Here is a 97,074-nt window from a genome sequence, read left to right on the forward strand (position 1 = left end):
GAGATTAACAGCAAGAATGCGTCGTACTTCCAGCTGTTCCGCCGTCAGCTATCGATGGCCGCGATGGGCAAAGGAAAAGAGGATGTACTGACATTTGTCCTGCTTCCCAGCTACTATTCCCCCTTGTCTGCCAAAGGCGCCATCGTCATCAACATGAGCACAAGCGGACTTCAGGATCTGATCGGGGGCTACAGAAATGAGGCGATCGGCTCCCTGTACGTTATTGACGATCACGGCAACGTGATGACCCACTCGGAAGAAACCTCCATCGATAACCTGTCGGAAGAGCCTTATGTACAGACCATCCTGGCTTCCGATAAGGAGGGCGGCTATTTCACCAAATCGATTGACGGGCGCAAAAGCATTGTCACCTATGTGAAATCCAAGGATTTAAACTGGATCTTTATGAGTGTCAATAAATATCAGAATGTGCTGTTCAACATGCAGGCGCTGAAGCAGGCTGCGCTTGGCCTGGCATTCGCTTGTTTCGCGATCAGCATTCTGCTGTCGTTCTGGCTGACGAACAACGCTTATAATCCGATCCGTCAGCTGCTTGAGAAAATGACGTCCATATCCAAATCCAAGGGGGTTCGCCGCCAGATCAACGAGTTCGATCTATTGGACACCACCTATGCCGAGCTGACCGAGAAGATGCGGTCCATGGAATCGGAAGCCTCCCTCGCCCGACAAGCGCTGGTGCTGCGGCTGCTCAAGGGCGGCGATGAGCGGATGTTCCAGCGTCTGGTGGAGCACAGTCAAGGCGTTTGCTTCGTGGCCATTGCTATTCTGCTTGATAGTGAGGACGGCTCGCCGGCAGGAGACGAAGAAGGACGGAAGTCATATTCCTGTGCAGCCATATCACGCCTTGCTCAGCAGGTTCTGGAGTCCGAAGGGGCCAGTGTGGCCGCGGTGGAAGAAGGCACGGCTGCTGTCATTCTGCCGCTGAAGCATCAGCATCTCCCGATCCATCTGGTCGGGATGCTGGAGGATCTGCAAGGGGAAATTGCACGCACGCTTGGACTGTCGGTCACGATTGGAATCGGTTCGGTGGCGGAGAATTACGATGAGCTCCGCGAATCGTTCAGATATGCGCAGTCTTGCTTCCGCCAGCGGTTTTTTGAAGGAAAGGGCAAGGTATTCCACTGTGACCCGCTGGTGGTGGAGGAAGACAGTCAGACCGAGGCGATATATCCGGATAAGCGGGAGAAGCGGATTGTCGAGGCGATCAAGCTGCAGCAGCTGGACAAGCTGGAGAAGGAAATCGACTTGTGGGTGAAGGACATTCGCGGATACAGCTACCATGAGGTGATGTTTTTCATCAATCAGTTCATCGGCGGTCTGTACAAGCAGTTGAATGTGCATTCCGTAAAAAACCGGGAGAGTGCCGAGCTGTTTCTCGAATTTACCCGGGATATTACACGCTTTGAGACGTTGCAGGAGACGGCAGCTGCCTTGAAGGAGCTTGCTGTCCGAATCTGCAGCCTGTCCGAGGAATCCGGGGCGGTGCGGCATGCGGAGGTTGTTGATTTCATCCAGGCCTATGTGCAGCAACACTATTCCCGGCCGGATATGTCGCTCGAGCAGGTCGCTGGGGAGGTCAAGCTCTCCCGAAGCTATGTCGGCAAACTGTTTAAAGCGCATTGCGAGCTGTCCTTCAACGATTACCTGAATGCGGTTCGTCTGGAGAAGGCGAAGGAGCTGCTCACCACGACAGAGGAATCGGTCCAATCGATCAGTGAACAGGTCGGTATTATGAATACGACCTATTTTTACACACTGTTTAAAAAGCACTATCAGATCTCGCCCGCGCAATTCCGAAGCCAACATGCGATAGCCGCCAAAAAAGCGCAGTAGTGAACATATTCGCCGTTTTTAAAATCGAGAAATTCACGATTTTGAAGTATACGTAATTAAAGTTGTCTCCTTATGATAGGAATCGTACCGCAGGTCAAACAAAATTGAAGTCAGGGGGAGACAGGCATGAAAAAAAGGAAAGTGTCAGTACTTTTGTTAGCTGTCTTGATGTTGGCCACTGTAATTGCAGGATGCTCCGGAGGGGGCGACGCGGGAAGCGGCAGCTCGGCCAGCGGCGGCAACGGTGACAATGGCAGTGGCGGTGCCAAGCTGCCGGTTCGCTATTTGCTTCCGGGTTCAGCTCCACAGGATCTGGATACCGCGGTTAAGGCGATTAACGAGAAGCTCGAGGCGGACGGTCTTAATCTGACCTATGAGCCAACCTACATTCCATGGGATGTATGGGACCAGAAGACAAACCTGATGATGTCGACGGGCGAGGAATTTGAGTTGATTGCCATCATGCATGATACCAAAGGACCAACGGTGCTTGCCGGTAACGGAGGAATTATTCCAATCGACGAGCTGCTGGATCAATACGGAAGCGAACTGAAGGCTTCCATGCCAGAGTGGATTTGGGAGTCATCGAAGATTAACGGCAAAATCAGCTATGTGCCTAACTTCTGGGCAGATACGGCGTTTAACGATGGCATGTTCACCATCCGGACCGATCTCTTGAAGGACAACGGATTTGAAGCGCCAACTACGCCGGCAGAGCTCTTGGATGCCGCTGAGGCGATCCAGAAGAATTGGCCTCAGGACAACAAGAATGTATACATGAAAGTGCTGGAGGAGCCAGCATATTTCCTGCACCGGACGTACGATACGTTCCCGTTTGCAGTAATCGACAACCTGATCTACATTGACCAGCAGGGCAATGTACAGTCTTGGCTGGAAACCGAGGAGTTCAAACAAGATGCAGCGTTCATGAACGAGGCGTATCGCCGCGGATTGATCATGAGCGACCTGCTGACAACACCGGGCGAGGTCATCAACCAGGAAGAGCTGGCAGGGCGCTACCTGTTCCGTCCGGGCGATGTGGGACTTAGCGATACCGTTCGCGAGTCGTTCCCGAATGCCCAACTGGACATTTACTATCTGGCAGATCAGCCGAAGTTCAGATCCTATGCCATCCGCAACTCGAACGGTGTGTCGGCAACGTCCCCGCATCCGGAAGCTGCGATCCAGTTCCTGAACTGGGTGTATAGCAGCCAGGAGAACATGGATATTGTACAAAGCGGCGTAAAGGGCGTGCACTGGGAGGACACAGGCAAGAACACCAAGGACATTCTTGCCAAGACAGAGAATGGATCTCCGGCCTATGAGCTGGCTTACTGGCTGGTTGGTCATGTTGAGATGAACCGTTATCCAAGCAATATGGACAAGGCTCGTCTGGAGCGCAGAACGACGATCGCTGATGATGCTGTCAACAGTGTGGCGATCGGCTTCACCTTCGACCCGACACAAGTGGCGTCTCAATATGCCAACGTTGTGGCTGAGCTGAAGACCAGTGTATATCCGATTATGCACGGTGTTGTAAGCTATGAGGACAACTACGATAAAATGATGTCGGCAATGAAGGCTGCCGGACTGGATGAAGTGGTCGATGAATTCAGAACCCAGTTCGAAGAATGGAAAGCAAGCCAATAATAATTGGAGCTTAACGTCATGATAGCATCAGGATGAATGTATAACGAAGGGCGCTTGCCGGTTCTTACAACGGCAAGCGCCCTTTTTTATCGTGTGCAAAGAGGGGATGCACAGGCACAGAATCGACTTCAAAATCGGGGATTATGTTGCATTTACGGGGATTTGCCAAAATTGAAGTTTTCCCTCAAAAGTAAACTGTTCAAACCGGCCCTGTTCAAGCTAGAGTATGGGCATAACCATGCCTAGATCCCGAAATGATCGGGATGAGGTTTGTATGTGCAAGGGATGAAGTTTGCAGGTTCGAAGCGGAAATGAAATTTGTGAAGATGATAGCGGCCCTGTTGTCAGCGGCGAGTTCATAAAGGGTGGGCGCGTGCATCTGAAGGAGGATAACATATGACAGAACAGCAGCGAACGTTCAGAGAGGGATGGAAGTGGTTCACAGACAGCCGTTACGGCATGTTTATTCATTTTGGGCCTTATGCCCAGTACGGGCGGGGCGAGCAGGTACTGTTCCGGGAGCACCTGGACCAGCAGGAATACGCCCGCCAGGCATGCGAGTGGAACCCTGCTTTTTTCGACGCAGAGTTATGGGCATATACCGCTCGCAAGGCGGGGATGAAATATGCATGCCTGACCACAAGGCATCATGATGGCTATTGTCTATGGGATACGAAGACAACCGATTACTCCAGTGCCAAGCAGGCAGCGGGCCGGGATTTTGTCCGCGAGTTTACGGAGGCGTTCCGCAAGGAAGGACTGCGGGTGGGCCTTTATTATTCCTGGATTGATTGGCGGATACCGGCCTATTTTGACGGACCTGAGAAGGACCCTGAGGGCTGGGCGGTGATGAAGGACTATCTGCATGCCCAGGTTGAGGAGCTGGTAACGAACTATGGCCGGATTGACCATTTCTTCTTTGACGGGGTATGGCCAAGAAGTGCGGAGGATCTGGACAGCATCAGACTGGTGGAACGAATGAAGCAGATTCAGCCGGACATTCTGGTGAACAATCGTCTGGGCCTCTCTCCGGAAGAAAAGGCGCATGCCGATGGCGGCGGAGGCTCCGGAGATTCCGACGTCCTTGGCGATTTCGGATCACCGGAGCATGTGATTGAGCCTGACCAGCACCGCTTGTGGGAATCCAACCAGGTGACGACCTGGCGGCTGTGGGGCTATACGAATGGCGAACGATGGCGTCCGGCTGATCTGCTGCTGGATATGCTGTGCGAATGCGCGGAGAAGGGCGGAGCTTCAGGAGGCAATCTTCTGCTGAACGTCGGGCCTCAGCCAGACGGCCAGCTGCCGCCGGAATTTGTAGAGCGTGCGCTTCAGATCGGACAATGGCTGGAGGTGCACGGGGAAGCGATCTATGGCTCTGACGGCGGGAATCTGACCGAGTTCATCACGTACGGACGCCAGACGATGAAGGACAATTATCTGTATCTGATCATCCGCTTCTGGGATGGCAGACCTGTGCTTCGATTGGCGGATCTGGTAACGCCTGTCCGCAGCGTTACGCTGCTTACGACAGGGCAGAAGCTCGAATTCCGGCAGGAGGGCGATGTGCTGTGGATCGAAGGATTGCCGAAGGAGCGGCCTACCGCGCTGTTTCCGGTGATCCGTATCGATTGTGAGGGCAGACCGGAGACGAATCAGTGGGGACGTGAGCGATTGTGGACGGGAGACCCGGCCAGAATTGCGGACTGGGCCCGGTCGCGGGGAACCTCCGTCTATGTCGATGGACAGTCGAGGTAAGTGTATCCGGACAGCTTGCCCATAACTCCGATCCCTATCCGCAGCGGGCTGGGACGGGGGCCGACGCCGGGGGCGGTCAAGCGGCTTCCGGAAATCCGCATGTTGCGCTCGCTGCATATCTGGCACGAGCAGACCAAGCCGCGCCCTCGAATTGCGCGGCTTGATGGGATGACCGCGGCGTCGTCCGAGCAGCGCAGGAGGATCACGGACAACATAATCAAGGGGATGAATAGTCGATGAAAATGCTGTTATTTTATGATGAGAAATTTCCATATGACGGGATGCGCCCAACTGCAGAAGTATTGAACCAGATTCAGAGCTGGGCCGATCTCGCCGATGCGGAGCAGCTTGCCGAGAGAATTCAGGAGGGCGGATGGGATGCGCTCATTCACCTGCACGGTCCATATTTTCCGAAGCAGGCTTGGACAGCCATCGAGTCGTATTTGAAGGAGGGCGGGGGGCTGGTCTATGCCGGCGGCGTCCCGTTCCGGAAACCGGTGCGGAAAGTGGACGGTCAGTGGTTCGTCGAACGGGAGCAGGTCGGTTATCATCAGCGGATGGACATTCATGACGCGCTCGCGGTTGATGTATCCCGCGTTCGACATTTGAGAGCGTCGTTCGAATTCCCAATCCTGCAGGGCCGCGAACATCTCTTCGAGATCGAGCCGACCTGGGGATTGACGCTGCATCCGACCAAATCGAGCGATATTCCGGCAGAGATGGGTTCCTGCGGCCCGATGGATGCGGTGATCTCTCCGCTTGTTATCGGGGTGGACAAGGACAATCGGGAGCGCAGTGCCCCTGTGGTGATGCTGGAGCAGAACAAGGGAGATTATGCCGGAGGCCGCTGGATTCTGATCCATCAGCAGCTCGGGGCGCCGTTCTGGAACGAAGAGGGAGCTGCGGTGCTGAAGGAGCTGGCGCAGTATGCAGCAACCGGCGTGACAGAGCTATGGCTTAAGCCAAACTATGCTTCCTACGAGCCGGGCGAGCAGCCGGTCGTGACCATTCAGCTGCAGTCGCTGTCCCGCACATCAGCGCCAGCCACAACCTGGCATTTCCAGGTGACGGTGCTGAAGGAAGGGGCTCCGAAGGCAGCGTGGTCAACCCGGGTGGAATGTGAAGCAGGCCCGAATCAGCGGGACTTACAGCAGCTGCGTCTGGCCGTTCCGGTTGCGCTGGAAGCAGGGCTGTACCGGATCGTGTGCGAAGCGAAGTCGGAGGCCGGGGAACGCAGAATATTGACCCAGGCGATCTGGGGCGTGGATCGTCCGCTCCTGCAATCGGGTGAACGGCTTACTTGCGGTCGCGACTATTTCTATCGGGGCGGAAAGCCGGTGCCGATTGTTGGCATGACGTATATGACCTCTGATGTGGCGCGTAAATTCCTGCATCTGCCAAACGTGCAGCGCTGGGATGCGGATATGGCGGAAATGAAGCGGGCCGGGATCAATCTGATCCGTACGGGAATCTGGACGGGGTATCGCATGATCATGTTTGCCGACGGGCATGCGGCCGAGGATGTCATGCGGGCGATTGATGCCTTCATCCTGACAGCCAAGCGGCATGAAATCGAGGTGACGTTTACCTTCTTCTCGTTTGCGCCGGAAGCCTGGGAAGGGGTCAATCCGTACCTTGATCCGCGTTCGGTTGAGGCTCAGAAGCGCTTCATCGCTTCGATTGTGACGCGGCACAAAGGGACGACCAACGTACACTGGGATTTGATCAACGAGCCGTCGCTGTTTGATCCGAAGCGCATCTTCGAAGGCCCGGTCTCGGTTGGCGACCGCTTTGAGCGCAAGGCGTGGGCCGAGTGGCTGCATGCGCGTTACAACGGGGACATCGGCCTGCTCCAGGAGAGATGGAACATGACGCCGGACGAACTGCCGACATTCGAAGCGGCCAAAGCGCCAAGTCCGGACGACAAGCTGTTCAACAGTGTGCTTCAACCGAAGAAATGGGGACCTTGGCTCGATTTCACGCTCTTCTCAATGGATATGCACAACCGGTGGGCCTCGGAACTGATCGGCACGATTCGCCGCTCAGATCCGGATCAGCTTGTGACAGTCGGGCAGGATGAGGGCATCTGCTCCCAGCGTCCGTCCCCGTCCTTCTATGGCCCTGCCGTGGACTATACGACCGTGCACTCCTGGTGGCAGAACGATCATCTGGCCTGGGACGGTATCTTCACCAAGACGCCGGACAAGCCCAACCTGATTCAGGAGACGGGCATCATGCATGTACAGCGTGCTGACGGCATCGCCAAGCGTACGGAGGAAGAGCTGCGCAATATTCTGGAGCGGAAATATGCGTATGCCTTCTCGACAGGCGGCGCAGGAGCGGTGCAGTGGATATGGAACATTAACTATTACATGGACAATGCCAACGAATCGAACATCGGTGCGCTGCGTGCAGATGGAACCCAGAAGCCGGAAGCGGATGTGTCATATGATTTTGGCCGCTTTATGGCGGAGGCGGCGGAGCTGTTCGGCGACCGCAGGCTGGAGGATATCGCGGTGGTGTTCCCGTACTCCAATGACTTCTCCAGCCGCAAATTCGCCTATGAGGCTACAACCCGGGCGATGCGGACGCTGACCTTCGGCATGAACGTGCATCCGCGGGGCATCGGCGAATATCAGCTGGAGGACCTGAAGCGTTATCCGGCGAAGCTGATCATTGTCCCGAGCGCTCATAACTTCGATGACGATGCCTTCGAGCAGCTGATCGCATTGGCGAAGGAGGGCAGCACGGTCCTGTGGACAGGCCCGCTTCGTACAGATGCGTACTGGGGCGATGCCGGGCAGCGGCTGAAGCAGGAGATCGGCGAGACCGTGAACGGCAATATTGTGCGGGAAGAGATGCTGATGCTGGCTGAAGGCAGCTATCCGGTCTCCTTCGGGGAGCGGAAGATCAACACACTGGCCGTGGATCGCTCACCTGACCGCCCTGAAGGCGCACTGGCGCCGGTTACGGTATCGCTTGGCGCGGGTCAATTCATCTGGTGTCCGCTGCCGGTCGAGCTTAACGAACGCTGGGAGCCGATCCAGGCACTGTACAAGGAAGCGATCCAGGCTGCCGGAGCGGAGCAGGAGCTGGAATGGCTTAAGGGTGCCGGATTACCAGGAGTATACGGCCGCAAGCTGACATTTAATGAAGGCAGCCTGTATATCTTTGTATCCGAGTATGGAGCGAGCGCGGAGCTTGAAGTTCGTGATCCGGTGACGGGAACGGCGTATGCCTTTACGCTGGAGCGTGAACGCACCGTCATGTTTACGACGGATGGGGATGGGCGCGTCCGGACGGTATACCGGCCGGAGGAGGTTTCCATCCAGGCTGTCCGCAGATAAGGGGCGGGGGGCGAACTCTACGAGGACGAGTAAGTACCTGACAGCACTTTCGCTTCATGCTCCTGTTGTGCAGTAGGCCCAAGGCTAACAAGGGAATGGTGAGCCTCGGGACAGGGGAAGAGACGAGCAATCCTATAGAGAAGTTCCGTTCGTGGATGACCCGGGCGGTATAGAAATGCAGAATAGAAGCCCTTCTTGGGAACGTGGATCTTTCATCCATGTTCCAAGAGGGGCTTCGTTATTGACGGGCTGTCGTATTTTACATGCGGCAGACTTCCTTGGGACAGTCCTCGCAGTGGCATATATTGCGCAAATACTCGGGATTCTTCAGGATGATGCGCCCTTTCTCGGTGGTGATGACGCCGAGCCCGCGCAGATCGTTCAAGATCCGGTTTACGCTCTCCCGAGTTGAGCCAATCATCTCAGCCATCTCCGCATTGGTAATGCGTTTGCTGATCATCATGGCGGAATCGCTATCCCCCTTGGAGGTCCCGTACATATTGCATAGCCGGAGCAGCAGTGAGCAGAGGGCGCCGGATTTACCGAACAGCAGCAGATCGCGGAATTTCGCCTGGGTCGTCCGGTGCAGCAGTGCCATCCAGTTCGTGAATTCCAAGGCAAAAGAACCGCTGGTAACGATCAGCTTGTCCAGATCCTCACGCTGCACGATCAGCACTTCGGCGTCCTCCAGAGCACGGGCCTCAAAGCGGTGAACAGCGGTCTGCTCGGGATCGGGCTCGCCGAACAAATCGCCGGGAATATGAAGCGACAAGGTGACAGCGGCGCCGTCCGCAAGCAATTTGGATACTTTGAAGCTTCCCTTCTTCACCAGATACAAGCGATTGGCCGGGTCGTTCTCCCGGTACAGATAGTCCCCGGCAAGCAGCCGTACCGGCTCAGCTATATCTTGCAATGTCTGGAGGTGCGCCGGGGAGAACACGGCCGTGGATCCACCCGCAGGCGGCAGCGTTTCTCTGCGCGAGCGTGTCTGTGTTTGTGCGTGTTTTTTCATAGGCTCTCCTTTCCCTGATACAGGTTGAATGTTTCTCTTCGATCGAAGCTGTACTTCAACATGAATCGTACTTCAGCGATGGTGTGCGGTGTGCGGCATGGGCATCGTGATAAGGAACTAAGGAACTGAAGACATGAATGGCAGATCAAGCTTCGCTGATGATCATAATAAATGCCGTGAATGATTAACGGAGTGAAGCACACGCAGGGCTGCTTTGACCGGATGCCGTGGATATGAATGTTGCGGCGTCCGGGGTGCCTTAGTTCATGAGCCGATAAGTATCATTCGTCAGCTGAAAACCCTGCTTGAGTCCCGAGGTAACATAGATCTCCCGATTCTTCGTAACAAAGATCGCCTCCGCGGTCTCCAGACGCTCAATGAATTTGCGCCCTTCCTGCATCCCGAGCGAGAAGGCTGCGGTCGACATCGCGTCCGCATCCATGGAGCCCTCCGTGACAATCGTGACGCTCTGCAGGTCATTGTCCACCGGATACCCGTCAAATGGACTTAGAATATGGTGGTACACCTTTCCCTGCTCTTCGAAAAAGCGCTCGTAGACGCCGGAGGTGACGATCGTTTTGTCCTTGACCTTCAGAACGCCAAGGTGTTGGCCGCGCGCTTGCTCCGGATCCTGCACGCCGATGCTCCAGGAGGAGCCGTCCGGCTTGGCTCCCAGCGCAAGAATATTGCCGCCGAGATCGATGATGGCGGACTCGAATCCCTGCTCCTTTAAATAAGCTGCAAGCACATCGGCGGCGTACCCCTTGGCGATCGCGCCAAGATCCAGCGACATTCCGGCCTGCGGAAGCGAGATGGAATGGCTGCTCTCATCCAGCGAGATGGAGGTGTAATCGATCAGCTGCAGGGCGTCTGCCAGCTGCTGCTGGTCGGGAACGGCCGCTGACTCGCTGCCGATCCCCCAGAGCTCGACCAGGGGGCCGACGGTCGGATCGAAATGTCCGCCGGAGGCTGCAGCATACTGCAGGGCCGTGCTTACAATCCGATACGTTTCATCGGACACCGGTGTCGGGCTTCGCCCGGCGTTCTGGTTGACCCGGTCCAGCTCGCTGCCCTCCCGCAAACGGTTCATTTTCCCGTCGATGCCATCCAGCAGCTCCTTCATCTCGGCAAAATGCTCCGGCGTTATGCGCTCATCATATACGCGGAGGTTGACAATCGTATCAAAAATAAAGTAGTGATCGGAGATCGGCAGCCGGGACTCGGATTCGATTGAACCCGCTTGGGCACCGCAGCCGGTGGATCCCAGAAGCGCGAGAATGATCACGATGATCCCCAAGCATCTGCGATAACGAAACATAGCAGCATCTCCTTTTAAGCTCAAGGTTGATGATCTGTTTTGATGATCCCAGCGTACCAGACGATGATGCGGCTGCATGTGAGAAATATCATTTCTGGCGCATCTTTGGCGGTTGATAATGAACATATAAAGAGAAAGTGGTGAGGACCGATGAAACGTGGCGATGTATGGATTGGCGTTGTGCTGTTGGCTGCGGTTGCCCTGTTCGCAGTTCCACGGCTGCTTGGGGGCACCCAGACGGCTGAAGCGGCGGTAGCCCGCATTCAGGTCAACGGGGAGCTGTATCGGACCGTTCAATTGACAGAAGAGGTGCAGGAGATCGAGATTCGTACGGAGCGGGGCTATAATCGGTTGAAAATATCCGAGGGCGGGATCGAGATAGTCGAGGCGGATTGTCCGGACCAGCTGTGCATCGGCTTTGGCCACGTGCATACGCCGGGCGACACGATCGTATGTCTGCCGAACCATATGTTTATCGAGATTGAGCCTTCGGACGGGCAAGGAGTGGATGTCGATGGCACAGCTTCATGATCCGCAAGGGCTGCGCAGGCTGACGATCATCGCCATCTGCGCTTCGCTGTCCGTCGTTCTAGGGGTGCTTGAAGCGCTCATTCCTTTTGCTGTTACGATTCCGGGAGCGAAGCTCGGTCTGGGCAATATTATGGTGCTGACCTGTCTGGTCACGCTGGGCGGAAGGGATGCGCTGTGGCTTGTTTTGCTGAAAACACTGCTGACCGCCTTCATCCTTGGCACCTTCTCGACCTTTATGTTCAGTCTGCTCGGCTCTCTGTGCAGCCTCCTGTTGATGTTTGCGATGCTGCGCCTGGGAAGGAGCAGCTTCAGCCTGATTGGGGTGAGCGTAGCCGGAGGGGTCGCGCATAACGCAGGTCAGCTGCTGGCCGCCGCCATGGTGCTAGGGACGACGAAAATCTTTTACTATTTTCCGGTTCTGGTGTTGACCGGCTTGATCACCGGGATCTTTGTCGGCATGGCGGCGCGGCATCTCATCAGCTCGCTCGCGCGGATCGATCACGGAGGCGTTTTTCAGACGGAAAGTTGAAGCGAAGGAGGAGCTGTCATGGTCAGGGAGCTGAAGGCAGGCGCAGATTCATGTAATGCATCAAGAGTGGCTGTCAGGATGGAGCATGTGGAGTGCCGGCGCGGCGAAGATCGGGTGCTGTCTGATCTGTCGCTTACGATACCGGAAGGGCAATGGGTGTGTATCGCCGGCCGGAACGGATCGGGGAAATCGACGCTTGTCCGGCTCATGAACGGCCTGCTCCCGCATAGCGAGGGGCGGATTGTGATCGACGGTCTGAAGCTGACGCCCCATACCTGCCCGGAGATTCGCAGACGGGTGGGTATGGTATTCGCGAATCCCGATGATCAGTTCGTCGGGTTAACGGTGGAGGATGATATTGCTTTTGGCCTGGAGAATCTGTGTCTGCGGCGGGAGGAAATGCAGGAGCGGATTAAGCGTTATGCGGAGCGCCTTGGGATCAAGCACTTGCTGCGCAGGCATCCGGCCACCCTGTCAGGCGGGCAGAAGCAGCGAGCGGCACTGGCCGCCGTGCTTGCGATGGAGCCTCGAATTGTCATTGTGGACGAGGGCACTTCCATGCTCGATGAGCGGTCGAAGCAGGAATTGCTCGGAATTATGCAGGAGATGAGAGCATCCGGCGCCTATACGCTGATCTCCGTTACCCATGACGTGGAGGAGATGGCGCAGGCAGACCGCATGCTGGTGATTCATGACGGTGGGATTGTCGCTGACGGAAGCCCCCGCGATTTGCTAGGGCAGGATGAACTGCTGCAAATGTGCAGGCTGAAGCCGCCTTATCCGCTTCTTCTGAGCCGGGAACTGAGGCAAAGGGGCATTGAGATCGGTGACTGTTTGTCGGAAAGCGAGGTGGCAGAGGCGTTATGGGCATATCATTTGAACGGGTATCGTATCGCTACCGGGACCGGGGGATGACACCCGTCATCGGCCTGGACGAACTGGATGTTGTGTTGAAGGCAGGGGGCATGACAGCGGTGCTCGGCGCTCCAGGCTCCGGAAAGTCTACCCTTCTTCAGCATATGAACGGATTGATTCGGCCTGATAAGGGACGGATTCAAATTATGGATTACGTGATCGAGGCCGCGGGAAGCGGCGAGCGCCCGGGAAGGCGGAGATGGGGACGGAGCGGGGCTGGCGGCAGAAAGAAAGAGCAAGAGCAAGGACTGCTGCAAGGACAGCCGTATGGACAGGAGAGATCCAAGAAGAGCGAGCGGGATGTGAAGCATGACAATCACCATAATATTCAGAAGCTTCGGCAGCGTGTAGGGCTCGTCTTCCAATACCCCGAGCAGCAGCTGTTTGAGGAGACGGTGGAGAGGGAGCTGATGTTCGCTCCGCTCAATTTCGGGATGTCGGAGGCGGAAGCGAGGGAAGCTGCCCTGCAGGCAGCAGCCTCTGTCGGTCTGGATGAGAAGCTGCTGACATGCAGCCCGTTCCGTCTAAGCTCCGGACAGATGCGCAAAGTTGCGCTGGCTGCTGTCCTGGCGGCAGATCCCGATGTGATTGCTCTAGATGAGCCGACGGCATCGCTCGATCCGGTGAGCCGTCAGGAGCTGATGGAGCTGCTGCGGAGCCTGTGCACGGAGCAGGGCAAGACGGTTCTGATCGTCACGCACCGGCTGGAAGAAGCGGCTGCTTATGCAGACGAGTTTGTCGTGTTGAAGGATGGGGGCGTGATCTTCCAGGGCGATGTCCGGCAGCTTCTGGATTCCCCGGATACGCTTGAAGCTGGAGGGATCGTGCCGCCACGGGCAAAACGTACGGCGGATGTCATAGCAGCGACATTCGGTGCTTCCGGGATGCAGATCCATGCTGGACAAAGACAGCCCGCAGCGGCATACCCGTTGGAAATCGGGCTGGACGCCTCGGACATGGCGGATTGGTGTGTGAAGCTGCTGGAGCAGCGCGGCGTGACCACGTAATTGCTCGGACAGATTGGAGAAAGGGGAGAACAGACATGCAGCAGCGCATGATTTTCGGAAGATATATCGAGGGCAATTCTTGGGTGCACGGTCTTGACCCCCGGGCGAAGACCGTGGCTATGCTGCTGTTCATGACCGCGGTGTTTATGGTGAATAACTACGCAGGGGTGCTGGCGCTGCTGCTGTTTACTCTGGCGGTCATGAAGGGATCGGGAATACCGCTCCGATACTTCATCAGGGCGGTGAAGCCGCTGATGTTTCTGCTGGTGTTTATCTTTCTATTCCATCTGTTCTACGGGGCTGGGGGGACTCAGCTGCTGGATGTGGGGGCATTCAAGCTGTATGCCGGCGGACTGGAGAAAGGCGTCGTGTCCGCTTCGCGCATGCTGCTGTTCGTGATGTTCGCTGCACTGCTGACGTTCACCACGGTGCCGGACCGGCTGGCAGAAGGGCTGGGCTTCCTGCTGCGTCCGCTGAAGGCGATCCGGGTGCCGACAGATCGGCTGGTGCTGATGCTGTCGATCTCACTGCGCTTTATCCCAACGATATTTGAGGAAGCGGAGCGGCTGTGGAAGTCCCAGGTGTCCCGGGGACTGAGCTTCCAGGGGAGGCCGTTATCGGAGAAGGCCCGGCTTGCAATTGCCCTGCTTGTGCCCGTGACCGCGGGGGCCTTCCGGCGCGCCCTTGGGCTAGCCGATTCGATGGAAGCGAGAGGATACCGCCTGGGGGCGGAGCGTACGCTGCTGCGGGCCTTGTCTTGGAGCCGGACCGACACCTTGTTCCTCGGCTCCTTCCTGCTTCCGATCGCGGCGCTGGGTCTGCTCTAGCTGGCAGCGCCGGGAGTTCTTCAAGCGGTTGTGGATGCCTGCCGCGTAGCTTAGCTTTATTCTCAAGGGAGACTGTCTTATACTAAGGACAACGATGATGGTGAGGAATTGGCCCTTGTGAGGTGAGCAGATTGCGCTATGCGTTTCTTTTCTTGTTTGGCTTCATTCTTATGTCAGGCTGTACTGTTGCAGAGGAGAACACTGAGCCGGAGAGTACCGAGGATAAGGTGATTCAGGTTGCAGAACATCAGCAAATCCAGGTGCTGCCGTTTCAGGATGGGGCGGGCAGTGCCACACTTGTATTTGATGCCGGTATGGCGGATATTATCGTAACCGCCGACGGGCTTAATCCTGATGAGCGATATACGATTGCCGTCGAGGGAGCAGTCGTGTTCGGTCCCGAGGAGAACGTGCAGGTCAGGGTAGGCGCGATCGAGGACGAAACGCTTTTTGTGCCCAATGCGGAAGGGGAGCTGTATGTCTCCATGGCTAACCCGACCCGGGTCTTGCTCCAGCGGTCGGATCTGAGCGTTGTGATCGCCACGGAGCAAGGGCAAGAGGTAATGGTGACTGATCGCTTTCAAGTGAATAAGAGGGAAGAATAACGTACAATGAACGTGATATAAAGAGGCTGTCCCTTTCCGGGACAGCCTCTGTTTATACCAGCAGCATGGCAGGGTCATGATGCCTTGCTCAACCGAGTTTGGCCGTTTGAACCGTATGTTGCCTGTGATCTGTGATGGCCATGGACACAGCTGGCAGTTCCGCCAGCAGTTCCTGGGCCGGTGATCAGATCACAGTGTAGTTCCGACTTTAACCGAGTGGAGTTGGTGTGTTGGTTGGCACTGCCCCTTTGTAGGTGTCTTCAATGGCACGCCGAATGTCCGGCAAGCTGTTGCCCTGATCTCTGGCGTCCAGATACTGATGCGTTATGTCCAAGCAGACCTGGCAAAATTCTGCATGAAGCGTTGGCGTAAGTCTTCTATCATCGCTCCGGCTGAAATAGCAGTCTCTGTTGCTGTGATGTCCTGCGTCTCCGCAGCCGCAATAGCAGGGCAGGAACTCGAGATCGTGGCTGTGCAGAATAGCAGCGTTGTACAATTCCGTACGCGTCATCCGTTCCAATACATCCGATGAGGCAGCAACGAACTCGTTGCGCTCGCCGATCAGGGAGGTCAGCTCGCGGCTGGCGATGAGATCGCTTCGGTAGCTATTGGTGACGATCCGAACGCCATCAACGTCCTCGAAATGATGCAGCGTCAGCGCAATGGCCTGCTCTGCCCGTGTGCCCTCATCCGATCCGGCAAAAGCATTGAACTCTTCGGATAGCTCCACAATCGTCTCGGAGCCATCGCTTCGAATTTCGACAAAGGACACCTGCTCGGGGATAGCGCTGTGCAGGCTGGCAGGGAGCTTGTCGGATAATTCCGCGAGCATGCGCAGTGCGCTGACCTTTGGATACCGAACATTGGTTTTGCTATGGAAATACTGGGTTACCGGTGTAAACGCATGGGTCTCCGAGTCCAGTGCATACAAGGTCAGCTGAACAGGCGCAGCTGCATCGCCTTCTCCTGTTGAGACCCTGCCGCTGGATGGCTGTCCGGCCTGTGCCTCCAGGCTTCCCCCTGCGGAGCGGATCTCCTCCAGTTTGCTGGCCACGTCTTCGGGTGTGAATTTCTTATTGATTCTCCCCAGTTCACGATCGTCCCCCGTTAGAAAAATCAGGCTCGGATGCTCGGTAACGCCATAGCGATTCACCGCTTCTGTGTCATCAATAATACTGAAATATTCGTAACGGTAGTCCGGATACTCCCCCTCAATTTGCTTCATCACTACCAGCGCATCGGTACAGCTTCCGCAGCCCTTCAGTGAGAATAGAGCCAGCGTCTCGACATTCCCGGAAGCATCGCCCTCGTTCGAGGACGAGAGCTGAGAGGAGCGGACAGCCCAGATGGAAGCACCAACAATCAGAAGGATCAGGATTGCAGCAGCTGTAATCCATAGCGGCTTCCGCGGTGCACGCATGTTCATATCATCAGCCTCCTAATCGGACGAACAGGGATGCGTTCAAGGTGAACGATCCCTGTTGTAGAATGATGTTAAGATTCAGATGTGTGGTTGTATCCTTGTTATTGAAGAAAGTATTCCGCCAATATCCTCAAATCGCCCTGTGCCGGATGCCCCTGCAGCTGGTCCATAATGCGGCATGCCTGCTCACCGTACTGACGGGCCAAGGCCCGGCATTTCGGGATGGCAGGACTGCCTGCGATACGCGACACGACTTCGCCGAACACATCGGAAGAAGCATGTGCATCGAGCTGGCGAATTGACGGGGCGAGGGAAGGATCCTCCAATGCGAAGATGACCGGCAGCGTCACATTGCCGCTCCGCAGGTCGGCTCCCGCTGGCTTGCCAATGGTTTCACGAGTGTGTGTGAAATCAAGCAGATCATCCTGGATCTGGAACGCCATGCCGAGCGATTCGCCAAAGTCGAAGAGCAGCTGAGCGGTATCCGGATCGGCTTGAGCAGCATCGGCACCAGCCTTCAGGCAGTGGGCCATGAACAAAGCGGTTTTGAAGCGTGTCTTGCTCAGGTACTGCTCCAGTGTCATATCGTAATTAAAGCGGTTATGCAGTTGATCGTATTCTCCCATGCACAGCTCGGTGACCATGGCAGCCAGCTCGGCAAGGCGATAAGCATCCTCCTCGCGAAGCTCCGGAAGCGGAGCCTCCGCGGGCTGCGTGTGCTCCGGCTTGCCGGCAGCCCATTCCATTGCTCTGGCGATCATGTAGTTGCCGACATGCACGGCGGTTCGGATATCCGTTGCGGCATGAAGCGTTGGTTCACCGCGGCGCATGTCCGACTGATCGATGATGTCATCGTGAACGAGAGAAGCCATATGGAGATACTCCAGCATGACGGCTGTGCGCAGGACCAGGGAGTCGTTCATTTCCTTGCCATAACGGCTCCCGACTATGACCATAAGAGGCCGCAATCTTTTTCCTCCGGCGTCGATCAGCTTCAGAACGCTGTCCCGGACAACTGAAGGGCGGGGAAGATCACTGTCGGTTTCTACGACAGAACGCAGCAGTCGATTGATAGCCGCCAGGTCTGTGCCCAGCTTGTCGTGAAGGTTCATATGGCTTCGCTCCTTATGCGCTCCTTTTCAGGTAAGCGTCGATTTCATGCTTCAGCTCTCGGAACAGCCTATCGGGTGATGGATCCTTTAACAGTGCGAGCTGCACCCGCTTATGAAAGGGGAGGAGCCTGGACAGCAGCTTCCACTCCTTGCGCTTAACCGCAAGCCGATAGAGAAGACCTGTCAGATAATCCCCGTCCAGAATGCTTCGGGTCAGATTGGAATTGTCCCGGACCGCGAGCTCCTTGTGTCTCGTGATAGCCGCATGAATAAGCATGCAGCAGGCGAGCACGGTCATTTTCCGGGAGTAGGCCAGCTCATAAGCATTCAGCAGATTGGCAATGTCTTGCACCGGAGCGCCGTCCATGTCGGTCAGCTCAATTTCGGTTCCGGCATCAATATGCTGTTGGAGCATGGCGATTGTATCCTGCAGCAGGTTCATATCCATCTTGGTTTCCCCCTTCCTGATGAAACGGATGCACAGCGCATTAATCGGTGTACAAGTACCAGCGTTTGACCCACGGAATGCGTCTCCACAGCTTCTTCAGGCGCGGATAAACGTAGTAGTCAAGGCCGAAGGTGCTTCCGGAGCCGCCGATGAGCGCGACGCCGCCAGCGAGATACCACAGCATTTCGTTAGGTGCCATGCCGGACACCCATACCATGACGCCCATGGCCACACTGGCTATGGCGGCTGGCGCCGTGAACAGTCCGACGATCAGCAGTACGCCGACGACCAGTTCGGCGAGCACCATGGAGGTCTGGAACACATAGGCAAGGGACGTGTAGCCGCCGTCGCCTGTATAGAACATCAAATCCATGGACCAGTCAACAATCGATTTCAGAAAATCAGGGACCGGCAGCGCGGTTACAGCGTCCTGGGTGTAGGAGGAAGCGGCTGTGACAGCGTCGCCTCCGGCAGCCGAAGCTGCGCTGACTCCATCCATGGACTTGGCGGGAATAAGGAAAATATGGCCGGGGTCCTTCATGATTTTATGAATTTTGTCCCAGCCCTGCGCGAACCACATCCACCCTGCAAAAATGCGGAGCGGAACGAGCCAGAAATTTGGCGATCGCTTGGCGAAATGGCCGCCCAGGAAGCTGCGATTGTTCTTGACGTGGAAAAACTCGTGCAGCAGATAGTGATATACCTTGTTGAATCCGCATACCTGGAACAGGTACACCATATTGATCAGATGCTTGACCGCCATGGCGGGGAACCCGCTTAGCCGCATCATTTTGCCGGGCAGACCGACATTGGCAACCCCGTAACGGCTGCCGATACAGACCATCGTGCCGTGGAACGTCGGTTTGTAAGATTTTTGCGGTTTGTTGAGCAGTTCGGCCGTAATATTGTAGGCGATGACGGGTGCTGCAAGCTCCGCATTCTCGACCATCTGAGGAACCGGTGCAGCTGCCCCTTCCGGAATGTAGAAGATGTTGTCCCCTACCACATATACGTTGGGATGCGCCGGGATTTGCAGCTTGTCATTGGTCAAAATCCGTTTTCTGCCCTTCTGCTCCACGTCCATGCTGCCTACGACGTCCGAGCCTTCAACACCTGCCGTCCAGATCACTGTGCGCGAGCGGATATCGCTGTCGCCAACGGTGACGCCATCCGGCTTCACTTCCGTGATCCGGGAGCCGGTGATGATGTTGACATTCATCTTGCGCAGCCGTTTCTCAGCCTTGCGGATGAGCGGCTCTGGCAGAATCGGCAATATTTTGTCCACCATGTCGGCCACGTGCAGTTTGACTTCGTCCGGCTCAATGTGGAATTCCCGGCACAGCTCCTCTGTGAACTCGGCAAGCTCACCAATCATTTCCACGCCGGTGAAGCCTCCGCCCACGACAACAAAGGTAAGCATTTCCCGACGGACCTGCTCATTGCGCTCGAGCGCGGCCTGACGGAACATGTTCAGAACATGCTCTTTCAGCCGGACGGCGTCATCATAGGACCAGAGGGTGAAGGCATACTGATCCGCGCCCGGTATTCCGAAGAAGGTCGGCTTGCTGCCTGTGCCGATGACGAGATAGTCATAGTTATAATTGCGTTTGTCCCCTACAAGCGTCTGGCTTTCAAAGTCGATGCTGCCGATCTCGTCCAGCACCACATCCACATTGCGGAAGCCGGCGAATATTTTTTTCAAGTCGACCTTGATCGAGTCTTCCTCGACCCGGTTGGCCGCCACCTCATGCAGCTCGGTCAGCAGGGTGTGGTAGGGACGGCGATCAATCAGCGTGATCCGTATATCCTTTTGTTTGCGCAGCTGTTTAGCCAGCTTCTTGGCCGTGAGCACGCCGCCGTATCCGCCGCCCAGCACGATGATCTGTTTCATGCGAATCTCCCCTCAAGGATGATATAGTCCTGTTTCGTTATTTGGCTCCTTCAAGCGCTTTGGCTGCCAGTTCCACGAATCCGTCAACATGGATGGATACGCCGGAGATGGCGTCGGTTTTGCCGTCTTCCTCGTTGTACACGATCGCCTGTGGATCTTGTTTCTCAATGAGGTACTGTTCGGCTTGATACGCCTGTTCATGCCATTCAGCCTGGGCGCCTGCCGCTTTCATGCCATACTCGCCGTCTTTTGAACGGGTCACCTTGTCAGTGCCGCCGTCCTTATGGAGGCCATTCCAGCTCACTGCGGTAATTTTGCCGTTGATGACGGTCACGGTGACGGTTTCCTTCCAGCCGGATTTAGCGTCGAAATCGTCGGCCTCGGCATAGTAAGTGCCGTCTTTGTATGGACCAGCTTCCACAGGCCCTGCGGCAAGCGCCTTATCAACAAGCTCGGTGAAGCCGTCGATGTGGATCGATACGCCGGATACGGCATCGGTACGTCCCTCATCGTTCAGTACCAGGCTGTTCACGGACTGATTAGCTACGAGGTATTCCTCCATCTTGATGGCTTGCTCGTGCCATTCAGCTTGTGCGCCGGATTTCTCCTTCATGCCGTAGATGCCTTTTTCGGAGGAGGTCTTTTTGTCCAATCCGCCGTCTTTGTGCAGGCCGTTCCAGTTGGCGCTCACAATGTTGCCGCCTTCCACTTTCAAAGCAACGATCTCTTTCCAGCCGGACTTCTCATCGAACTCCCCTTCAGCATAGTAGAGTCCATCCTGAAGGCTGCCGGTACTGTTGCTCGGTGCTGGATCCTCGCTTGCCGGCTCCTGGTTGGTGTCATTTGCCGCCGGGTTCTCTGCAGCGGTGTCCGGGGCCGCCGGCTCCTCGCTGCTTCCGCCGCCGCAGCCTGCGAGGATCGCAAGCATGAACAGCACGGAAAGGGTTAGAGATAATGTTTTTTTCATTTCTGTGTTACCTCCTAAGTGACATTTGTCCAGTTATTGTGAATAAGTTCACAAAACAATGATTCTGACCTCATTTTATGACGAAAATAAGGGAATATCCGTGAAAAAAATCACATCTAGCTAAATGATTCCTCGGATTTCCTCCAGCGACTGAATGCCTTCCTCGTTCATCAGGTCGATTAACTGTTCGGCCAAGGTATCGCCGGCCCGTAAATTCATCATATTGTAAGTTCCGATCTGCACGGCCGTTGCCCCGGCCATTACGAATTCCACGATATCGGATGCGCTGCTGATGCCGCCGACCCCAACCACGGGAATCGATACGGCCCGCGCCACCTGATGGACCATACGCAGCGCGATCGGTTTGATCGCTGGCCCTGATAACCCGGCGTACGCCCGGTCGAATACGCTGCGCCGCTGGCGAATATCGATCGCCATGGCCTGGATCGTATTGATCAGGGAGACGCCGTCCGCGCCTTCGTATTCGCACATGCGGGCCATCTCTGTTAAATCCCGCGCGCCCGGCGCCAGCTTGATGATCAAGGGGAGGGAGGTCGCTTGCCTTACTTCCTTCACAAGCTTGCGCGCTTGCTCTGTGTCGAGGCCAAAGGCCAGGCCGCCCTCCTTGACGTTCGGGCATGAAATGTTCAACTCAAGCATATCTACTGCTTTCTGGCCGGAAGCTTGCAGCCACTGGCAGTAGTCGTCCAGAAGCCGGGCCCCTTCGACATATTCCGGGATAGAGCTGCCCCCCAGGTTTACGATAACGGCAGTGCCGTAAGTGGTCATCTCGGGCAATTCCCGCTCTAGAAAAGCGCGAATGCCCGGGTTCTCCAGCCCGATGCTGTTCATAATGCCGGATGGCGTCTCGTACAGGCGGGTGCCGCTGTTCCCGGTGCGGGGACGGACGGTCAATCCTTTCGAGACGATGGCGCCCAGTTTACGAAGCGGATACAGGTCGGCATAGGGTCTGCCAAATCCGAACGTGCCTGACGCGGCCCAGATCGGGTTGGCGAAGCGGACTCCGGCCAGCTCACAGGCTAAGGAGATCAATCCAATTCACCTCCTTTGCGGGAAATGCCGGCCCGTCGGTACACACCTTGCGCACCGTGCCGTTTATGGTCACCGCGCAGCTGTTACAGGCGCCGATGCCGCAGCCCATGCGCTTCTCCACCGAAACGTATAGCTTGGCTGAGCTGCCTTCGGTTTTGTAGGCAAGCGCCTCCATCATGGGCACCGGGCCGCAGGCAAGGATCGTATCATAGCAGGCGGGGTCGATATGATCTGCGATCATCCCGCCGCTGACGACGGTGACATTCGAGTGAATGTCCTGGAAGCGGGATACGCCGAAGGGCGCGTCCTTGAAGCCGAGAAAAACCTGCGCCTCCGGCAGCTGCCTGGCAGCCAGCAGCATGGGGGCGGTGCCCATTCCCCCGCCTACGATTGCCGTCCGGCCTTCAGGCTCCGGGAAGCCCCGGCCCATTGGCCCTTCAAGCTGCAGCGAATCGCCGGGCTGAAGCTTCGCCAGCAGATGCGTACCGATCCCCCCAGCCCGGTACAGAAAGGATATCGACTCCGGGCTGATGTCGTGCACGCTGATAGGACGCGATAGCACGGGATAGCTATCCCAGCAGCGAAGCATATAGAATTGCCCCATTCGGGCGCGGTAGGTTCCTTCGACGGTTAGCAGATAAATGCCGGGGGCCAGGGGCATGTTGCTTAGTACTTTTGCCACAGGCGGTCCTCCTTTCAATAAGGCAGTTCGTGGTTGTCGTTCGCGGTTCTTTGATACCGTATCATAGGCGATTGTTTCGACCTGTGAACTTTCTCATATTTAACGGGAGAGGTAGAAAGTAAAGCAGAGGAGGGGCAGATCGAGGGTAGATGACCCAAGAATGCCTCAGGGGATGTATCGCTTATGAGTGTGTTCGGAATAAGGTGGTTGGGTGCTTGTGATATGGTATATATTGGTGTATCCTATACATAGATTTCCGATGTATAGGATTACGAGGTATTGGAGTGAAGATGGGATGTCAATCAACAAGGAACTGTTAAAGGGGAGTACGGTCATCCTTCTGTTGAAAGTGCTCAGCAAGAAGGAGATGTACGGATACGAGCTAATCAGGGAAATCGAGCTAAGCTCGGACGGTGTGTTCCTAATGAAGGAAGGGACGTTATATCCGATCTTACATACACTTGAGGCGGAAGAGATGCTGGAATCGTACTGGCGTCAGCATGACGGCCGGAAGCGGAAATACTATCGCATTACGGATCGGGGAAGAAGCATGCTTGAGGAGAAGACCAAGGAGTGGGTTCGTTTTCGAACGGCCGTCGATTCCGTTATTGGGGAAGGGAGCTAGCGGAAAGATGAGACGTAGAATCGAAGATTATGCGGTCGTCCGCGGCTTTCTGGAGCGGGTGTGCAGACAGGTGGGAGCTAACTCCATGCATGACGACATCCGGGAAGAACTGCTTGGGCATATTGAAGAGCGTGCAGAGGCGCTGATTTCGGCGGGGAGTACAGAAGAAGAGGCAATCGGGGAAGCTGTAAGGCAGATGGGGGAACCGGAGGGAATTGGCCGTCATTTTCATGCGGCTCACAGGCCGGTGACAGACTGGAAACTGATCATTCTGGTTATGCTGTTTGCGCTGCTGGGAGTATTTGCGAGTATCAACGCAAGTTACAGTGAGCATATGTACAGCGGAATATACGCATATAAGGCTGTATACCTTGGGCTAGGCTTTATGGTCTTTGTTATGCTCTGTTTTGCAGACTACCAGCGGCTGAGAAAATACTCCAGCACGCTGTTTCTAGTGACGTTAAGTATAATGGCATGGATTGGAATCACCGGAGGGACTACAGTGAACGGTAGCGGTTTGTACGTGAACTTTGGACCGGTTTCAATAAATTATCATATGGTAGCTCTTCCAGTGCTGTTGATTGCGCTAGCCGGGCTGTCCCTTGAACATAAGCAAGGAATCATTAAGAGTGTACTGCACGGTATGTATCGAGGGGCTTTGCCAGTTGTACTTTTTTGCCTTGGGAGCTCCTATGCTTTTGCGGTCTTGTATGTGCTTGGTTTTCTTCTCTTAACCTGGATAATGACAAGATCTGGGCGCATATTGGCGATTGCGTCCATGCCAGTTGTCGCTGCTTGCGCTATAGCATTCTGGATCAACGGAGATTATATCTTGAAAAGGCTGAGCGGATTCCTGTATCCGGACAGCTTGGACGGGTATTTCACGAAAGTGTCGGCTGAAGCTGTTCGAACGGCCGGGTGGTTCGGGCATGGTTTTGCTGAGCCTAATGCGACTCTTCCGAATATTCTTAATGATTCCACGTTCGTGTACCTCATTTACTGCTTCGGGTGGAGCTTCGGAATGATGCTTATGATGCTGGTCGGATTGTTTCTTGCAAGGATGTGGAGGATCGCGGTGTCGCTGAAGGAATCGTATGCTCATCATCTTGCTGCCGTCGTAATCTATGTGCTGGGCATTCGTCTGATCTGGCCGATCCTGATGGGGCTAGGGCTCGTTCCCGCTCTTGGACTGGACCTGCCATTCCTGTCTTTCAGCGGTGCGAATCAGGTACTGGATTTAGCGCTGCTAGGGCTGCTTGTATCGATGTATCGACGTAAAAATATGCTTCCCGCCAGGGTCGTTTAATCATAGCATAGCACACCGCCTCTGCCGGTACCATAGATCCGTACCGATCAGAGGCGCCCGCAAAATCGTAGAATCAAATTCACACGGAGCGATTCATCTGTCTTACTATGTACGCTAGCGGCAGATTCAGAGCCTATGAGCTTTTCCGTCTAGCAATCCATCTGCTTATCGTAAGGATTATACATATCACGAGGAAGAGCAACACAAATGAGGTGAAAAAAACACCTAGTCCCATTCCAACTCCCCGATCGAATGTTCTCACGATACGATCGGGGTTAATAACCAGTTTAATGATCAAATTAAACATAAAGATTACACCCGCCATAATCGCGGATTCTTTTAATATCTTTGCCATTCGTACCTCATCCTTCTTGTTCGTTTCCTTAATTATAATACTCCATTCACAACGTAGCGGTTTCACTGCAGGGGAATTATGACAACCTACCGCAACTTTTCAGTGTACATTCACGTATGTAACATTAAAATTAGGCGCGGTAACAGTTCAAGAAATCTGTGTAGAATGGAGGCGAACGCATGGTGAAGTTCAATAAGAGCTGGTTCATCGTCGGTATAGCTGCACTATGTTTAACCCTATTGGGAAGCGTGCAAGCCAAGCGAGAAGAACAGCCGCCAGGAACAGAGAAGGCGTCCAGCAATAGCAATGGTCTCCGTGCTTCGGACATTCGGTACTATGAAACGCCATCCGGAAGTCCTGAAGAAGCTAGGACAAGGGGGTTCATAGAACACCAGGAAGCGATTGAGCTTGTTGCTCAGCAGTATTTGCTTGATACGGGAGAAGAGCTTGCCACCGATTTTGACAATGCCGATTATCAACGATATGTCATGTCGCTGGGAACAGCCTTCGACCTATTCCTTGAAGAGGATATGGATAAAATCGTAGCATTCGTGAAGTTCATGGATCTGTATGAGAATTATGCTAAGAACGATGAACTTGCCAAGTACGAAAGCAAGCTTCTAGAGGGGGCTCGGCTTTCCCCTAAAGAAACAGAGGTCGTTCATAGCCTAATGCCAATCGATGGAAACGCACCTTCTACAACTGATCATTCGAAGCGGTAGCGTGGTGCCAGCCCGAACTATGCCAATGAATCGCCGAGCAAGGCGACAGGAAATGCGGCTATACAAAGTGAGGATGAATCTCTTGCTGGATTTTTAGGATGACCTCTTTATAAAATGCGATTTGATGCGGTACGAATTTATCTCTACTCACATGTTCTTTGAAAACAACCCTTTTTCCATCCTTATCTATTTCGAAGCCACTGATTTCAATTTCTTTTTTAGCACCAAACCATAGGTCAGTAAAATCTTTGAATTTTGCCCTAGCGATCCCGGCTACTTCCTCTTCCTGAAGTGTAAAATCATCAAAGGTATTATTGCTCTTATATAGAAATACGTTGGCATATTCATTATCAATAAAGTTGTCCTTCACAACACAATAATGGATAACACCTAATGCTATTAAATCTTCCAAAGCTACATCAATATCCTCCACAGATAGAATGATCCGTGCGTTCGTTCCTTTTTCTCTCACAATCAGATTATCAATGAAGCTGTTGGTTTCACTTAGTACCAAGTCGGCTGTATCATCTATTTCAATTCCTCGTTCTTCGAGTGCAGATTTGATTTCATCATAACGCGCATTACTAATGTCAAGTTTGATTTTCAAATTGCAACTTCCTTTCGTTGATTGTGATGCATAGCTATGTTTCAAGTAGTATAACTATCGGATTTTCTTATCTCAATATAAGAGTCACACTTTACAGATATAGCCACATAGATTACACATAATGGTTATATGAACATGAGCATTACAAGATATAGAGACCTGCCTGATATTCAGGCAGGTCTTTATATCTTCATTGGATGCTGGATGTCATGAGGCCCATTGCTATCTGGTTGTTATCTCGTTGTTAGCCCCTTGCTCTCGATTGCGAACGCAATCTCTTCAAGGAGTTCTTGCATGGTCAGTGCCGCTGCGGCCCCGGACATTCGTGATCGACTACGGTCCACTGGGCGGGCGGGTTATCGAGTTATGAATCTTTGGCTCCCGTCATAATATCCTCGGCATAATGGCATGCCGCTTGGTGGCCGCTGCCCGGATCAATCTCGCGCAGCGCGGGCACCTCGCTCTGGCAGCGGACGGTGGCATACATGCAGCGCGTGTGGAAACGGCAGCCGGACGGCGGATCAATCGGGGAGGGGACATCCCCCTTCAGGATGATTCGCTCTTTTTTATGTTCAGGGTCCGGTCTCGGAATCGCGGACAGCAGCGCCTGCGTATACGGATGCTGGGGCTGCCGGAACAGGGAGTGCTTATCCGCAATCTCCACGATGGTGCCGAGGTACATGACAACGATGCGATCGGAGATGTGGCGGACAACCCCGAGGTCATGGGAAATGAACAGATACGTCAGCTTGAACTCCTTCTGCAGCGACTTCATCAGGTTCAGCACCTGGGCTTGGATGGATACATCGAGTGCAGACACGGCCTCATCGCTGATAATCAGCCTCGGATTGACGGACAGGGCGCGGGCGATGCCGATCCGCTGTCGCTGGCCGCCGCTGAATTCATGGGGATAGCGGTCAGCCTGGTACGCGGACAAGCCGACGGTCTCCAGCAGCTCAATCGCTCTGGCCCGCCGCTCCTTCCTCGGCACGATGTTCTGGATTTCCATCGCCTCCTCGAGCATCTGTGCCGCCGTCTTCCGTGGATTGAGAGAAGCGTAGGGGTCCTGGAAAATCATCTGCAGCTCTTTGCGCCTCCGGTTCATCTGTCCTTTGCTGAGTGACAGCAGATTGACGCCATCGAACAGCACCTCGCCGGAAGTCGGCTCATCCAGGCGCAGAATGGCTCGCCCGGTCGTTGATTTGCCGCAGCCGGATTCCCCGACAATGCTGACCGTCTCACCTTCATATATGGAGAATGTAATATCATCAACCGCCTTCACCACGTTGACCGTTCTTCCAAGGATCCCGCCCTTGATCGGAAAATATTGCTTTAAATGCCTCACGACGAGCAGCTCGTTCTTCATGATTCCCCATGCACCTCCGTCCCGGATTCCCACTGGTCTGTGTACATCCAGCATCGGACCTGCTGCTGCCCTGAATCGAGCATCTTCAGATCCGGCAGCTTCTCGTAGCATTGCTGCGCGGCATGAGGACAGCGGGGGGCGAAGCTGCAGCCTGCCCGCTCCTCAAAAGGGCTGGGCACCGAGCCGGTGATCGGCTCGAGCTCCTCTTGGTCGATGTCATGCCGGGGGAGGGAGTTAAGCAGCCCGATGGTATAGGGATGCTTCGGCTGCCGGAACAGCGTCCGGACATCGGCGTACTCCACGATCTTGCCGCAGTACATGACCGCAACATCATCGCAGGTTTCGGCCACGATCCCCAGGTCATGTGTAATCATGATGATGGACATATGCAGCTTCTGCTGCAGCTCCTTCATCAGCTCCAGAATTTGGGCCTGGATGGTCACATCCAGTGCCGTTGTCGGCTCATCGGCAATCAGCAGATCGGGATTGCAGGCCAGCGCCATGGCAATCATGACCCGCTGCCGCATTCCCCCGGACAGCTGGAACGGGTATTGCCGTGCGCGTTTCTCCGGAGAAGGAATGCCGACAAGCCGCAGCATGTCCACGGTTCTTCGGAGCGCTTCTTTTGAGCCAAGACCCTCGTGAATTCGATAGGCTTCAGCAATCTGCTCCCCAATCGTGAAGACGGGGTTGAGCGACGTCATCGGCTCCTGGAAAATCATTGAGATTTGATTGCCGCGCAAGCCTCGCATATACCGCTCGGGTTTATCCAGCAGGTTCTCGCCATTATAGATAATTTCACCGCCGACAATTTGGCCGGGCTTGAAAATAAGCCGCAAAATCGACAGGGACAGGATGCTCTTGCCCGAGCCCGATTCCCCGACGATGCCGAGCGTCTTGCCTTTGCGAACCTTGAGGCTGACGTCGTCCACAGCTTTCACTTCTCCTTGTTTGGTGAAAAAAGAGGTTTGCAGATTATTAATTTCCAGTACATTGGAGGACTCCTTCATCGTATACCTCGCTCCTTTCATCTGACGGATGGCCTGATTTGGAGTTGCACACGCTGCATGATCCTGCCAATTCGGCAGGTAAAGTTCCGGTTAGCTGACGAGAAACGTTCGATGCACGTCCGCGCTTGGGACAGTCAATCAAAATCAATCCGTTTATTGAAATACCGGTAGGATATGTCCACGAGCAGGTTGACAAGCACAAACATAAGGGACATCACAAGCACGGTGGCCTGGACAACCGGAAAGTCCCGCGCTCGGATGGCGTCGATGACATACCGCCCGAGCCCGTTGACGGCAAATACCGTTTCAGTCAGCACGGCCCCTCCAAGCAGGCCGCCAAACTCCAGTCCGATCACGGTAATCACGGGGATCATGGCGTTTTTCAGCGCGTGTCTGTAGATGATGATTCGCTCGCGGACGCCCTTCGCTCTGGCTGTGCGAATATAGTCCTGGCTGATCACCTCCAGCATGCTGGAGCGGGTCATCCGGGCGATAATCGCTGCGCCTCCGGTGCCAAGCGTAACGACAGGCAGCACGGTCTGCGACCAGTCTCCCCAGCCCGATGGGCGGAACCACCCGAAATCGACGGCAAAATACTGAATGAGCATCAGCCCAAGCCAGAAGTTTGGCATCGACAAGCCGAACAGCGCAACAATCATGACTCCGATATCCGCCGGGGTGCTTTTTTTGACCGCAGAGATGATGCCGGCGGTAATGCCGAGGAAAACCGCAAGGATCGTACTGTACACTGCCAGCTCTACGGTAATCCAGAAGCGGCTTTTGAAGATTTCGTCTGCAATTGGCCTATTGCTGCGTATAGAATCCCCGAGATCGCCGCGCAGCAGATCGCTGACATAGTTCCAGTACTGAACGGGGAGCGGGTCATTAAGCCCGAGCTTCTCCCGAATTTGCTCTACCTGCTCTCGCGGAGCCCCCTCTCCGATGATGGCCTGGGCGGCGTCCCCCGGAATGAGATGCATCAGGAGGAAGACGATGATGGTAACGCCAATGATAACCGGGATCGTCTGCAGCAACCGTCGTATCGTATAGATGAGCATGGACCGCAGCTCCTTTCGTTATTTTTTCAGCTTCGGATCGAGGGCATCGCGCAATCCGTCCCCCAGCAGATTGAAGGCGATGACCACGATAACGATCGACAGTCCCGGAAACAGCGCCACATGCGGGTGCTCGGTAATGTAGCTCCGGCCGTCGTTGAGCATGGCTCCCCATTCCGGCGTTGGCGGCTGTGCGCCAAGCCCGAGGAAGGAGAGGCCGCTGGCCGTCAGGATCGCGACGGCAATCCGCAGCGTAGCCTGTACGATAATAGGGGAGGTGATGTTGGGCAGGATGTGCCGGAATATAATCCGGCTGTCACTGGCGCCGAGCGTGCGCATGGCATCAATATATTCCAGCTTGCGAACAGCCAGCGTGGAGCCCCGAACGATTCGGGCAAACGTGGGGACTGAGAAAATACTGACGGCGATAATGACGTTGAACAAGCTTTTGCCTAGGGCACTGACGATGGCCAATGCCAGCAGAATCCCCGGGAATGCCAGCATCACGTCAGTGATTCGCATGATGATCGTGTCCCATTTTCCGCCATAATAGCCGGATATAATGCCAAGAACGATGCCGAAGGCGGCTCCGATCATGACGGAGATGAACCCGACGGACAAGGTTAGCCGCATCCCGTGGATCACCCTGGTGAAAATATCTCTTCCATTGTGGTCCGTCCCGAACCAGTGCGCAGCCGAAGGCTTGAGAAATTTCGTAGAATAGTCCACCTTTGAGGGATCGTAATGCGTGAGCAGCGGGCCGAACACCGCAACAAGGATCAACAGCAGCAGAAAGCCGCCGCCGATCAGCACCGACCTGTTGGTTCTCATGCGCTGCCACAGGGAGCGCCAGGGCCCTGTGCGGGATTCAGGTGTTCCATCCTTTAAGGTTCCGGTTTCAGCAGGCATGTTGATCACGAGAATCATCCTTTCTTTTGCTTGAATAATGTTAGATTTCTTGCCGTAAGTCTCGCCCATGGTGTTAGAGAAGAGAGGATAGCGTAAATGAGGATGCGGGAATCTGATCTCTATTAGGTATAAATATCAAATAGTAAAATATATGTTTACTGTGGGTAAAATATTTTCCAATTTTCGAAGGAAGAGGGGGAGTAACTTAACATGATGATTACAAACAGATGGAAGAGTCTTTCATACATCCTCGTGATGCTTGCATTGTTGTTGTCGGCTTGCGCGGGCTCGGGAGGGAATTCGGAGCCGCCAAGCACAAGTCCTCCGCCTGCTGATACAGGTACGGTTGAGCCTGGAGAAGGTGCCCAGGAAGGGCCGCAGGAGCTTGTGATCGCATGGCTGTCGGACCCGCCGTCCATGGATCCTCATATGTCGACCGACCAGCAGACAAGTGTGATGACAACGCATATCTATGACACGCTGGTGGTGCACGACAAAGACTTGAACATACAGCCTGGCCTGGCGGAGAGCTGGAACCAGATTGATGACTTGACCTGGGAGTTCAAGCTGAAGCAGGGCATTACCTTTACGGACGGCTCGGCATTTAATGCCGAGGTCGTCAAGGCGAATCTGGATCGGTTGCTGGATCCGAAGGCGGCTTCGCCGCGGGCTTCACTCGTCGATATGATCAGTGAGATCAAGGTGGTTGACAATGATACTATACAGCTGACAACGGAATATCCTTATTCGCCGCTGCTTGCCCATCTGGCACACTCCGGTGTGGGGATGGTCAGCGCGGAGGCCATCAAGAAGGACTATGAGCTGGTAGAAGCGGGTGAGAAGGCAGGCGCATATCTCGCTCAGAATCCGGTCGGCACCGGCATATTCAAACTGGAAAGCTGGGATCCGGGTCAGGAAGTGAGACTGGTGGCCAATCCTGATTATTGGGGAGATAAAGCGAAGGTCGAACGCGTGATCTTTAAGGTGGTCACGGAGGAAGGCACGCGGATTGCCGAGCTGGAGACCGGCTATGCACACATCATTGATCCGGTGTCGCCAAGCAGCATCAGCCGCATTGAAAGCATCGACGGCCTTGAGCTGAACCGCCAGCCTTCACTTAGCCTGTCCTACATCGGATTCAACATGGATAAGAAGCCGTTTGATGATAAGCGGGTGCGGCAGGCGCTGTCCATGGCGATCAACAAAGATGAGATTATCGAGGGTGTTTTTGAGGGGACGGGAATTCCGGCAGTCGGTCCTTTAGCTCCCGATGTGTTCGGTTATGACCCTTCGGTTCAGCCGATCAGCTACAATATCGAGCAGGCCAAACAGCTGTTGGCCGAAGCGGGGTATGAGCAGGGATTCTCCACCACATTGTGGACCAATGACAATCCAGACCGCGTGAAAGTGGCTGAATACGTGCAGTCGAAATTGAAGGAGATCAACGTCGATGTAAAAATCGAAGTTGTAGAATGGACCGCATACTTGTCCCAAACGGCCGAAGGGCAGCATGATATGTTTGTGCTCGGATGGTCGACCGTTACGGCCGATGCTGATTACGGGTTGTACCAGGTGTTCCACTCCGTGAATGTTGGCGAACCGGGCAACCGGACCTTTACCCAGGACAGCGAGCTGGATCAGCTGCTTGAGGAGGGCCGGCGAGAGAGCGACCCGGAGAAACGGAAGGCTCTATATAAAGAGGCACAGGAGAAGCTGGTTGATATCGCTCCGATGCTGTACATCCATCACCAGGAGTACTTGAATGGTGTCAGCAGCAAGGTCGAGGGCTTCTGGAGACATCCGAACGGCATCATGATGCTGCATGACGTTTCCATTCAGCCTTGACGTGAAGGGAGATTCACCTGCTGAATGATTCATCATGTGAAGGGAAGGTTGGCAGGCTATAGCTTGTGACAACCAACGGGTTGTGACAACGGCAGATGGCGGCGTACAGGAGCGAATCCTGCGCCGTCTTTTTTTTATTGTGGCCCCAAAAAAATCATCCTCCAATCCCAATAACCACCATGAATTTCCTCTATTTCACTTCAACTGGGTGACAGATACAGTTTGTAAATTTTATTAAAAATGTTATATTGAATTTACTAACACGAGTGAGGGAGGATCGCGTGTATGGCGAATTTAAAGGAAATTGCCAGACTTGCTGACGTTTCGGTGTCTACCGTATCGAATGTGCTTAACGGGCGGAAGAACGTAGGCCGGGAAACGAGAGAGCGTGTGCTGCAAATCTGCTCAGAGCAAGGGTATTTCGCGAGCAAATCATCAAAATCCGATAAAAGCAACACCATTATATTTGTGTTCAGTGACTTTGACCGCGATTATTATTTGAAAATTATTAAGGGAATCAGCCACTGTCTGAATGAGAATGGGTATGATCTGATCATTTGCACGAACAAATCAAGTGCGAATTTTATGCGAAGCAAATTTGCAAGCGGTACCATAAGCCTGGATCGGCATATGACAGACGAGGATTTGATCTCGGTCGCAACGCCGCAGTTTCCGATTGTGCTCATGGACCGCATCATTAACAATGATTTCGCTAATACTAAAAGTGTCATCGTTGACAATTACCCGGTGATGTGTGAGATGGTGCAGACATTGGTAGACAAAGGCTTCAGACGCTTCGGGTTTATCGGAGGCCTGGAGTATACGCTTGACCACAAGGAGCGGTACTCGGGATTCATCGATACGCTGAAGAAGAACGGGATTGAATTTGACAGCCGGAACTATTTCCATGGCGATTACAGCGAGAACAGCGGGTACCAGGCAGCCAAAATTTTGGTGCTTGGCAACACCCTTCCAGATGTGCTTGTATGTGCTAATGACAATATGGCGCTGGGCGCGATCAAGGCGTTTGAAGAGCATGGAATTCGGGTACCAGAGGATATATCGATCACCGGCTTCGACAATTCGGATGCGGCGGCTATGGCCGGCCTGACTACAATATCCATTCCACGATATGAAAGCGGGTATTTAGCAGCCAAGGAGCTGCTCGAGATGATCAAGGGGACGGCGAGGAAAGAACCGTTCAAGCTTAATGCCACCATTCAGTGGAGAAAAAGTGTGAAATAACAGTACTTCAAATTTTTTGTAAAAAAAGGTGGTGTTTTTAGTAAAAAAATCGTATAATTTTACTTACGGTTAATTAATTTTTTATGAAAACGGGTACATTTTTATTGACATTGAGATAAAATGACCATATGATTGTTATGTAAACGTTTTACTAAACTGTTTTACTAAAAAAAACGACCATAGGGGGAGGCATACAAGTTGAAGAAAGTAAAGAAGATGCTGAGCTTATTGACAGCTACAGCTTTAGTGGCAACGTTGGCGGCCTGCGGTTCACCTCAGAATGATACGGGAGCTGCGAATGGCGGGGGTAACACGGACGGTGAGAAGCTTAAGAAGATTACGATCTTCCAATCTAAAGTAGAAATTACGGAGCCTCTGGAGCAATTGGCAAAGACATATCAGCAAGAGACAGGCAATGAAGTGGAGGTTTGGGGAGCTGCGGGTGACGCTTACATGCAGCAGCTGGTCGCAAGACTGGGCAGTAACCAAGGTCCTACCATTTTCAGCGTAGCTCAGGGCCCTGAGGCGGAGAGACTGAAATCGTATCTGACCGATTTGAGCGATGAAGAGTTCGTACAGAACATCGCGCCGGATATGGAACTTAAAGACGAGGATAAAATTGTCGGCATTCCTTACGGTGTAGAAGGCTTCGGTCTTGTATACAATAATGAGCTGGTGAATCCTTCGGATATTACGGACCTGGATTCCTTCACGAAGTTCCTGGAGCAGATGAAAGCTGAAGGCAAGAACGGACTGAGCTTGTCCCAAGAAGCCTACTTCCTGATTGGGCACATCCTGAATACGCCGTTTGCGCTTCAACAGGAGCCGCTTGAGTTTATCGATCAGCTGAACAAAGGCGAAGTGAAGATGGCAGACACGCCGGAATTCCAGGAATGGGCAAAATTCATGGAAGCGATCCGCGCACATGCTACCAACCCGATGGAAATCAAATATGACACTCAAATGGGTGACTTTGCTACAGGAAGAACAGCGATGGTTCACCAAGGTAACTGGAGCTTCACCATGCTTGAAGACTTTGAAGACTTCGGTTCCAATGTTGGCATGATGCCGTTCCCGCTGGCCGGAAACGACAAGATTGCGGTTGGCGTAGCAAGTTACTGGGTTGTTAACAACCAGGCTGATGCTGAAGAAGCCAAAGCTGCAAAGGCTTTCCTAAACTGGCTGTTCACAAGTGAAACCGGTAAAAAAGCGATTGTAGACGATTTCAAATTCATCCCGGCGTTGACCAACATTGAAGCAGGCAACCTGGATCCGCTGTCCGAAGCGGTGCATGAAGCAACCTCCAGCGGACAAACGATTCCTTGGGCGCTGAACTACTTCCCGGCTGGTATCATCACCAATGACCTGGCTCCGGCAACACAGGAGTTCTTCATGGATAGCAGCATTTCCGGTGAGCAATATCTGCAAAAGCTGGATGAAGTGTGGGCGAGAGCAGCAAGCTAAGTAACGTAACACCCTTTATAAAAAGACAAAAGCCTAACCTCGCTTGTTAGGTGGAGCGTTAGGCTTTTGCTTTTTTTTCTAAGTCTGAAACACACAAATCAGAGCTTTTTAAATGCAATCAAGGTTTGATGCCCTTGTTCTTGTAAGGGAAGGATAGGGGAACTGCTCCTTGGTCCGAAACTCGAGGCTTGATTGTATTTAAAACGAACTTAGCGAGAAGGAAGGTATGGGTTATGCATAGAAAAGACAAAGCTTGGTTCGCCCTATTTACAGTACCGCTACTGTTTATTTTTTCAACCGTGGTCATTATACCGTTCATTATCGGTATTATATATTCCTTCGTGAATTGGGATGGCATCCCGGCGAATCCGAAGGTATTTGTTGGCCTGGATAACTACGTCCAGCTGTTTCAAGATACACGGTTTTTGATGTCGGCATGGCATACGGTACAGTTTACGCTGCTGGCTTTGATATTGGTGAACGTGCTCGGGCTGGCTTTTGCCCTTCTGGTGACGACGAAGCTTCGGAGCCGCAATGCCGCGCGCACGATGTTCTTCATGCCGAACCTGATCGGCGGTCTGATTCTCGGTTACATCTGGCAGTTTATTTTTACAGATGCGTTCAGAAATATGGGTGAAATGACAGGCTGGGGAGGCATCTTCTTCAACTGGCTGCTGCATCCGCAGTTTGCGCTGTATGCGCTCGTCGTTGTTTTTGCTTGGCAGCTTGCCGGTTATACGATGATTATCTACATTGCCGGTATTCAAGGGATTCCGGATGAATTGATGGAGGCCGCCAAGGTGGATGGCGCGAACATGGGTCAGCGCTTGCGGAAGATCGTATTCCCGCTCTTGATGCCTTCCTTTACGATCTGTTTGTTCCTGACGCTGTCCGGAGCATTCAAAATTTACGATGTGAACCTGTCCTTGACCAAGGGCGGACCGAACAATGCGACCGAGATGTTTGCGATGAACATCTTTAATGAAATTTTTGCTTACGGAAACTACGGACTCGGTCAGGCTAAAGCGATTATCTTCTTCCTGATTGTAGCCGGACTGACATTAACCCAAGTGATCGTGACGAAGAGAAGAGAGGTGCAGATGTAATGAAGAAAACAGGCAAGTGGGCACTTGATATTCTGCTGTTACTCTTTTCGCTGGTATTCTTGTCCCCGATCTTCATTATGGTAATCAACTCGTTCAAGAACCGCGCGGAGCTGTATGAGAACGTACTGGCGCTGCCATCGTCCTTCAGCTTTGAGTATTACCGGTCGGCGATGGAGAGAATGAACTTCTTCACGGCGCTTGGCAACTCGCTGTACGTCACGATTACCTCGGTTATTATCGTGATCATCCTGGCCTCCATGACCGCATGGATGCTCGTCAGAACAGACAACAAGCTGAGCAAGATCATCTTCTTCACTTTCGTGGCAACGATGCTCATTCCGTTCCAGACGCTGATGATGCCGCTGATGCAGGTGATGGACTGGATTCGCAGCACGCTGCACATTCCGATGCTGAATACGCATGAAGGTCTGATCTACATGAACGTCGGATTCTCATCCAGTATGGCGGTGTTCCTGTACCATGGATTTATCAAGTCCGTGCCGGTCGCGCTGGAAGAGGCGGCAACGCTCGATGGCTGCTCCAAGTTCGGCGTGTTCTGGCGAATCGTGTTCCCATTGTTGAAAAACATCACGGTGACCGTAGCTATCCTGAACGTGATCGCATTGTGGAACGACTACCTGCTGCCGTCCCTGACCTTGTCCGACGTCGGACTGCGGACGATTCCGCTCTCCACGTTCTACTTCTTCGGACAGTTCACGATTGTGTGGAACCAAGCGATGGCGGGATTGACGCTGACGATTATCCCGGTTGTCATCTTCTACATGTTCGCTCAAAAGTACATCATCAAAGGGATCGCCGCGGGTGCGGTGAAGTAATCCGGATGGTGTGGTGGGCAGTCAACATGCTATGCAGCCTGCTCCTTCTTGATGAAGGGGCAGGCTTTTTTATTATGGGGTGTCGGTTGTCTGGAACGGTATTCCTATTTTTTTCTTTTTCATGAATATCCCTTTTACTCAGGAAGTTGAGGGACGAGGGAGGGGCGATGGGAAGAGTATGTGAAATGCCGAAGTTGCTGTTTCTGTGCCACCTGACCGAAGGGGATAACGGTGCAAAGCGTCCGGTAAGCAAGCAACCGGTAAGCATAGAATGCACTTGACCCTGACACCGATGTCAGGTGTTATAGTGGGATCACCGTCATGGATAGGCATGACAGAAAAAAAGATAAGGCGGGTGTACTAACAATGGCTATTGTGAATGTTACTGATGCGAGCTTTGACCGTGAAATAGAGAAAGGAACCGTGCTTGTAGACTTTTGGGCGACATGGTGTCCTCCTTGCAAGTTGATTGCCCCGATATTAGACGAACTGGATCAGGAGATGCCCGATCTGAAAATCGTGAAAGTGGACGTCGATGACAATCCGGAAACAGCAAGCCGCTTCGGCGTCATGAGCATCCCGACACTCATCGTGTTTAAGAATGGCGAGGCGGTAGATAAAGTGGTGGGCTTCCGCCCCAAAGAGGCGCTGAAGGGGCTTTTATCGAAGCAGATGTGACGAAAATGGAACACAATGTTGCCGGTTTGATCTACAATGAGAGTTAGGCCAGACATCCACAGGAGGTGATCGGTATGAAAATCGGCGAATTATCCCGTAAGACGGGTGTGAGCATTCGTTCCCTGCGTTATTATGAGCAGCAGAAGCTCATCACGCCCGTACGCCTGGATAACGGGTATCGAGAGTACAGTCCGTTTGCCGTCGAGCAGGTGAAGACGATTCGTCTATATCTGGGCCTTGGCTTCACTACCGAGCAAATTGCCGGTTTTCTCCACTGCGTCCTCCAGAACAAGGAATCGTTCTGTCGCGAGATCCTTCCGATGTACAAATTGAAAATTGCCGAGCTGAATGAGCAGATTCAGCTGTTGACGATGATTAAATCGAATCTGGAAGAGCGGGTGCATTCGATTCTGGAGGAAAACGGGGGACTGGCGGGACAGCACTAACATTTATCCTAAGGTTGAAGGTGAGACATGGTGAGAGGTAACTACGCATCGATAAGTGCAGTTTCAACGGCAACGAACTATATTTTGGTGGAGGAAGACACAAGCACCCGGACCTATCGCACTTATATCAAACCGCGTGAATCGGGGCCCCTTGAGCTGAGGCTGTGGCACAGCAATGCTGTCGATTCCACATGGGATGTCGGCGCGGTCGCCAAAGGGAGTATGCCGGGCGGTTCCTGGCGCATTGAAGCAGCCTATGTCGCGGATGGCGGCACAGACCGCAATGGGCAGGTTGTACCAGGGACCAGCGTTCAGGTTATGTTCGGCGGGCAGCCGGACAAGGAGGTCGCGCCAAGCGAGACATTCTGGAGTGACCCGGTGCAGATCGAACTGTCCGAGGGGCATGATCTGGCCTTTACTTGGACCATTACAACATCTTCTTCGGGTGCATCGGTGCCATACAATACCGAAGGACTGCTCGTATCAGCGTATGAGGCTGAGGGGAATCAGGCAAAGGACGGGCCTCACGATAAGTTCATCCCGGCGGCGAATCGCTTGGTCATGCCTGCCTTTATAGGATATGCCAAGCCGCAGGCCGAGCCGGTGAAGCAGCGGATCGTCTTCCTGGGGGACTCCATTACCCAGGGTGTCAGAACGGCTAAGGATGGCTATACGTATTGGGTGGCCCGCATCGCGGATGGCCTTGGGCCCGATTACAGCGTATGGAATCTTGGTTCCGGCTGGGCCAGAGCGTATGATGCCTCGGCTGACGGCCCCTGGCTCGCGAAGGCGGCTGAGGGGGATATTGTGGCTGTGGCGCTCGGGGTGAACGACATCGATATTGGAGCCAGAAGCTCCGAAGAGCTTCTGGGTGATTTAACCGCAATTGTTAAGCGGTTGAAGCAGAAGAAGAGGGATGCCGGGTCGGCAGTCCAGGTCATTCTCTTCACCGTGCCTCCGTTCAATTTTACCGGGGATCGGGAAAAGGTATGGCGCACCGTCAATGAGGTGATTCGGACCCGTCCTCCTGAAGGGGTGGATGCGGTGTTTGATTTCGCTGAACTGCTGTCCTGCCCGGCCCCGGATGAACACCGGATTGAGCCGAAGTATATGAGTAATGCGGATGATCCGCACCCGAGCGGCCTCGCTGGCGCAGTGGTGGCGGAAGCGTTCCTGAAATGGTTCGCAGCTGCTTATCAGTGAGCGAAGCGGGAAGTCACAGTCGGAGTTGCCGCTGCCGCTGAAGTTAGCCGCTGTGGTTTCAGCTTCAGCTTCAGCTGCAGCCGCAGATACAGAAGCAGGTAGGCAGGCCGGGAAGCTAGAACCGCTCCGATACGAGCTTCGCCTGCGTGAACAGCAGCAGATAATCCCGGCCTCCGGCCTTGGAATCCGTTCCGGACATGTTGAAGCCGCCGAACGGATGAACGCCTACGAGCGCTCCGGTACATTTACGATTGAAATAAAGGTTGCCGACATGGAACTGCTTCCTGGCCAGCTCCAGATGTGCACGGTTGTTGGAGAAGACAGCGCCGGTCAGACCGTAATCGGTCTGATTGGCCATGGCCAGGGCTTCTTCGAATGAGCCGGCCTTCGTAAAGGCGACAACCGGGCCGAATATTTCCTCCTGCGATATGCGGGCCGCGCGGTCCACATCGGCGAATATGGTCGGTTGAATGAAATACCCCTCCGGGTCCCCCGGAAATCCCCCCAGCACCAGCTTGCCTTCCTGTTTTCCAATCTCCACATATTCCAAGATTTTGCGATACGCCGATTCATCGATAACAGGCCCCACCTGCACTTTGGCATAGGCGGGATTGCCTACGACGAGCTTTTTGGATCGTTCCACGACCTTTTGCAATACTGACGCATAGACCTGTTCATGCACGATCGCTCTTGAGCAGGCCGAGCATTTCTGTCCGGAGAAGCCGAACGCGGAGGCGGTAATCGCGTCTGCGGCGAGTTCAAGATCGGCGTGCTCATCGACAATAATGGCGTCCTTGCCGCCCATTTCCGCAATAACGCGCTTGATCCATTGTTGCCCCGGCTGGATCTTGGCTGCGCGCTCCTGGATGCGGAGCCCGACATCACGGGAGCCGGTGAAGCTGATGAACCGCGTCAGCGGGTGATCCACCAGGAAATCGCCGATCTCGTGCCCTGGCCCCGGCACATAGTTGACTACGCCCGGCGGCAGGCTGACCTCTTCCAGCAGCTCGACGAATTTGGCGGCGATGACCGGTGTGGCGCTGGCCGGCTTCAGCACGACCGTGTTGCCGGACACGAGGGCGGCCGATGTCATGCCTGCCATAATGGCGAGCGGGAAGTTCCAGGGCGGAATTACAATTCCGACTCCGAGCGGGATGTAGTAGAGATGATTCTCCTCCTCGTCATGCGGTATCAACGGCTGAGGGTCGCTGAGACGCTGCATCTCCCGAGCATAAAATTCCATGAAATCAATCGCCTCTGCCGTATCGGCATCCGCCTCAGCCCGCGTCTTCCCGGCTTCGAGTGTCAGCAAGGCGGAGAATTCGAATTTGCGCCGACGCATTAGGGCAGCAGCCTTGTACAAGTACCGGGCCCTTTCGTTCGGATCGGTATTCTTCCAGGATTCGAAAGCAAGCGCCGCTGCTTGAACCGCCTGCTCTGCCAATGCAGTGTCCGCCTGGGACACCGTGCCGATGACCTGCCTTTTGCGGGCTGGGTTAACCGAGCTGTGGGAGCGTTCTGTACGGATTTTGGCTCCGCCGATCACGAGCGGATAATGCTGCCCCAGGTTCGCCTCGGCTTGAGCCAGTGCGCTATCGTACTGCTGGTTGACGGAATCGTCGCTGAAATCGAGAAACGGTTCATTGTGATAAGCTGATCGCATAAGGAGGCCTCCTTGATAAGAGTTACTCTATGTTGATATGTATGTCTTCTTGCATGACGACATGATTTTTGCATATGTGTTAAGGGGGAGGTTTTTACACCCGTGAAGGAAGTAAGGGGCTTCTTTTCTTACCTTGCAAAGGAGGAGCTTGGCCATGGACGGTACCGAGTTTTACCGCAAAATTGTGCTGACGGTGTCCGGGAACAGGGTTGTAAAATGGTTGTCCATTAAATATGGGAAGAAGCTGGCGAGAAGATTTATTGCCGGCGATACGCTGGATGAGGCGCTGGATGAAATCGAGCGGCTGAACGAGAAGGGGATTATGGTCACGCTGGACCACCTCGGCGAAGGGATCACGAGTCTGGATGAGGCGGCGGTCTACCGGGAAGAGTATTTGCGGCTGATTGAAGGCATCGCCAGCAGAAAGGTCAAGTCGAATGTGTCGCTGAAGCCGACCCAGATGGGACTTGGGCTGGACCCGAAGGCGGCTTACGAGAACATAAAAGCCGTTGTGCAGAAAGCGAAGCAGCATCGCAATTTTGTCCGTATCGATATGGAGGACTCGCCGTATACCCAGGCTACAATAGACATGACGCTTCGGCTCCATGCCGAAGGGCTGACGAATGTCGGGACGGTCATGCAGGCCTATCTGCACCGGACGGAGGAGGATGTGAAAGCGCTTATGAAGGCCGGGGTCAACTTGCGTCTGGTGAAGGGGGCATATAAGGAGCCGAACTCGATTGCGTATCAGAAGAAAGATGAGGTTATCGAAAATTACAAAAGGATCATCCGGCTTCACCTGGACCAAGGCGTGTACACGGCCATTGCTTCCCATGATGATAAGATCATCGACTGGGTCAAGGTGTTTGCGAAGCAGCAGCGCATTGATAAACAGGCTTTTGAATTCCAGATGCTGTACGGATTGCGCATGAATGATCAGGCTGCGCTTGCCAAAGATGGCTACCGGGTGCGCTGCTATCTGCCTTATGGTACGATGTGGTACCCGTACTTTACACGCAGGCTGGCGGAGAAGCCGGCCAATCTGATGATGGTGCTGAAGAATATGTTTAAATGATTGTCTGGAGCAGATATGCGGATATACCCTCACAGAATGATCAACCGGCAGACAACAATAAACCCCCTCCCGTTCGGCTCAGTCTTCACAAGGTCTGAAGCGAATCGGGAAGAGGTTGCAGTTAAGCGGAAGCGTCACGGCGGATGCTCGCTTGGTATGGCTTTCGCTCCGGCTTATTCGCCGGAGAGGGAATGATCCCCCGTTATATATTTTTCTGTCAGAATGGACAGCAGCTGAATGCCGACTTCATTCTCCCCGCCTTCCGGGATAATCAGGTCGGCGTATTTCTTGGAAGGCTCGATGAAGGCTTCGTGCATCGGTTTCACCGTAGACAAGTACTGCTGGTGAATGGACTGGATCGTCCGCCCGCGCTCCTCGATGTCCCGTACCACCCGGCGCAGAATGCGCACATCCGGGTCGGTGTCCACAAACACTTTGATGTTCAGCAGCTTCCGGAGATTCTCGTCGGACAACACAAACAGCCCTTCGATGATGACGATGTGATTCGGTCTCAGCTCCACGGTTCTGTCCGGGAACCGGGAGTGCGTGGTGAAATCATAGACGGGGGCTTGCGCGGTCTGGCCGGCTTTCAGTTGTTGCAGATGCTCGATCAGCAGCTCCGTATCGAACGCGAACGGGTGATCATAGTTGATGGTCTCCCTTTCGGTCAAGCTGAGATGCTGGTGATCCTTGTAATAATTGTCCTGTGAAATGAACGTTACTTTATCTGATCCGAGTCGGTCAATGACGGAGCGGGCTACTGTCGTTTTCCCTGATCCGGTGCCGCCGGCGATACCAATGATGAGCATGGCGAATCCATTACCCTCCCTAAACATTACAATTCCATTATTGTAGCATAGCTTGCTCTTATTTTCACTATAGGGGATAGGGCAAAAGCTGGGAGTTGATCTGGAAAGTGCGGAAGTGAAGATTGAGTAAGCATCATTCGCCTGAGAACAGCTCATATTGGCACGTGTTGGCGTGTGCGGAGCGACCACATATGAAGGTCACATGTGGTCGACCGGCCGCCGTCATGCAGCCTAACACCGCACGCTCGGGCTGCACGCAGTGCGAATGCGATCCAGGATTACACTACGACAGCGGTTCCGCTGACGGCGACCATCAGCATTCCTTCCCGGATGACTTCGTAGTCGATGTCCACGCCGATGATCGCGTTGGCTCCAAGACGCACCGCTTGCTCCTCCATCTCGGCAAGTGCGGCATCTCGGGCTTCGCTCAGCTTGTTCTCATAAGCGCCGGAGCGCCCGCCGACAATATCGGTAATGGACGCCAGGAAGTCCCGCACCACATTGGCGCCCATAATGACTTCCCCGGTCACAACACCGATGTATCTTCGAGCCGGATAACCTTCAATGGTGGATGTCGTCGTAATAATCATAGCAATTTTCCTTCTTTCATATCGATTTGTTATTGCCTGAAGATCGGTACAACTGTGCTAAAGCAGAAAGCTTCGGTATTGTCTTCTATTACGCTGATGCAGCAAGAGGGGTTCCACGAATTTATGGGACTGTTCTGTCGGCAATAGTTATAGTAGAATTTATTTTAAGAATACATAATATTCCAGTCTCACACAACAGACCCTTTACATGATAAACTAACGCTATAGCTCATTACAGCGTCGAAACGGTGCTTAGTGATATTATTGTGGATCCGGAGGAATACGATGAAAGAACTCATGCTTAAGTGGAACCGAATCAGTCTTGTAAAAAGGATTCTGGCAGGAATTATTGTAGGGGTGGTGCTGGCCCTGATCGTTCCGGGTGCGACAGGCTTCAGTCTGTTCGGCACGCTATTCGTATCGGCGCTCAAAGCCGTTGCTCCTGTCCTGGTCCTGTTCCTGGTCATGTCGGCGATCTCGAACCATCAGAAGGGCCGCAAGACCAATATGAAGTCCATTCTTGTGCTGTATGGGATCAGCACGTTTCTTGCAGGACTCGTGGCGGTGATTGCCAGCTTTATTTTTCCCGCGAGACTATCGCTGGTTACAAGTTCAACAGACCTTACCCCGCCCGAAGGGATCGTGCAGGTGCTCGAGACGCTGTTGTTTAACATCGTGGATAACCCGGTCAGCGCATTGATGAATGCGAATTACATCGGTATTCTCGCATGGGCCATTCTGCTTGGCATCGCTTTGCGAAATGCGAAGGAAGGCACGAAAAGCCTGATCTCCAGCGGGGCAGATGCGGTGTCCCAAATTGTGAAATGGGTGATCCAATTTGCGCCGTTCGGGATTATGGGACTTGTGTTTGATTCCATTACGACCAATGGGCTTGCCAGTTTGCTGGACTATGGCCGGCTGCTGCTCGTGCTGATCGGATGCATGCTGTTCGTGGCGCTGGTTATGAACCCGCTGATCGTCTATGTGAAGCTGCGTGAGAATCCGTACCCGCTGGTGCTGACTTGTCTGAAGGAAAGCGGCATTACGGCGTTCTTCACCCGCAGCTCGGCGGCGAACATACCGATTAACATGCGTTTGTGCGAAAAGTTAAAGCTGAATCCGGATACGTACTCCGTATCGGTCCCGCTCGGCGCTACCATCAACATGTCGGGAGCGGCCGTGACGATCTCGGTGCTGACCCTGGCGGCGGTGCATACGCTCGGGATCGAAGTGGACTTCGGCACGGCGCTTATTCTCAGTGTAGTATCGGCAGTATCCGCCGTGGGCGCTTCCGGCGTAGCCGGTGGTTCGCTGCTGATTATTCCGCTTGCGTGCAGCCTGTTCGGCATTTCCAATGATGTGGCGATGCAGGTGGTCGGGGTAGGCTTTATCATCGGCGTACTGCAGGATTCTTTCGAGACGGCGCTGAACTCCTCATCGGATGTGCTGTTTACCGCAACAGCGGAGCGCGCGAAGCAGCGCAAGGAAGGCAATCAACCGCTGGTGAATGCCTAAGCCATTTCGTCCCTGCAGCAAGCTGCACCTAACATCCGCTGCGTTCTGCTTGCCGCAGACAGCTAAAGAGGCTGTTCCATAAGGAACAGCCTCTTTTTAATACTTACACAGCCCCTGTCTTGTCCTTTAGCAGCTGCTGAAGCTGGTCCCAAGCGGGTGTCGGAATGCTTGCTTCGTTTTTCCAATCGTTGAACACACGGGTGAGCGCCTCGATCTCACTGAAATTTCCGTCGATCATTCGGCTCACTGACAACCGATGATAGATCTTTAGCAGCACAAGCATCATGGATTTGCGGTTGCGTATGAATTGGGCTTGTTTGGCTGGAACAAGGGGATAGCCTAGCGTCTCCAGCACTTGAAATCCTTCATCTACTGCTTCGATGGCGAGGCGCAGCAGCTTGGTGTCGCGAGCGACCTTATTCATCTGCCCACCATGAATGCGGGTGGCGATATTGAGCCCTAGTATCGGGATGATGTGGTTCTTAAGCCAAGCGTCCATCTGATCGTGATAGGTTAGCTTGTACTTTGTCTTGGCAAAAGCCTGGTCAAGCACGGCCTTAAAAGGAATATCCCCATTCAATCCGCCAATCACCATCTCCCCGGCGCCGAAGCGGACAGCGACCATTCGATCTTTCTCGCGTCGGCCGCCGCTTACTTGGAATCCGAAGGCGATATGCTTGGACGTGTCGCTATGGGTTTGAAGGTATTCCTCCATCTGATGTGCATCTGTATTATTACCCACCAGTATGATATTGCGGCTGCGGTTCTTTGCCAGAATCGGCAGAATTGCCGGGAAATCGGTATATTTCATCACGACAAAAATGAGGTCATAGCTATCATGATCTGCCAGCGATTCAATCACATGCGTTCGATCCACCGTTGTCTTCCGCTGTATATGATGTCGGATGACGAGCCCATCCTGCTTCAGTTCTTCAGCTCGTTTCCCCCTCGCCAGCATGGTGACGTCATTGCCGCCCCGCACCAGCACATGCGCCAGATAACTGCCTAGTACGCCCGCTCCATAAATCAATATTCTCATTTGTTCTCCTCGCTCTCTCTAAATAAACATCTGTTGAAAAATTAACTTTTGTTGATTTACAATTACAGTAGCATCAGCGCAAACGGCGGATCAATCGCTAAAATTGTTGATTTTGTTCAATTTTCAACATATTGGGGTCATCGTGTCTAAGAAAAGGAGCTGAGGTTCATATGGATCGACGTATTGCCAAAACGAGACAGTCCATTTTTGAAGCTTTTATCGAGCTGATGGGGGAGAAGAGTTTTGAGAAAATAACGATTAACGAAATCGCGGAGCGCGCGAATGTAAACCGGGGAACCGTGTATCTTCATTTTACCGATAAGTACAATCTGCTGGATCAGTGCATAGAAACATACCTGCACTTGCTTGAGGAAAGCTGTATGCCTGACGGGGCGTTGAACAGGGTTCCTTCCAAAAAGCTGCTGCTTAGCACATTTGAATTTCTAGAGCAGAATGCTACGATTTACTCTGTGCTGATCTCGGGCCAAGGCGTGCCCGTGTTCCGCAACCGGATGATGGAGATGACCAAACAAGGGGTCGAGCAATACATCAAGGAATCCGATCTCAACCCTGGTGTTAACGAGGAGGTCATGGTGCAGTTTCTGAGCGTAGGAATTACCGGTTTGCTAGAGTGGTGGATGGTCCATTCCATGCCTTGCAAGCCGGAAGAAATGGTGGATCAGGTGCTTCTGCTGCTGGCAAGCCTGGAACGGGGTTTGACTGTACAGGGGAGTCACTTATTCATTAACAGGAATTCATGACAGTATTGAAACTGAAGCCTGGGGTATGACAAGGATCAGCCGAAGACGAATCCACCTGAGATGATTGTGTGGAACAAGCTTAGCCGCCTTCCAGCTGGATCGTGGTGTGCTAGGATGTTGGGGGTGGACACCGGGGTGGACACCAGGTTCGTTGGGGGGCGGCTGTTCGCAGGTTGCAAGGTACAAGGTGCAAGCTGTAAGTTTTATGTTGCACCCCCCGCAGGCTGTTAACTTGCCAACCGTAACCTGCAAGTTTGTAACGGTAAGCTGAGCTGGAGTATTTAGTAGTAAGCTGTCCGCATCATACCCCTCACGCGAATAGGTCTTGGATTGAAACTTGCAAACCCGGATACAGTTGGGATTCCGCATAAGGGTCACGGCCTTGAGCGTAATAGCTCACATCGGAGATATCGCCGTCTGACAAGGAATACACAATGACTTGAGCTTTAATCGGGTCAACAACCCAATACTCCATAACGCCGCATTGCCGATACAGATCAAGCTTCGGGATCATGTCCCTGCTGCGCGTGGAAGGAGACAGCACTTCGATGGTCAGGTCTGGTGTACCCTTGTATTTACCCTTCTCATCGATTTGATCTTTATCACAGATGACAACCAGATCCGGCTGCACAACACAGATATTGTCCTCCTCCTTCTTCAAAGTAATATCGAATGGAGAAGTTAGAGGTGTGCAGGATTTACCCTTAAACCAGTTGTAAAATGTGCCAAGCAGTACAAGTACCGCATGCTGGTGCTTGTACGAAAGGGAGGCCAAGTTGTATACGACGCCGTCGATCAGCTCGTACCGCTGTTCTGACGCTTCCGTCAGTTCCAGGAATTCCTCGTAGGTGACTCTGTCGTTCTTGTCAGCTGAATACTTCACAGCTCCCTCCCTTAGGACAAGTTCATCCGTTTCGGTATAAGCTGTCAATCGCGCCACATCTCTGCCGTTCCTCGTCACGATGATTTCCTCATTAGCTTCTGCAAACTTTAGATACTTTCCGAAATTGTTTTGCATATCGGTTGAAGGCACTCGCATAACATCCACCTCAATTTAGCTAACTTTATTTCATTCTAGCTAATTTAAACGTGGGTATCAATGAAAAATAGGCAGATATACTATAATTAAGATGAAAACAATGATTCCATAAGGGCATATTAGCTAATATTTGTTCTGGATTTCACAAACTATGCAGAGATATCGGTAAAATGTACCGCTGGGTAGTCTTACGGCATCTTAGGGATGCTGGGCTTGCCTCATCTGCGGATTTATTGATTTGGCTTTTTTACTGGTCCATGTTCATTCTAGCTTTTTGGTTGACGCGTTTTTAATACAACGTTTTTCAGTTCAACTTATATTGTTCGGGAACTTTCCCCCTCTATGCGGAGTCTGTTTAGGTAAAGGGAGGAGAGCGGCTTGAAGGAGATGGAGTTTCAGCGTGGCGGGGAATTGAGTTTGTCGGATATCCGGACGCTGATGCAAGCTTACGGCGAGGACGTCTGGAATTATGCTTATGCGATCACCCGAAATACACATACGGCGGATGACGTAGCGCAGGATGTGTTTATTAAAGCCTATCAACGTTACGGCTCCTTTCGCGGGGAGGCTTCGGTCAAGACCTGGCTGCTCACAATTACACGCAACACCGCCTTTTCCTATCTCAAGCGGGCGTTTCTGCGCAGAGTGGTGCTGCTTGGGGAGCGGACGCCGAACGAAGGAGAGGCTGGCTCGTCAGGAATGCCGTCGTCCCCATCGGCGGAGTCCGAATACTTGGAGCGGGAGGCGGTGGATGAATTATGGCAGCAGGTTCTGAAGCTGCCTGCCAAATTTCGCGATCCGCTGGTGCTGAGTGTGTACCACCAGCTGTCCATGGATGAAATAGCCGCCATAACGGGTCTTTCATCAGGGACGGTGAAGTCCCGAATCTACAGGGCCAAGCAGAAGGCGGCCGCTGATTGGAGAGGAGCGAATAAGGATGCATGAATGGAAGCCGGAATGGGATAAGAGGTTAGGTCAACCTCCTTTTAAGGAACGGCGGTTTGGGATAGAGATGATGGAACGGGTGGAGGAACGGATCCGGACTGCAGAACGGAGCCGATTGCGGAGCAGATGGAGCCGGACGGCTGCGTTTGTCCTACCTGCCATGCTGGTGCTGCTTGGTGTGGGGATCTGGTTCGGGAGCCATGCCGCATATGTTACCGCTCCGGATCCTCCTGGCCCTGGCCCGGTTCATCAGGGGGGAGGAACGATTCAGACTGGCATCCAGCCCGGAGACGGTGGTAATTACGACTGGTGGGGCTCCCCGGAGAATGAGACCAGGGAGGGCAGCGACCGCACTATCGTAACCTTGGCAGCCGCGCTTATGAAACGGGAGATTGGCATCTGGGGCGGCCCGTCGCCGGAGATTTGGGCGGCTCCTGACGTTAAACAACCGCTTGAGCGCTATGATGTGTCCAGCCCTTGGGTGTACGAGGTGTACGTGGACGAGGTTAACTCCATCAAGGACAACATCGAGATGGACAATCCAGATACGGGGAGCACCGTCTACGAGCTTCGTCTGATGCTGCGGGACTCGATTCCGATGGTCTATGAAGAGGCGATTGAGGTCACGGTGTCTAATGATACCCGGATGATCACTTGGATTGAGCTGATGACTACTGATGACATGGGAACGCCGCTTGATGAGTTCGAGGAACGGGATTCACGATGATCTGCGTTAGCCTGGTATATTACGGGCTGGCGAAAGCTTGGCGCGGATCAGATAACAGTTGAAGTGAGCGAAGTGGTGAAGGGGCACGGCAACTATCAACTTAAACGTTAGAATAATCTCACCTATCATATGCACACCAAAGTACGGGACACTGAACCCGGTGTTTTGGCTCGCAATGGAGATCGGACGTGTGTGGTCAGGGAGACACGAACCCAATCCAGAAGAGGCTAACCGGACCGGTTAGCCTCTTCTTTATGGCCGACTTTTCTTCTCTCGAAACCATCGCGCGTTCCCTGCATGTTATGTCGTTCGATAAGGTCTGAAGAATGCCCGGATATCCTCCGCAAAAAGCTCCGGCTCTTCCAAAGCGGTAAAATGCCCGCCCCGTGGCAGCTTAGTCCAGCGGGTAATATTCAGGTTGCGTTTGGCCCATTCCTCAGGGGGCAGTAAGACATCAGCCTGGAATAGGGCAAGGCCTGTCGGAACCTCGATACGGCTCAGTGGCGGCAGAGAATGCGTATTCTCATAATACATATGTGCTGCCGAACCAATCGTGTTTGTGACCCAATACATCATAATATGGGTGATAAGCTCGTCCTTGCTGAATTTCTGTTCAAGATCGCCGTTGCAATCGCTCCATGACCGGAACTTCTCGAGGAGCCACCCTGCTACACCAGCCGGCGAGTCGGAAAGTCCATACGCCAGCGTCTGGGGGCGCGTTGATTGAATGGACATATAGCCGCCCTCTTGTGCGATCCATGCCGAAGCGTTGTCCCTGTAATGAAGCTCTTCTTCTGAGAGCTGGGTCAGATCCGTGGCAGCCAGAAGATCACGAATAATCCCGATATCGGTTAAATGGATGCCGTATAACACTTCGGGATAGTTGGCGGCCAAATATCGGGTCACCCCGGAGCCCATATCTCCGCCCGCGGCGGCAAATTTAGAGTAGCCTAACTGCTCGGTCATGAGTGCAGCCCACATCTCGGCAACGCGTGAATTGTTGACGCCAGGATATTCAGGATGACTGGAGAACCCGAATCCGGGCAATGAAGGGACGATGACGTCAAAGGCATCCTCGGGGTCACCGCCGTAGCTGGCTGGATCGGTCAGCAGCGGGATGACTTTGTGATACCGAAGATAACTGTCGGGCCATCCGTGGGTAAGAATGAGGGGGAGAGGGTTAGGCCCTTTGCCGCGTTCAAGTACATAATGCACATCCATCCCGTCCATATGGCAGATAAACTGGGACATGCTGTTCAGCTCAGATTCGTGTTTTCGCCAATCATAATGATTTTTCCAGTACGTAACGAGCGATTTCAGGTAGCTTAATTCCGTGCCTCGTTCCCAGCCTGAGTTGTCCAATGTGTCCGGCCAGCGGGTATGATGCAGTCTGTATTTCAGATCATCCAGAACCTCATCGGCGATGTGAATATGAAATCGTTCAATAGCCATCTTGAGCACCCTCCTTGTCTGTTCCATCGTCGTCATTATATCCCTGATGCAGGTATGGTACACTGGCATAAATGAAGCTTTTAACTATACTATCTGACTATAGGTGACTGCTATGCCGCAAATCGACCGATTCAAAAATCGTGTGGTGAACATTGATTTTTTTGCTGTGGAGGACTTTCGTGCGCTTCCTGACCCTGACCGTCTGTCTCTTGTATTCATCACGTCCGGAAAGCTGAACGGGATCTTGAATGAACGGCCGATCTCCGTTGCCGCTCCCGGCATCCTGTGCTTGTCCGAAGCTGATGAACTGAAGGTGATGGAGAAGCAAGACGTTGCTGCGCAATCTTTTCGCTTCCATCGCGACTTTCTCCATTCTGTTAAATTATCCGAAACGCAGCATTACTTTCCGCAGACTCCAAGCATACAAACGGGACTGGCCTTGTTTCGAAGAGATGGATCACATACAGGTGTCCCGCGCATTACCGAGAAAGCCTACCCCTTATTATTTGAGTGGTTCTTCATCCTCGGCACGGAAGTACATGCGCAAAGTGATGCGCGCTGGGCATGCAGGATCAAAAAATACCTCATCCAAATATTCGGATTGCTGGAGGATTTGAGTCACGGTAGCGAACAATCGCCTGTTGATGCGGCGCTGGAATATATCCACACCCACTATTCCCGAAAAATTTCGTTGGAGGAATTGACGAAGTGTGCCCATTTGAATCGGGTAACGTTGAACAAGCTGTTCCAGGAACGATGCGGGACTACAGCTATCGGTTATTTACTCTCCCATCGGCTGAAGGTGGCGGCTGATCTGCTGACACATACGGACATGAACCTGAATGATATCGCCCTGGCCACCGGATTTGAGTACGACACCTATTTCATCAAACAATTCACATCCAAGCGCGGGATGACGCCGACGGCATATCGGGTAATGTCTCGCAAATTTTCGAATGTTCAATAGTCGAGGCTGGTCTAGGAAGGAGGAATTCTTATGTTCAAAAACCCGCTAAAGTTGTCTCTGTTGATGATCGGTATTTTTATTATTGGTGTTGTGGCTACCCAGACTTTTAAAGACGGTATAGATGTGAGTGGTTTCATTCGTCTCGTGGAGTGGGCAACCTTGTATGTGCTTCCTTGGATTTTTCTATACTGGTTCGTAAGGTATGTCAAAATGAAGAAGTAGATCAAAGCGTCCATTCCACTTAGATATACAGCTTAATTATTCATGTGCTTAAGTACGTTATCTGAATCATCCACGATATTTCCTTATCTTAAAATGTGCTGAACTAAGTTGGAGTGAAGGAGGATGTCGATTTGGGCCAAAGCATGGCCACATCCAAAGTTTGTGAGAGGCGGCCATGGGGTTAGAAGGGCGGTCTCTTTTTGGCGTGGTTAAGTTCCCTTCTCGAGTGATGATCCCCTCCCCCAACTCAATCTCCAGATCCTCGCTCACTGCTCCCTGAATGAAAGGGATAATCATGCAAAGGTCGTGAGCGGGGATACCAGGAGCCCCCTTGTGCTCTTATTCATAATATTCGATCCAATAACTCAGCTCAACAGCCTCTCTGGCAGCCTTAACGAGTTTCCGCTACGCAGCCCCTTACCGTCAGTTCTACGACTGCTCCCTCGCGGCGCTCATTGCAGCCGTCTCTTCCTCATTCGGCCCATACACGCCTGGCGCTGCCAGTCCGGCCTGACGCATCAGGATGGTGAGCTGGCCTCGGTGGTGGATCTGGTGGCGAACAAGGGTATTCAGTACCCCGGCATTCGTGGTTTCAATGAAGCCAAATAGCTTTACCGGCTCCTGCAGCTTCTCGTCCTGTCCTGCCCATTTGTTGCGGAGTTCGGTAATGGCCGATTCACTGCTACGGCGGTAAGCCTCAGCGATGGCAGCGGCAGATCCCTCAGGAGAAGGAATCTCTTGCTCCAGCCCGATTTGACTAAAGAATACGCTGACACTCTGGGTGATATGCCATGCGATATCGCCGAGCGTGCGCGGCTGGGCCTCTGACACCGCTTGGTTTAATGAAGCGTCTGTCAGCTTGTCCAGCACTTCAAGTGTCAGCTCAGCCTCCTGTTTCCAATCGTTCAGAAATTGCTCGATAGCTGCATACATAATTTACATTTCTCCTTTCATCACAATCCTTTTTATAGGGAACCCCTTAATGCTCGCAACTTTCCCCGAGTAAGGCCCGTGAATATTGTACTTCAATGGGGAAATGGTTCCAATCTCCGTGCTAAATTTGCCGAATTCGATGTTTGGACTAAAGGATGCTGTCTCGCTGCAATATCGTACTATACCGAAAGTTGCCTCCAGGTGTATCATGCATGAAAATGCATGGAGGTACAGTCATGAGCTTATTATCGTTTCTAACGTATTGTGTTATCGCCACCTTTACACCGGGGCCAACCAACATCGCCATTTTATCCATTGCGCATCGTGTTAGAATAAAAGAAGCTTTTCGATACATGTTCGGAGCGACGGCTGCCTTCGGCATGCTGCTGGCGGTATCTGCCCTGTTCAACCAGGTGATGGTGGCTGCGCTGCCCAAAATCATCGTCGTAATGCAGATCATCGGGAGTCTGTATATGCTCTATCTGGCTTATCAGGTAAGTACGATGAAGCTGTCCGGGGATGCGGACACGCAGGCGGCGACCTTTAAATCCGGGTACATGATGCAGTTTGTCAATCCGAAAATCTGGCTGTTCACAACGACCGTCATCCCCGGCTATGTCATGCCCTATTATCATTCAGCGGCGGCTTTATCGCTGTTTGTCGTCGTCATTACAGTGATCGGCTTTATGGCGTTTATGACCTGGGCGTTGTTTGGCATGGTGTTTAAACAATTTTTGCAGCGGCATCAGAAGGCCACGAACATCGTCCTGGCTTTGCTGCTGGTGTATTCGGCGATCGAGGTATCAGGACTGCTGAGGTAAATGGGGGGAGTCGACATGGATAAATTTATCTATAAAAAAAGAGCAGGCATCACGGCGCTGACTGCCAGCATGGCCGACTTCACTTACGTCAAGCACTGCCATGAGGAATATGCCATGGGCGTGACGCTGCGCGGTGTGCAGCAGTACAACCTGGACGGCAGCTTCCAGTCCTCCTATCGGGACGGCGTCATGCTGTTCCATCCGGAGCAGGTGCATGACGGAAGAGCCCAGGACCGAAGCGGCATCGACTACGTGATGATCTACATTCAGCCCGGCTTGTTTCTGGATCTGCTCGGCAAAAAAGACATCGTCAAATTCGATGCACCCATCGTGTATAACCGCAGGCTGGAGCATAGCATATTAAGCCTGGTTCGCGCCATCTTCAGCGATCAGGATGAAGCGGTGTGCAGCGAGATGCTGATCCGGATTGCGCATCATTTCTCAGACATCGATATGCAGGTCATGCCCCGGAGGAACGACCGCCTGATCACGCGAGCGAAGGACATGATCCACGCCAGTCTGAATGACGTGTTAAAGCTTGATGAGCTGTCCAGGGAGCTTGGCATGACCAAGTACCAGTTCATCCGGGCATTCAAAGCGAGCACGGGCATTTCGCCGTATCGTTTCTTCTTGAACAGCAAGCTGGAACATGCCAAGCGCATCATCGAGCAGAAGAAGGACATCTATTCGGCTGTTGCCGCCTGCGGGTTTGTCGACCTGTCGCATCTCAACCGCCATTTCAAGCGGGTATACGGCATCACGGCCATGGAGTATCTGTCGTATATTGAGTAGCCGCTACATCGTTCGCCATTCCATGATCTGTCGGAGTATCAGCGCCAGTGGTCTTATTCGGGGACACTCGCTAAAATTAACAGTTGACGATCGAGGGCAAACGTCCTTTAATTAGGGGAAATAACTCTTTTATCACTTCCCAAAATCACGATGACAGGAGTGGAGATCATGTTGTTATGGAATGGCAGACTCGTGCAGGACAATGAAATTCAGGTCTCTTACCTGGATCGCGGCTACTATTTCGGTGACGGAATATATGAGGTGTTCCGTATTTATGACGGTCATCTGTTTGAGGTGCAGGCCCATCTGACCCGGTTGTTCAAGAGCTTGCGCGAAATCCGTATAGAAATTCCATGGAATGAGGAACAGCTGGTTGGCATGCTGACATCTCTGGCGGAGACGTTTGGCAGGAAGGACGGCATTTTGTATTTGCAGATCACGCGCGGGGTGGCCAAGCGTTCGCACCTGTTTCCGGAAGCGGCTGAGCCGGTGATGCTGGGATACTGCGAAGAGGCTGCACGGCCGGTGGATCAGCTGAAAAAGGGCATTGCCGTCATTTCCCTGGAAGATGAGCGCTGGCACAAATGCCATATCAAATCGCTGAACTTGCTGGCGAACACGCTGGCGCGTCAGGAAGCGGCCGAGGCCGGAGCCGAAGAGGCGGTTCTCATTCGCGACGGACGGGTGACAGAAGCGACTTCATCCAATGTGATGATGGTCAAGAACGGAACAATCTACACCCATCCGAACGGACCGTGGATTTTGGACGGCATTACGAAGCAGGTGGTTGAGCGGTTGGCGAAGCAAAGCGGTATTCCATACCAGAACACCGCCTTTACCCTGGAGGAGCTGCTGGAGGCCGACGAGGTGTTTATCACCAGCACGATCAAGGAAGTGATGCCGGTTACGATCATTAACGGTACGCAGGTGGGGTCGGGGATTCCCGGCGTCATTACCCAGCTGCTGCAGAACGGATTCGAGCAGAAGATTGGGCTTGCCGAAGCGCCGGGACTGCGCTGACTAGCACGTAAATTTAAACCTTCTTTCCTGGAGCAGGGAAGGAGTTCAGCCTGTTGAGACCGTTCGCGCTCAGCAGGCTTTTATTATGCCTGTGTTACCTCCATCAGCTCACGCTATTTCCTGGTCATGTCTAATCGTTGTTGTACATGATTCGACATTGGCAATATATCATGATATATTATAATATATATCAAGTCCTTTTGGAGGATATGCGGGAGGATTATCATGAGTGACACGACCTCGTCCAAACCGATGTACGAGAAGATCTTTGATGATATGAAGCGGCAGATTTTGTCGCAGGACTATAAGCCAGGGGATCGGATTCCTTCGGAGAAGGAGCTGGCCGAAGCGTATCATGTGAGCCGAATCACGAGCAAGAAGGCGATGGAGCTGCTGGCGGCCGAGCGGATGATCGTGCGAAAGCCGGGGCGCGGCTCGTTCGTGGCAGACCCGGAGGCTGACTTGGGGGATGCGGCGGTGAGCGGGCAGCATGAAGGCAGCGCGGGAATGAAACGGGCCGGGCAAGAGCAGGCCGGGAAGCTGATCGGCGTGGTCCTGACCGATTTTGCCGGGAGCTACGGCACCCGCTTGATCTATGGAATGGAGGATGCCGCGCGGGAATTGGACGGCTTTCTGGTGCTGCGGCGGACATTCGGCGTCCAGGAGAACGAAGAGGCCACGATTCGCAAGCTGCTTCAGCTTGGCGTCGACGGGCTGATCGTGTTTCCGGCACAGGGAGAGTTCTTTAACGCCGAAATTCTCAAGCTGGTCATTGAGCGTTTTCCGCTCGTCCTGATCGACCGGGAGATCAAAGGGGTGGCTGCGGCCTCGATCAGCACAGACAATACGAAGGCGGCTTCTGTGGCGGCCGAGCATCTGTTCGACCTCGGGCATACGCATATTGCCCTCTTGTCCCCGCCGCCGGTGGATACGTCTGCGGTCGAGGACCGGATTGAGGGCTTCGTCCAGGCCCATGCCGGACGCGGCGTGGCGGTGGACCGCAGCCTGTGGATTAGCGATCTGACTTCCACGCTGCCGAACTCCTTCAATGATGAGAATATTGAGCGGGATATTAGCAGAATTATGCGGCATCTTCAGGAGCATCCATCGATTACGGCGATTTTTGCGATTGAATATTATATTGCTCTGCTGGCGAAGGCTGCTGCAACACGCCTGGGGTTAAGCATCCCGGGAGATCTTTCGATCATCTGCTTCGACAGCCCGCCATTTCGGATCGGGGAAGGATACGCCTTCACCCACATGCGCCAAAACGAAGAAGGCATGGGCAAGCTGGCGGTGGAGAACGTGCTGGCCATCATGGAGCAGGAGCCGGCTGCGAACAAGATCAAGCTTCCGGCTCAGCTGGTGCAGGGGGAATCCACAGGCCCGGCCCGTCACCACAACAAGTAGCGGCGCTGAGACCATGCTCCATGCCTGTCCCACTATGGAGCATGATTATCCAAGGGGATTGTCTGCGCAGTCGTCGTAGGACCGTAGGACATGAGCACATGCCAATATAGAACGGAAAGGATCTCAAATTCCACAGTATCGTGGAGATTGAGGTCCTTTTGCGTTGGTCCGCTAAATGTGCGGGGCCGTTCAGATTCGACTAGATGATATATGTATTCATATCAGTGAACCGCTCGTTTTTGTTTATTGACATAATGATATCATGCCAATATACTATATTTACTGAAAGCGCTTTATATTTATCAAGCCTAAATCAAGGGGAGGTTTATGTATGAGAAAGTGGCTGATCATGATGCTGACGGTGGTGATGTTCGGCGGACTGCTGGCAGGCTGCGGAGGCAGCGGTGGCAGTGGAGCCGAGGGAAGCAGCAGCGGCAAGGTTCAATTGACCTTTTGGGGCGATTGGGGCGGCGAAGGCCAGAAGCAGTTTGAGACGATGGTGGATGCATTCAACAAATCGCAGGATCGAATCGAGGTCAAATACGTGCTGCAGCAGGACATGGTCACGAAGTTTCTGACCGCTGCCACGAGCGGTGGAGCGCCGGACATTCTGTTCTGGGACCGCTGGAGAACCTCGCTTTATGCACCGAAGAACGTGCTGCGGCCTATTGACGAATACATGACCAGGGACGGCTTGAACGAAGGGGATTTTTACGAGGAATCGTTAAAGGAACTTACGCATAACGGCAAGCTCTACGGTCTGCCGTTAACGGTAGACGCCCGGGCGTTGTTCTATAACAAGAAGATGTTTGCAGACGCAGGGCTGGAGCCGCCGACGAACTGGAATGAATTGGAGCAGGCGGCCAAGGCGCTTACGGTATGGAATGGCAGCAAGCTGGAGGTGGCCGGCTTCTCAATGGGCGATCCGGGGCTGTTTAACATGTACTTGCAGCAGGCTGGCGGCCAGATGATGACTGAGGATGGGAAGACGAATTTCAACAACGATCAGGGCAGACAGGTACTGGCGTTTTGGCAGCGCTTGCTGAACGAGCACAAGGTGTACAAAATCGGCTTTGAGGAAGGGCTCGGGGAAGGCACCGATGCGTTTGTGACCGGCAAAGTGGCGATGCTGTACACCGGCCCGTGGATGATGAGCACGTATAACAAATACGGCCAGGATCTCGATTACGGCATCGTGCCGCCGCCGAGCGGGCCAAATGGCGGACAGGGCAGTGTGATGGGAGGCTTCGGTCTGGTCATTCCGCAGGGCTCCAAGCATCCGGAGGAAGCGTGGGAATTCATTAAATGGTGGACGGCGAACAAGGACAACGCCCTGCTGTGGGCCAAAACGAGCCTGAACATGCCTGGCTTCAAGCCGGCGCTGGAAGATCCATTCTTCACCGAAGATCCGCTGTGGAAGCCATTTACGGAGACGCTGGAGTTTGCCAAGACACGTCCGACGCATCCGGGCTACTCCGTCATGGAGGAGAACGCGGTGATCCCGAATTTGGAGCTGTTCATGCAGAACAAGCAGAGCCTGGACGATACGCTGAACAAAGCCCAGGAGCAAGGTGACAAACTACTTGCAGACAACGCGGTGGTAGAGTAACAAGCCCCGCCGAAAGGAGAGGGAAGTATGGCATCCGTCAATAAGCTTGGACAGCATCAGGCCCGAATGGCCTATCTGTTCATCACACCAACCATGCTGCTGTTTGCCGTGTTTATGGTCATTCCTGTTGTCATGGCCCTGTATCTCAGCTTCACCAATTATGACGTGCTGAGCAGCCATGACTGGGTCGGGCTGGACAATTACCGGCGCCTGGCCGGCGATGCGCTATTGTGGCAGACGTTTCTGAACGTCATGTATTATGCGGTCGTGTTCGTGCCGCTGAATCTGCTAATATCCTTGCTGCTGGCGATGCTGCTTAACAAACGGAAGGTCGGGGTCAAGCTCTTCCGCACCTTTTACTACTTGCCAACACTGACCTCGGCCGTCGCTGCGGCGACCGTGTGGATCTGGATGCTGCACCCGGAATACGGCCTGATCAACGGCCTGCTGGCCTATCTCGGCATTACCGGCCCGGCCTGGGTGTCCCAGACGGAGACGGCGATGCTGTCGATCATCGTGATGACGCTGTGGCAATCGGTCGGCTCCAACATGATCATTTATTTGGCGGGACTGCAGGGCGTGCCGGAGCATCTGTATGAATCGGCCCGCCTGGACGGGGCGTCACGATTCGCCTGTTTCCGCTACATTACCTGGCCTCAGCTTCGCCCGACGACATTTCTTGTCAGCGTCATGGCCATTATCGGGGCCTTGCAGCTGTTCGACCAGGCGTTCGTCCTGACCCAGGGCGGTCCGGCCAATGTCACCAAGACGCCGGTGTATCTGATTTACCAGCAGGGCTTCAATCAGCTGCAGATGGGCTATGCTTCGGCACAGGCGTTTGTGCTGGCGATGGCGATCCTTGTATTCTCCATCATCAGCATGAGAATTACCAAAGCGGAGGAGCCGATCGTATGAACGGTCGGCTGAAGGGAGGTCGACGATGATGACGGCAGACAGTGTTCCGCAAACGAAGAGTAACCCCCAGCCCGAGCGGCTGGGCGTGCCTATGAGAAAACGCGGGCTGAACATCATCTTTTACGTGATCTGCAGCGTGATTGCCGTCGTGATGTTTTTGCCCTTTTACTGGAGCGTGCTGACCTCATTTAAACCGGACAACGAGATGTTCAGCATGCCGATCAAATGGATCACGACCAACATTACGTTTGAGCACTATTACAACGCGTTTACGACGGTGCCGTTTGGCCTGTATTTCTGGAACTCCTTTGTGCTGGCCACGGCCGGTGTGCTGCTCAATCTGTTCTTCGGGTCGCTTAGCGGCTATGCGTTTGCCAAGCTGAACTTCAGGATGAATAAGCCGTTCTTTCGGATTTTGCTCATCTCGATGATGGTTCCGGGCATTGTGACGATGATTCCGAGCGTGTATGTGCTGCGGCATATCCCGTTTGCCGGCGGTAACGATCTGTTCGGCAGCGGCGGTTACGGTCTGATGAACTCGTTTTGGGGCATCATTCTGCCGGGCGCCTCGGGAACGTTTGCGGTGTTTTTCATGCGCCAGTTCTTCCTGACATTGCCGAGTGACATGATGGAGACGGCGCGGATTGAAGGTTGCGGGGAATTCCGGATTTTCTGGCGCATATACTTGCCGCTGACGAAACCGGCGCTGGCCACGCTGGCGATCTTCACCTTTCAGGCAGGCTGGAACAGCTTCCTGTGGCCGATGATCGTGCTGAACGATCCGGCCAAAGCGACGATCCAAATGGGGCTGCAGGCTTTTTCATACAATTATCAGACGGATTACGGGCCGATGATGGCGGGCGCGCTGGTCGCGATTCTGCCGATACTGGTGCTTTTCCTCATGCTGCAGCGATATTTCATTCAAGGCATTGCGTTTAGCGGAATTAAGGGATAGGAGATAGGAGAGATAAGATGAACATAACAACAACACAAGTGTGGCAGGAACGGGCCAACCGGGCGCAGCGCGCGCTTGACGAGCTGTTCTGGAATGACGGCATTCGCATGTACAATATTCAGACGCCGTGCGAGGACGGATTGTGCAACGATATTTTTCATTACTGGTGGATGGCTCACGCGGTTGACGTGCTGGTTGACGGGCTTTTGCGAACCGGAGATCAGCGGTATGCACAGCGGCTGCGGGATTTCCATGAGGGTATTCTGGAGCGCAACGGCGGTCGCTGGCCCAATGAGCTGTACGACGATATGGAATGGATGGCGCTGGCCTGGCTGCGGGCTTACGAAGCGACGGGCGAGCCGAAGTACAAAGCGGCTGTGCTGACGTTATGGGAGGACATCAAGACCGGTTGGAATGAGCAGATGGGCGGCGGCATTGCCTGGCAGAAGTCCCAGCTCGATTACAAAAACACCCCGGCCAATGCGCCCGCTGCGATTCTGGCCGTACGGCTGTACAAGGCGTTTGGCAGTCCGGATGATCTAGCGTGGGCGCAGCGGATTTACGACTGGCAGCTGGCTCATCTGGTTGATCCGGCAACCGGACTGGTGTGGGATGGCATGAACCGGACCGGCGATGGCACGATTGATAAAGACTGGAGGTTCACCTACTGTCAGGGGGTATTCATCGGAGCGGCGCTGGAGCTGTATCAGGTGAGCGGACAGACGTCTTATCTTGAAGCAGCGATGCGAACGTTCGGCGTGGTGCAGGGCGAATTCACTTCGCCTGAAACAGGCCTGCTCCCTGATGAAGGCGGAGGGGATGCCGGGCTGTTCAAGGGCATTCTGATTCGCTATTTGGCGGAGCTGGCCAAGACGGCCCCGGCTTCTGCGGATGTGGCTGCGTTCATTCTCGGCCAGGCAGAGTCGGCATGGCAGGCGCAGGGGACGACGGAGGAACTGCCGCTCTTTGGCACCGATTGGGGCCGCAAGCCGGCATCGGGAGAGGCCGTTCAGCTGAGCGCGCAGCTCAGCGGTGTCATGCTGCTGGAAGCGGCGGCGCTGAATTCTGCGCCACGGGCGTAAGGGAAGGGAGCGGCTGGAATGGAGGGAATGCATGGAATGCATGGAATGCAAGGAATGCAAGGAATGCAAGGAATGCAAGGAATGCAAGACGAGCACCTGACATCCTCGCAAGGGGGCGTCTGGGCAGATCGGGCAGCCAGAATGCATCGGGACCTGTTTGCCTGCTACATGAATGAAGACACAGGAATTCTCGATCAATGGTATCCGCGCACGGAGAATCGGCCGGATGACAACTTCTATTACTGGTGGCAAGCCCATGTCCTCGACGTTCTGGTAGACGCCTGGGAGCGCAGTGGCGATCCGGAATTGCCGGCGCAAATCGGGCGTTTCTGCCGCAGTCTGGAGAAGTATAACGGAGGCACGTTCAAGCATAACTATTATGACGATATGGAATGGACAGCGCTGGCGCTGCTGCGGGCATATGATGCATTCGGCGATCCGTGGTACAAGGAGAAAACGCTGGAGCTGTGGCTGGATATTCAGACGGCGTGGAACGAGCATTGCGGCGGCGGGATGGCCTGGAAGAAGGATCAGCTGGATTACAAGAACACCCCGGCCAACGCGCCGGCCGCCATACTGGCGGCCCGGCTGTTCCGGCGTTTCGGCGATGAAGCGGACCTGGCTTGGGCCATGCGCATTTACGACTGGAATAAGGCCCATCTCGTCGATCCGTCGACAGGCTTTGTCTGGGATGGCGTCAATCGGCTGGGCGATGGCCGCATCGATAAGGACTGGAAGTTTACCTACTGCCAGGGTGTGTTCATCAGCGCTGGAGTCGAGCTGTATCTGTGCACCGGCGAAGCCGGCTACATGGAGGACGCCCGGCGGACGGCGCAGGCCTGCTTCGAGGTGCTTGCCGACCCGGACAGCGGGCTGCTGCCCGATGAAGGCATCGATGATACCGGACTGTTCAAGGGCATCCTGATCCGCTACTTGATGGAGCTCCTTCGTTTCGACCCGGCTGTTCCGCGTGTCCGCAGCATCATTCTGGCCAACGCGGAACGTCTGTGGCAGGCAGGCATGCAGCCTTCGCCGCTGCTGTGCGGTCCGGGCTGGGATGCGCCACCGCAGCTGCCGGTGCAGCTCAGTGTCCAGCTTAGCGGATTGATGCTGCTTGAGGCAGCTGCTGCCCTTGAGCGCGTGCGTGATCAACCGTAAGAGGGAGGTTTCGGGATGATGAATGTACTGGTCGTTGATGATGAAGCAACGGAACGGGAAGGGATCAAAAACCTGATCCATCAATACAAGTTCCCCTGTCATGTCCTCGAAGCGGACAACGGCTCCGCAGCCGGAGAAATCCTTAAATCTTATGCCGTGGATCTGCTGATTACGGATGTGAGGATGCCGATGATGAACGGCCTGGAGCTGAGCAAGCTGGCCCGACAAACGCAGGAAAACCTGCAGATTGTCATCTGCAGCGGGTACGGCGAGTTTGAATATGCCCGCAGCGCGATCAAGCTCGGGGTCGTCAATTACCTGCTCAAGCCGCTGGACATCGACGAATTTCTGGAGGTCATGGAGCAAGTGACCCAGGAGAAGCCGCATACCGATCCCGACCACGAGACGGAGGAATCGAAGGTGATCCGGCAGGTCAAGCAGTTCATCAAGGACCATTATCAACGGGACATCTCGTTGTCCGAGGCGGCGAATGAGGTTTATCTGTCTCCCGGCTACTTGAGTCTGTTGTTCAAAAAGGAGACCGGCGTTAACTTCTCCAAATACCTTACGGATTACCGCCTGCGCAAAGCCGATTATCTTCTGCTCCATTCCAACATGAAAATCAACGATATTGCGGCCTTTGTCGGCATCGACAATCCGTCGTATTTCTGCAAGCTGTTCCGCAACAAGTACGGCGTCAGCCCGCTGCAATACCGGGAAAGATAAAGCGGTCAAACGATGATGATACGCCTGATCAAGAGCATGTTCAATGATTTGAAATTTCGCGGCAAGCTGCTGCTCTCCCACCTGATTATTGCGCTGATTCCCATTTTGCTGCTGGGCACGCTGTCTTTTTACCAGTCATACCATGCCCAGATGAAAGAATTGGAGAATGAAGCCCGGTCCAGCCTGGACCAGGTCGCGAGCATCCTCGACTATAAAATCAACCGCTATAACATGCTGTGCGAGTTCCTCGTGCTGAACCGGGAGTTCTCTGCCGTGTTCCTCAAGGACTATGACAGCAACTATTTCCGGATGTACCTTGACCTGCGGGATGTCGTAGACCCGCTGATTGCGCAGACGAAATTGATGGATGAAGATATTGAAGATATTACGTTCTATGTGTCCGGGGATTTGCTCGGGATTCGCGGGAACATTCTGCCGCTCGCGGAATTGAAGCAGCAGCCTTGGTATGACGGGGAGAAGGGGAGACGCTGGATCGTCCATGACGGGCGCGTCTATTTGCTGCAGCAGCTGATCAGCAACAGGAGAGAAAGCAATTATATGGTGATTGCGATCCATCACGACAGCCTGTTTGCCGATTTGAGCCGGCTGTCCGAGCATATCTCGGTCAGCATCATCAGCGGGGACCGTGGGCCGGTGTATGTCAGTGCGCTGCCGATGGATACGCGGGAAACGACCGTTCTCCGCAAGCCGCTGCACAACGTCGACTGGACGGTGGAGTACACGATCTCGCATGCCAATGCCTATCTGAATGCGCTGACGATTTTTAAAATCACCTTTTTTGTCATTATGCTCAGTCTGCTGATTACGTTCTGTCTGATCTATATTTTCTCCAGCAACTTCACCCGCCGCATCGTCCGGCTGAAGAACAAGGTCGACAAAGTCGAGCAGAACAATCTCGATGTCGTCATCTACAGCTCCTCCAGAGATGAGATCGGTGAACTGACCAACGGCATTGCCAAAATGCTCGGCCGGATCAACTGTCTGATCAAGCGGGTCTATGAGGCGGAAATCGCCAAGCGGGAGAGTGAGTACAACCAGCTGATTGCGCAGATCAATCCGCATTTCCTGTACAATACGCTATCGTTCATGAACTGGCGGGCGGTGAAGAAACAGGATATCGAAACAAGCTACATCGTTTCGGCGTTGGCGAAGTTCTACCGCACCACGCTGAACAAAGGCAAGACCAGGGTGAGGGTCAGGGACGAGCTGGATAATATCAAGGCCTACATCGATCTGCAATTGATTATGCATGACGGCGGTTTCGAGGCTGAGTACGACGTTGATGAGGAGCTGCTCGGTCAGGAGATCATTCATTTCATTCTGCAGCCTATCGTAGAAAATGCGATCAAGCACGGGTTTGCGGATATGGCGGATGAGGATCGGCTGCTGCTGATCTCTGTCTATCGCACGGGTCAGGAGCTGAAGCTGAGCGTGCATGACAACGGTGTCGGCATGCCTCCGGAGAAGGCGGCACGATTGCTGCTTGCAGAGGGCGGCAGCAGCGGCTGCGGCGTCAAAAATGTCAACGACCGCATCAAGCTGTACTACGGCCAGGAATACGGGCTCACCGTGGAGAGCAAGGTTCAGCTTGGCACGACGGTCACGATCACGCTACCTTACGGACAGTAGGGTGGCTGTCGGTTGATTATGCCTTCCATCGCTCTATCTCCTGGTTGAAGCTTCACGATCCGCAGCGGGCAGTCATGTCCCGATGAAGCTATGCAAATCTTGCTATAAATCCGAAAAACGTTGCATAGTCGCCCCTTTTGAAAACGGATACAATCGAGCTATCACACGAAAAGGGGTTAGAGATATGAAGAAAACCTGGAAAATCGCGCTGATCTTCACCGTTTGCATCAGCATGCTGCTGGCCGGCTGCAGCGGAGGGGACAGCGGCAGCGGCGAGGAAGCGGTACAGGAGAATAACGCGCCGAACTTTGAACCTTACGGCAAGTATGAGACGCCTGTTGAGTTTACGATCGGCCGCAATACGAACCATGTCAACAACCTGCCGGAAGGGGACACGATTGAGAACAACCTGGCCACGCGCTATGTAGAGAGCCGGGTGAGTGTTAGAGCGAAGGTAGCCTGGGAGACTGATGATATGAAGCAGAAGCTGTCGCTGTCGATGACAACCGGCGATCTGCCGGATGTCATGCTGGTGGACCGCGAAATCTTCAACCAGCTGGTGGACAACGATTTGATTGCCGATTTGACCGAGGTCTATGAGAAGACGGCATCGGAAGGCATTAAAGAGATCTACGGCTCCTATGGCGATTTCTTGCTGGAGCAGGTCAAGGTTGACGGCAAAATTATGGGTCTGCCGATGACCAACATCGGCAACCAGCACCAACTGCTGTGGGTCAGAAAGGACTGGGTTGATAAGGTCGGAGCCGAGCTGCCGAAGACGCTGGATGATGTCTGGAACCTGGCCCGTACCTTCATGGAGAAGGACGCTTCCGGCACCGGCAAAACCGGCGGCTTCATCATGGACCAGAATGCGATGAACTTCTCGCCGGTGTTCGCCGTCTATAATGCTTTCCCGGGACAATGGATCAAGGGCGCCGACGGACAGACCGTGTACGGATCGGTGCAGCCGGAGATGAAAGCTGCTTTGGCGGACCTAAGTGAGCGTTACAAGGAAGGGTTGATCGACAAACAATTTGCGGTCCGCTCGAATGAAGAGAAGGAAGCACTGGTCATCAACGGCCAGGTTGGCATGCTCTTTAATCCATGGTGGATCGGCTATACCAACTACAAGGAATCGATCAAGCAGACACCGGAGGCGGAATGGGTTGCTGTATCCGCACCTGTCGATGATGCCGGGAAATTCAAGACGATCCGTCAAGATCCGATTGGCGGAGGGATCGTGGTGGTGAAGAAGGATTACCCGCACCCGGAAGCGATTATGAAATCGATCAATCTGACGACGGACTTCCTGTACTCGCTCACCGAGGACGCTGTCCAGTACAAGAAGGATCATCCGGATGAGCTGCTGACAGACAACAGCCGCTGGAACAACGATCCGACGCAAATTCCGATGCAGGTGGACTATGATGACGTGCTGAAGCGTTACTATGAAGACATTATGCAAGCGGAGGAATCCGGCGATGATTCGTCGATTCAGGAAGACCGGATTGTCTCGTTGCGCGCTTACCAGGAGTTTAAGGAGAAGGGCAACGACGTGGATGCCAACACGTATGGGGAATACCTTTCCCGGATCGAAGGACAGCGGGAAGCCAACAACCCGAACCTCGAAGTCATACCGGGCGCTTTCTACGGCACGACCGAAACGATGAAGCTGAAGTGGGCCAATCTGAGAAAGATGGAAGAGGAAACGATCCTCAAAATCATTATGGGCGAAACCGGGCTGGACGAATTCGACAAGTTCGTTGACACCTGGCACCGCACTGGCGGGGACGAAATTATGGCTGAAATCAATGGTCGATAACTTGGAACCCGGGATGTGATATAAGATGGCTCAAACTGAAGCAAGTGTAGAGCGCGGCACGAAGGTGCCGGCGAACAGCCGTAAAATGCGAAAGCGCCTGGATGGGCTCACGTATCACCTGATGCTGCTGCCCGGCATGATTGCACTGTTTATCTTCTCGATCATACCGATGTTTGGCGCCGTGATGGCATTTCAAAGATTCATTCCGGCCAAGGGGATCTTCGGCTCCCCTTGGGTCGGATGGTCCAATTTCACTTACATGTTCCAGCTGCCGGACAGCAAACAGATCTTCATCAACACGATTGTGATCGCCGTAGGCAAAATCGTGCTGGGTCTCATCGTGCCGATCGTATTTGCGCTGCTGCTCCATGAAGTGCGGCTGAAGCTGTTTAAGAGCACCGTGCAGACGATCGTTTATTTGCCTCACTTTATGTCCTGGGTTGTGCTCGGGACGATGCTAACGATGATCTTTTCCTACGATGGCATGGTCAATAATTTGCTGGAGTTTCTGGGGCTGGAGCGCATTATGTTTCTGGCAAGCAACACCTGGTTCCGCCCGCTCCTGATCTTTACGGATACATGGAAGGAATTCGGATACGGAACGATCATTTATTTGGCGGCGCTGACAAGCATCAATCCGTCGCTGTACGAATCAGCGGCGCTTGACGGAGCGAACCGCTGGAAGCAGATGCTGCACATCACCCTGCCGGGGATTTTCCCAACCATCGTGCTGCTGGGCACGCTCAGCCTGGGGAATGTGCTGAATGCGGGTTTTGACCAAGTGTTCAACCTGTACAACCCGCTTGTATACGAGACTGGCGATATCATTGATACGTTTGTGTACCGGATGGGACTGATCAACATGCAGTATTCGTTCGCGACGGCGATTGGACTCATGAAGTCCGTGATCAGTTTTGTGCTGATTATTATTTCTTACAGGCTGGCGGCCAAATATGCCGGGTACAGGATCTTTTAGGGGGGCGGTGTCATTATGGTAAAGTCACAAACAATAGGGGCCCGGCTCGCCAACGCGCTCATCCTGTTCACGCTCGCGGTCATCGCATTTCTGTCGCTGGCGCCGATGCTCAACACGATCATGATCTCGATCAGCAGCAGCACCGCGGTCAATGCCGGGCAGGTGTATTTCTTTCCTGTCGATCTGAACTTTTCGTCCTATGTCAAAATCCTAAACGATACGAAATTTTGGCAGGCGTTTACCGTATCGGTTGAGCGGGTCGTTCTGGGCGGCGCGATCAACATGCTGCTCACCGTACTGATGGCGTACCCGCTGTCGCGCAACGTCTCGCAGTTCCGGTCGCGCAATGTCTACATGTGGATCATTATCTTCACGATGCTGTTCAGCGGAGGGATCGTGCCCTGGTATATGGTCATCAGTGAGCTGAATTTGATCAATACCATCTGGGCGCTGGTGCTTCCGGGGGCGGTGCCGGTGTTTAACGTGATCCTGCTGATGAACTTTTTCCGCGGCATTCCGAAGGAGCTGGAAGAGGCCGCCTTTATCGACGGCGCGGGGCCGCTGAGGATTCTGAGGCATATCTTCCTGCCTGTCTCCCTGCCCAGCCTGGCAACGATCACGCTGTTTGTCATCGTAGGGCACTGGAACAACTTCTTCGACGGGATCGTGCTGATCAATGACAGCGACAAAATCCCGCTGCAGACCTATCTGCAGCAGTTAAGCCTGACCCGGGACCAAATGCAGAATATGACGGTTGAACAATTACAGCAATACAACAAGGTATCCAATACGACCCTGAACTCGGCCAAAATCCTGGTGTCGATGATTCCGATCATGCTGATTTATCCGTTCTTGCAGCGGTATCTCATTCACGGGATCGTACTGGGGTCGGTAAAGGAGTAAATCGCAAGCAGAGGAGCAGAGGAGAATGACCATAACAGAGCACCTTACCCAGGCGGACTTGATTGCCTTGGTGGAACAGACGATGGGGCATCGCCCGAAAATCGTGGATATGTTCAAACGCTGTTACGATAACACGCTGGAAACGACCATTCGTCGTCACGAGGACGGGACTGTGTTCATGCTGACCGGCGACATTCCGGCGATGTGGCTGCGTGACTCCGTCAATCAGCTAAGACCTTATCTGATCCCGGCTGCCGGGGACCAGGGCCTGCGGGAAATCATCGAAGGCGTGCTGAAGCGGCAGTGCGAATGTATCCTGCGTGACCCTTACGCCAACGCATTTAATGAATTTGAGAATTTCCGCGGTCACCATGACGATCTCACCGATATGTCCGGATGGATCTGGGAGCGTAAGTACGAGGTCGACTCGCTGTGTTACCCGATTCAACTGGCTTATCTATATTGGAAGAATACTGGGGAAACCCGCCATTTCACCGCCGAATTCAAGCAGGCAGCCGAGCTGGTTCTCAAGACATGGCGAACGGAGCAGCGGCATGAGGAATTGTCGCCGTATACCTTTGAGCGGCCGGGTGGCGGCCCTACCAATACCCTTCCCGGCAAGACCGCTTATACCGGCATGACCTGGTCTGGCTTTCGCCCAAGCGATGATGCTTGTGAGTACGGTTACCTGGTGCCGTCCAACATGTTTGCGGTTGTGGTACTGGGATATTTGCTGGAGGTGAATGAGCAGGTTTACCGCGATGCGCATTTTGCGGAGGAGGTCCGTGCGCTGCGGGAGGATATCCGGCAGGGCATTGAGCGCCATGCCTTGATCGAGGATGCGGAATTCGGCCCGGTATACGCCTATGAGGTCGACGGTCTCGGCGGGGTCAATCTGATGGATGATGCCAATGTGCCGAGCTTGCTGTCACTGCCTTATATCGATTATTGCGCCAAGGATGATCCCGTGTATATGAATACACGCAAGCTCATCCTCAGCCGCCGCAATCCATATTATTACGAAGGCTCCTACGCCAAGGGCATCGGCAGTCCGCATACGCCGAAGGACTATATCTGGCATATCGCCTTGTCTATTCAGGGCATGACCGCCGCAGAGGAGGCGGAGAAGCTGGATATTCTGGATATGTTCGAGCGAACGGACGCCGGCACGGGGCTGGTGCATGAAGGATTTCATAAGGATAACCCGGCGCAGTATACCCGGGAGTGGTTCTCCTGGTCCAACGCCATGTTTGTGGAGTTCGTATTAAGTCTGTGTGGTCTTGAAATCAAGATGCGATAGGATGGGACAAAATCAAACGTTCGAAATGGAGGTTATGCTGTGAACAGGAATCTGGGAACAAGGTCGTTACGGAGGTTGTTGGCGCTGCCGCTGGTTGTGGCGCTTCTATTCACATCGGTAATCGGGGCGGCTCCGGTTCAGGCCGCTTCGTTCGGCCCGGCGGATGCGGATGCGGCGATCCGGGCGTTCAACGCCAAGTTTTGGGACCCGCAGGCCAAATATTTCTGGGCGGACTCGAACCGCGGCGACAACTACCAGAGCTTCTGGGTTGAAGCCGAGCTGTGGGAGATGGTGATGGACGCGTATCTTCACACCTCGGACCCGGAGCTGAAGGCGCAGCTTCGCACTCAGATTGACGACATCTTTGACGGCACAGTCGCCAAGTACGGAGAGGATTGGACGAACAATCCGTTTAATGACGACATTATGTGGTGGGCCATGGGGAGCGCGCGGGCCTATCAAATTACCGGCGAAGCCAGGTACCTGGAGAGAGCACAATATTACTTTGATTTTGTATACGATACCCAGTGGGATGATGAGTTTGCGGGCGGCGGCATTTGGTGGCTGAACAGCGAGCATGATACGAAGAACGCCTGCATTAATTTCCCGGCGGCCCAAACGGCTGTTTTCCTGTACGAACTTACGGGCGATCCGCATTATCTTGAGGCGGCAACCCGCATCTATCGGTGGAGCAAAACGATGCTGACCGACGGGGAGGGCAAAGTGTTCGACCGGATCGAGGTGGCGCGCGGCCCCATCCCGGATTCAACACATTACAATCAAGGGACATTCGTTGGTTCGGCGGTGGGACTGTACCGGGTAACCGGGGACGAGACATATCTGGAGGATGCTGTGAAGGGCGCCCGGTTTACGATGGACCGGCTGGTGGACAACAATCGGCTGCTTAATTATGAAGGGCCGAACGGAGATTTGAAGGGCGGCAAAACGATCTTGATCCGCAACCTGGCATACTTGCAGCAAGCGCTGGACCATGAGGGGAGCGGCCTCTATGACGAGTTCGAACGGGAATTCGATGCCTGGCTGGCCTTCAATACAGCGATGGCCTGGAGTCACCGCAACGAGGAGGGAATTGTCGACGGCAACTGGGTCGGACAACTGCGCTCTGGCACCTATGAGTCTTGGTCATCCTCTGGTGCGGTTCAGGCGCTTACGGTGGTGGAGCCGCAGGAGGTCACGCTGCGTTATCCGGCCAGGAGCGCCTATGACAAGATCGAAGCGGAAAGATACAACATCGGTAAAGGGTTCGTGCTGGAGGGCAGTGCGGAGGGCACGCTTCAGCTTGGCGGCATCCAGGCCGGGCACTTCGCCGCCTATAAGAACGTGGATTTTGGCTCGGATGGCGCGACCGGATTTATCGCCCGGGCTGCCAGCGGAACGAGCGGCGGCAACATCGAAGTCCGGCTCGACGCACTGGATGGCCCGCTGGTAGGCAACGTCCGCGTGGAGGGTACCGGCGGATGGCATCAATTCATCGATGCGGTCGCGGTGCTCAAGGATGAGCAGGGGAATCCGGTGACCGTTACCGGCACCCATGACGTGTACTTGGTGTTTACCGAGGCGGATGATGAATATTTGTTTAACCTGAATTGGTTCCGCTTCACGAAGACCGATCCGACCCAGACTCACGCGTATGCCAAACTGCGCGCTGATGGTCTGGACGGCAGCTCGGGCTTGAGCGTGAACGCTGAGCACGGTTACTTGGAGGGCATTGCCAATGGCGCTCATGCGCTGTATCGCGGCATTGACTTCGGCAGCGACAGTGGTGCGGCAGGGGTGACGATGCGCGTGGCTAGCGGCCATCAGGGCGGAACAATCGAGGTGAAGCTGGATCGCCTGGACGGACCAAGCGTCGGTGTCGTCCAGGTTCCGGCCCTGGGCGATTGGGACCAGTGGGTTGAATTGATGGCGGTGATCGATCATGAACAGGCTGTCGGCATCCATGACGTGTATCTCGTATTTCACGGTACGAATGGTCAGAACTTCCCGTGCAATCTGGACTGGTTCAGCTTTACGACGGTCAAAGGCTCGGCGCGGGATGCCTTCGGCAAACTGGAAGCGGAACACTATACGATTGGCGACGGGTTCGGCACGGAGCAGGGCGGAGGCCAGACATACCTTGCAGGAATGTATGGACCGAATCAGCCTTATGCCATGTACAACTACATCGACTTTGGCGACACGAGCCCGGAACAGTTCCATGTTCATGCGGCCAGTGACACCAGCGGCGGTACGATTGAAGTGAGGCTCGATAGCCCGAACGGGCCGCTGATGGCAACCGCGACGGTGAACGGAACCGGAGGCTGGCAGAATTTCCAGGTGTTCTCGGCGGACGTTACGACTCCCGTCACCGGCAAGCATATCGTGTTCCTGATCTTCAAAGGTTCGGATTGGCTGTATAACCTGGATAAATTTACGTTCGGTGATCCGGACGTATTCACAGCTCCAACCGCACCGCCAGAGCCGGTGACGGATGAAGTGCCGCCGGGCGAGGTGGAGAATGTACGGGCGGTGCGAGAGAACGGGCACATCCGGCTGTACTGGGACGGACCGTACGATCTGGATGGCGAGCTTGTGCAAATCCGCCTGCTCAAGAACAAGAAGCAAGTCGGAGAAACGTTGGAAATAAGACGCGGAATCCAGACCGCGCTCCTGCCGGAGGTGAAGAATCCCCGGAACCATACGATTACCTTCACAGCCGTGGACCATTCCGGAAATGTGTCCAAAGGATACACGGTTCGTTTGGACAATTTAATAGGTAAATAAACATGAACCAGACCGAGGTGCCGATGAGACGGACGCACCGGTCTGGTTTTTTCTATGCCTGCATTTTTCATGAGTGTCGCCCCGGGGGCTGTGTAGGTGTTCTGTGCCTGCGTTCTGGCGTTCTGCCCTTGCACGATTATCCCTTTTGTTCAGGGGGACAGGAGGATGTGGCGGAGGAGGTGATAGTTGTGGCAGCTGTGGTAGCCAGGATAAGATTCAATGAAAGGCAGAGGGAAAAATGGAATAAAAGGAGAGGGGAAAATGAAACCAAGCTTATCTCCTTCTCCTTAAATTGTCCGTTTCTTTTGTCTATCTTATTAAAATGGAAAATTATGATAAATGTGCGAGAAGATCGTTTATTTATTTTACAATTTTGGAAACTACTTATAATTCCGTTGAATTATATGACAACATAAGGTACGCTTTAGTTGGAATATTTATACAGATAAGGATTCTATTAAATCCAGAGGAAGAATGATCGGCCAAGGAGGGATGCAAATATAACAAGACCTGCAAGAGGGATGTAACTATAACAAGAACCTGCATCGTGCTGTTTGCTAGAATGACCGAGACTGCATGTGATAGCTGGATATCATAGTAGGGAGGTTATCTTATGGGTAAAAGTAAAAAACGGTTCAAAAGGCTGTTCGTGCTAGCGATTGCGATTATGCTCGGGGGAACTTCGTATCCCGGCTTTACGTCATCGTCTCTGGCGGCAGCCAGCGAGCCGGTAGTCAGTGAGCCCTATGAATGGAAGCAGGTGAAAACCGGTGGAGGCGGCGGCTTTATTCCAGGCATCGTATTCAACACCAGTGAGCCGAACCTCATCTACACCCGAACGGACATCGGGGGCGCTTACCGCTGGGATCAGGACACTCGTACTTGGAAACAGCTTCTCGCCTGGGTAGGTGCGGATAACTGGAGCAAGAGCGGCGTCGATGCGCTGGCAACGGACCCTGTGGATCCGGATCGGCTCTATCTGGCGGTGGGCACATATACGAACAGTTGGGATCCTCTCAACGGAAGCATCCTGCGCTCCACGGACCGTGGCGAGACCTGGGAGGAGACGGAGCTGCCCTTTAAAGTCGGAGGCAATATGCCTGGCCGGTCAATGGGCGAGCGCTTGGCGATCGATCCGAACAAGAACAGCGTTCTGTATTTCGGCGCCCGCAGCGGAAACGGATTGTGGAAGAGCACGGACTATGGGGCGACCTGGAACCAAGTAAGCAGTTTCCCGAATCTGGGCACGTATGTAGAAAATCCGGACAATGAATATCAAAGCGATATTGTCGGTTTGGCCTGGATCACCTTTGATCCTCGGACAGGTTCGTCGGGGCAAGCAACGCAAACGATTTATGTCGGAGTTGCTGACCTAAATGAAAGCGTATACAGATCCGTGGATGGAGGGGTAACCTGGGAGGCGGTACCTGGACAGCCATCCGGTTACTTGCCCCACCATGGTGTGCTTTCTTCGGACGGTTTTCTATACATTTCATACAGCGATGGCGTTGGGCCGTATGATGGAACGAGCGGCGAAGTGTGGAAGCTGAATACGTCCACTGGAGAATGGATCGATATCAGCCCTGTTCCAAGCAGCAGCAGCGATAACTATTTCGGCTACGGTGGGCTGGCTGTTGATGTCCAGAATCCAGGGACGGTGATGGTGGCATCGCTTAACTCTTGGTGGCCGGATGCGATTATTTTCCGCAGTACCGATGGCGGTTCGACCTGGAGCCGCATTTGGGACTGGGACGGTTACCCAGGCCGAACTCTCCGTTATACGCAAGACATTTCTGCTGCACCATGGCTTGACTTCGGCAACTCTCCGATACCACCGGAAGTGACGCCGAAGCTCGGCTGGATGATTGGCGATCTGGAGATTGATCCGTTCAATTCGGACCGCATGATGTACGGTACTGGGGCAACCATCTATGGGACCGATAATTTAACGGAATGGGACCGGGGCGGCAAAATCGATTTGAAAGTGATGGCCGAGGGAATTGAGGAAACCTCGGTGACCGCCTTGATCAGCCCGCCATCGGGCGCTCATCTGCTTAGCGGCTTGCTTGACGTGACCGGTTTCCGTCATGACAATCTTAACCAAGCGCCAGCAAAAATGTTTACGAATCCGGGGGAGACTTCGGATATGGACTACGCCGAGCTCGATCCGGGCTTTATCGTCCGCGTGGGCATGGTGAACCGTTCTGAGAATCCGAACGCGAGAGCGATTGGCTTCTCCCGCGACGGCGGCGGGAATTGGTACTCCGCCGGTGAACCGGCGGGCACCTCCGGCGGCGGCAAGATCGCCTTATCCGCCCACGGTGACAACCTCGTATGGAGCACCTCCGATGTCGGGGTGCATTACTCGAGGGGTGGCAATTCCTGGAGCGCCAGCAGCGGTGTGCCGGCAGGCGCGTTGGTCGCCTCCGATCGCGTTAACTCCAATCTGTTTTATGCATTGGCCGGCGGGGACTTCTATGTGAGCCGTGACGGTGGTGCTACATTTGCGAAGACGGCCGCTGCAGGGCTGCCTGAGAACGGAGATCTCGATCTCAAAGCGATGCCAGGCCGGGAAGGGGACGTCTGGATTGCCAGCCGAGGCGACAATTCCGGCATTTGGCACTCCAGCGATGCCGGAGCTTCCTTCACGAAGCTGACGAACGTCGAGGACGCGAGCGTGATCGGATTCGGCAAGGCCGCTCCAGGCCGGGATGTTATGGCGCTGTATACAAGCGGCAAGATTGGCGGCGTGCGCGGCTTCTTCCGTTCCGACGACGGCGGCGCAAACTGGGTTCGCATCAACGACGACCAGCATCAATACGCTTCCACGAATACGGCCATTACCGGCGACCCTCGTATTTATGGCCGCGTCTATATCGGAACTAACGGCTATGGGATCGTCTATGGGGATACGATGGTGACACCCCAAGAACCCGAGGAACCTGAGGAGCCACAAGAGCCGCAAGAACCAGGACAAGATGCCTCGATTTCACCAACTTCGGCCACCTTCGATCTCAGTCCGGAGCGTCGGGGCGACATTTTGGTTGCATTGAGGCTGAACGGCAACACGATTGCCGGTCTCTATAAGGGGACGGATACATTAAGGGAAGGAGAAGATTATACCATTTCCGGGGCGGAGGTAACGATCCTTCAATCGTTCTTGGCGGCACAGCCAGCAGGGGATCTGCGGATAACCTTCCGCTTTAGCGCGGGGGCTGATGCCGAGCTTCACATCAGGGTTGTAGATACCACCCAGACGCCGGCAGGCAGCTTGCGGATCGAAGCAGTGAGCGGGACGCAGCAGCCTGTGACCAACACGATCAATCCGCGAATCAGGCTATCCAACACAGGAACTGAGGAGCTTGCCTTGAAAGATGTTACGCTCCGTTATTATTACACAGTCGACGGTGATAAGAAGCAGAACCTGTTCTGCGACTGGACCCAGGTGGGCAGCGAGAATGTGACCGCCCGCTTTGTCAGAATGCCGGAGCCGGTCGATGGAGCCGATTATTATGCGGAGATCGGGTTTGCCGAGGCTGCAGGGACACTGGCGCCGGGACAGACGATCGACCTGAATATTCGCATTTCCAAGGAAGATTGGAGCAATTATAATCAGAGCGATGATTATTCCTTCAGCCGCGGCTCAAACATATATGACGAAGCGTTGAACATCACTGGGTACGTTAACGGAGAGCTGAACTGGGGCCTAGAGCCGTAAGAGTATACGTCCACGCTACGAGGCGAGCGGCGAGGAATCTCGCGGTAGGAAATGATGAGCATTATGGCCAGTCATTTATAATGCTGTGATAAGAGAAGGCGCTGTCTATACAGCGCTTCCTCTTTGTTTATATGGAGGGTTCCGACTCTTCTTTCCGGCTCGGCGCCTGGCGGCGTGGCCGTTAATTCGGCGGCGTTCATCGGTTATATAAGCCCTGTCGTGTTTCGGTATCGAGCGCATTGTTGCCGCTGGTTGCTCGTCATTACATCTGTTATTGTACCCATATGGAACCGAAGGGGTTATGGGTGTTACCGAGCATGCCGTAGGCAGCGTTTCAATTGACGATCCCAGGTTTACCTTGCAGCTGCGTTTGTAATTCTCCAAACAGGTGCGAGGCGGGGAGAGCGGCGGAACAAGCAGCTTTCTCAGGGCCTCAGTTATCCTGTTAACGCTGGCTGTTTTCCCTTTGCTGTCGAAGCTTCTGGTCCCGATCCAGCGCTTCTTTCACAAAATCTCGCTTAGGAAGCTTATCGTTGATCACGAATAGATATCCAATAATAATAAGCTGAAGAATGAGAATGATGGTAAGCACAAGCATCCCTCCTGGTAGTGGTAGATATCCGCAGACAGCCTCGGTCCCATGAGTTCCAATGCTAATGGAACCGGTATTCTGCTCGATAGTTATAACACGGACAGAGGAGAAGAAGTTGGAGTCCCCCCAAAAGAAACCGGAGCATGGATTTATCATGCTCCGGCTTTATCACTCCATGTTCTTATGGAACGACATAGATATCCGGTTTCGTAACCGGCCCCATACCGTTCCCCAGGAAGAAGCCTGTATGAGGAGGCTGGTTGTAGGCGACGTTCTGCCAGGCGATGCTCAGCCGGTATACCGGATCATGCATCAGCGTGTATATCTTATGATTGGTCAGATCGGTAGTTGTGTAGATGCGAAGCGCGGTGTTGTCGGATTTTCTCCAGATGACCTCCTCGCGCCAATCGCCGATCAGATCGGCCTGCAGCGTTGGCGTGGCTTTGGTGCCATTGTTGGAGGCGACGCCAGAGCCGGTTAGCAGATTGTACATGGTGTTGTTGTTGTAATTCCACTTGTCGATCCGAATATCGTCCAGCAGCTCTCGGGACAGATCGCCGTCCCACCAGATGCCAAAGTTTATCGAAGGCGTGTTATTGCTGATTTTGGTGCCTGTAATGGAATACAGCCCGACGCCGCCGCTGGCCCATACCTCTACCCCTGGATGGTTCGGGTCAATATCCGCGGCCATACCCCGGCCGGTGTCCCTGCCGGTACGCACCCCCCACAGAATCTGCCCGGTAGCGGCATCCCATACAGCAGCACCGTAAGGTGCATTGGCATCCTCCATAACTTTGAATACTTCAAGTCCAGGCCGGTTTGGATTGAAATCTCCTACATGCAGCGCATCGCCATGCCCGAGTCTGGTGTTGTACAGTGTGGCCCCGTTGTCGTTGATGGTCAGAGCGCCGTAGATGATTTCGTCCTTGCCATCCCCGTCGACATCGGCGACGCTTAAGCTGTGGTTGCCTTGTCCGGCTGTTCCGGGATTGGTGGAGCTGTTGCTGTCAAATGTCCATCTTCGGGTCAGTGCGCGGCCATTCCAGTCATAGGCAACAACAACGGTCCGGGTATAATACCCGCGTGCCATAATGATGCTGGGGTGGACGCCATCAAGATAAGCTACTCCGGCCAGGAAGCGGTCCACACGGTTGCCGTAATTGTCGCCCCAACTGGATACATTTCCTCTTGGCGGAACATAGTCGATGGTCGTTAAGGCTTTGCCTGTCTGACCGGAGAAGACGGTAAGGAACTCGGGCCCGGAGAGCACATAACCATTCGCGTTGCGATGATCGGCATTGGCATTGCCGATGGTGATGCCCGTGCCGTCAACGGTGCCGTCCGCCGTCTTGCAGACGATCTCCGCCTTCCCGTCTCCGTCAAAATCATAAACGAGAAACTGTGTGTAATGCGCGCCGGCCCGAATGTTTCGACCCAGGTCGATTCGCCACAGCCGCGTGCCATTAAGCTTGTAGGCATCCAGGTAAACATTGCCCGTATAGCCGCCTTGGGAATTGTCCTTGGAGTTCGTAGGGTCCCATTTGAGCACGATCTCGTATTCCCCATCGCCATCTAGGTCTCCGATGCTGGCATCATTGGCGCTGTAGGTATAGTTCACCCCATCCGGTGTTCTCCCGCCGGGAGGCGCCTGGATCGGGACATCCAGGTAGTTGTTTGCCCACACGCGGACGGCGGGGGAGGCCGGCTGCTCCACGCCGCCGACGACGGCCCGGACCGTATAAGTGGAAGAAGTCGTGCCCGCAGTATCCAGCAGGTTCGTGCTGTTCGTAATCGGGGCGGCGTTCACTTTAGTTCCGTTCCGATATACATTGAAGGAAGTCGAGAGCTGCTCCGTCCCAAGCAGCCGCCAGCTGATGAACACGCCGCTGCTTACCTTCACCGCTACCAGGCCGCGGCTAATGTTCTCCGCCTGTCTGGGTGCAGCCGACGCTGTGGACACCGGGAGAAACACCGACCCGATCGTGGATACAACAACAACCAGCCCCAGCATCACTCGCCAGAAATGATGTAACCGCTTACTAAACATCATGAGAAACCTCCTTTTTCAATAAAATGATATTGATGATGCTTTTTTTGCGATAGGTTGTCATCTCCCTTCTGGGCTTATTTATGCCCGCTGGAGAACGGCGGATGGACACCGCTGAGGGCAGACCCGTCTTCCACACAGCAAGGCATTACCACATCTATAGATTACATCATAATGTAATATTTTACTATTATTTCCTATAAAAATGTCGATGCTGAGTGTAATCTTTGCTCAAAAAAAGAAGCGCTGGAGAATCATGAATAAATGACCCTTCAGTGCTTCTTTCTATTTTCCTATCCAGATTCACGGAACCACCTGCTATAGACGTGCTGCAACATGTCCCATGAGATCTGTACCCCGCAGGGAGGACGGGAATCCAGGATTCTTATTATGCCCAGTCCCGGCGCAGCGTGAACAGGTCCTTAAGCTCATCGGTGGACAGCTCGGTAATCCAGCCTTCGCCGCTGGAAATAATCTGATCGCTGAGCTGCTGCTTGCTTTCCAGCATCTCGTCTATGCGCTCTTCCAGCGTCCCCATGGAGATGAATTTGTAGACCTGAACATCCTTGGTCTGTCCCATCCGGTATGCGCGGTCGGTCGCCTGATTCTCCACCGCAGGGTTCCACCAGCGATCGAAATGGAACACGTGGTTGGCCGCGGTCAGATTCAGGCCGACACCGCCTGCCTTGATCGAGAGAATCATCACATTCGGCTGTGCTTCCGGCGGCAGGGAGCGGGATTGGAACTGCTCAATCATTCGGTCGCGCGTTCGCTTCGGCGTGCTGCCGTTCAGATAGAGCACGGGCTCCTGAAGCTCCTGCTGCAGCACTCGCTGTATCATCTCGCCCATGCCGATGTACTGCGTGAAGATGAGGCAGCGGTCGCCTTCTTCACGCAGCTCCTTCACCATGGCCAGCAGCCGCTCCAGCTTGGCCGAGCGTCTGACGACTGCCTCGGTGTCGATCAGGGGGCCACCCATCTCTTCGCTGCCGGATCGTCTGGCTGACGCGGGCAGCTCCGGCAAAGGCTCCTTCGTCAGCAGGATCGGGTGATCGCAGAGCTGCTTGAATTGCGTAAGCGCTGCGAGTATCGCGCCCTTGCGCTCGATTCCCTCCAGCTGCTCCATCCGCTGGAGCAGCTCCTGTACGGTCTGGTCGTACAGCGCGCTCTGCTCGGCAGTCAGATGAATGTAGGTTTTCATCTCGTTTTTCTCCGGAAGATCGAGCTGGATGGCCGGGTCTTTCTTCTTGCGCCGAAGCATGAACGGCTTGATGAGCATTTGCAGATCGGCCATGCGCTGCTCGTCCTGGTCTTTCTCGATCGCCTGGATGAATCGGCTGCTAAATCCTCGCAGGCTGCCGAGATAGCCAGGATTGATGAAGTCGTAGATGGACCACAGCTCCGATAGCCGATTCTCGATCGGCGTGCCCGTCAGTGCCACGCGGTGTCTGGCCCGGAGGCTGCGCACGGCTATGGACTGCCGGGTTTCCGCATTTTTAATATTTTGTGCTTCGTCGATGCCGATCGTTTCCCATTTCATCTCTCTTAACATCTCTTGATCCAGGGCGGCCGTTGCATACGAGGTGAGCACGATATCCGCATCGTGTGCCTCTCTGAAAAACGCCTCGTCGGTTTTGCGTCTGCTGCCGTAATGCAGCACCACCCTGAGGGAAGGCGCAAACCGTTCCAGCTCCTTCTGCCAGTTGCCCAGCACCGAGGTCGGGCAGATAAGAAGGGACGGCAGGCGTACCTCGTTCGGCCGGACCGCCCACGCTTTGACATGCAGCAGGTACGCGATAAACTGGACAGTTTTGCCGAGACCCATATCGTCTGCCAGACAGGCGCCAAGGCCGTAACGGCGCATGAAGGCAAGCCAGGAGAAGCCCTCCTGCTGATAGGTGCGCAGCGTGGCCTTAAGCTCGTCGGGGACAGGAACGCTTGGCCATTCCTTCTGCCTGACCAGCTGGCCGAGCAGCTTGGCGAAATGCTCGTTCAGCTCGACGGCGAGCTTCACCCGTTCCGGCGTTTGCAGCTGCTTCTCCGGATCATCCTTCCGCGCCGGCGCGCCGGAGTACTTGCGCTCCCCCTCGGACTCCAGCAGATGCAGCTGCAGAATATCCTGGAAGGACAATCCGTCTTCCCGGTTCATGCCGTCCATCATCTGCCGGATTTGGGCGACGAGCGCCGGATCAAGCGGAATCCACTCGTTCCGGAAGCGGACGAGCCGCTCGCCCCGGGCTACAAGCTCCTTGAACTCGGCCTCGGTCAGGCTCGTCTCACCGATGGCGATACGCCAATCGAAGCTGATCAGCGAATCGAGCCCGAACATCGAACGGCCGCCTTGCGCGCCTTCTCCCCCTTCGCCGGCGCGCAGCTTGGCCCGCAGCTTCGGCTGTTTCCGGCGCGCTGCCTCCCACCAGGCTGGGAGCAGCACCTGCCAGCCTGTCTGCAGCAGGCGATGGCTGACCTCGGTCAGAAACCGCCATGCCTGTTCATCGGACAAAGGCTGGCCGAGGAAGCTCCCGCCCTCGACCAGCATGTCCGCCGGGAGCGCTGCGCGCAGGCCTGTGAGCCAGGCAGCGGCACGCTCATGGATGTGAGTGTCCCATGCTTCGGGCCACGAGCCAAGTGCCGAGCCGCCATCCTTGAGGCCGATCGGGATCAGCTGCCCGGCATCCTGTTTGTCCTGGAGCATAAGCAAGAGCCGCCAATCGTGCGCCTCCTCGTCCGGCTCCAGCAGCTGAAGCAGCGGGCGAAACGGTGCCGTATCCGGCCGCCATCCGATATGGATCAGCCAGGCATGCTGATCCATGCCATCTGCCGCGGACCGGTCGGCGGCAAATAGCAGCGGGTATTCCCGGCGCAGATCGGCTTCAGCCGCTTCGTCGGTATAACGCAGCCGATCCACCGCAGCCGAGAAGGCCGCTTCGAGTCCTTCTTTGTAGTAAGGGCTGTCTGCCAACAGCTTAATCATCTCGCGTTCGTCGGGCTCCAGTGCCCGTTCATCCCAGGTCCAGCTCAGCTTGCCTTGCCGGAAAGCGTCAAGGCTCGGCACATAGTTCTGCGCTTCGATCCAAGCTGCAAATCGGGCCGCCAGCTTCATGAACATGGCGGTTTCCTCATCCCAAGTCCACTCGATATGCTCCAGCAGCCGGAGCTCTGCAAAGAACGAAACGACCTGCTCTGCCGGCAGGATGATCACCTCGACCTCGTCAACGGCCTCGACCGCCAGTTCAGTCCCGTACAGTGATTCCTCATGCCATGCGAACAGTAGGTGCTTCAGCTCCATGCCCGGCAGCGTGCTGCGCATGCTGGTGGAGCCGTAGATCAGCGCATCGCCGTATTCGGTCAAAGCGACATGGATTTTCATCGTATCTGTGTAATGGCTCATGATAACAGCTTTCCTCTCCGCAGCTCTTCCTGAAATGCCCGAAGACGGCTGTGACGGACCGATAGCCCTGTGATGAACAGGTCCCACCGCTCCTGCCGCTTCAGTCGTTTATACAGCTTGGCCAGCCGCTTCAGCAGCTTGACGGCCGCTTTGTAGCCGTCCCGGTTCTTGTGAAGGATATAGCGCTCGACAGCCTGATGATAGAAGGGCAGCAGGAGTTCAGGGGCGTTCTTCTCGATCGGCTGAAGCTCGCTGACCCGAAACTGCAGCGGCTCTTTCTTCAGGCTTAGCTGCAAATCGATCCACAGCCTCCATTCCTCGTAGTAAATCAGGGCCTCCTGATAGATGTCCATCGAGTAAGGGAGCATCTTGCGAAGGGTATCCCACATATCCCCGAGCGCGTCTGGCGACTGCTCCACGACCGCCTGCCAGTAGGCATGGTAGCCGCGCATATGATCGGTGATGTTGCTCTCCAGCATCGGTCCGAGCCGGATCAGCCATCGCTTGAGACGCTCCCACTGTGCCTCATTATAGAGAACCTGGAAGAAATGAAGGATAGGGCCTGCCGGCAGATCACCCTGGTGACGGGTTTCCTCCATGGCTGCCAACGCCTCGTCATCCCGGTTTAAATAGAAGTGCATCAGCCCCTGCGCGATCAGCCAGTGCGTCTTCGACAAGGCTGTGCCCAGTTCCGCTTCAGCGGCCTGCAGATGCCGCAGCTCGTCCTCATAGGCGGCAGGCTCCGGGTGAAGCGGCCGCTTCCAATGCAGCCAGAACTGGATATAGGTGTGGGCATAATATTTGCGGTTTCGCGGCTCCACCAGCATATGCTGCCGAATGCGGTTCAAGGTTTCATCAAGCCGTGGTCGATAGGCTTCCGCTTCAGCCGCCGCAAGCCCGCCTGCCATAATCTGTCCGATTACCCGCAGCAGCTGGTCAGCAGCTATGTGGGTATGATAGCCGAGATAGGTTCCAGAGGAAGCCCAGGCGTTCGGCTGCTTCAGCAGCTTTCCAAGGACAAAGAGATGAGCGTTAAGCTCATACAGCGGATCCAACGCCGCTGGCAGCGGCGGTTTGATGTGATGGAGGGAGGAGAGCGCATTTTTAACGTAAAAGGAATTGTTGGCATTGGCCCCGAGCGAGGCGGTGCACAGCTCAAACAGCTCGTACCAGGCGCTGATCGGCTGCTCTGCCAATTGTTCGGCCTTCTCCCGCCAGTTGACCGACTCGGCCTGTCGCAGACGCTGCTCTTCCGCCGCCTGCCCGGCATAAACCGCAGACCGAAACCCGGCAGCGTGCGCATTGGCCAAAGCGTGCACCGAGCGCCCCAGCGCCTGGGCATACGCCATCATCACGGCCACAATATGCTTGCAGTCCTTGCTGACAGGGCAGCTGCATTCGCTATCTTCCAGGGAGTTCCAGTTCAGACGAACACGATAGAGTTCCTTCCCCTGAACCTCGGCGTCAATGACGCCATCCTCTCCGGTGTCGGTCGAACGGACTCGCCCCAGCTTGAAATACTGGAAGCCCTGCTTGATCGTCACATCGCTGAAGTGCTCCGCAGTGCTCTGAATAAGCTGCTGCCACTGTGCGTCATCTATTGTCGGTATTGAATTCATAAGGTCGTCCCCCGCGCAAAAAAAGTTCTGGGTATCCATTAAATCTACCATATTCGATAAGTCGAAGGAACATGGTGAAGCAGGTTTTAACAGAGGGGATGGACAAGCTGCGCTATTCTTTCTATTTATAAGGAGAGAACAGCTTGATTTGAATGGTATGAATAATCACACTGAACGTGATGTTGGATGGTCTTAACATCGATTCCTCGTTTGTCTTGACTTTGAAATGGAATCTCCAGATTTCACTTCTTTCATTTTGATTACAGCTTGTCACCGGCAGCTTTCGTAGGAGCTTTCATATTTATGAAGAGTTACCCTCACCCGTCCGCTTAGAAATGACGTCGAAAAGTTAGCGATTCTACCAGTCTTTCGCATTTATGTTCTGCATAAATTTTAATGTATAAGACTTTATTACCATTTACTTAAGACTTAAGTATCCTCTAAGATAGGAGTAAATCTGACACAAAATCGAAAAAAATGTCGTATTTTATTCAGGGAAACGCATTCAATGTTAGGTAATATCACATACCCTTTCTTGCAGGGTCTAGCGATGAGGTGGGAATATGCGGCAATGGTTCGGCAAGTCTCTCAAGCACAAGCTTTCCCTGCTGATTATTATTGCAACTTTGGTTCCGTTGCTGTTTCTGGGCATTTTTTCTTTTCGAATGGCGGAGAGCTTCACGGAGGAAAAGGCCAAAATTTCAGGAATGAACACCTTGCGCCAACTGGAGGCGTACTTGGGTACAACGGTGAAAGATGCCGAGAATATATCGGTATTCTTAATCGGTCACAAGGAAGTGCAGTCATATCTCAGGAGCAGTCAGAGCAATTACATCCAGCAGACGGCGATTTTTAACTTTCTAACGAATCTGGCCTTCTCCAAAGACTATATCGCCAACATTATTGTGGAGCCGCTGGATGATAAGGATTCGATTTCCTTTCGGACCCTTGTGCGGTCGGAGTTCACGGATATTGCGCAGGAAGAGCCTGGCTATTATGAGGAGCATGCCAAGTGGTGGTCGGTCGTGCACAGGCAATGGACTTCCGAGGGCGTAAGGAAGGTAATTACGCTGGCAAGGCCGATTCGCAGCACGGACAAGTACAGGCCGATTGGCAATTTGCAGATCAACCTCGATCAGAACGTGATTGCGACCCATGTTCGGCAAGCGGCGCTGGAGCAGACAGGCTTTGTCGTGCTGGTGGATGAGAATCAGCGCATTATCGCCGGCCCGCCGGAGCTGGAGACGAATCTGACGCTGGCTGACTATTATCCATCCATGGGCGAGTTTCACGGGACAAGCGGCAATTTTGATTATGGCGAGGGTGCCGGGAAGAAGACGGTGCTGTACAAAAAAATGCCAAGCGTAGGCTGGATGCTGGTCGGGATCATTCCGACCCAGGAGTATCGCTCACAGAACCAGTATTTTCTGAATTTAACGGCAGTTGCGGTGACGGTGGCCGTGCTGCTGGTTATCATCCTGGTGCTGTTCCTGATTCAGAAGATTACGAATCCGCTAACCGTGCTGGCCCGGTTCCTGAAGAATTCCAGCCCGGAAGAGCCGCTGCCCGTGCTGCCGGTCAAGACGGTGGACGAGGTAGGCCAGCTGATCATTAGCTACAATCGGCTCAGTTCGCGGATTGTGAAGCTGACCGATGAAGTGAAGCTGAACGAATCGCTGAAGAAGGAGGCAGACATGCATGCGCTGCAGGTGCAGATCAATCCGCATTTTCTCTACAACACGCTTTCCTCCATTCACTGGCTGGCCTTGATGAATCAGGATGTGAAGATTGCCGAGATGGTCGGGTCGCTCAGCGATTTCTTGCGCTTCAGTCTCAACAGCGGTCAGGAATATTGCACCATTCAGCAGGAGATTATGCATGTGCGCCATTATGTCAACATTCAGTCGATCCGCTATCCGGATAAATTCCGGTTCGAGGCTCATGTGGATGAGCAGCTGCTTGACCGGAGGATGCTGAAGCTTCTGCTGCAGCCGCTGGTGGAGAATGCGATGCTGCATGGCATCTTGAAACGGGACGGTGAAGGAACGATTGTGATCCGTGTCGAGAAGGAGAGCGGCGATCTTATCCGTTACGTGGTAGAGGACAACGGCATCGGGATGAGTCCCGAGCGACTGAGATGGCTGCGAGAAGGGCTCGCAGAGCCGCCGGTTCAGGACGCGAAGGAGCGAGGGGTGCGCCGCAGCTACGGCCTGCGCAATGTGCACCGAAGACTGATGCTTCACTATGGCAAAAACGCAGGGCTGCATGTGGACAGCACGGAAGGTGTTGGGACCCGAATTGCGTTCACCATTTCCGCGGAGATTCAAGGGAATGGCGGACGAGAACTCATAGACGAGGGAGGCGATGGGCAATGAAGGTGTTGATTGTCGATGACGAGGTCATTATACGCAATGGTCTGAGCACGGTGATCAAGTGGTCGGATTACGGCTTCACGATGCTGCCGCCGGCTGCCTCGGCCGAGGAGGCGCTTCAGCGTATCCCGGATGAAATGCCGGACATTATTTTTACGGATATTCGGATGACGGGAATCAGCGGCCTGGATATGGCTCATGAGGTGAAACAGCAATTTCCGGGGATCGAGATCATTGTCATCTCCGGTTTTGACGAATTTACGTATGCCCAGCAGGCGATGCGCGAAGGGGTGCGCGATTATCTGCTGAAGACGAGCCGCCCTGGAGAAATCGTCCAGGCTGCTCTGAAGGTGAAGGACCGGCTGGAGAAGCGGCGTCAGAGCCAGGCGCAGGGCAAAGCGCAGGAGATGGTGGTGAATCGCGGCTTTCTGCGGCGACTGCTCGCATCCGGCGTGTCCCCTGATGAACAGGCTCAGGAGGAGTTCAAGGAGCGGTTCCCTGATCTGCGCATGGATGAGGGACAGGGACAGCTCCAGGTATGGATGCTGTCGATACGCCTGCCGGAGCACAGTGGAGACGGCAGCCCCGGCGGGGACTTGCTGGGGTTGATCGGAGGCTGTCTGGCTGAATCGGTGCCTTGTGCATGGCTGGAGTGGAGCGGCATGCTGCTCGTGTTGACGCGGGTTGAAGAGCCCGGTGCGCTGAGCAGAATGGACGCGGCCATCCGCAAGGTGCAGCCGAGCACCGGCTATCAGATCATATCGGCCAGCGGTGAGTCGGTAAGCCGTCTTGGGGAGCTTCCGCGAGCCTTGGATACGGCGGTGCAGGCCAGCTCGTACATGTGGCTGCTTGGCGGGGAGCAAAGCATTCGCTATGCGGATATCGGAAAACGAAAGGGCATACGGACCGTATGCAGCGTAGAGGAAGAATCCGAGCTGTCGTCCCTGCTGCGCTCAGGCAGTCGGGCCAGACTCGAGGCATGGGTGGCCGAGCTGTTTGAGCGTATCCGAAGCAGCAAGGAGGCGACGCCCGGCTCAGCGGAAGCCTATCTGAACTCACTGCTTGTCGCTGCCCAGCGCTGGCTGGAGCGCGCGGCTGCCTCGATCGGCTACACCAAGCCGCTGCAGCAGCAGGACGCGCTGAATATTCGCGAGCTGAACAGCCGTCCGGATGAACTGCTATTTCAGGCCCTGGAGCGGATCATGAAGCAGTATGGCGAGATGTCGGCAGCTACGAGCCCCGTGCAGCGGGCGGTGGAGTATATCCACGAGCACTTGGGGTTAAGCCTGTCCTTGCAGCAGGTTGCACGGCATGTTCATATGAATCCGAACTATTTTAGTGAGATGTTCAAGAAGGAGACCGGGCAGAATTACATCGAATTTGTGACCCAGGCCAAACTGCGCAAGGCGATGATATTGCTGAAGGAAACGCCAGCCAAAGTGAGCGAAATCGCCAACGATGTCGGTTACGAGGATATCAAGTATTTCAACCGCTTATTCAAGAAGTTTACAGGTCAGACACCTTCCGAATATCGGACAAGTTCTGAATTTTGTCCCTCTATCGACTGAATTATATCCCCTGTGTAGCGGGTGCAGGCTCTTATATACTTGGACTAATCAGCTAGACATTAACTGCAATCGACTAAAAAAAAGGGGGATTGACCATGAGACCACAACGGAAAATAGGTCTTGTACTGCTGATAATGACACTGATTCTTGCAGCCTGCGGAGGCGGGCAGAGCAGCAATCAGACAGGCAGCGGAAGCTCAACTAGCGAGGAAAAGGTAAAGCTGACGGTCTGGCACAACTTTGCGGGTGACGATCTTCGGGCCCAAACAGTTAGAAGTTTTATCGACCAATTTGCCGCAGAGCACCCAGAGGTAACGCTGGATGCGCAGGCGATTCCAACCGACGGTTACCGTCAACGCCTGAGCACCGTGGCAGCCGCTAATGAAATGCCGGACGTATTTCTTGTATACGCGGGAAGTCAGTCTGCCGAATTTCATCAAGCAAACCTGATTCAGCCGATTACGGAAATTCTGGATGCGCATCCGGAATGGAGAGACAGCTTCCTGGATGGAGCGTTTGACCCGTATGAATTCGAAGAAGGTCAATTCTATTCCGCTCCGATTGCGATGTCCGCAACCTCGATGTTGTTCTACAACAAAGCGTTGTTCGAACAGCATAACGTAGAGGTACCGACAACGTGGGATGAGCTGATGACAGCCATTAACACCTTTAATGATAACGGCGTAACGCCGATTGCACTTGGCAACAAAGCGCCTTGGGTAGCTCAATCGACCATTATTGGCGCCATTGCAGACCGGGTAACCGGAACTGACTGGTTCGTCAATGCTGTTGCACAGCAAGGGGCGAAATTTACTGATCCTGAGTTTATCGAAGCGCTGGGTTACTTCAAACAGCTGGTAGACAACAATGCCTTCCAGGAAGGTGCAAACAGCATCGACAATACGCAGGCTGAGCAATACTTCATCCAGGGCAATGCAGCGATGATGATCAGCGGTGCGTGGACATTGACAAACCTCGCTGCATCAGCTACGGAAGAGCAAATGAAGGATATTGAAGTTACTGTAGTTCCGGCGATTCCGGAAGGCAGAGGGGAAGCCAATACGATTACGGGCGGCGCAGGCGGCGGCATGGCCCTCAGCAGCAGAACCGAAGGCAAAGCGAAAGAACTGGCGCTGGAACTGATCTACACGATGAGTGGTCCGGAAGCGCAGAAGGCGATCGCAGAGAGCAACTCCATGGTAATGTACGACACCGAGATTGACGAATCCAAAGTTACGCCTCTGTACTACAAAGCCTTTAATCTGGTGAAATCAAGCGGAATTACGCCGGTGTATGATGCTTATCTGTCTGCGGAAGCGGCTGAGGTGATCAACAACGGTCTGCAGGAGATTATGATGGGCGGCTCTGTCGAGGAAGTCGCACAGCGGCTTCAGGACGCGCAGGCCAGATCGGCTACTCCATAAGACATCTTGGATGATCACGCACGAGGATTAGGAAGGAGGCTGCCATGCCTACAGCCATGCGAAGCAAAGGATTTATAGCGATAGCGCTGCTTCCCGCGCTTCTGATTTTTCTGACATTTGTCATTGTACCGGTCTTTTGGTCGGCATACTACGGATTTTTTAGCTGGAAGGGCTTCGGGGACGCCACCTTTATCGGGCTTGACAACTATACGGAAATGTTAAAGGACCCGGTCTTCTGGCGGGCGCTCCGAAACAACCTGATTCTGGTCGTGTCATCGATCATCGGCCAAGTTCCGGTTGCCCTAATCCTGGCCATCCTGTTGTCTAAAAATTCGTTCTTTACACGCTTCATCCGGTCGGCTGTGTTCATGCCGATGGTGCTGTCCACCGTAGTTGTCGGTCTGATCTGGGGCTACATCTACCATCCGCAGTTTGGCATCGCCAACTACGTGCTGGAGCTGCTCGGACTGGAATCCTGGACCCGGGCCTGGTTGTCCGATCCGAAGGTGAACATGCTGGCGATTTCGATTCCGATCAACTGGGCCAACATCGGCCCGTATATGGTCATCTTCATCGCCGCCCTGCAGAACATCTCACCCGAGATTCATGATGCGGCGAAAATCGACGGCTCTGCCGGATGGAACAAGCTGAAGAGCATTACGTTGCCGATGATCTGGGGCACGGTGGTGGTAACCATCATTCTCTGTATCTCGGGAAGCCTGAAAGCATTCGACCATGTCATGATCATGACCGGCGGCGGACCGGCCCGCTCTACGGAGCTGCTGGCCACCTACATGTATAACAGCACCTTTGCGGTGTACCGTTACGGTTTCGGCTCGGCCGTCTCCACCATGATTATGGTGATCAGCGCATTGCTGATCGGCTTGAACTATATCATCACGCGCAGAAAGCCCAGCTAACATGAAGGAGGGAGCGATATGAGTTCATTAACGACCGGTTCCGGAAATTCCGGTTTCAGCAAGAAGACGCTGCTTAAGGGACTGTCCGGCTTCGGAAAGCTGTTGCTGTTCGTCTATGCAGTGGTTACGCTCTATCCCTTGTACTGGCTTTTCTCCAGCGCGTTCAAGACCAATCAGGATTTCTTCTCCAATCCTTACGGTCTGCCGACCGAGTGGATGACGGACAATATTTTCCGGGCTTGGGAGCTCGGAAATATGGGAAGAGCGATGCTAAATTCGACCATCGTGACGCTGGCTGCGATGGTGCTGACCATCATATTCAGCTTGCTTGCAGCCTATGCGTTATCCCGATTTCAGTTTCGTCTCAAAAAAGTCATCGTGATGCTCTTCACCGTCGGATTGCTGATTCCGATTCACAGCACCTTGGTTCCGCTATTCATCATGATGAACAAAATCGGGTTGCTGGACACCTATGGCGCGTTAATTCTGCCTTACACGGCGATTGAGCTGCCGATCGCAATCTTTCTCGGGATGGCTTACATGTCTTCCATCCCAAGGGAAATTGAAGAGGCGGCCATGATTGACGGCAGCGGCTGGTGGGGGATCTTCGGCAGAATGATCCTTCCGCTCTGCCTGCCGATTGTGGCCACCGTCTCGATCCTGGCGTTCCTCAGGTTCTGGAACGACTTCTCGTTTGCACTCGTCTTCATCAATACGCAGTCCCTGAAGACGCTGCCGCTGAGCCTGTCCCTGTTCTCGGACGGCTTCGGCACCGACTACAGCCTCACGATGAGCGCGATGGCCATTGCGGTCATTCCGACGATCGTAGCGTATCTGATCCTGCAGGAGCAGATCATGAAGGGCATGGTGGCCGGATCGATCAAGGGCTAAGCGATCGTAATGAAGCATATGAATGACCAAGCTTATAAACCATTTAACACATGAACGAATTCCCTCGCAGCAGGAGCAGGGCCTGATGAAGGCCTGCTCCTGCTGCTTTTGTTTATTTCATTAATATAGTCGTTTTATCCGCGGGGAGCATGACAATTCTGTTATTGCGGCCTTGTGCTGTCCGAGCTCTGCCTGCCCGTAATCAGGTGATCATCCCAGTCGGGAAAGGTGTCCGGTACGGCGGCTGTTTCCCGGAACTTCATTGGCGACATGCCGTAATTGGCCCGAAATACGCGGTGGAAGTAGGAGTAACTGGCAAAACCGCAGGTTTCCGCGATTTCCTCAAGCGTCATGGTGCTGTATTTCATCCGTTCTATCGCGGCATTCAGCCTGATCTCCAGCGCATATTGGATCATCGTTTTGCCATAGTATTCCCGGAACAACTTCGCGGCCCGAGACTGGCTGAGGCCGACTGAAGCGGCGGCTTCCTCCAGCTTGAACGTTACCGTTGCATGCTCCTCCACGAACCGCTTCAGCCGCAGGGCGGTGAAAGCAAGGCGGTCTGCCGGCTTGGTCTCCATAATCGTCCGGTCCAGACAAAGGCAGAGACTGCGCAGTAAATAGCCGGCCAGCTCGCTGTTCTCCTCCTCAAGTCCCCGGCGCTTCTCCAGCAGCATTTGCCGCCACAACCCCAGCAGATGATCGTCCAGACCGACATGGCTGACGACAGGGCGGTTCATGCGCCCCCACCACTCATCGATCCATTCCCCGTCGCAGAATAAATAATAATCTCCGCTGGACACCCGACCGTCCTGGGCGTCGTCCTTGACTCGCAGTTCATATTCATCCCCAGGCTGCAGAAGCAGCAGGTCGCCGCCCTGTACCTGGTGAACCGTTCCGTTGCAATAGATTTCGCAGGCGCCCTCGGTTTGGAGACGGAACAGATAGGTCGTCAGGCCGCCCCGATGACTGTTGCTGAATTGCTGAAAATGGTAGGAGTAATCACAGATCAGCAGCCTTGCATCCAACATGGAAATTACCTCCAGTAAAAATATGAGCAAATAGTTCATGTTGCAATCATATTGTTTATGTTCATTTTAGCCTATATGCATGTATGATAGTAGCAGATAGAGCAGTTACTCATTTTTTGAATTGAGGTGCGTAATAGATGAGAAGAATGAACATTGGTCTGCAGCTGTACACGCTGCGCGATGAAACAGCGAAGGATTTCCGCGGAACACTGCGCAAGGTAGCCGAGCTCGGATATGAAGGCGTAGAGTTTGCAGGATACGGCGACATTCCCGCAGAAGAAATGAAAACGCTTCTTCAAGAACTCGGTCTGAAAGCGATCGGCAGCCATGTAGGTCTGCATTTGCTTCGCGAGGACGCTCAGAAGGAAATCGATTATCTGAAGACCATCGGCGCTAAATACATGATGTGTCCGTATGTGGCTCCGGAGGAGCGCGGGGTTGAAGATTGGAAGCGCTTGTTCCCGTACCTTCAGGAAGTGGGTGAATTGGCTCGCGAGCAGGGACTGATCTTCGGTTATCATAACCATGACTTTGAATTCGAAGCCAAGGTAGAAGATGAGTTTGTGTTCGACGCGATGTATTCAGCCACAACGCCGGATGCCGTGCAAGTGGAAATGGACGTATGCTGGGTACAATTTGCCGGACAGGATCCGCTGGAGTACATCTCCAAGTATACTGGCCGTCTGCCGCTCCTTCACCTGAAAGATTTCAGCAAGGAAGCTGATGGCAGCATGAAGACGCTGGAGCTTGGTCAAGGTTCTGTTAACCTTCCAGGCGTTATCCAGGCTGCTTCTGACGCAGGCACGGAATGGCTTATCGTGGAGCAGGATGTATGTCAGAACCCGCCGCTTCAAAGTGTTGAGAACAGCATGAACTGGCTGAAACAGAACTACCTGAACCAATTTTAATGGTTCAGGGACCACGATCAGTGCTTGATGTGTACCTGTTGTCTCATCTAACCGCTTAGCAGCATGATCCCTTTGGTTCAGGAAGCTGCCTGACCAAGCGGGATCATCATGCTAGGCCCCTGGACAGCATGTCCGCGCTTAATTAAACAAACGAACCTTTAATCGGAAAGGAAGATTGATTCATGAGCAAAGTAAGAGTAGCAGTATTCGGCTGTGGTGCTATTGCCCAGCGCAGACATATTCCTGAATATGCAGCAAATGAAAATGTTGAATTGGTCGCTTTTGCCGATCCGGTTATTGCACGTGCTGAAGAGATGGCTGCACAGTATGGCGGCAAGGCTTATGCCGACTATGAGGAGCTTCTGAAGAACGAGAAGCTGGATGCGGTTAGCGTATGTACACCGAACTATCTGCATGCGCCGATGACAATTGCTGCGGCAAATGCCGGGCTGCATGTGCTGGTAGAGAAGCCAATGGCTGCAACGACAGAAGAAGGCGAGCAAATGATCGAAGCTGCCCGCAAGAACAATGTGTTCCTGATGGTTGGCCACAATCAGCGCCTCATGCCTCCGCATGTGAAAGCGAAGGAAATTCTCGATTCCGGCCGGCTCGGTAAAGTTCTGATCTTCCGTACTTCCTTCGGCCATGGCGGTCCGGAAGGATGGAGCGTGGACGGACGCGACAGCTGGTTCTTCCGCAAGGATGAAGCGATCATGGGCGCGATGGGTGACCTTGGTGTGCATAAATCCGACTTTATCCGCTATCTTCTAAACGACGAGATCGTCGAGGTGGCAGGCTTCATCGGCACCGTTCATAAAGAAGGAACCGATGTGGACGACAACGCAACCTGCATCGTTCGCATGAAGAGCGGCGCTGTCGGCACGCTGATGGCGAGCTGGACGCACTACCGCGGCGGCGACAACGGTACGGTTCTCTGGTGTGAGCATGGCGTTATGAAGATCGGTACAGTGGAAGGCGACGAGGTTATCGTGGAGCTGACCAACGGTACTGTGGAAACCTACAAAGTCGGCGCGATGGCAACGAACGAGAAGCAAGTACCAAGCGGTGTCATTGATGAGTTCGTTGATTGCATCGTGACCAACACGCCTCCAAGAATCTCCGGTGAAGAAGGACTGCGCTCCCTGAACGTAATTCTGGGCGCATTCGAATCCCAGGCGAACGGCAAGGTCGTCAAGCTGTAATAAGGAATATGATCGAATAAATATAAAGTGACCTCTGAAGTCTTCATCCTCAGGGGTCATTTTTGTTTAGGTTTGGCTGCAGACGAGGCGTTTCCTGGTAAGGGAGATAGCCGAGTCCCGTATTTTTACGTGTGTAAAAGGGCAATATTCGCCGAGCGAGGAAGCGGGATCCGCGTTAAGTTATAGGCATTCCACGATAAAGGAGAAGGTAATTTCATGAGAATGCTGAATGATCCGCGGATGTTCATACTGCTGTTTTTAATGAGTTTTACACTCGCCGGCCAGTTCTATCTGGGTTTCTTTCAAGGATGGAGGGACATTATAGCCTCCGTTGTCACAGCAGTCCTGCTGGAATTTATGATTGTAGGCTTGAAGCATCGGACATGGAAATTTCCTTTAAGCGCTCTGATTACCGGGCTTGGCATCGGTTTGCTGTTAAGCTCTCATCTTACTTGGCCTTATGTTCTAACCTCCGTTTTGGCTATAACGATCAAGCATGCAGTACGAATCGGCAATCGCCATGTGTTTAATCCGAACAATGTGGCCATGGTCCTCATGCTGTTTTTTCTCCCGCAATATGCGGTCAGTACCCCTAAACAATGGACGAACGGCATGGAGGTCATGGTGATTATATTGCTGTTCGGATTCCTGGCTGCCTACAAGGCCAAACGGATCGACACGGTCCTTTCGTTTGCAACGGGATTTGCCCTGTTTGCAGCACTGCGTCATTGGGGGCTTGGCGAGCCGTTCTTTTTTTCCTTTGGCCCGATGCTGGGAGCTGCGTTTCAGTTATTTACCTTCTTCATGATTACAGATCCCAGAACCACCCCCGAAAGCCGAAGTAGTCGTATCACCTTTGGCCTGTTCATCGCTATGGCTGACGCCATATTGCGAGTAGCTGAGGTCAATCATTCCCTGTTCTATGCCGCTTTTCTGGTCACCTTGCTGATGGGAGTGCCGCTTCGTCTGTGGAAGCTTCGCGGTCCATCGCATGGATGACGAATAACACCCAAATCATCCACATTTTCCACGAGCCTTCGAGCCTTTCTATTCACAATAATGAAGAAGAAAACAATTCTGGCTGGGAGGTTACCCATGAAAAATGAAGTTCGGACGAAATTGCGACCTGTCGTGCATTGGGAGGACTACAGACTGGACCCGAGGTATTTCATCCTCATATTTCTGTCTCTGTTTGCGATCCTTGGACAGGTCTACCTCGGGTTCTTTCAACGGTGGGAAGCGGTGTTCATCTCGGTTGCCTGTACAACCTTGACGGAGCTGTTCTTGTCTCGCTGGAAAAAGGGAAGCTGGTCGTTCCCGCTCAGCGGCATCATTACCGGTATTGGTGTGAGCCTTTTGCTAAGCTCCAACGTACTGTGGATCTATGCGGTTACAGCGGTGATCTCGATTGCGCTAAAGTATGCGCTGCGATTTAAAGGGGCCCATATTTTTAATCCGAACAACGTGGCCATGGTCATTGTCCTTGTGTTGCTGCCCCAATTTGCCGTAAGCACGCCCAAGCAGTGGACGAACGGAATTGAAGTCATGCTGATGATCATGCTGCTTGGCATCCTAGTGTGTTATATGGCGAACCGTTTGGATTCCGTACTCACCTTCCTGGGCAGCTTCACGCTTTTTGCATTGTTAAGGCATTTATGGTTTGGCGCTCCGCTGTTCGCAGCGCTTGGTCCTCTGATGGGGGCCGGTCTACAATTGTTTGCCTTTTTTATGATGACCGATCCGAAGTCCACTCCGACTACCCGAAGAGCCCGTATTCTGTTTGCATTTCTGGTTGCGCTCATGGATGCTGTCTTCCGGATTCAACGCGTGCCGAACCCTCAGTTCTACGCATTGTTTACGATCAGTTTGCTCTTCATTATCCCGTATCGTTATTGGATCGCGCGTCAAGCCGACCGAAACGGGGAGCCAGCGTCTGCACCAACCAAGTGAGCAAGAGACAGGTGACCAAGCATTTTCCTGTACCAAGGGGAATCGCTTGGTTTTTTATTGTCTAAATAAATAAC

At 53.9% G+C, this 97,074-nt stretch carries 81 protein-coding genes (1 of these 81 cut by a window edge); 55 read left to right on the forward strand and 26 right to left on the reverse strand.

Annotated elements, in window-relative coordinates:
- The 4 genes from CHH67_RS06680 to CHH67_RS06700 form a co-directional block, all read left to right on the forward strand.
- On the forward strand, nucleotides 1-1,854 hold the 3' portion of the coding sequence (locus CHH67_RS06680) for a helix-turn-helix domain-containing protein (protein WP_095264300.1). Its footprint begins 423 nt before the window's first position; only the last 1,854 of its 2,277 coding nucleotides appear in the window; its start codon lies beyond the left edge, outside the window; it ends in the stop codon at nucleotides 1,852-1,854.
- A 168-nt stretch (nucleotides 1,855-2,022) separates the two neighbouring features.
- Nucleotides 2,023-3,504 carry a DUF3502 domain-containing protein gene (locus CHH67_RS06685; RefSeq protein WP_244908112.1) on the forward strand — a complete coding sequence of 494 codons (1,482 nt, stop codon included), beginning with the start codon at nucleotides 2,023-2,025 and terminating at the stop codon, nucleotides 3,502-3,504.
- A 396-nt stretch (nucleotides 3,505-3,900) separates the two neighbouring features.
- Complete coding sequence (locus CHH67_RS06690) at nucleotides 3,901-5,262, forward strand: alpha-L-fucosidase (RefSeq protein ID WP_095264302.1); 1,362 nt, start codon at nucleotides 3,901-3,903, stop codon at nucleotides 5,260-5,262.
- 236 nt (nucleotides 5,263-5,498) lie between these two features.
- Nucleotides 5,499-8,609: a beta-galactosidase gene (locus CHH67_RS06700; protein ID WP_095264304.1), complete on the forward strand. Its 3,111-nt coding sequence runs from the start codon at nucleotides 5,499-5,501 to the stop codon at nucleotides 8,607-8,609.
- 259 nt (nucleotides 8,610-8,868) lie between these two features.
- Here the strand turns inward: CHH67_RS06700 and CHH67_RS06705 are convergent, their stop codons facing one another.
- Both CHH67_RS06705 and CHH67_RS06710 read right to left on the reverse strand, forming a co-directional pair.
- Complete coding sequence (locus CHH67_RS06705) at nucleotides 8,869-9,621, reverse strand: Crp/Fnr family transcriptional regulator (protein WP_095264305.1); 753 nt, start codon at nucleotides 9,619-9,621, stop codon at nucleotides 8,869-8,871.
- A gap of 259 nt (nucleotides 9,622-9,880) precedes the next feature.
- The gene (locus CHH67_RS06710; protein ID WP_095264306.1) at nucleotides 9,881-10,939 is read right to left on the reverse strand and encodes an FAD:protein FMN transferase; all 1,059 of its coding nucleotides are present in this window, start codon (nucleotides 10,937-10,939) and stop codon (nucleotides 9,881-9,883) included.
- A 150-nt stretch (nucleotides 10,940-11,089) separates the two neighbouring features.
- Between CHH67_RS06710 and CHH67_RS06715 the strand changes: the two genes are divergently transcribed.
- From CHH67_RS06715 to CHH67_RS06740, 6 genes are all read left to right on the forward strand, one after another.
- The gene (locus tag CHH67_RS06715) at nucleotides 11,090-11,470 is read left to right on the forward strand and encodes a NusG domain II-containing protein (protein ID WP_095264307.1); all 381 of its coding nucleotides are present in this window, start codon (nucleotides 11,090-11,092) and stop codon (nucleotides 11,468-11,470) included.
- On the forward strand, nucleotides 11,454-11,999 hold the full coding sequence (locus CHH67_RS06720) for a Gx transporter family protein (protein WP_425320433.1): 546 nt from the start codon (nucleotides 11,454-11,456) through the stop codon (nucleotides 11,997-11,999). The genes CHH67_RS06715 and CHH67_RS06720 overlap by 17 nt, the downstream gene beginning before the upstream one ends.
- A gap of 18 nt (nucleotides 12,000-12,017) precedes the next feature.
- The gene (locus CHH67_RS06725; protein WP_095264309.1) at nucleotides 12,018-12,914 is read left to right on the forward strand and encodes an ATP-binding cassette domain-containing protein; all 897 of its coding nucleotides are present in this window, start codon (nucleotides 12,018-12,020) and stop codon (nucleotides 12,912-12,914) included.
- On the forward strand, nucleotides 12,863-13,921 hold the full coding sequence (locus tag CHH67_RS06730; protein WP_095264310.1) for an ATP-binding cassette domain-containing protein: 1,059 nt from the start codon (nucleotides 12,863-12,865) through the stop codon (nucleotides 13,919-13,921). The genes CHH67_RS06725 and CHH67_RS06730 overlap by 52 nt, the downstream gene beginning before the upstream one ends.
- Nucleotides 13,922-13,956: 35 nt before the next feature.
- On the forward strand, nucleotides 13,957-14,748 hold the full coding sequence (locus tag CHH67_RS06735; RefSeq protein ID WP_095264311.1) for an energy-coupling factor transporter transmembrane component T family protein: 792 nt from the start codon (nucleotides 13,957-13,959) through the stop codon (nucleotides 14,746-14,748).
- A 122-nt stretch (nucleotides 14,749-14,870) separates the two neighbouring features.
- Entirely contained in the window at nucleotides 14,871-15,353 is a 483-nt protein-coding gene (locus CHH67_RS06740) for a hypothetical protein (RefSeq protein ID WP_144029246.1), read from the forward strand.
- Between the two features lie 208 nt (nucleotides 15,354-15,561).
- On the opposite strand, the gene CHH67_RS06745 is transcribed toward CHH67_RS06740, so the two are convergent.
- From CHH67_RS06745 to CHH67_RS06775, 7 genes are all read right to left on the reverse strand, one after another.
- Nucleotides 15,562-16,779, reverse strand: a complete 1,218-nt coding sequence (locus tag CHH67_RS06745) for a PCYCGC motif-containing (lipo)protein (protein WP_095264313.1) — start codon at nucleotides 16,777-16,779, stop codon at nucleotides 15,562-15,564.
- 98 nt (nucleotides 16,780-16,877) lie between these two features.
- Nucleotides 16,878-17,888 carry a polyprenyl synthetase family protein gene (locus CHH67_RS06750; protein ID WP_095264314.1) on the reverse strand — a complete coding sequence of 337 codons (1,011 nt, stop codon included), beginning with the start codon at nucleotides 17,886-17,888 and terminating at the stop codon, nucleotides 16,878-16,880.
- Between the two features lie 13 nt (nucleotides 17,889-17,901).
- Nucleotides 17,902-18,336 (reverse strand): hypothetical protein, encoded by a 435-nt coding sequence (locus tag CHH67_RS06755; RefSeq protein WP_095264315.1) that lies wholly within the window; start codon nucleotides 18,334-18,336, stop codon nucleotides 17,902-17,904.
- Between the two features lie 40 nt (nucleotides 18,337-18,376).
- Nucleotides 18,377-20,227, reverse strand: a complete 1,851-nt coding sequence (locus CHH67_RS06760) for an FAD-dependent oxidoreductase (protein WP_095264316.1) — start codon at nucleotides 20,225-20,227, stop codon at nucleotides 18,377-18,379.
- A 37-nt stretch (nucleotides 20,228-20,264) separates the two neighbouring features.
- Nucleotides 20,265-21,194: an FMN-binding protein gene (locus tag CHH67_RS06765; protein ID WP_095264317.1), complete on the reverse strand. Its 930-nt coding sequence runs from the start codon at nucleotides 21,192-21,194 to the stop codon at nucleotides 20,265-20,267.
- Nucleotides 21,195-21,314: 120 nt separating this feature from the next.
- Nucleotides 21,315-22,247: a dihydroorotate dehydrogenase gene (locus CHH67_RS06770; RefSeq protein WP_095264318.1), complete on the reverse strand. Its 933-nt coding sequence runs from the start codon at nucleotides 22,245-22,247 to the stop codon at nucleotides 21,315-21,317.
- Complete coding sequence (locus CHH67_RS06775; RefSeq protein ID WP_095264319.1) at nucleotides 22,228-22,929, reverse strand: dihydroorotate dehydrogenase electron transfer subunit; 702 nt, start codon at nucleotides 22,927-22,929, stop codon at nucleotides 22,228-22,230. Before CHH67_RS06775 ends, CHH67_RS06770 begins: the two co-directional genes overlap by 20 nt.
- A gap of 295 nt (nucleotides 22,930-23,224) precedes the next feature.
- On the opposite strand from CHH67_RS06775, the gene CHH67_RS06780 reads away from it, so the two are divergent.
- From CHH67_RS06780 to CHH67_RS06795, 3 genes are all read left to right on the forward strand, one after another.
- The gene (locus CHH67_RS06780; protein WP_095264320.1) at nucleotides 23,225-23,554 is read left to right on the forward strand and encodes a PadR family transcriptional regulator; all 330 of its coding nucleotides are present in this window, start codon (nucleotides 23,225-23,227) and stop codon (nucleotides 23,552-23,554) included.
- Between the two features lie 7 nt (nucleotides 23,555-23,561).
- Nucleotides 23,562-24,860 carry an FtsW/RodA/SpoVE family cell cycle protein gene (locus tag CHH67_RS06785; RefSeq protein WP_095264321.1) on the forward strand — a complete coding sequence of 433 codons (1,299 nt, stop codon included), beginning with the start codon at nucleotides 23,562-23,564 and terminating at the stop codon, nucleotides 24,858-24,860.
- Nucleotides 24,861-25,394: 534 nt separating this feature from the next.
- Complete coding sequence (locus CHH67_RS06795) at nucleotides 25,395-25,937, forward strand: hypothetical protein (protein WP_095264323.1); 543 nt, start codon at nucleotides 25,395-25,397, stop codon at nucleotides 25,935-25,937.
- Nucleotides 25,938-25,995: 58 nt separating this feature from the next.
- Here the strand turns inward: CHH67_RS06795 and CHH67_RS26705 are convergent, their stop codons facing one another.
- From CHH67_RS26705 to nikC, 5 genes are all read right to left on the reverse strand, one after another.
- Nucleotides 25,996-26,544 (reverse strand): NUDIX hydrolase, encoded by a 549-nt coding sequence (locus tag CHH67_RS26705; protein ID WP_244908113.1) that lies wholly within the window; start codon nucleotides 26,542-26,544, stop codon nucleotides 25,996-25,998.
- Between the two features lie 364 nt (nucleotides 26,545-26,908).
- Complete coding sequence (locus tag CHH67_RS06805) at nucleotides 26,909-27,910, reverse strand: ABC transporter ATP-binding protein (protein WP_095264324.1); 1,002 nt, start codon at nucleotides 27,908-27,910, stop codon at nucleotides 26,909-26,911.
- Entirely contained in the window at nucleotides 27,907-28,920 is a 1,014-nt protein-coding gene (locus CHH67_RS06810; protein ID WP_095264325.1) for an ABC transporter ATP-binding protein, read from the reverse strand. The genes CHH67_RS06805 and CHH67_RS06810 overlap by 4 nt, the downstream gene beginning before the upstream one ends.
- Nucleotides 28,921-29,054: 134 nt before the next feature.
- Nucleotides 29,055-29,978 (reverse strand): ABC transporter permease, encoded by a 924-nt coding sequence (locus CHH67_RS06815; protein ID WP_095264326.1) that lies wholly within the window; start codon nucleotides 29,976-29,978, stop codon nucleotides 29,055-29,057.
- Between the two features lie 18 nt (nucleotides 29,979-29,996).
- Nucleotides 29,997-30,884, reverse strand: a complete 888-nt coding sequence (gene nikC / locus CHH67_RS06820; RefSeq protein WP_095264409.1) for a nickel transporter permease — start codon at nucleotides 30,882-30,884, stop codon at nucleotides 29,997-29,999.
- A 210-nt stretch (nucleotides 30,885-31,094) separates the two neighbouring features.
- Here nikC and CHH67_RS06825 point away from each other — a divergent pair, with 210 nt between their 5' ends.
- From CHH67_RS06825 to CHH67_RS06860, 8 genes are all read left to right on the forward strand, one after another.
- Nucleotides 31,095-32,729, forward strand: coding sequence for a glutathione ABC transporter substrate-binding protein (locus CHH67_RS06825; RefSeq protein ID WP_095264327.1), 1,635 nt, complete (start codon nucleotides 31,095-31,097; stop codon nucleotides 32,727-32,729).
- Between the two features lie 285 nt (nucleotides 32,730-33,014).
- Nucleotides 33,015-33,974: a LacI family DNA-binding transcriptional regulator gene (locus CHH67_RS06830; RefSeq protein WP_095264328.1), complete on the forward strand. Its 960-nt coding sequence runs from the start codon at nucleotides 33,015-33,017 to the stop codon at nucleotides 33,972-33,974.
- A 198-nt stretch (nucleotides 33,975-34,172) separates the two neighbouring features.
- On the forward strand, nucleotides 34,173-35,438 hold the full coding sequence (locus tag CHH67_RS06835) for an ABC transporter substrate-binding protein (protein ID WP_095264329.1): 1,266 nt from the start codon (nucleotides 34,173-34,175) through the stop codon (nucleotides 35,436-35,438).
- A 233-nt stretch (nucleotides 35,439-35,671) separates the two neighbouring features.
- Nucleotides 35,672-36,544, forward strand: coding sequence for a carbohydrate ABC transporter permease (locus CHH67_RS06840; RefSeq protein WP_095264330.1), 873 nt, complete (start codon nucleotides 35,672-35,674; stop codon nucleotides 36,542-36,544).
- Nucleotides 36,544-37,380 (forward strand): carbohydrate ABC transporter permease, encoded by an 837-nt coding sequence (locus tag CHH67_RS06845; protein ID WP_095264331.1) that lies wholly within the window; start codon nucleotides 36,544-36,546, stop codon nucleotides 37,378-37,380. The genes CHH67_RS06840 and CHH67_RS06845 overlap by 1 nt, the downstream gene beginning before the upstream one ends.
- A gap of 366 nt (nucleotides 37,381-37,746) precedes the next feature.
- On the forward strand, nucleotides 37,747-38,058 hold the full coding sequence (trxA, locus tag CHH67_RS06850) for a thioredoxin (RefSeq protein WP_095264332.1): 312 nt from the start codon (nucleotides 37,747-37,749) through the stop codon (nucleotides 38,056-38,058).
- Nucleotides 38,059-38,132: 74 nt separating this feature from the next.
- Nucleotides 38,133-38,504: a MerR family transcriptional regulator gene (locus CHH67_RS06855; protein ID WP_095264333.1), complete on the forward strand. Its 372-nt coding sequence runs from the start codon at nucleotides 38,133-38,135 to the stop codon at nucleotides 38,502-38,504.
- Between the two features lie 27 nt (nucleotides 38,505-38,531).
- Entirely contained in the window at nucleotides 38,532-39,707 is a 1,176-nt protein-coding gene (locus CHH67_RS06860) for an SGNH/GDSL hydrolase family protein (protein ID WP_244908114.1), read from the forward strand.
- A gap of 115 nt (nucleotides 39,708-39,822) precedes the next feature.
- On the opposite strand, the gene pruA is transcribed toward CHH67_RS06860, so the two are convergent.
- Nucleotides 39,823-41,370 carry an L-glutamate gamma-semialdehyde dehydrogenase gene (pruA, locus tag CHH67_RS06865; protein WP_095264334.1) on the reverse strand — a complete coding sequence of 516 codons (1,548 nt, stop codon included), beginning with the start codon at nucleotides 41,368-41,370 and terminating at the stop codon, nucleotides 39,823-39,825.
- A 154-nt stretch (nucleotides 41,371-41,524) separates the two neighbouring features.
- Here pruA and CHH67_RS06870 point away from each other — a divergent pair, with 154 nt between their 5' ends.
- Complete coding sequence (locus CHH67_RS06870; protein WP_095264335.1) at nucleotides 41,525-42,445, forward strand: proline dehydrogenase family protein; 921 nt, start codon at nucleotides 41,525-41,527, stop codon at nucleotides 42,443-42,445.
- A gap of 173 nt (nucleotides 42,446-42,618) precedes the next feature.
- On the opposite strand, the gene udk is transcribed toward CHH67_RS06870, so the two are convergent.
- The gene (gene udk, locus CHH67_RS06875) at nucleotides 42,619-43,254 is read right to left on the reverse strand and encodes a uridine kinase (RefSeq protein ID WP_095264336.1); all 636 of its coding nucleotides are present in this window, start codon (nucleotides 43,252-43,254) and stop codon (nucleotides 42,619-42,621) included.
- Between the two features lie 278 nt (nucleotides 43,255-43,532).
- Nucleotides 43,533-43,844, reverse strand: a complete 312-nt coding sequence (locus tag CHH67_RS06880) for a YbjQ family protein (protein WP_095264337.1) — start codon at nucleotides 43,842-43,844, stop codon at nucleotides 43,533-43,535.
- A gap of 285 nt (nucleotides 43,845-44,129) precedes the next feature.
- Here CHH67_RS06880 and sstT point away from each other — a divergent pair, with 285 nt between their 5' ends.
- The gene (gene sstT / locus CHH67_RS06885; RefSeq protein WP_095264338.1) at nucleotides 44,130-45,359 is read left to right on the forward strand and encodes a serine/threonine transporter SstT; all 1,230 of its coding nucleotides are present in this window, start codon (nucleotides 44,130-44,132) and stop codon (nucleotides 45,357-45,359) included.
- Between the two features lie 103 nt (nucleotides 45,360-45,462).
- Here the strand turns inward: sstT and CHH67_RS06890 are convergent, their stop codons facing one another.
- Nucleotides 45,463-46,398, reverse strand: coding sequence for a ketopantoate reductase family protein (locus CHH67_RS06890; RefSeq protein WP_095264339.1), 936 nt, complete (start codon nucleotides 46,396-46,398; stop codon nucleotides 45,463-45,465).
- Between the two features lie 170 nt (nucleotides 46,399-46,568).
- On the opposite strand from CHH67_RS06890, the gene CHH67_RS06895 reads away from it, so the two are divergent.
- A complete protein-coding gene (locus tag CHH67_RS06895) occupies nucleotides 46,569-47,159 on the forward strand; it encodes a TetR/AcrR family transcriptional regulator (RefSeq protein ID WP_095264340.1) in 591 nt (196 codons plus the stop codon).
- A gap of 310 nt (nucleotides 47,160-47,469) precedes the next feature.
- Here CHH67_RS06895 and CHH67_RS06900 read toward each other — a convergent pair whose 3' ends face one another.
- Nucleotides 47,470-48,198, reverse strand: coding sequence for a type II toxin-antitoxin system prevent-host-death family antitoxin (locus CHH67_RS06900; protein WP_095264341.1), 729 nt, complete (start codon nucleotides 48,196-48,198; stop codon nucleotides 47,470-47,472).
- 387 nt (nucleotides 48,199-48,585) lie between these two features.
- Between CHH67_RS06900 and CHH67_RS06905 the strand changes: the two genes are divergently transcribed.
- Both CHH67_RS06905 and CHH67_RS06910 read left to right on the forward strand, forming a co-directional pair.
- Nucleotides 48,586-49,143: an RNA polymerase sigma factor gene (locus tag CHH67_RS06905; protein WP_176475543.1), complete on the forward strand. Its 558-nt coding sequence runs from the start codon at nucleotides 48,586-48,588 to the stop codon at nucleotides 49,141-49,143.
- Nucleotides 49,136-49,870: a hypothetical protein gene (locus CHH67_RS06910; RefSeq protein ID WP_095264343.1), complete on the forward strand. Its 735-nt coding sequence runs from the start codon at nucleotides 49,136-49,138 to the stop codon at nucleotides 49,868-49,870. The genes CHH67_RS06905 and CHH67_RS06910 overlap by 8 nt, the downstream gene beginning before the upstream one ends.
- Before the next feature lie 300 nt (nucleotides 49,871-50,170).
- Here CHH67_RS06910 and CHH67_RS06915 read toward each other — a convergent pair whose 3' ends face one another.
- Nucleotides 50,171-51,322 carry an epoxide hydrolase family protein gene (locus tag CHH67_RS06915; RefSeq protein WP_095264344.1) on the reverse strand — a complete coding sequence of 384 codons (1,152 nt, stop codon included), beginning with the start codon at nucleotides 51,320-51,322 and terminating at the stop codon, nucleotides 50,171-50,173.
- Nucleotides 51,323-51,434: 112 nt separating this feature from the next.
- Between CHH67_RS06915 and CHH67_RS06920 the strand changes: the two genes are divergently transcribed.
- The gene (locus CHH67_RS06920; protein WP_095264345.1) at nucleotides 51,435-52,289 is read left to right on the forward strand and encodes a helix-turn-helix domain-containing protein; all 855 of its coding nucleotides are present in this window, start codon (nucleotides 51,435-51,437) and stop codon (nucleotides 52,287-52,289) included.
- A 30-nt stretch (nucleotides 52,290-52,319) separates the two neighbouring features.
- Entirely contained in the window at nucleotides 52,320-52,511 is a 192-nt protein-coding gene (locus CHH67_RS06925; protein WP_095264346.1) for a hypothetical protein, read from the forward strand.
- Between the two features lie 429 nt (nucleotides 52,512-52,940).
- Here the strand turns inward: CHH67_RS06925 and CHH67_RS06930 are convergent, their stop codons facing one another.
- On the reverse strand, nucleotides 52,941-53,444 hold the full coding sequence (locus CHH67_RS06930) for a DinB family protein (protein ID WP_095264349.1): 504 nt from the start codon (nucleotides 53,442-53,444) through the stop codon (nucleotides 52,941-52,943).
- Nucleotides 53,445-53,680: 236 nt separating this feature from the next.
- Between CHH67_RS06930 and CHH67_RS06935 the strand changes: the two genes are divergently transcribed.
- The 18 genes from CHH67_RS06935 to CHH67_RS07015 all read left to right on the forward strand — a co-directional run bounded on the left by CHH67_RS06935 (nucleotide 53,681) and on the right by CHH67_RS07015 (nucleotide 77,085).
- Complete coding sequence (locus CHH67_RS06935; RefSeq protein WP_095264351.1) at nucleotides 53,681-54,265, forward strand: LysE family translocator; 585 nt, start codon at nucleotides 53,681-53,683, stop codon at nucleotides 54,263-54,265.
- Nucleotides 54,266-54,280: 15 nt separating this feature from the next.
- Complete coding sequence (locus tag CHH67_RS06940) at nucleotides 54,281-55,057, forward strand: AraC family transcriptional regulator (protein ID WP_095264353.1); 777 nt, start codon at nucleotides 54,281-54,283, stop codon at nucleotides 55,055-55,057.
- A gap of 168 nt (nucleotides 55,058-55,225) precedes the next feature.
- Entirely contained in the window at nucleotides 55,226-56,077 is an 852-nt protein-coding gene (gene dat / locus CHH67_RS06945) for a D-amino-acid transaminase (protein WP_095264355.1), read from the forward strand.
- Between the two features lie 225 nt (nucleotides 56,078-56,302).
- On the forward strand, nucleotides 56,303-57,487 hold the full coding sequence (locus CHH67_RS06950) for a GntR family transcriptional regulator (protein WP_095264356.1): 1,185 nt from the start codon (nucleotides 56,303-56,305) through the stop codon (nucleotides 57,485-57,487).
- Nucleotides 57,488-57,818: 331 nt separating this feature from the next.
- Nucleotides 57,819-59,096 (forward strand): ABC transporter substrate-binding protein, encoded by a 1,278-nt coding sequence (locus CHH67_RS06955; RefSeq protein WP_095264358.1) that lies wholly within the window; start codon nucleotides 57,819-57,821, stop codon nucleotides 59,094-59,096.
- A 27-nt stretch (nucleotides 59,097-59,123) separates the two neighbouring features.
- Nucleotides 59,124-60,011 (forward strand): carbohydrate ABC transporter permease, encoded by an 888-nt coding sequence (locus tag CHH67_RS06960; protein ID WP_095264360.1) that lies wholly within the window; start codon nucleotides 59,124-59,126, stop codon nucleotides 60,009-60,011.
- A 28-nt stretch (nucleotides 60,012-60,039) separates the two neighbouring features.
- Nucleotides 60,040-60,966, forward strand: coding sequence for a carbohydrate ABC transporter permease (locus CHH67_RS06965; RefSeq protein WP_413773592.1), 927 nt, complete (start codon nucleotides 60,040-60,042; stop codon nucleotides 60,964-60,966).
- A 17-nt stretch (nucleotides 60,967-60,983) separates the two neighbouring features.
- Nucleotides 60,984-62,048, forward strand: coding sequence for a glycoside hydrolase family 76 protein (locus CHH67_RS26140; RefSeq protein ID WP_179292071.1), 1,065 nt, complete (start codon nucleotides 60,984-60,986; stop codon nucleotides 62,046-62,048).
- A 54-nt stretch (nucleotides 62,049-62,102) separates the two neighbouring features.
- Nucleotides 62,103-63,206 (forward strand): glycoside hydrolase family 76 protein, encoded by a 1,104-nt coding sequence (locus tag CHH67_RS26145; protein ID WP_244908115.1) that lies wholly within the window; start codon nucleotides 62,103-62,105, stop codon nucleotides 63,204-63,206.
- Between the two features lie 15 nt (nucleotides 63,207-63,221).
- A complete protein-coding gene (locus tag CHH67_RS06975; RefSeq protein WP_095264362.1) occupies nucleotides 63,222-63,932 on the forward strand; it encodes a response regulator transcription factor in 711 nt (236 codons plus the stop codon).
- Between the two features lie 12 nt (nucleotides 63,933-63,944).
- Nucleotides 63,945-65,582: a sensor histidine kinase gene (locus tag CHH67_RS06980; RefSeq protein ID WP_244908116.1), complete on the forward strand. Its 1,638-nt coding sequence runs from the start codon at nucleotides 63,945-63,947 to the stop codon at nucleotides 65,580-65,582.
- 184 nt (nucleotides 65,583-65,766) lie between these two features.
- A complete protein-coding gene (locus CHH67_RS06985; RefSeq protein WP_095264364.1) occupies nucleotides 65,767-67,404 on the forward strand; it encodes an extracellular solute-binding protein in 1,638 nt (545 codons plus the stop codon).
- 85 nt (nucleotides 67,405-67,489) lie between these two features.
- A complete protein-coding gene (locus tag CHH67_RS06990; protein ID WP_095264417.1) occupies nucleotides 67,490-68,380 on the forward strand; it encodes an ABC transporter permease in 891 nt (296 codons plus the stop codon).
- Between the two features lie 15 nt (nucleotides 68,381-68,395).
- Nucleotides 68,396-69,283 carry a carbohydrate ABC transporter permease gene (locus tag CHH67_RS06995; RefSeq protein WP_095264365.1) on the forward strand — a complete coding sequence of 296 codons (888 nt, stop codon included), beginning with the start codon at nucleotides 68,396-68,398 and terminating at the stop codon, nucleotides 69,281-69,283.
- Between the two features lie 25 nt (nucleotides 69,284-69,308).
- On the forward strand, nucleotides 69,309-70,583 hold the full coding sequence (locus CHH67_RS07000; RefSeq protein WP_155617548.1) for a glycoside hydrolase family 125 protein: 1,275 nt from the start codon (nucleotides 69,309-69,311) through the stop codon (nucleotides 70,581-70,583).
- 39 nt (nucleotides 70,584-70,622) lie between these two features.
- Nucleotides 70,623-73,367, forward strand: a complete 2,745-nt coding sequence (locus CHH67_RS07005; protein WP_095264367.1) for a carbohydrate-binding protein — start codon at nucleotides 70,623-70,625, stop codon at nucleotides 73,365-73,367.
- Nucleotides 73,368-73,555: 188 nt separating this feature from the next.
- Nucleotides 73,556-73,783, forward strand: a complete 228-nt coding sequence (locus tag CHH67_RS07010; RefSeq protein ID WP_144029247.1) for a hypothetical protein — start codon at nucleotides 73,556-73,558, stop codon at nucleotides 73,781-73,783.
- Nucleotides 73,784-73,980: 197 nt separating this feature from the next.
- A complete protein-coding gene (locus tag CHH67_RS07015) occupies nucleotides 73,981-77,085 on the forward strand; it encodes a cellulose binding domain-containing protein (RefSeq protein WP_095264372.1) in 3,105 nt (1,034 codons plus the stop codon).
- 445 nt (nucleotides 77,086-77,530) lie between these two features.
- Here CHH67_RS07015 and CHH67_RS26150 read toward each other — a convergent pair whose 3' ends face one another.
- From CHH67_RS26150 to CHH67_RS07030, 4 genes are all read right to left on the reverse strand, one after another.
- A complete protein-coding gene (locus CHH67_RS26150; protein ID WP_179292072.1) occupies nucleotides 77,531-77,677 on the reverse strand; it encodes a hypothetical protein in 147 nt (48 codons plus the stop codon).
- 181 nt (nucleotides 77,678-77,858) lie between these two features.
- Nucleotides 77,859-79,724, reverse strand: a complete 1,866-nt coding sequence (locus tag CHH67_RS07020) for a rhamnogalacturonan lyase (protein WP_483406829.1) — start codon at nucleotides 79,722-79,724, stop codon at nucleotides 77,859-77,861.
- A 388-nt stretch (nucleotides 79,725-80,112) separates the two neighbouring features.
- Nucleotides 80,113-83,115 (reverse strand): DEAD/DEAH box helicase, encoded by a 3,003-nt coding sequence (locus CHH67_RS07025; protein WP_095264374.1) that lies wholly within the window; start codon nucleotides 83,113-83,115, stop codon nucleotides 80,113-80,115.
- A complete protein-coding gene (locus tag CHH67_RS07030) occupies nucleotides 83,112-84,734 on the reverse strand; it encodes an SWIM zinc finger family protein (RefSeq protein WP_095264377.1) in 1,623 nt (540 codons plus the stop codon). The genes CHH67_RS07025 and CHH67_RS07030 overlap by 4 nt, the downstream gene beginning before the upstream one ends.
- Nucleotides 84,735-85,297: 563 nt before the next feature.
- Between CHH67_RS07030 and CHH67_RS07035 the strand changes: the two genes are divergently transcribed.
- The 5 genes from CHH67_RS07035 to CHH67_RS07055 all read left to right on the forward strand — a co-directional run bounded on the left by CHH67_RS07035 (nucleotide 85,298) and on the right by CHH67_RS07055 (nucleotide 91,909).
- Complete coding sequence (locus tag CHH67_RS07035) at nucleotides 85,298-87,109, forward strand: cache domain-containing sensor histidine kinase (RefSeq protein ID WP_095264379.1); 1,812 nt, start codon at nucleotides 85,298-85,300, stop codon at nucleotides 87,107-87,109.
- Nucleotides 87,106-88,674, forward strand: a complete 1,569-nt coding sequence (locus CHH67_RS07040; protein ID WP_095264381.1) for a response regulator transcription factor — start codon at nucleotides 87,106-87,108, stop codon at nucleotides 88,672-88,674. The genes CHH67_RS07035 and CHH67_RS07040 overlap by 4 nt, the downstream gene beginning before the upstream one ends.
- A gap of 95 nt (nucleotides 88,675-88,769) precedes the next feature.
- Complete coding sequence (locus CHH67_RS07045; protein ID WP_095264383.1) at nucleotides 88,770-90,098, forward strand: extracellular solute-binding protein; 1,329 nt, start codon at nucleotides 88,770-88,772, stop codon at nucleotides 90,096-90,098.
- Nucleotides 90,099-90,142: 44 nt separating this feature from the next.
- Entirely contained in the window at nucleotides 90,143-91,018 is an 876-nt protein-coding gene (locus CHH67_RS07050; protein ID WP_095264386.1) for a carbohydrate ABC transporter permease, read from the forward strand.
- A gap of 18 nt (nucleotides 91,019-91,036) precedes the next feature.
- A complete protein-coding gene (locus CHH67_RS07055; protein WP_095264388.1) occupies nucleotides 91,037-91,909 on the forward strand; it encodes a carbohydrate ABC transporter permease in 873 nt (290 codons plus the stop codon).
- 161 nt (nucleotides 91,910-92,070) lie between these two features.
- Here CHH67_RS07055 and CHH67_RS07060 read toward each other — a convergent pair whose 3' ends face one another.
- Nucleotides 92,071-92,940, reverse strand: a complete 870-nt coding sequence (locus CHH67_RS07060; protein WP_179292073.1) for a helix-turn-helix domain-containing protein — start codon at nucleotides 92,938-92,940, stop codon at nucleotides 92,071-92,073.
- 137 nt (nucleotides 92,941-93,077) lie between these two features.
- On the opposite strand from CHH67_RS07060, the gene CHH67_RS07065 reads away from it, so the two are divergent.
- From CHH67_RS07065 to CHH67_RS07080, 4 genes are all read left to right on the forward strand, one after another.
- Nucleotides 93,078-93,848, forward strand: coding sequence for a sugar phosphate isomerase/epimerase family protein (locus CHH67_RS07065; protein WP_095264390.1), 771 nt, complete (start codon nucleotides 93,078-93,080; stop codon nucleotides 93,846-93,848).
- 182 nt (nucleotides 93,849-94,030) lie between these two features.
- Nucleotides 94,031-95,050, forward strand: coding sequence for a Gfo/Idh/MocA family protein (locus tag CHH67_RS07070; protein WP_095264392.1), 1,020 nt, complete (start codon nucleotides 94,031-94,033; stop codon nucleotides 95,048-95,050).
- 216 nt (nucleotides 95,051-95,266) lie between these two features.
- Complete coding sequence (locus CHH67_RS07075) at nucleotides 95,267-96,049, forward strand: RnfABCDGE type electron transport complex subunit D (protein ID WP_244908117.1); 783 nt, start codon at nucleotides 95,267-95,269, stop codon at nucleotides 96,047-96,049.
- Between the two features lie 96 nt (nucleotides 96,050-96,145).
- The gene (locus CHH67_RS07080; protein ID WP_095264394.1) at nucleotides 96,146-97,000 is read left to right on the forward strand and encodes an RnfABCDGE type electron transport complex subunit D; all 855 of its coding nucleotides are present in this window, start codon (nucleotides 96,146-96,148) and stop codon (nucleotides 96,998-97,000) included.
- The last annotated feature ends 74 nt before the right edge of the window (nucleotides 97,001-97,074 follow it).

Origin of the sequence: Paenibacillus campinasensis, from assembly GCF_002272015.1 — a bacterium.
Lineage (GTDB): Bacteria > Bacillota > Bacilli > Paenibacillales > Paenibacillaceae > Paenibacillus_AQ > Paenibacillus_AQ campinasensis.

Bases quoted from the DNA above. Each gene is read 5' to 3' on its own strand.
- CHH67_RS06760 (WP_095264316.1), bottom strand. From the start codon at position 20,227: ATGAAACAGATCATCGTGCTGGGCGGCGGATACGGCGGCGTGCTCACG.
- CHH67_RS06890 (WP_095264339.1), bottom strand. From the start codon at position 46,398: ATGAGAATATTGATTTATGGAGCGGGCGTACTAGGCAGTTATCTGGCG.
- CHH67_RS06830 (WP_095264328.1), top strand. From the start codon at position 33,015: ATGGCGAATTTAAAGGAAATTGCCAGACTTGCTGACGTTTCGGTGTCT.
- CHH67_RS07025 (WP_095264374.1), bottom strand. From the start codon at position 83,115: ATGAGCCATTACACAGATACGATGAAAATCCATGTCGCTTTGACCGAA.
- trxA (WP_095264332.1), top strand. From the start codon at position 37,747: ATGGCTATTGTGAATGTTACTGATGCGAGCTTTGACCGTGAAATAGAG.
- CHH67_RS06985 (WP_095264364.1), top strand. From the start codon at position 65,767: ATGAAGAAAACCTGGAAAATCGCGCTGATCTTCACCGTTTGCATCAGC.
- CHH67_RS06990 (WP_095264417.1), top strand. From the start codon at position 67,490: ATGCGAAAGCGCCTGGATGGGCTCACGTATCACCTGATGCTGCTGCCC.
- CHH67_RS07030 (WP_095264377.1), bottom strand. From the start codon at position 84,734: ATGAATTCAATACCGACAATAGATGACGCACAGTGGCAGCAGCTTATT.
- CHH67_RS06900 (WP_095264341.1), bottom strand. From the start codon at position 48,198: ATGCGAGTGCCTTCAACCGATATGCAAAACAATTTCGGAAAGTATCTA.
- CHH67_RS06720 (WP_425320433.1), top strand. From the start codon at position 11,454: ATGGCACAGCTTCATGATCCGCAAGGGCTGCGCAGGCTGACGATCATC.
- nikC (WP_095264409.1), bottom strand. From the start codon at position 30,884: ATGCCTGCTGAAACCGGAACCTTAAAGGATGGAACACCTGAATCCCGC.
- CHH67_RS06745 (WP_095264313.1), bottom strand. From the start codon at position 16,779: ATGAACATGCGTGCACCGCGGAAGCCGCTATGGATTACAGCTGCTGCA.
- CHH67_RS06960 (WP_095264360.1), top strand. From the start codon at position 59,124: ATGGCATCCGTCAATAAGCTTGGACAGCATCAGGCCCGAATGGCCTAT.
- CHH67_RS07070 (WP_095264392.1), top strand. From the start codon at position 94,031: ATGAGCAAAGTAAGAGTAGCAGTATTCGGCTGTGGTGCTATTGCCCAG.
- CHH67_RS06930 (WP_095264349.1), bottom strand. From the start codon at position 53,444: ATGTATGCAGCTATCGAGCAATTTCTGAACGATTGGAAACAGGAGGCT.
- CHH67_RS06705 (WP_095264305.1), bottom strand. From the start codon at position 9,621: ATGAAAAAACACGCACAAACACAGACACGCTCGCGCAGAGAAACGCTG.
- CHH67_RS06860 (WP_244908114.1), top strand. From the start codon at position 38,532: ATGGTGAGAGGTAACTACGCATCGATAAGTGCAGTTTCAACGGCAACG.
- pruA (WP_095264334.1), bottom strand. From the start codon at position 41,370: ATGCGATCAGCTTATCACAATGAACCGTTTCTCGATTTCAGCGACGAT.
- CHH67_RS06840 (WP_095264330.1), top strand. From the start codon at position 35,672: ATGCATAGAAAAGACAAAGCTTGGTTCGCCCTATTTACAGTACCGCTA.
- CHH67_RS26145 (WP_244908115.1), top strand. From the start codon at position 62,103: ATGCAAGGAATGCAAGGAATGCAAGGAATGCAAGACGAGCACCTGACA.
- CHH67_RS06730 (WP_095264310.1), top strand. From the start codon at position 12,863: ATGGGCATATCATTTGAACGGGTATCGTATCGCTACCGGGACCGGGGG.
- CHH67_RS06795 (WP_095264323.1), top strand. From the start codon at position 25,395: ATGGTGAAGTTCAATAAGAGCTGGTTCATCGTCGGTATAGCTGCACTA.
- CHH67_RS06880 (WP_095264337.1), bottom strand. From the start codon at position 43,844: ATGATTATTACGACGACATCCACCATTGAAGGTTATCCGGCTCGAAGA.
- CHH67_RS07015 (WP_095264372.1), top strand. From the start codon at position 73,981: ATGGGTAAAAGTAAAAAACGGTTCAAAAGGCTGTTCGTGCTAGCGATT.
- CHH67_RS06750 (WP_095264314.1), bottom strand. From the start codon at position 17,888: ATGAACCTTCACGACAAGCTGGGCACAGACCTGGCGGCTATCAATCGA.
- CHH67_RS06955 (WP_095264358.1), top strand. From the start codon at position 57,819: ATGAGAAAGTGGCTGATCATGATGCTGACGGTGGTGATGTTCGGCGGA.
- CHH67_RS06910 (WP_095264343.1), top strand. From the start codon at position 49,136: ATGCATGAATGGAAGCCGGAATGGGATAAGAGGTTAGGTCAACCTCCT.
- CHH67_RS06710 (WP_095264306.1), bottom strand. From the start codon at position 10,939: ATGTTTCGTTATCGCAGATGCTTGGGGATCATCGTGATCATTCTCGCG.
- CHH67_RS06805 (WP_095264324.1), bottom strand. From the start codon at position 27,910: ATGAAGAACGAGCTGCTCGTCGTGAGGCATTTAAAGCAATATTTTCCG.
- CHH67_RS06935 (WP_095264351.1), top strand. From the start codon at position 53,681: ATGAGCTTATTATCGTTTCTAACGTATTGTGTTATCGCCACCTTTACA.
- CHH67_RS06905 (WP_176475543.1), top strand. From the start codon at position 48,586: ATGGAGTTTCAGCGTGGCGGGGAATTGAGTTTGTCGGATATCCGGACG.
- sstT (WP_095264338.1), top strand. From the start codon at position 44,130: ATGAAAGAACTCATGCTTAAGTGGAACCGAATCAGTCTTGTAAAAAGG.
- dat (WP_095264355.1), top strand. From the start codon at position 55,226: ATGTTGTTATGGAATGGCAGACTCGTGCAGGACAATGAAATTCAGGTC.
- CHH67_RS07060 (WP_179292073.1), bottom strand. From the start codon at position 92,940: ATGTTGGATGCAAGGCTGCTGATCTGTGATTACTCCTACCATTTTCAG.
- CHH67_RS07050 (WP_095264386.1), top strand. From the start codon at position 90,143: ATGCCTACAGCCATGCGAAGCAAAGGATTTATAGCGATAGCGCTGCTT.
- CHH67_RS06700 (WP_095264304.1), top strand. From the start codon at position 5,499: ATGAAAATGCTGTTATTTTATGATGAGAAATTTCCATATGACGGGATG.
- CHH67_RS06895 (WP_095264340.1), top strand. From the start codon at position 46,569: ATGGATCGACGTATTGCCAAAACGAGACAGTCCATTTTTGAAGCTTTT.
- CHH67_RS06925 (WP_095264346.1), top strand. From the start codon at position 52,320: ATGTTCAAAAACCCGCTAAAGTTGTCTCTGTTGATGATCGGTATTTTT.
- CHH67_RS06765 (WP_095264317.1), bottom strand. From the start codon at position 21,194: ATGAAAAAAACATTATCTCTAACCCTTTCCGTGCTGTTCATGCTTGCG.
- CHH67_RS06950 (WP_095264356.1), top strand. From the start codon at position 56,303: ATGAGTGACACGACCTCGTCCAAACCGATGTACGAGAAGATCTTTGAT.
- CHH67_RS07040 (WP_095264381.1), top strand. From the start codon at position 87,106: ATGAAGGTGTTGATTGTCGATGACGAGGTCATTATACGCAATGGTCTG.
- CHH67_RS06995 (WP_095264365.1), top strand. From the start codon at position 68,396: ATGGTAAAGTCACAAACAATAGGGGCCCGGCTCGCCAACGCGCTCATC.
- CHH67_RS26140 (WP_179292071.1), top strand. From the start codon at position 60,984: ATGAACATAACAACAACACAAGTGTGGCAGGAACGGGCCAACCGGGCG.
- CHH67_RS06870 (WP_095264335.1), top strand. From the start codon at position 41,525: ATGGACGGTACCGAGTTTTACCGCAAAATTGTGCTGACGGTGTCCGGG.
- CHH67_RS06715 (WP_095264307.1), top strand. From the start codon at position 11,090: ATGAAACGTGGCGATGTATGGATTGGCGTTGTGCTGTTGGCTGCGGTT.
- CHH67_RS06685 (WP_244908112.1), top strand. From the start codon at position 2,023: ATGTTGGCCACTGTAATTGCAGGATGCTCCGGAGGGGGCGACGCGGGA.
- CHH67_RS06940 (WP_095264353.1), top strand. From the start codon at position 54,281: ATGGATAAATTTATCTATAAAAAAAGAGCAGGCATCACGGCGCTGACT.
- CHH67_RS06845 (WP_095264331.1), top strand. From the start codon at position 36,544: ATGAAGAAAACAGGCAAGTGGGCACTTGATATTCTGCTGTTACTCTTT.
- CHH67_RS07000 (WP_155617548.1), top strand. From the start codon at position 69,309: ATGACCATAACAGAGCACCTTACCCAGGCGGACTTGATTGCCTTGGTG.
- CHH67_RS07045 (WP_095264383.1), top strand. From the start codon at position 88,770: ATGAGACCACAACGGAAAATAGGTCTTGTACTGCTGATAATGACACTG.
- CHH67_RS06980 (WP_244908116.1), top strand. From the start codon at position 63,945: ATGATGATACGCCTGATCAAGAGCATGTTCAATGATTTGAAATTTCGC.
- CHH67_RS07055 (WP_095264388.1), top strand. From the start codon at position 91,037: ATGAGTTCATTAACGACCGGTTCCGGAAATTCCGGTTTCAGCAAGAAG.
- CHH67_RS06785 (WP_095264321.1), top strand. From the start codon at position 23,562: ATGAGACGTAGAATCGAAGATTATGCGGTCGTCCGCGGCTTTCTGGAG.
- CHH67_RS07065 (WP_095264390.1), top strand. From the start codon at position 93,078: ATGAGAAGAATGAACATTGGTCTGCAGCTGTACACGCTGCGCGATGAA.
- CHH67_RS06975 (WP_095264362.1), top strand. From the start codon at position 63,222: ATGATGAATGTACTGGTCGTTGATGATGAAGCAACGGAACGGGAAGGG.
- CHH67_RS06855 (WP_095264333.1), top strand. From the start codon at position 38,133: ATGAAAATCGGCGAATTATCCCGTAAGACGGGTGTGAGCATTCGTTCC.
- CHH67_RS06920 (WP_095264345.1), top strand. From the start codon at position 51,435: ATGCCGCAAATCGACCGATTCAAAAATCGTGTGGTGAACATTGATTTT.
- CHH67_RS06915 (WP_095264344.1), bottom strand. From the start codon at position 51,322: ATGGCTATTGAACGATTTCATATTCACATCGCCGATGAGGTTCTGGAT.
- CHH67_RS07020 (WP_483406829.1), bottom strand. From the start codon at position 79,724: ATGTTTAGTAAGCGGTTACATCATTTCTGGCGAGTGATGCTGGGGCTG.
- CHH67_RS06825 (WP_095264327.1), top strand. From the start codon at position 31,095: ATGATGATTACAAACAGATGGAAGAGTCTTTCATACATCCTCGTGATG.
- CHH67_RS07035 (WP_095264379.1), top strand. From the start codon at position 85,298: ATGCGGCAATGGTTCGGCAAGTCTCTCAAGCACAAGCTTTCCCTGCTG.
- udk (WP_095264336.1), bottom strand. From the start codon at position 43,254: ATGCTCATCATTGGTATCGCCGGCGGCACCGGATCAGGGAAAACGACA.
- CHH67_RS06755 (WP_095264315.1), bottom strand. From the start codon at position 18,336: ATGGATATGAACCTGCTGCAGGATACAATCGCCATGCTCCAACAGCAT.
- CHH67_RS06780 (WP_095264320.1), top strand. From the start codon at position 23,225: ATGTCAATCAACAAGGAACTGTTAAAGGGGAGTACGGTCATCCTTCTG.
- CHH67_RS06810 (WP_095264325.1), bottom strand. From the start codon at position 28,920: ATGAAGGAGTCCTCCAATGTACTGGAAATTAATAATCTGCAAACCTCT.
- CHH67_RS06725 (WP_095264309.1), top strand. From the start codon at position 12,018: ATGGTCAGGGAGCTGAAGGCAGGCGCAGATTCATGTAATGCATCAAGA.
- CHH67_RS06815 (WP_095264326.1), bottom strand. From the start codon at position 29,978: ATGCTCATCTATACGATACGACGGTTGCTGCAGACGATCCCGGTTATC.
- CHH67_RS07075 (WP_244908117.1), top strand. From the start codon at position 95,267: ATGAGAATGCTGAATGATCCGCGGATGTTCATACTGCTGTTTTTAATG.
- CHH67_RS06690 (WP_095264302.1), top strand. From the start codon at position 3,901: ATGACAGAACAGCAGCGAACGTTCAGAGAGGGATGGAAGTGGTTCACA.
- CHH67_RS06735 (WP_095264311.1), top strand. From the start codon at position 13,957: ATGCAGCAGCGCATGATTTTCGGAAGATATATCGAGGGCAATTCTTGG.
- CHH67_RS07080 (WP_095264394.1), top strand. From the start codon at position 96,146: ATGAAAAATGAAGTTCGGACGAAATTGCGACCTGTCGTGCATTGGGAG.
- CHH67_RS06965 (WP_413773592.1), top strand. From the start codon at position 60,040: ATGACGGCAGACAGTGTTCCGCAAACGAAGAGTAACCCCCAGCCCGAG.